The sequence below is a fragment of the Mesorhizobium sp. M0938 genome (assembly GCF_040319125.1).
GTDB lineage: Bacteria > Pseudomonadota > Alphaproteobacteria > Rhizobiales > Rhizobiaceae > Mesorhizobium > Mesorhizobium robiniae.
In genome coordinates this window covers 171,226-283,287 of record NZ_JAMYNS010000008.1, presented here as the reverse complement: position 1 = coordinate 283,287, position 112,062 = coordinate 171,226, and the positions used below count along the sequence as shown (strand labels likewise).

Here is a 112,062-nt window from a genome sequence, read left to right as displayed (position 1 = left end):
AAAGCCAGATGCTGCGCCAGCGCAATTTCAATTATCCGCTCGTCTCCGGCATCTGCCGCACGACGCAGACGCGCTCGTCGCAACTTGCCACGACGGCCGCCATGCCTGAGTTGACGACGGCAGCGCAGACCACCACCGACCCACTCCCGTCCGAATTGAGCCGTCGGCCAAGTGTTGCTGTCGGGTCGCAGGCAACAGCTACGGAAACAGAGGCTGCCAGGCCGGTCGCCTATGAAGCGGCGGTCGATGGCGGTCGCGCCGTGCTCTATCGCACGAAGAACGGTTATGTCGTGGTCTAGACCGATCTCGGCCGCGCCGCATCCACAACGATCGGCATGGCCAAGCGGTCGGCGAGCTGGCTGGCTGCGAAACTGCCGGACGGTCTGTAAGCGAATTTCAAGCAACGCAATCCCTCGCATTCTTCACTCACGTCGCGCCTGGAGGAAGACGCGGAGTATCTCCGCAACAATTACGGCTTCGACTGCTGACGGCTGAACCTCAACTCTAACCCGCCGCCTCGTCCCTTGCGCCGATCTTGCGCACCAGCGCCGCAGTCGCCAGCATCGCGCCCATGTCCGCAATCATCGGCGCAACATGCTTGGCGTAGTCGAGCGGCACCGAGATATCAGGCAGCTCGAAGAAGTTCTTGGTCTGCGGCAACAGCAGAAAACCGTCGCTGCCATTGAGCGCAACCCGCGCCGGATCATCAGGCCATGTCTCGCTGAGCCAGGTCAGCGCCTGCGCCAGCCGGCCGCTCACCAGCGGCTGCGCCGCCTCGACATTATCGGAACGGAAGTCGTAGGCGGCATCGAGCTCGGGCACGCCGCATGACAATTCCTGCATCTTGCTGGCGAACATGCCGCGGAAGAACCCGACGGCCATGTTGGCCCGCCGCGCTGCCACCAATATGCCGGGAAACGGAACGACGGTCTCGAAGGCGACGACGACTCCCTTGAATGTTATCGCGCTCGTGCCCGTGCCTTGCCGGAGATCCGCTTCGTAAAGCTCGAACGGAAATCCCTCGTAGCGGCCGGATATGACGTCGTCGAAGCGCTTGCTGTTGAACGTGCCGATCGTCTCGCGCGGCAGCCGATCGAACGAATTCGGCGTCACATCATGCTCGTAGCGCATATCCCTGATGAAACCGAAGACGATCGGCAGCAGTGTCTTGCGGAACGATTGCTGCAACGTGCTCGTCGGCTTGATCGCCTGGAAATAGAGCAGGATCGCCGCCACCAACCCGACGACGTAGAGGATCACATGCGGCGTCGAGAACCACCGCTCGTAGGGATCGGCGACCATATTGAAGAGCCACGCCACAAGCGCCACGAACACCAGCAGCAGGCCGACGAACAGCGGCACCCGCCAGCGGACCTGCCGGTAAGCCGAAGCCCGCCTCGCCTCATAGGCATCGAGGTTCCTTTTGATGCCGGCGATATCAGCTTCATCAGGCATGAAATCCGCTACGTCCATCGCCATCCCACCATCGAAAGACCGAACATCCAGCTCGGACAATAGCCGATTTTGCGGAAGGTCGCGCGACTACGGCGTTGGGATGGTGGTGAGCCCACACGGTTGTCCGAGCCACCAATCAAGGTGGGCATCAATTCGCGTTGCCCAACACCGCATCGAGACGAGCCATAACTTTTTGCCCTAATGCGCCCTCCAGCGCCTCGGCCGGAACCAATCGCTCATGGTCACCGGCGCGCAGCCGCATGAAGGGATGCAGCCGATAGGCGGCAACGGCGCCACGTGTGCCGACGTCTGCGCTGATATCGACGGTCAGGATACCCCCGATCCGGCCTGGCCACGGCTGTCGCGCAAAAGCGGTGCCAAGAAAATCGCCGAGCCCATAGGCAACGAGCGCCTTGCCGATCCGCTCCACCGGCTGCACGACATGAGCATGGTGGCCGGCGATCAGCCCGACGCCTTGCGCGGCCAAATGCCGTGCCAGTGCCCGCGTTGCGGCCTGTGGAAAGTGCCGGAATTCCCAATCCCAATGTGGCACGGCACAGATCAGATCGGCACCGTCAGCAGCATCACGCGGCCATTTTGTTGGGTCGCCTTGCATCGACACGCGGCCCGCGAATGCGGCAGCGCCGGCATTGTGCCACAGCGTAAAGGCGGCAAAGCCTATTGTCAGCGGTCCGACTGCAAGGCGTTCGACCGGACCGGCGGCGGCGGTACCGATGCTGCAGATACCAAGACGGTCCAGCGCTGCCACCGTCTCGTCGAAACCCTCGACGCCCTGGTCGAGCACATGGTTGTTGGCGAGCGACAAGACCAGCTTCTCATGCGAAATGCCGGCGGCCGCCAGCGCCTCGGCGAGAAACCGCTCGGTCATGGCGTGGCGGGTGCCAAGCTTTGTGCCCATCGCCGCGCTCGGTCGTTCCACCACCGGGCTTTCGCAATTGCCGACCACCAGATCGGCGGAGGCGAGCAGCGCAACGATCAGCGGATCGCAGTCCGGCGCGCTTCGATTGGCCACTGCCGAGATATCGCCAACGAAGGCCAGCCGCACCGTCCGCGCCGGCGGCGGCTGCATCGTCGCTGCGGCTGCCGGCGCAAAGCCTTGTTGATCGCCGCTGAGCGAAGGCTTCAAGAAGCGTGGCAGCCACGACAATTTGTAGGAAAGCGGATAGTTCGACACGCGCAGCCTGCACCGGAATGAACGGCCAACGTAGACGATGTGCCTGCCATAGCGAAGAGTTTCAATTTGACAGATGACGGCAGCTATGCTAGGAATTTATTCATGGTGCTGATTTGCGCCAACAACCCGCCGCCGAGGCGGGTTTCTCATTTCAGGCTTCGGGGCCATGCTCAATGGCAAGGCCCTAAATACCTCACGGGCGCCATGCGGAAATGCATGTATGGTCGGCATGGAACACTGGAGGAGGACCATAATGACGCGATTTTCGAGCCTGTTGGCATCCGCCCTTATTCTGCTGGTGTCGGTCGCTTCCGCTGATGCCGCAAGCCCCGAACCGGCCGCCCTGTTCGAGGCAAAAACCGTAGCGGACCGCGACAGCACGCTTACCGCGCTGGAAGCCGCCGCGCCCAGCGATCCCGCGTCGGCTTACGCTGCCGGCGCCGGTGAATTCTTCACTGCGCTGGAAATCTTGTCGGGCGGCCTGCACCGCCACGGTTTCGAGAGCCCGCAATCCTTCATGCTGCCGCTGATGCGGCTGCCGGTGCCGGACAATCCCGATCCCGAGCCGCTGACCTACGATGACTTCCGCGCCATCCTGGTCGCCTTCCGCGACCGGCTACAGAAATCCGCCGCCACACTTGGGTCCGTGCCTGCTAATGCCGACATCGGCATGGAGGTCGACCTCACCCGTCTCGGCATCGATCTCAACGAGGACGGCCAGATCGCGCCGGACGAAAGTGCCGCCGCGATCATGACGTCCCTGTCAGGCGGCGGCGGCACACCAGACGCGGCCGCACCCGCCCTCACCTTCCGCTTCGACCGCGCCGACGGCTATTGGCTGCAAGGCTATGCCGAATTCCTGATGGCGCAGGCCGATTTCTGGCTGGCGCACGACTTCAGGAACGCCTTCGACGGTTCGTTCCACATGCTGTTCCCGCGCGCCAAACTGCCGCTGCAGGATACGCTCGTTCCGCCGGACGGCGGCATGAGCGGCGGCATGTTGTCGTCCGAATGGCGCATCGCCGACTTCGTCTCGCTGGTGCATCTGGTCAACTGGCCGGTAGTCGAGCCGGAGCGCCGGCAGGCGGCGCGCCGTCATCTCATGGAAATGATCCGGCTTTCCCGTGAAGACTGGAAGGCGATCCGCGCCGAGACCGACAACGACCGTGAATGGCTGCCCGGACCGCAACAGAAAGGCGCCAGCCCGCTTACCGGCCTCGAAGTCGGCGAGGAACAGGTGCAGGCATGGCTTGCCGCGCTCGATATGGCCGAGGATCTGCTCGAAGGCCGCACCTTGCTGCCGCATTTTCGCATCGCCGACAAAGGCATCAACATGAAGCGCTTCTTCGACGAGCCAAAGCCCTTCGACCTGGTGCTGTCGATCACCGGCCCGGCCATCGCGCCCTATCTCGAGAGCGGAAAGATGCTCACCAGCGAGGAGTTCGACCAGATCCAGCGCCAGTTCGGCGGCGCCGGGTTTATGACGTTTGCGCTGTGGTTCAACTGAGCGGGAAGCCGCCGCGGCGCAAAGGCAGGCGAAACCGAAGTTAGAAAATCGCCCCCTGATAAAGCACCGTCTCCGCCTCCTCCGGGGCGAAGCGGCGCGCCAGCGTGCGGAATGCGCTGTGGACGCCGTCGCGGTCGATGTTGCAGCTTCGCAAATGCCGCACCGCCAATGTCGGGTCGAAGGCGCTGCGGCCATGCATGACGCGCTGATTATCGAAAACCAGCACCTCGCCCGGCTGAAGCTGATGCTGGAACTGGTTTTGCGGATCGCAGATCAGCCGCGTCAGCTCGGCCAGCGCCTCGATCAGGCCTTCAATCTGGCCTTCAGGCGCTGTTTGTGGGGCAAGGCAGCGGTCATTATATCGGATACCGGTAACCTCGCCGGCGCCATCGAGGCTGATGACATGCGCCTCGGCGGCGAAGAACACCTCGCCTGCATGCTCGCGATGAAAGGTCACGCCGTGCCGGGTCAGGAGCTCGAACAGTTCGGGCATCTCGGTTCGCATCAGCTCGGCAACATGAAAACCGTCGACCATCAGCGACGTGCCGCCGGTGCCGGCGCCAGTCTTGATCGCATGGAAGAAGATGAAGCCAGGCGGCGAATAGCGGAACGGCTCATCTGTATGCGGGATTTGCGCCCGCGCTGTTTCGCCGGCGACACGCGCGTCGGGCCGCGAAACCAGGTCGAACACCTTGCCGTAGCTGGTCTCGCGGATCGGCCCGTAGCGGCCGGCGACGCGCATCGTCGCTTCCGTTTCGGCGGGAACCCCGGTCAGCATGGCGATGCCATGGTTACGCAGAGCGCGCAGCGAGCCGAACAGCATTTCGTCGTCCTCGACCACCGCGTCGAAGGCAAACCGGCCGAGCCGCCCCCCGAGATCGCTGCTCCAAAGCTCGGGTTGGAACCGGGCTGCTCCCCGGTCGCTTCCGGCATGATTGGCCAGGAAGCCTGAGCCGTAGCGCGAAACATGGCCGTCTTCCCAGACGACGACAATCTCGTCGGAGGCCTCGATCGAGGCAATTCGGATTCCCGGAGCGACATCGGCCGGCGTCAGCCAGCGTTTGCCGGAAGCGGTGTCCCCGCAAATTGCGCATTCGCATGCCAGCCGCAGCCAGCGCGTGGAAAGCCGCGCGATCCTGCCGCCATCAAGCTCGATCGCGATACGGTCACCCTCGTCGCGAATGGCGCGAAATGGCCGCGCGTTCGGAAGGGAATGGTTTGATATGGTCGAATGCTTGAGGGTGTCGAGCATGATCGTTGCCTTGTTTGCTTTGAATTATCCTCGGTAATCGTATGGGCTAGAACTCGTGGTTCCAAACGAGTTCCCTTCGATATGTTTTGAGGTAAACTCAATTCATGACATTGAGGGATCTCCCACTATCCGCCCTCCGGGCGCTTGCGGCGGCAGCGCGAACCGGCAGCCTGACACGCGCTGCCGAGGAACTGGGCGTAACGCCTGGCGCCGTCGGTCATCAGATACGGCAGCTCGAGGATAGGCTGGGCATCAAGCTGGTCCGGCGCTCCGGCAATGGGATCGTCCTGACGCGCGCGGCCGAGCGCGCCTTGCCGGATATCGACCGCGGCTTCGACGCGCTGGCCTCGGGAATGCGGCGGCTGCGCTTCGAACGGCAGGCCGAGACCTTCACCATCTGCGCCGATCCCTCCTTCGCCTCCCTGTGGCTCGCTCCGCGTCTCGACAGGGTGCGCGCGGCGCTTGCCGGGCTCGATGTCCGCATCGTCGCCTCGGTCGCCCTCGATGCGATGCTGGAAGAAGGCGTCGACCTCGCCATCAGCTACCGCAGGGGGTCCGAACAGGATCTCGCATCGATCGATCTGTTCACCGAACGGGTGATCCCGGCCTGTGCGCCAAGCCTGCTTCAGGGGCATGCCAGGCCGGACGCAGCGGATGCGCTGGACAGGCTGCCGCTGCTGCACATCGATCCGACGATGGGCGATGACGTTTATCCGGCATGGCGGGATTGGTTCACGGCCGCCGGACGGCAGCCGAAGGGCATCGACCATGGTCCGCGCTTTGGCCTGACGATCGTGGCGGCACAGGCGGCGATCGCCGGAATGGGCGCGTTGCTGGCGAGCGAACTGGTTCTGAAGCGGCACCTCGACCCAGGTCATCTCATCGAGATCGCGCGGGATGTGCCGGCACTGACGATCAGGCGCCGCCTCGTCTGGCCCGTGCACGGTCCAAAGGCCCGCCGCGCGGCCGCCGCCGCCAGACAGCTTGCCGCTATCGCGGATTTGGCGATCGATGGTGCGCTGCCTCAGTGAACCCGATCGCTGCGAGTTCAACCGAAGCGACATCGCTCCTGACAGCCTACTGTCAGGAGCTTCGTTTCGCCCCGCCCTCGTCGCCACTCCGCTCTTTCCATTTTGGCCGATACCTCCCATATTCTGGGCATGGCCAAACTTCCTGACAAAAAGACGCCGCCGTCGGCGCGTGACGATCGCGCTTCGCCGCCCAAGCGGCGCAGCCCGCTGACCGATTTTCTCGATGCGTCGGAGCCGCTGCACAAGGGCGGTTTTGCCGAGGCGCCGCAGGCCGAATTCTCAGGCACGCCGCTGACCGGCTCGATCGCCGATTGGGCCGAGCAGATCGAGCAGGAAGCCGAGAAGGAAGGGCGCCCAATCTCCCCGCTTGAGGGGGAGATGTCGCCGAAGGCGACAGAGGGGGTCGGCAAAGGAAGCGCGGGACGCAAAGAAACGCCGAGCCCGGACGCACCGACCCCACCCGGCGGCTCCGCCGCCACCCTCCCCTCAAGGGGGAGGGAAGGCGCCAAGGCGAAAAAGATCCCCGAGCGCTCCTCCTCCCCCGGCCGCACCGCGCGCGGCACTTCGATGGGCGGCGCGGCGTCTGCCAGGGAGCGCACCGCGGCCGGCCTCAATCCGGTCGCCGGCCTCGATGTTTCGCTGGAGGAAGCCGAGACCATGGCCTCCGGCGGCGTCACCGCCACTGTGGCGGCGCTGTCGGCACTGATCGAATCCGGCAATCCGCTGCACAAGGACGGCGTGCTGTGGACGCCGCACCGTCCGGCCCGACCCGAAAAATCCGAAGGCGGCATCACCATCAAGATGGTGTCGGATTTCGAGCCGGCCGGCGACCAGCCGACGGCGATCAAGGATCTTGTCGAAGGCGTCAACGACAACGACCGCACCCAGGTTCTGCTCGGCGTCACCGGCTCGGGAAAGACCTTCACCATGGCCAAGGTGATCGAGGAGACGCAGCGCCCTGCTTTGATCCTCGCCCCCAACAAGACGCTGGCCGCGCAGCTCTATTCCGAGTTCAAGAAATTCTTCCCGGAAAACGCGGTCGAGTATTTCGTCTCCTACTACGACTACTACCAGCCGGAAGCCTATGTGCCCCGGACGGATACCTTCATCGAGAAGGAATCCTCGATCAACGAGCAGATCGACCGCATGCGCCATTCGGCGACGCGCTCGCTGCTGGAGCGCGACGACGTCATCATCGTCGCCTCGGTGTCCTGCATCTACGGTATTGGCTCGGTCGAGACCTATACGGCGATGACCTTCCAGATGCAGATCGGCGACCGGCTCGACCAGCGCGCGCTGCTCGCCGACCTCGTCGCCCAGCAATACAAACGCCAGGACATCAACTTCGTCCGCGGCTCGTTTCGCGTGCGCGGCGATACGATCGAGATCTTTCCGGCCCACCTTGAGGACCGCGCCTGGCGCATTTCGCTGTTCGGCGACGAGATCGAGGCGATCACCGAATTCGACCCACTCACTGGCCAGAAGACCGGCGAGCTGAAGAGCGTCAAGATCTACGCCAATTCGCACTATGTGACGCCGCGCCCGACGTTGAATCAGGCCATCAAGTCGATCAAGGAAGAGCTCAAGCACCGGCTGGTCGAACTTGAACGGGCCGGACGCCTGCTCGAGGCGCAGCGGCTGGAGCAGCGCTGCCGATTCGACCTGGAGATGCTGGAAGCGACCGGCTCCTGCGCCGGCATCGAGAACTATTCGCGCTATCTCACCGGCCGCCAGCCGGGCGATCCGCCGCCGACTCTGTTCGAGTACATCCCTGACAATGCACTGGTCTTCATTGACGAAAGCCACGTCACTGTGCCGCAGATCGGCGGCATGTATCGCGGTGACTTCCGCCGCAAGGCGACGCTGGCCGAATACGGTTTCCGTCTGCCGTCCTGCATGGACAACCGGCCGCTGCGTTTCGAGGAATGGGACGCGATGCGCCCGCTTTCGGTCGCAGTTTCGGCGACGCCTGGCGGCTGGGAGATGGAACAGTCCGGCGGCGTCTTTGCCGAGCAGGTCATCCGCCCGACCGGCCTGATCGATCCGCCGGTCGAGGTGCGCCCGGCCAAGACACAGGTCGACGATGTCGTCGGTGAGATCCGCGACACGACCAAGGCCGGCTACCGCACGCTGGTCACCGTACTGACCAAGCGCATGGCCGAGGACCTGACCGAATATCTGCACGAGCAAGGCATCCGCGTCCGCTACATGCATTCCGACATCGATACGCTTGAACGCATCGAGATCCTGCGCGACCTGCGCCTCGGCGCCTTCGACGTGCTGGTCGGCATCAACCTTCTGCGCGAAGGCCTCGACATTCCCGAATGCGGCTTCGTCGCCATTCTCGATGCCGACAAGGAGGGCTTCCTGCGCTCAGAAACCTCGCTGATCCAGACCATCGGCCGCGCCGCCAGAAACGTCGACGGCAAGGTCATCCTCTATGCCGACCAGGTCACCGGCTCGATGGAGCGGGCGATGGCCGAGACCAACCGCCGTCGCGAAAAGCAGATGGAATGGAACGCGGCCAACGGCATCACCCCGGAATCGGTCAAGTCGCGCATCTCCGACATCCTGGACTCGGTTTACGAGAAGGACCACGTCCGCGCCGACATCTCGCAGTTCACCGACAGCGCCGGCGCGATGATGGGCAACAATCTGAAAGCCCATCTCGACGCGATGGAAAAGCAGATGCGCGACGCCGCCGCCAATCTCGATTTCGAGAAGGCCGCCCGCATCCGCGACGAGATCAAGCGGCTGCGCGAGATGGAGCTGTCCATTTCCGACGATCCCTTGGCCAAATACGCCGACATGGAAAGCCCGGTCTCGGGCCGCGAGAAGGGCAAGCACAACAAGGGCGTGGCCAAACATCGTACATCAGAGGAACAGGAGCGTTTCCGCAAACTCGACGAGGCACGTGCCGCCGAAGAGGCGACCAAGGCTGCCCGGCCCAACCTCTTCCGCAAGCCGGCGCTCGACGAAATGGGCGCCGACGGCGCTGTGCCGGTGAAGAAGCCGTTATTCGCCAAGCCGTCGCTGGACGATATGGGGCCTGGCACCGACATGCCGACGCCGTCAGGCGCGGTGTCGCGTTCGCTGTTCAAGAAACAATCGGCACAAGAGGCGCACGGCTCGGATTTCGGTATACCGGGTGAACCGACCAAGCCGCTGTTCAAGAAGAACTCGCTGGACGAGATGACGGTGCGGCGGACCGAGAAGCCGGTTGAAGGAAAAGTGCCGGCCAAGCCACAGCCGATCTCCCCCCGTGTGGGGGAGATGCCAAGTGGTGGCAAAGAGGGCAGGACAGAGGGGGGCGAGAAGGAACGCGACCATTCCGCTAAGCCAATCGTCCGCCAGCGTGCCGGCATCGGTTCCTACGAAGACCCCGCCGACGCGCCTCGCGAAAAGCGACGGCCCGGCAAGACCGGTCGCCCGGGGCGGTAATTCTGCCGTGCGCTGCCTGAGCGCCGCATGTATCTTCTTGCCATCGCTTGGGTGGCTACAGATGATAACACGCCGTTTCTTTGGGCTTCTCGCCGCAGGGTTCCTGCCGTCCCGCGCGGCGTCTCAAACAACAAGCGCCCCGCGGCGCTTGCAAGACGACATTCCGATAGCCGCGCAGTGGATGTCCAACGCGCTGCAAAGTTCGGGCTATGGCGCGGATTTCTCACCACAGAGCATATCCGAGGTGGAACGGTTCTTTCGCGAGCAGACGAAGGATGGAGAGCCCATCTCCGGCGGTTTGATGTCGCAGGATATCGGGCCGCGTCTGTTTGCATTGGGATGCTACTGCGGCGAGGCGCTTCGCAAGGAACTTGGCGGGCATTGGCTAACGAATGACGACGATCCCGAGGGGGAAATTAACGCTGCTCTCGAAGTCGGAAGCGGCGTTACCTGCTGGCCCACGCAACGGGTCATGAAGCGGCTGCGCAGCAGCGAGGACGACCTGGTGGCTTGGGCCGAAGGGATCAGGCGGGGCTGAGAGGCGCCTTCATCGGCCCCTTGCCATCGGCCCCTCCTCTGGTGTAGCCAATTCTCCAACTCGAACGTCTTGAAAGGAGGGCTGCGTGCATATCGACCACCACCGTCAGCGCGGCCCTGTCTGTGCCCTGCGAGCTTGCTTGCAGGGCTGACCAGGGACGGTCCGGGTTTTCTCCCGCTTCTCGATTTTTTGGTCTGCCCTTCGTGGTGCCGCAACGCTTAGCCTGATGGCCAGCCTGCGCACCGTCAAAGTGCATCGAACCGGAGTTTTCTCCGGGCAGACCAGAGAAACCCCACATGGCCCTGATCAGCCTCAAATCCCTCGGCGTCACCATGAGTGCGCCGCTCTTTTCCAACCTTGATCTCACCATCGGAACCGGCGATCGTCTCGGCATCGTCGCCGCCAACGGCCGCGGCAAATCCACTTTGCTGAAGTGCCTGACCGGCGAAATGGAGCCGACATCAGGCGACATCACCCGCACGCGCGGCCTGCGCGTCGGCTATGTCGAGCAAGCCGTGCCGGCAGCACTGGCCGATCATGACTTTCAGCAGGTGGTGGCCGACGCCTTGCCGGCCGAGCAGGCCGAAAGCGAGCAATGGCGCGTCGACGTGGTGCTCGACTCCCTTGACGTATCCGAACCGATGCGCGAGCGGCCGATGCGGGCCTTGAGCGGCGGCTGGCAGAGGTTGGCACTGATCGCCCGCGTCTGGGTCACCGATCCGGACGTCCTGCTGCTCGACGAGCCGACCAACCATCTCGATCTCGCCAAGATCAGCCAGCTCGAGACCTGGCTGAACGCGCTGCCGCGCGAAGTACCGGTAGTGATTGCCAGCCACGACCGGGCGTTCCTCGACGCGACGACCAACCGGACGCTGTTCCTGCGCCCCGAACAGTCGCCGGTGCTCTCGCTGCCCTACTCCAGGGCCAGGGACGCATTGAGCGAAGTCGACGCGTCGGCCGATCGAAAATTCCAGCGCGACATGAAGGTGGCGCAGCAATTGCGCCGGCAGGCGGCCAAGCTCAACAACATCGGCATCAATTCGGGCAGCGACCTGCTGACGGTCAAGACCAAGCAGCTCAACCAGCGCGCCCAGCGCCTCGAAGAGGTCGCAGCACCGGCGCATCGCGAAAGATCGGCGGGCGCGATAAAGCTCGCCAATCGCGGCACCCATGCCAAGGTGCTGATCACGCTGGACGACGTGGCGGTCGAGACGCCTGACGGCACGCTGCTGTTCAGGACCGGCAAGCGCCATATCTGCCAGGGCGACCGCATCGTCCTGCTCGGCCGCAACGGTGTCGGCAAGTCGCGGCTGATCAACCTGATCAGGAACGCCATCGTCGAACCGGATATGGCGGCGCAAGGCGTGAAGGTGCCGCCGTCGACGGTGCTCGGCTACAGCGACCAGGCGCTGTCGGGCATCAGCGGCGACGACACGCCGCTGGCGATGCTCTCGCGCAGATTCGATGTCGGCGAGCAGCGGGCCCGCTCACTGCTGGCGGGTGCCGGCGTCAGCATCGACATGCAGGAGCGCAGGATCGGCGTGCTGTCGGGCGGACAGAAGGCGCGGCTGATGATGCTGGCGCTGAGGCTCGCCAATCCCAACTTCTACCTGCTCGACGAGCCGACCAACCACCTCGACATCGACGGCCAGGAGGCGCTGGAGACGGAACTGCTCGCTCATGAAGCAAGCTGCGTGCTGGCCTCGCACGACCGCTCCTTCATCAGGGCGATCGGCAACCGCTTCTGGCTGATCGAGAAGCGGCGGCTGACCGAGGTCGACAGCCCGGAGAATTTCTTCCGGGAAGTCGCCGAGACGGGCGGTTGAAGCCTTACGGCAAAAAAATCCGGCGGTCTGTCGGATCGTCGCCGCGCGCCACGTCCTTGGGATGCCGACACGGTGATGCCGGCGCCAATCGAGGAGAGAGCATCATGTCTATTCTGTCATCCGTAGGTCGCATAGCGACCCGTTACTCAGTGGCGCGCGCCCGCTACCGCAGCGAGCGTGCCATCCTTTCGTTGCCGATCGAACTGCGCAAGGACATCGGCTGGCCGGAAATCGTCGTCGACGCACAGAACAGCCCGCGGATTGGCCTGGCTCCTTGACAAGGGCTAGCCATTGCATGCGCGGCATCAAAAACGCATCGGCCATGTAGGATCGCCGCTGCCGCATTCGTCCTGTGGTTCGCAACGCCCAACCAAAGAGGAGCAAGACATGAACGATCAGCCCCAGACCCAGCCTGCCGCGAAAGTCCTCGGTGGATTGACGCCCTACCTTCAGCTGGACGGCGCCTTCAAGGCTTCAGAATTCTATCAGAAGGCCTTCGGCGCCGAGCAGGTCTTCTTCTACCCGCCGGACGAACAGGGCCGGACGATGCACATCCATCTTCACATCAACGGTTCGACCTTGATGATTTCCGACTTCTATCCCGAGCACGGCATGGCTGCGGTGAAGCCGCAGGGCTTCACCATGCAGCTGCATCGCGGCAGCGACGACATCGACGCCTGGTGGAAGCGCGCCGTCGACGCAGGCTGCACCGTCGGCACGCCGTTGCAGGTGATGTTCTGGGGCGACCGCTGGGGCCAGCTGACTGATCCCTTCGGCGTAGAGTGGGCGATGAACGCGCCGGTGAAGGCAGCGTAGCGCCTTCCTTTCCTTCTCCCCGTGCGGGAGAAAGGAAAATCCAACCCAAGGAGGAGAACCACAATGTCCTATGTCGATGGCTTCGTACTCGCCGTGCCCAAAGCAAATCTCGATGCATACAAGAAAATGGCGCAGCTCGGCGGCACCGTCTGGAAGGAGCATGGCGCACTCGCCTATGTCGAATGCATAGGCGACGACGTGCCCTATGGCGAGGTCACCTCGTTCCCTCGCGCCGTGCAGGCCAAGGACCACGAGGTCGTGGTCTTCTCATGGGTCGTCTATGAATCCAGACAGAGCCGCGATGCGGTGATGGCCAAGGTGATGGCCGATCCGCGCCTGAACGGAGAGCTATCGGCGATGCCCTTCGACAGCAAGCGCATGATCTTTGGCGGCTTTCAGCCTTTCATGGAGCTGTAGGCCCGCAACGCATTACGTTAGCCGGTCGAGCAGCGGCTTGAGCCGGTCGCCGTAGCGTTTCCACAGATCGACCGAGCCCTGGTACATCGGCTGGCGCACTTGCGCCGCCGACGCCGTGCGTACCGGCCGGTCGGTCTCGTGGAACGACAGCACTCTATCGTCCCACGGCAGGCCGAGATGAGCGATCAGCGCCCGCGTCTGCCCTTCCTGGTCGGCGACGAAATCCTCATAGCGCACATCGTGCACGACACCGGGCAGCACGCTGTGCCAATGCCCCATGATGTCGGTATAGAGATTGTGGAAGTCGGCGAGCTCGCCGAGATCGTAGCCATAACGGTGAGTGTCGCCGCGGAAATGCACCTTGTAGATCGACAGGCAGGTCGCCGCCGCGTCGCGCACGCAATGGATGATCCTGGCCTTCGGCAGCATCAGACGGATAAAGCCGATAAACAGAAAGTTGCCTGGCATTTTGTCGGTGACATGGCGGACATGCGGATAGCGGGCATGCAGCATATCCAGGTAGGCCTGTCCGGCATCGGCAAAATCCGTGTCGGGTACATCGGACACGCCCCAGGGAAAGCCACCTGGCATGGTTGACGGAAACTGCTTGCCGACCACCGTCTTCAAAATACTGAGCTCGCCGGCGCCATAGACCTGGGGATGGCTGGCGATGATCTGTTCGACCAGGGTCGTGCCCGAACGCGGCATGCCGACGATGAAGATCGGCGCATCGTCGGCGGTTGGGCTTGGCTTATGCTTTTCGAAGAAGCCGGCGTCGAACACCGATTTCATCGCCTCGAATTCGGCCTGCGTCCTCACCGGATCATAATCGATGCCCTTGCGGCGGATGGCATTGCCTTCGGCGAAATAATCGAAGGCGCGCGGGTAATCTTTCAGATCGTCATTGGCCTTGCCGAGGCCGAAGGCGAGCTGCATGCGCGCCAGGCTGTCCTGCGGCGCCTTGGCATGCTGCGCCTCCATGCCGGCAAGCTCGGCGTCGCGCTCCTTCTGGCGCTTGACCTGCGTCAGCATCAGCCAGGCCCGCGCCAGGCCGGGATTGACGGTCAGCGCCTGACGGAAGAAGTCAGTCGCTTCGTCGAGCTTGCCCTTTTCCATCAGCCCGACGCCCAGCCCGTGCAGCAGGTCGGCGTCCTTAGGCCGGATCGTCAGCGCTTCGCGGAAGATGGCAAGCGCCTCATCGAGCCGCCCGGCCTCCTGCAGCGTTTCGGCAAGCCCGATGCGGGCGCGAACATGGAACGGGTTGCGACCGATAGTGCCGCGATAGATCTCCTCTGCGTCCTCGAACTGTCCCATCTGCTTTAGCGACGAGCCGAGATTGTCGCGCGCCGCAAGCTGGTCCGGGCGCAGCGCCACCGCGCCACGGAAGAAATCGACGGCTGCACTGACACGGCCGAGGTCGCGCATCACCGTGCCAAGGTTGTTGAGGAAATCCGGATTCTTGGGTTGCAGGCGCACCGACTGTTCGAGGAGATCGAGGCCTTCGGCGCTGCGCCCGGTCTGGTGCAGCAGAAGCCCGAGAAAATGCGCGGCCGCCGCGTGATTGGCCTTATGCGCCAACACCTGCCGGTAGAGCGTCTCGGCTTCCTGCCGGCGCCCCGCCTGATGCAATTGCAGCGCCTGCTGCACGCGCTGGTCGAGCCCCAGCGGCGGTTGTCCGCCTGAGCCGAAATTGGCACCCGTGCCTGCCGGTCTTCTCGGATCTCTATTGATGGGAAACCTGCCGTGTTTTGTCCGCCTGCCGCGATCTAGGCCATTGGCGCGGCAGGTTCAAGGGTTCATAGGCCAGCTTACCGGAAATCGGCCTGGGTCAACACATACATGTTCCTGCGGCCGTGCGAATAGGCTTCGCGCGCAACATCCTGGATCGACGAGCGCTCCGCATCGAACGCGCTGAGATACTCGGCTTCCGCTCCGCTCGTGGCCGTTGCCGCCGAAAGCGCTGCAACCTCCACAAAGAACGGCACTTCGAACATACCGTCATGGCCGACGAAACGAATGCGCTTGGCCGCAGCGTCGTAGGAGCGGCTGCGGTTGGGAAAATTGAGCGTCACACTCAAGCTCCTTGGTTAGTGGCAAAGCCGGCGCACATTGGCAAAGCCGGCTATGTCAGATCAGGCGGTGGGTTTCGGCGAGCTGACGCGCCCGCCGCACCGTGCCGTCGGTGTCGGCAATCCTGCGTCTCGCTGCCTCATCACTTCTTATCGTCAGTCGCGCCGAGATGACCTTTATGGGCTTGGTGATCGGCTTGATTGTTGCGGTCGGGCCATCAGGCGTTTTCACGGAAACCATGGATTTTCCTTTCAGATATAAATAAAAATTAATGCCGGGATCAACTTTTCCGGCAAAATCTCAAACAATTCTTTTGAAGAGTTTGGACCGTATCATCATTCTACAAATATCACTAGAAAAGTAATTTCGTCGCAAGATCGGCACTGGGCAGGAATCTTCTTGAATAAACCGCAATTTTGGATTAATGAATTGAAATCGTTTTTTGGGCCAAGCTTGGCATCTCGCGGCGTCAGAGGTTCTCGACCCGCCAAACTCATTCCAGATCGCCGATACCCAAATTGCCGATACAGGGACGTACGGTACTTAAGTCCCGGTGCCGCAAAGCGGGCACTACTTTGTCGGAATCACGCCGGGAACGAGACTTCGAGGCACGAGAATGTCTGGCCGAACTACCCATTCCATCGCGCATTTCGAGGCGCCCTTCATGCTTGTCGGCCTGGAGGGAAAGCTGCCGGCCGGCGACTACGACATCGACCACGATGAGGAGCTTATCGATGGCATGTCGTGGCTTGCCTGGCGCCGTGTCGCAACCTTCATCCATCTGCCGGCAAGGGCAGTGAAAAGCCCGACCAGCCAATTGGTTGCCATCGACCTTGCCGAGCTCGAAACCGCGCTGAGGCGGGACCAGGAGAATGCTGCATGATCCGCTTCCAGCAGAGCGCGCGTCCACGCACCGACACGCCCGCGCATCGTTTCGCGATCGGCCAGACCGTTCGCATGAAGAGCCGCACCGGCCTTGTCCAGAAGACCGCGGAGCTGTTCCAGATCAAGAGCAAATTGCCGGTCAAGGACGGCTCGCCGCAATACCGCATCCGCAGCGACGAGGAGACCCATGAGCGGGTCACCACGGAAGACAATCTCGAAGTGGCCGACAATCCGAGCGCCTAGATCTTCGTCAATCGCCACCACCACATTCATCAATCACGAGGATCAAGAAATGGCCAAGGGTCAACAGCGTAGCAATCGCGAGACACGCAAGCCCAAGAAGGACAAGGCGGCGGCAAAGCCGGCTTCACCCTTCGGCTCGGCCGTCAAGCAGGCGGAACCCGGTTTGAAACCGAAGTCCAAGGGCTAGCGCTCCGAGGCGCCACGCGAGCCTCACCATGCTTGTGCACCTGAGCGGCTTTGGTGCACCCGCAGGACTGCGGCGCCGCAACACGGAGGCGTGCTTGAACTTCGTCGTCGAGTTCTACCGTTCGCGCAACGCCGACGAAGCGACGCTCGACAGGGTGTCGATCGAGGCGCCGAACCTGCGCGCCGCCCTGCAGGGCGCCACCGAACTGTTGCGCTCGCTGGCGATGCCGCAGATCCCGGACCGCCTGCGCATTTCCGACGAGGACGGCAGCGAGCTCTATGCCGGCCCGGCCGATGGAGCTTATCCAGCGAACGGATGAGCAGCACTGCATTCATTCAGCCACCACGCGGATCCAATTAAAGATCACGTAACGTCGAAGCCATATAAGGTTCCGCTGGAACCGGGGCCGATCGCGGTTGGCTGCCCGGCAGGCCGCGCGCGAAATCGTCGCTCGCGCCGAAGGCAGGGAGGCGCACATGGACAGGCCGCGCATCATCGTGACTGCGGTGGTGCTGGCCTTGCTCGGCGCTACAGTACCCATCGCGGCGATGTTTCACTTTTCGTGGGTCCTGGCGGTTCAGGAAGAACATCAACGGCTGGATCTGTTCGCCAACCGCGCGATCGCCAGGGCCAGCATATCGCTCAAGGACGCAACCGACGCGTTGCGTGAGATCGACCGGTTCACCGGCGACCGCTGTTCGGTGGGCCACATTGCCCGCATGCGGCAGCTCACCATCAATACCCGCTCGATCGAAGAGATGGGTTACTTCGAGAACGGCGTGCTCAAATGCACTTCCTGGGGGCAGACCGAAGGACGCATTGCCCAAGCCGCACCGGATTTCACCACCGCCGATAGCGTTGCCGTCACTGCCCGGATACAGCCGCTGGCCAACCAGGGCCATCCGCTGATGGCCCTGCAGTACAAGCACCATAATGTCCTTGTCGACCCCCTGCGCTTCGTCGACATCGTCGTCGATCCCGACATTCAACTGGCCCTGGCGACAAACACGGGCGTCTTGCTCAGCGCACTGAACGGGCCTGACCCAGCCCGCATCGGCAAGATCATCGCCGCCCCAGGCAAGGGGCTGGATAACGGTCATCTGTTTGCCACGGCGCGCGGGACGGACTGGATCGCGGTTGCCACCGAACCGGAAAGCCAGATCGTGGACAGCGTGCGCAGGCGGCAATTGCTGCTGCTTCCTCTCGGTGCTTTCATTGCCGCCTTCATCATCGGTATGGTCGCCTGGTTGTCGCGGCGGCGGCTGTCGCCGCTTGGAGAATTGCAGATTGCCGTGCGCAAGCACGAGTTCATCGTCCACTACCAGCCAATCGTCGAGCTCAAGACCGGCAATTGCGTGGGTGCGGAAGCACTGGTGCGCTGGAAACGACCGGACGGCTCGCTGGTCCGGCCCGATCTTTTCATCCCGCTGGCCGAAGAGAGCGGCCTGATCGCGGCTATCACCGATCAGGTCATAGCCCTTGTCGTTCTGGACCTGAAGAAGCTTCTTGTCGCCAATCGTTCTCTCCACATCGCGATCAAATCTGAGCCCGTCCGACGTCAGAACGGCAAGGGTCCTTCCGGTCATCGAAAAGGCCCTGCAGCATACCGGAATTCACGCTCGGCAGATCTGGCTGGAGGCGACGGAGCGCGGTTTCGTCGACATCGATTCAGCACGCTCGACCGTCATTCGCGCCCGCGAGCTTGGCCATGCGGTCGCGATCGACGACTTCGGCACAGGCTATTCGAGCCTATCCCACCTTGAGGGCCTGCCGCTCGATGCGCTGAAGATCGACAAATCGTTCATCGACACGATCGCTACGGATTCCGCCACCAGTTCCGTCACGCCGCATATCATCGACATGGCCAAGACGCTGAAGCTGAAGGTCATTGCCGAGGGCGTGGAGACGCGGGCACAGGCCGACTATCTGATGGAACATGACGTCGATTATGGCCAGGGTTGGCTGTTTGCCAAACCCATGCCCGCGGCGGAATTCATCGCCTATTGCCGCAAGATGAAGCCGCCGGCGCAAGGACAGAACGTGGAGCACTATCTCCCCCGGGATCGGGGGAGATAGAACCCTTAGCGCCTCAACAGGGACCGTCTTCGACGATCCGATAATCGGCGGCACGGGCCTCGCATGCATTGGGGAAGGTGCGCAGGTCGCCACGGCGGCGTCCACAGACAGGGGCATACTCGCGGGTGCAGAATGTCTGCTCCTCACCGCCACCGCCACCGCCACCACCGTCGCGGCACTGGCCGTCGCGGATGATGCGGTATCCGGCCCGTTCGGCAAGGCAGGCATTGGCGAAGGTCTGGCGGTCGCCGCCACGCCGGGCGCAGACCGGATCATATTGCTTTGTGCAGAATTGCGGCCCAGGCATTGGCGGACGGTAACCCGGTCCTTCGTCCACCACCACCGCGGTACAGGCCGCAAGAACTGCCGACAGCAACAGGATGGCAAAACCCTGCCGCGAGAAGATTGCCGCAAGAAATTTCATAACTTTACCTCCCTCGAGCCCCCGCTCCGATGCATGTCGCCCAAAAGCTGCCCACGGGCCTGACCCGAGGATGCGCAGCGGTTTTGGATAACGACATGCACAAAATGCAAAACGCGTTCCACTCCAAGCCGATCCTCGCCATTCCACCGCCAAATGCAACCCTTGTTTGCAAGCTCCCATCCCGCTGGGCCATACGAGGCCGGGCTCTGGCCGATGACCGAGCGAAGAGCCGGGTCTATCGATGCCATGCACCGGAACGCGCCCATCGGGCGGCAGCCGGGACGCTACCTTGCAACCATCACGTTTCCGTGCGATAAATTTTGTGTTCGGGCATTTGCGACCCGGAGAGCGGAACGTTTTGGACGACCTTTCCCCGATACTGTGAATCTCTGACGGCCCCGTTTTTCGGCGGGGGGTTTTGACCATGCGCCAATGCATGACTGCCGAAGCAACCACCGGGACTTGCCCACGGCTCCAGGCGGCGGGCAAACCACAAGACTGACACGGGTGAAGGAGTTTCCCCAATGGCCCAGACCGGCACCGTTAAGTTCTTCAACGCAACCAAAGGCTTCGGCTTCATCACGCCAGATGACGGCGCCAAGGACGTGTTCGTCCACATCTCCGCGATCGAGGCTTCGGGCCTGCGCACGCTCGTCGATGGCCAGAAGGTCACCTTCGACGTCGAGCCTGACCGGATGGGCAAGGGGCCGAAGGCCGTCAATCTCCGCGCCGACTGAACCGTCGCGCGCACGTCCGCTCGGACGCGCGCGGACTGTGCTGAGGCCTCCACAGGCCCTATGCCGGCTTTCAGCGCCGGATCCGAGTTTTCGAAGGCGCGGCGCTTTTCGTCGCGCCTTTTTTCGTGCCGGAGGGGGCAATCCGACGCTTGCAAAACTTTCTCTTGCCGATGACGCTAAAATAAACGACAAATTTCCACTCGGGCATTTGCCGGCCCGAGACTGGACTTGATGGGATCAAAGGAGCTTCCCATGCCGCAGACCGGCACCGTCAAATTCTTCAATCATGCCAAAGGCTTCGGCTTCATCACGCCGGATGATGGCGCGAAGGATGTCTTCGTCCATATTTCGGCCGTGCAGGCGTCGGGTCTTCCCGGTCTTGAGGATGGGCAGAAGGTAACATTCGACACCGAGCCGGACAAGCGCGGCAAGGGTCCGAAAGCCGTCAATCTGTCGATCGGCTGAGCCGGGATCGAAACAGCACCGGACGGATTTCGCAGGGCAGGTCCGCTCGTTGTTGAGCGTGCAAGAGTTGTGGCTCGCGCCATGCCTGATCGATGAGTGCCCGACCGGTCCCAACCTGCCAAGTTCGTTCAGCCCCCGTTCAGCCACGGTCGCCTATTAGCCTTCGATAAAGCCGGACCGCATCCCCAAATTACACGGGCCGGCACGAAGGAGACCGACATGAACCGAATTTTCAAGACCACCATTCTGTCCGCCGCGATTGTCGCGACCACGCTTGCGACCTTGCCAGCGGCGAGCGCCGGTGAGTGGCGCCACCGGCACCACCATCGCGGCAATGGCAATGGTGATGCGATCGCAGCAGGTGTCCTTGGCCTGGCGGCCGGCGCCCTGATCGTTGGTGCGCTCAACAATCCGCAGCCCAGCTATTACGACCCCGGCTATAACGATTATGATCGTTATCCGCGGCCCGCCCCGGTGCGCCGCTACTACGCGCAACCGCAGGTCGCCTACAATGAAGGTTACGCCGAGCCATGGACCCGTGGCTGGTATGAGTATTGTTCGGACCGTTATCGCTCGTTCAACGCCCGCACCGGCACGTTCACCGGCTATGACGGCGAACAGCATTTCTGCACCGCCAACTAATGCATGTCGCCCAAAAGCAGGTCCACGGGCCTGACCCGGGGGTGCATAGCGGTTTTGGGATAACGACCTGCACAGAGACAAAGCCTTAAAGCGCCAAGCGCTTTAAAGCTCCCCTGCCCCAAAAGCGTTGTCCACGTGGCCAGCGCTTTTTGTTGTCGGCATGTGCAAGACAAGAGCCTGATGCGCGCTTCACCAGGCACCGACGCAGCGCGCTTTAGATCAGGAACGGATTGCCCCGGCGCTCCTCGCCAAAACGACCGCCGGGACCATGGCCGCAGATGAAGCCGACGTCGTCGCCGAGCGGCAAAAGCTTGTCCTTGATCGACGCGATCAGCGCGACGTGGTCGCCGCCCGGCAGGTCGGTGCGGCCGACAGACCCACGGAACAGCACGTCGCCAACATGGGCGAACTTCGCAGCGCGATTGTAGTAGACGACATGGCCTGGCGCGTGGCCCGGGCAATGAAAGACCTCGAACGCGTGCTGGCCGAACGAGACGGTATCGCCTTCGTTGAGAAAGCGGTCAGGCACGCAATTTCGCACGGGATCGGTGATGCCGTAGAGTTTCGCCTGGTTCTCGAGATTGGCAAGCAGCGGACGGTCGGCCTCGTGCGGGCCGATGATCTCGATGCCGAGCGCCGCCTTCAGGTCCATAGCGCCGCCGGCATGATCGATATGACCATGCGTGATCCAGATCGCGCCGGCGTTGATCGCATTGTCCTTCAGCACCGCCAGCACCTTGTCGATGTCGCCGCCCGGATCGACGACGACGCCTTGTCTGTCGTCCATGTCGAAAAGGATGGTGCAGTTTTGCTGGAAGGCCGTAACCGGCACGATACCGGCATTGAGCTGACCCATGATCGTCCTTTCCCCATGTCGCCCCCTTAATACTGTGTCGCTCCTGATGTAGAGACACACGTAAACGGCGTCCACCGCTGGCACGGACACAAAAGAAATGGGCGGCCGAAGCCGCCCATGCGAAAGCCCGAAAACGCCAGGCTTATTTCTTCATCGCATTCATGACCGCGCCGATGATGCCGGTCAGAATCGCGCCACCGCCGGCACCGCCGATGATGTTTTGCAGATTGAGCGCACTGCCCAATCCGCCCGTTGCCGCTGCCGCCGCTGCCGGATCAACCGTGCCACCGCCGAGCAGGCTACCGAGGATGGCCGCGCCGCCGACGCCGCCAACGGCGCCGCCAAGGATCTTGGGAAGCTGACCCATTGCCGCCGTCTTGATCGCCGCGCCAACTGCCTGACCACCGATGATACCCGTAATCACCTGAATAATGATCGGAAGAAGCGTGTTCATGTCCATATTACCAGTCCCTCCATAGCTGCCAGCCTCCCGGGCCGACAGCATCATGAGACGCCGAATTGGACGAAAGTCAAATGCAGAAGTGCTTAAATAAAAGGGGCGGCCCGAAAACCGCCCTTACTAGTTAAAAAAGCTGTGACTTTCGTTATTCTGCAGCGATCGCATGCTTGGGTTGAACGGCCGCAGAATAGTCGTTCATCAGAGTCTTGGCGATTTCACCCACCTCGAATCGGTATGGACCGATCTCAGAAACGGGCGTCACCTCGGCAGCCGTCCCGGTGAGGAAGCACTGCTGGAAGCCTTCGAGCTCTTCGGGCATGATGGCGCGCTCGATCACCTCGAAGCCGCGGTCCTTGGCAAGACCGATCACCGTACGGCGGGTGATGCCGTCGAGGAAGCAATCCGGGGCGGGGGTGTGGATCTTGCCGTCCTTGACGAAGAAGATGTTGGCGCCGGTCGCCTCCGCAACCTGGCCGCGCCAGTCGAGCATCATGGCGTCGGCATAGCCCTTGGCTTCGGCGGCGTGCTTGGACATGGTGCAGATCATGTAGAGGCCAGCGGCCTTCGATTTCGACGGCGCGGTGCGCGGATCGGGACGGCGCCATTCGGCCAGATCGAGACGGATGCCCTTCAGCTTCTGCGCCGGATCGAAATAGCTCGGCCACTGCCAGATGGCGATGGCGCAGTTGATCCGGCTGTTTTGCGCCGAAACGCCCATCTGTTCGCTGCCGCGCCAGGCGATTGGCCGGACATAGGCATCCTGGAAGCCCTGCTTCTTCAACAGCGTGCGGCAGGCGTCGTCGATCTCGGCAACCGAATAGGGGATCTTGAAGCCGAGCAAGCGTGCCGATTCGTGCAGGCGCTCACTGTGGTCGGTCAGTTTGAAAATCTCGCCGCCATAGGCGCGCTCGCCCTCGAACACCGCGCTGGCGTAGTGCAGGCCATGGGTCAGCACGTGGACCTTCGCGTCAGCCCATTTGACGAACTCACCGTTGATCCAGATAAAGCCATCCATTTGGTCGAAGGGAACGGATGCCATGTTAACCTCCCGCGGGCGGCCGCCCGCACATCATTGTTTTTCGTTTCAGCCGCACCGGGCGGCCCGTTTCTTCAAAGCCTAGAGTGTCTCAAAGCGTAGGCGGATATATAAGATCTGGCAAACTCAGGAAGTTCCGGAAAAACGGCCTTCTCTTGCCTTTTCGTTCGCAATCCGCCGAAAAGCTTGTCAAAAATTACCATCGGGAGGAAAATACGTCAATAGTGCTGACGTAATTTCCCTTTCACCGCGGAGAGAAGATGACGGATCGCAGCCACCCAACCGCAAAACCGATCAGGACGGCGATCACCGACGAGGACGGCATCGACTTCGCCATCATCGAACTGTTTTTCTTCGCCTATCGCGATTTTACCTCCGACCCGGACCAGATCCTGGCCGATTATGGCTTCGGCCGCGCCCATCACCGGGTTCTGCATTTCGTCAACCGCAGGCCGGGCCTGACGGTCGCTGAGCTCCTCGACGTGCTGAAGATCACCAAGCAGAGCCTGGCGCGCGTGCTCAAGCAGTTGATCGACACCGGCCACGTCGTCCAGTTGCAGGGTCCGCGCGATCGCCGCCAGCGCGAACTCTATCCAACGGCCAAAGGCCGCGCGCTGGCGCTGGCGCTGGCGCGGCCACAGTCGCGCCGCATCCATGCTGCATTGGAAGATTCCGGAGCTACCGAACGCGCCTTGATCGAACGCTTCCTGGAAGCGATGGTCAATCCGGAACTAAGGGCGCAGATCGACATTGTGCCCGCAAAAATGTCAGGGAAAAGCCATGGAGACCACTGAAAGGGTTGATCAACCGGCAGCACCGGATGATGATGCACCGCATCTGCTGGTGATCGATGACGACACTCGTATCCGCAATCTTCTCAAACAATATCTGACGGAAAACGGCTTTCGCGTCACCGTTGCCGGAAATTCCGGCGAAGCGCGGCGCAAGCTCGCCGGTCTCGATTTCGATCTGCTCGTTCTCGATATCATGATGCCGGGCGAAACCGGCGTCGAGCTCGCCAAAGCGCTGCGGGCAAGCAAGAACGTACCGATCCTGATGCTAACCGCGCTTTCCGAGACCGACAGCCGGATCACCGGGCTCGAGGCCGGCGCCGACGACTATCTGCCGAAGCCTTTCGATCCCCGCGAATTGATCCTGCGCATCAACAACATTCTGCGCCGCGGCGGTCCGGCAACGACGCCCAAGGTCGAGCAGCTGGTCTTCGGCCCCTACACGTTCCAGATCGCCAGGCGGGAGCTCAAGCGCGGCGGCGAGGCGCTGAAGCTGACGGACCGCGAGCAGGAGATCCTGGCGATCTTCGCGGCGCGAGCCGGCGAGACGATACCGCGCCATGAGCTCGTCGGCGACGAGTCCGAAGTCGGCGAGCGCACCATCGACGTCCAGATCAACAGGCTTCGCCGCAAGATCGAACGCGATCCGTCCAATCCGGTCTGGCTGCAGACCGTGCGTGGTATTGGGTATCGGCTCAGCGTGGAATAGACTCCTGTCCGCAGCCCCTTGTTGAGTGGCTGCAGATGAGCAAAAAGGGCGAATGGCGACCACGCAACTGGAACGGCCGGAAGATAGCGGCTTGAGCGCTCGCGCCAAGCGGGCGCTGAAGGCGGTGCCGCTCGCCTGGAAACGGTTCTGGCGCCTCGTTTCGCTTTACATGCCGAAGCGGCTCTATGCCCGCTCGCTGATCATCGTCATCGCACCGATGATCCTGCTGCAATCGGTGCTCGCCTTTGTATTCATGGAACGTCATTGGCAGACCGTGACGCAGCGCCTGTCGCAGGCCACGGTCCGCGACATTGCCGCAATCGTCGACCTGGTGGAAACCTATCCGAACGACGCCGACTACGCCAATATCATCCGCATCGCACAGGATCGCATGCAGCTGAAGATCGACTTGCTTCCGCCCGATCCATTGCCGGCGCCCGGTCCAAAGCCGTTCTTCTCGATCCTTGATGAAATTCTCTCGTCCGAGATCACCCATCAGATCAACCGCCCGTTCTGGATCGACACGGTCGGCAATTCCAACATCATCGAGGTCCGCGTCCAGCTCGAGGGCAAGGTGCTGCGCGCCTTCGTGCGCCGCAGCCAGGCTTATGCATCGAACACCCACATTTTCCTGATCTGGATGGTCGGCACCTCGCTGGTGCTGCTGATGATCGCCATTCCCTTCCTGCGCAACCAGATCCGGCCGATCCTGACGTTGGCCGAGGCCGCCGAGAGTTTCGGCAAGGGCCGGCCGATGCCGCGCGATTTCCGTCCGCGCGGCGCCGAGGAGGTGCGTCGCGCCGGCTTTGCCTTTATCCAGATGCGCGAACGCATCGAACGCCAGCTCGAACAGCGCACCGCCATGCTGACCGGCGTCAGTCACGATTTGAGAACCATCCTCACCCGCTTCAAGCTGCAGCTGGCGCTGACCGGGACCAAGGCCGACACCGAGGCGCTCGGCCAGGACATCGACGACATGCAGTCGATGCTGGAGGGCTATCTTGCCTTTGCCCGCGGCGAAGCGACGGAAGACGCCGGCCGTTTCAATCTAGAAACCTATTTCGACAAGCTCGGCGAGGAGGCCACGCTGCGCAAGCGCAAACTGTCGACCGCGCTCACCGGCGATCCAAATGTGCATGTGCGGCCCCACGCCTTTGCCCGGCTGTTGTCCAATATCGTCGGCAACGCCTTCCGTTACGCCAAGACAGTTGAGATCAACGCCAACCATAGCCGCGGCTCGCTGCTCGTCACCATCGACGACGACGGTCCGGGCATTCCGCCCGAAAAGCGCGAGGACGTGTTCAAGCCTTTCGTGCGGCTTGACGAGGCCCGCAACCTCGACGCCAGCGGCACCGGCCTCGGCCTTGCCATCGCCCGCGACATCGCACGCAGCCATGGCGGTGACATCATGCTGGACAAGAGCCCGCTTGGTGGCCTGCGCGCCGTCATCAAGGTTCCGGCCTGATTAGAGCGATAAGCGTCCAATTGGACGCACAAAGTACGGCCGCCGGCTTGCGCCTTCATCGGCCCGTCATGAAACCATGTTGAAGAGCGCGCATGAAGCGCGCGAACTTGATTGATTCGGCCTTGCGGCCTCGCATCAAGGAAACCGACGACCTTTCAAGCAAAGGGCTGCCATGCGCATCCTGATGGTCACCGATGCCTGGCGCCCGCAAGTCAACGGCGTCGTCCACACACTGGAACGGCTTTCGGAAACCCTGAAATCCTTCGACGTCGAGACGGGGTTCCTGACCCCGAACATCTTTCGCACCTTGCCCCTGCCGACCTACCCGGACATCCGGCTGGCACTGACGACGCCGGGCCGGGTCGCGCGCCTGATCGAAGCGCGCAACGCCGATCATATCCATATCGTCACCGAAGGCCCGCTCGGCATCATGGCGCGGCGCTATTGCCGCAAGGCAGGCCGGCCGTTCACGACAAGCTATCACACGCGCTTTCCGGAATATCTAAGCGCGCGGCTGCCGATACCGGAAGCCTGGGCCTATCGCTGGCTTCGCGATTTCCACAATTCCGGACAGGGCACGCTGGTCGCCACCCAGTCGCTGGCGGACGATCTGTCGGCGCGCGGCTTCACCAAGCTGAGACCATGGACGCGCGGCGTCGACACCGACCATTTCCGGCCGGACAAGAGGAAAGATCTGGGGCTCAAGGGACCGATCTTCCTCTGCGTCGGCCGCGTCGCGATCGAAAAGAACCTGGCCGCTTTCCTCGATCTCGACCTGCCCGGCAGCAAGGTGATCGTCGGCGAGGGGCCGGAGTTGGCCAGGCTCAAGGCCAGATACCCCGATGCCCATTTCCTTGGCCACCGTCCGAACGACGAACTGGCCGAAATCTACGCCTCGGCCGATGTCTTCGTTTTCCCAAGCCGCACCGACACGTTCGGCAATGTCATCATCGAGGCGCTGGCCAGCGGCACGCCGGTCGCAGCCTATCCGGTGACCGGGCCAATCGACATTGTCGGCGACGGCGTTGGCGGAGCGGTGTCGAACGATTTGCGCGAGGCAGCGCTCGCCGCGCTCCACGTCAATCGCGCCGAGGCGCGCCAACGGGCAATGCGCTATAGCTGGAAAGCCTGCGCGGAAATGTTCCTGGAGACGGTCGAAGAGGCGCTGGGAACGACACGTAAGCTGATACCACCTTTCGTCATCGGGCGAAGCGGCAGCAAAGCCGGCGCGCAGACCCAAGGATGACGAAGCTAGAATAGTCGGCCGCCGTCGGGCACCTTGCGTTCGATTGCGCCGAGGACGACGGCACCCTCCTCGTCGGGGAAACCGAGCGTCAGCACTTCCGACATGAAAGGTCCGATCTGCCGTGGCGGAAAATTGACCACCGCGAATACCTGCCGGCCGATGAGCGTCTCCGGCGTATAATATTTGGTGATCTGCGCCGACGATTTCTTCACCCCGATGTCGGCGCCGAAATCGATCTTCAGCTTGAATGCCGGTTTGCGCGCCTCGGGGAATGGCTCGGCCTCGACGATCGTGCCGGCACGGATATCGACACGGTCGAAATCGGCGAAGCTGATCTCGGGCTTGCGCTGGCTGCTCGAACTCATTGAGGATCAGGACCTGGCTCAGGCGTTTCCATAGGTCTCGAACAGGACGCCGGCCAGCGCATCCTTGGCAGAGGTTCCCGACCAGACGACGAACTGGAACGCCTGGAAATAGCATTCGCAGGCTTCCAGCGCCGACGACAGCAGCACCTCGACCTGCTGGCTCGACGGCTCGACTCCACCGGCGAGCAGCAGCGACTGGCGGAACATGATCGCGCCTTCCTGTTCCCAGAGGTCGAAATGGCCGAACAGCATCTGCTCGTTGATCAACGAAAGCAGCCGCATCACCTCGAGCGCGCGCGCCTCCGGCACCTTGATGTCGAAAGCGCAAGCCAGATGCAGCGCCTCGAAATCCTCCATCCAGGAAAATGAGACGTGGTAGTCGGTCCAGCTTCCGGCAACCGAAATCGAAATCTCGTCGTCGCCGGCTCGCTCGAAAGACCAGTCGTTGTTGTGGGCCACCTGCTCGATGACATCCACCGGGTGGATTTCGCGCGAGAGTTCGAGTTCGAGAAGTTCCATGGAATGCTTCCTGTCGTTCAGGGGAGCGCCTCACGCTCCGCGGGGCACACACAGCGAACAATCTTGTCTAGAACTCGGACGGCCGGGACTTCGTCAACGCAAAGACCCCAGACCGGACCCCACCGCCCGGCGGCATGACCCTGCTCCGAATCATGCAACAAATTCAGTCTATTGATCGGGAGTCGCGTGACCAGCCCAATTTTTCGCACTGCGTCATTCGCATGTGGAAAGCCGCTGTCACAAAGATTCACGCAATGCCGTTAAGGGATTCACGACAAAGCGCTTTTTGCGATTGTGCTTTGTGGAAAAGTTTAACGATTATTTTTTTGATCTGGGCTTTGCCGCAGCTGCAGGCGCGGCCTGCCCGGTCAATTCGGCGAGCTTTGCCTCAAGTGCTTCCAGGCGCGCAGCGAGACGGGTGTTTTCTTCCCTGGCCTTAACAGCCATATCGCGGGCGGCCTCGAATTCTTCGCGCTGCACCAGGTCCATTGAATTGAGAAGGCGCTCGGCCTGCCCTTTGAAGGCGGTTTCCACTTCGCGACGCACCCCTTGCGCGGCACCCGCGGCGTCGGTCATCAGCTTGGCGAATTCATCGAGAATGCGGTTCGGTCCGGTCGACATGGCAAATCCTCGCTTGCTCGATTTGACGTAGTGGCGCGCGACGCGGAATGCAAGAACGTTGAGTCTGCTGCGTCATCAAGTCGGAATGCAATTTGATCTGACCTAGCAGGCCATAGCTGGTACCATCACAAGGAAGAGGACTTTGACGGGAGTCTGCAATGGCTATCAGTGCGGATTTGAACCAGCGTCTTGCCGCACTCGCCGCAGCGCTTGCCAGAGGCGTCAGCGACGCCGATGCAGGGCGGATCAAGCCAGCCGACAACGTGCTTGATCGCCTAGAGGCCAAATATAAGGCATTGGCCGAGACCAAGCGCTGAGGCGGTAGCACAGGCACGATTAGCCTGCTTTCCGAAGCCGTATTTGCCGCGCCAGAGCCAGCTTGACCCTGCCAAAGCCCTGCCGCATGGTCCGCGCCCGAACGTGATCGCAACCGGGAGATCTTGTTGAACGAGTATCTGATGCTGCCGCTGGCGGCCCTGCCCTTCCCCAACATCGACCCGGTCATCGTCCAGATTGGGCCGCTGGCGGTGCATTGGTATGGCGTCGGCTACATCGTCGGCATTCTCTTCGCCTGGTGGTATGCCAAGCGGCTCGTCACCAACAAAAGGCTCTGGCCCGACGGCACGGTGCCGATGAAGCCCGAGGATCTCGACGACTTCATCGTCTGGGCGGCCATCGGCGTGGTGCTTGGCGGGCGCACCGGCTACGTGCTGTTTTACGACCTGCAGCGCTATATCGCCCATCCGCTCGATATCCTCGCCGTCTGGCAGGGCGGCATGTCGTTCCATGGCGGCCTGCTCGGCGTCATCCTCGCCATGACGCTGTTTTCCTGGTCTCGCGGCATCCGCACATGGTCGCTGTTCGACGTGGTGGCGGCTGGCGTGCCGGTCGGCCTTGGCCTCGTCCGCATGGCGAATTTCATCAATTCCGAATTGTGGGGCAGGCCGACCGACGTGCCGTGGGCGGTCGAATTCCCCAATGGCGGGCCATTTGCGCGTCATCCGAGCCAGGTCTACGAAGCGCTGCTCGAAGGCCTGGTGCTGTTCCTGGTCCTGCGCTTCCTCACCCATTCCGGGCTCAAGCTGAAGACGCCACGCTTCGTCGGCGGCGCCTTCATCGCCGGCTACGGTCTCTCGCGCATATCAGTCGAATTCTTCCGCGAGCCCGATCAGCAGCTCGGCTACCTCCTCGGCACCGGCTGGCTGACCATGGGCATGGTGCTGTCGCTGCCGATGGTGCTTGCCGGCGTCTGGGCGATGGCGACTGCAAAGCCGGTAACTCAGCCACAGCCGGTATGACTCGGCTGAAAACCCGCATCGCCGAGCTGATCAGTGCGGCGGGGCCGATACCCGTCAGCCAGTACATGGCGCTTTGCCTGTTCGATCCTGAGGAAGGCTACTATACGACGCGCGAACCGTTCGGGGCCGCCGGCGACTTCGTCACCGCCCCGGAGATCAGCCAGATGTTCGGGGAGCTGGTCGCAGTCTGGCTCTACGAAGCCTGGCTGGCGACCGGCCGGCCGCTGCCGGTCACCGTTGCCGAGATCGGCCCCGGCCGCGGCACGCTGATGAAGGACATGCTGCGCACGCTTTCGCGGCTCGATCCGGCGCTGACTGCCGCCGCGTCCTTCGCCATGATCGAGACCAGCCCGCGGCTGATAGATGTCCAAAAGCAAACGCTTGCCGCCACGCCTGTCGCGATCGGCTGGCACGAAAGCATCGACACGCTGCCGCAAACTCCGCTTTTCATCGTCGGCAACGAATTGTTCGACGCCGTGCCCATCCGCCAGTTCGTCCGCGCCGGAACAGGCTGGCGCGAACGGATGATCGGCCTCGACGGCGCGGATGAATTGCACTTCTTCGCCGGCGCCGGCTCGGTCGATCCGACGCTGTTGCCGAACGAGGCCGAAAACGCGCCACAGGGCGCGATTGTCGAGGTCGCGCCGGCCCGAGCCGCACTGATGGCGACCATCACTGAGCGCATATCCAGTCGTGGCGGCGTCGGGCTATTCCTCGACTATGGCTATTTCCGGCCAGGGATCGGCGACACGTTGCAGGCATTGCGCAAGCACGATCACGAAGATGTGCTGGCCAATCCGGGCGAAGCCGATCTCACCGCCCATGTCGATTTCGCTGCCCTTGCTGCCGTTGTGCGAGCGCACGGCCTCGATGCCCATCTCTCCACGCAAGGCGAATTCCTGGTGGAAATGGGCCTTCTCGAACGCGCCGGCCAGCTCGGCGCCAAAGCCGATCAGGCGGCTCGCGAAAAGATCGCGAGCGAGGTCGAACGCCTCGCCGGCCCGCAAGCCATGGGCGACCTGTTCAAGGTACTTGCCGTCCTGCCTGCCGGCATCGCCGTTCCGCCGTTTGCAGCGGCGGATTGACTTTTCGCTGCTGCCTCTTCCACTCTCCCGGCTTCCGACCGTCGCCTACCTTGTGGACTGTAGCCCATCTTTGGACTGTAGCTTGACGAAATCGCCCACACGGACAACAACGCCGCCATGCTGAATCAGACGAAACCGGATCCCGTTCGGTCACCCTTGCTGGAAAGGGTGCGGGCACAAGGCATTCGCCACGGCTATTTCACCCGCGTCGGCGGCGTCTCCAGCGGTATCTATCAGGGGCTCAACATCGGCACCGGCTCGAGCGACGACCAGACGCAGGTAGCCGAGAATCGCCGCCGCGTCGCCGACTGGATGGGTGTGCCTTCAACCCATCTCTTGACCGCCCACCAGATCCATTCGCCCGATGTCGTCGTCGCCAGGGAGCCTTTTGCCGGCGAGCGGCCGAGGGCCGACGCCATCGTCACCGACCGGCCGGGCATCGCCGTCGGCGCCTCGACCGCCGATTGCGGACCGGTGCTGTTCGCCGATGCCGAGGCGCGTGTCATCGGCGCAGCCCATGCCGGCTGGAAGGGCGCCTTGTCAGGCGTGCTGGAAAACACCATTGCGGCGATGGTAGGCCTCGGCGCCCGGCGCGAGCGCATCGTCGCGGTTCTCGGTCCTTCCATCGGCCCCGAAAACTACGAGGTCGGGCCAGAATTCGTCGCCCGCTTCGTCGAGGCCGACGCCAACAATATCAGCTATTTCGCGCCCTCCGCGAAGTCGGGACATGCAATGTTCGACCTCAACCGCTATACGGTCGATCGGCTGACCCGGGCCGGCGTGACCGCCGACGGGCTCCGCCGCTGCACCTATGCCGAGGAGGATCTGTTCTATTCCTACCGGCGCACCACGCATCGCAACGAGCCGGATTACGGGCGGCAGATTTCGGCAATCGTTTTGGAGACTGAATAATGGCGCTGCATTTCGAACGGTCGGAATTTGACGCGCGGCGCGATCGGCTGATGATCGAGATCGCCGAAAAGAAGCTCGATGCCGTCCTGCTGTTTGCGCAGGAGAGCATGTACTGGCTGACCGGCTACGATACGTTCGGCTTCTGCTTCTTCCAGTGCCTGGTGGTGAAGGCAGACGGCTCGATGATCCTGCTCACCCGCTCGGCCGACCTGCGCCAGGCGCGGCACACCTCGATCATCGACAACATCGTGCTGTGGACCGATCGCGACGGCGCCAATCCGGCGATCGACCTGCGCAATCTGCTCAACGATCTCGACCTGCTCGGCGCCCGCATCGGCGTCGAATACGATACCCACGGCTTGACCGCCTACAATGGCCGGCGCCTGGATGAGCAATTGCAGACCTTTGGCCAAATCGCCGACGCTTCCGGCATCGTCAGCCGGCTGCGCCTGTTCAAGAGCCCGGCCGAGATCGCCAAGGCGGAGAAGGCCGCAAATCTCGCCGACGACGCGCTGGACGCGGCCTTGCCGCTGATCAAGCAGGGCGGCGATGAAGCCTTGATCCTGGCTGCCATGCAGGGTGCGATCTTTGCCGGCGGCGGCGACTATCCGGCCAACGAATTCATCATCGGCTCGGGCGCGGATGCGCTGCTTTGCCGTTATAAGGCCGGTCGCCGCAAGCTGACCAAGAACGACCAGTTGACGCTCGAATGGGCCGGCGTCTTTCACCACTATCATGCGGCGATGATGCGCACTGTGCTGACCGGCAAGGTGTCGAAACGTCACCAGGAACTGTTTGATGCTGCGCGCGCCGCACTTCTGGCCGTCGAAAAGGCGATGACCCCCGGAAACACTTTTGGCGACGTATTCGATGCGCATGCCCGCACGCTCGAATCGCACAATTTGACCAAGCACCGGCTCAATGCCTGCGGCTACTCGCTCGGCGCCCGCTTCACCCCGTCATGGATGGACATGCCGATGTTTTATCAGGGCAACCCCGAACCCATCGCGCCAAACATGACGCTGTTCGCCCACATGATCATCATGGACTCCGAAACCGAGACCGCGATGACGCTTGGCCGCACCTATCTGACGACCGAATCGCAGCCGAAGCCGCTGTCCCGCCATGATCTCGACTTGATCGTGCAGTGAATCCATAATGATAAGGATTCAAAGGGCGTTCATCGCCAGGGAGTTTTGAGGCAAATGAGGCGATCGCATATGACGACCGTGTCATTGCTCGCGGCGCTGGCGCTGGCCGCCTGCACCAATGCAAAGGACGTTCTCGAACCCTCGGCCATCGCCCCGCAGTCGACACAGGCTGTGCCCGCAGCCGGCACGGCTGCAGCACCGCAGCCTTCCGCGACGGCACAACCTTCCGCCCCGGCGCAATCGGCAACCACGACCGTGCCCGCAAAGAGCGCCGCCGTTATCGCACGAACCCGCCTGCAGGTGGCGCCGATCGTCGGCGCCTCGGTGGAAGCAGCCACACCGCTGACCGCGGAGCTTCAGGCGCGAGCCAAGCAGCGCGGCATCACCCTCGCTGGCAGTGCCGGCCAGACCCCCACGCACGTGCTTAAAGGCTATTTCTCGACGATGTCGGAAGGCAAGGACACGACCGTCATCTATGTCTGGGACGTCTACGATCCGGCGGGCAACCGGCTGCATCGCATCAATGGCCAGCAGAAGGCGCCGTCGGTCAGTGGTGGCGACGGTTGGGCTGCGGTCGCGCCGGAGACCATGCAGGCGATCGCCGACCAGACGATCGACCAGTTTGCCGCCTGGCTTGGCAGCCAAGCGGGCTGACGTGTTGCCAGCTTTCTCATCGCAAACGTTTATTGAGATTAGCCGGCGGATTCCCGATCACGACGCTTGCAATACCGGCACGGGCCGCTAAAAGCCCGACTAAGAGGCTCAAGAGAGTCTGTCGGAGTCTCTCAATCCTTCACCAGGAACGGTGCATGAAGCTTTTCGCGGGCAATTCCAACAGGGTGCTAGCCGAAGCGGTCGCCCGCTATCTCAATATCCCGCTGGGCAAAGCCAGCGTCAGGCGCTTCGCCGATCAGGAAATCTTCGTCGAGATTCAGGAGAATGTGCGCGGCGAGGATGTCTTCGTCCTGCAGTCCACCTCGTTCCCGACCAACGATCACCTGATGGAACTGCTCATCATGATCGACGCCTTCATGCGCTCGTCGGCCAAGCGCATCACGGCGGTCATTCCCTATTTCGGCTACGCCAGGCAAGACCGCCGCGCCTCGGGCCGCACGCCGATCTCGGCCAAGCTGGTCGCCAACATGATCACGCGGGCGGGCGTCGATCGCGTGCTGACGCTGGATCTCCATGCTGGCCAGATCCAGGGCTTTTTCGACATCCCGACCGACAATCTGTTTTCAGTGCCGGTCATGGCCCGCGACGTGAAGGCGAAATACAAGCAGCTTGCCAATGTCATGGTCGTGTCGCCGGATGTCGGTGGCGTGGTCCGCGCCCGTGCGCTCGCCAAGCGCATCGACGCCCAGCTTGCCATCGTCGACAAGCGTCGCGAACGTCCCGGTGAATCGGAAGTCATGAACGTCATCGGCGATGTGCGCGGTAAGGATTGCCTGCTGATCGACGACATCATCGATTCGGGTGGTACATTGTGCAATGCGGCCGATGCGCTGCTCGCCGCCGGCGCCACCAGCGTCACCGCCTACACCACACATGGCGTTTTGTCCGGCGGCGCTATCGCCCGCATCGGCGCCTCGAAGCTGCAGGAACTGGTCATCACCGATTCGATCCAGCCGACCCAGGCGGTGCTCGACGCCAGCAACATCCGCGTCATCTCCATCGCCGACCTTATGGGTGAGGCGATCTCGCGCACGGCGACCGAGGAATCGGTGTCGAGCCTGTTCGACTGAAATCCGCCACGCCACAGCCGCGCGCCCAGCGGATCCTTCCAACCGAAGGTTCGGGGTCATGCGTTACCCCTTCGACACCCTGATGTTGTCTTTTGACCCACGCATATAGCCGCGCGGCGAGGTTCCCAGCATGCGCCTGAACATGGTGGTGAAGGCCGGTACGCTGTCATAGCCGAGGTCGAGCGCCACCCTTGTGATCGGCTCGCCATCCGCCAGCCTCGGCAAGGCCGCGAACAGGCAGGCCTGCTGGCGCCATGTCGACAGCGACAATCCGGTCTGGCGATGAAAGGCACGCGTGAAGGAGCGGCGGCTCATGCCGACGATGTCGGCCCATTCGTCGATCGTCGCATGCGGCGATGGCGCCGCGACGAAGCGCCGACATAGCGCCGCGAGCCTGGGATCGGACGGGAACGGCAAACCGAGCGGCCGTTCCGGCAGGGTCGGGATTTCATACAGAAGCAGATTCATGATCAGCCCGCCGCGCCCCTCCAACTCGCCGCCTTGCGGCAGCTTTTCGGATTCCACGATCAGGCTATGCATGAGGTCGGTGACGCCGACCACCCGCAGCCCTTCTGGCAGTCCCGGGATCGCCTCCGGCATTACATAGACAGAACGCATGCTGACATCGCCGAGCATCTCGACAGAATGCTCGGTACCGGCGGGAATCCACATGGCATGATCGGGAGGCACCATCCAGCGCCCGTGCCGCGTCGTCACCAGCACGACGCCAACAAGCGCATGCAGCAATTGACTGCGGCTGTGACGGTGCTGCGGCACATGGTAACCGTCGGGATATTCGGTCGGCAGGGCAACCGCTGGCCCGGCAACCTGTTCCAGCCACTGCCAGCGGCGCTCATGCAACTGCCCTAGATCGGTAAACTGGCCGAGATCGGTGTTGCCCGCTTTGAAGATTTCCTTGCCGTGCGGCATTGGGTATGGCCCACTCGCGAAACTATTGGACCAAACCACGAAAGAAGTCGCCCGGCAAGTGTCCTATAGACAACCGGTTTGCGGAGCAGCTGCGGAAGCTTCCGCCAAAAAGACCACGGAGCATACCTTGACTGACACGACAGCCACCACCGTCGCCACGCCTGCGCCGGCCAGCCACGCTTCGGCGCAAGCGACGGCCTTTACCGTCATTCTTGCGGTAAGCTTCTGCCACTGTGTCAACGACATCATGCAGTCGCTGCTGTCGGCCATCTATCCGCTGCTGAAGGACAATTACGGCCTCGATTTCTGGCAGATCGGCCTTTTGACTTTCACCTTCCAGGTGACGGCGTCATTGCTGCAACCGCTGATCGGCATGGTCACCGACAAGCGGCCGATGCCCTATTCGCTGCCATACGGAATGGCGGCCTCGCTGATCGGCCTGATCGTGCTGGCCTATGCCGGACATTATTCGCTGCTGCTGATCGGCGCGTCGCTGATCGGCCTCGGTTCGGCGATCTTCCACCCGGAATCCTCGCGCATCGCCCGCTTCGCCTCGGGCGGCAGGTTCGGCCTGGCGCAGTCGCTCTTCCAGGTCGGCGGCAATCTCGGCCAGGCCATCGGGCCGCTGCTGGCTGCCTTCATCGTCGTGCCCTTCGGCCAGACCAGCATAGCGTGGTTTGCCGTCGGCTCGCTGATCGGCATCGTCGTGCTGTGGCGGGTCGGTGGCTGGTACAGCCGCCTTCGCGCCTCGCTCGCCAACCGCAAGACGGCAGGCTTCGTCTCCCCCTTTCCGCGCCACAAGGTGTTGGGCGCGCTGGCGGTGCTGACCTTGCTGGTGCTGACCAAGAACGCCTACGTCGCCAGCCTGGCCAGCTACTACACCTTCTACGCCATAGATAAATTCGGCGTTTCGGTGCAGATGTCGCAGGTCATGCTGTTCCTGTTCCTCGGCGCCTCGGCGCTGGGCATCCTGCTCGGCGGTCCGTTCGGCGACCGCTACGGCCAGAAGACTATGATCTGGTTCTCGATCGTCGGTGTGCTGCCCTTCACGCTGGCCCTGCCCTACGCCAATTTCGAATGGACGATGATCCTGACCGTGCTGATCGGCCTGATCCTGTCGTCGGCCTTTTCCAATATAGTCGTCTTCGCCCAGGAGCTGGTGCCCGGCCGGGTCGGCATGATTGCCGGCATCTTCTTCGGCTTCGCCTTCGGCATGGGCGGCATCGCCGCCGCCGTGCTCGGCGTCGTCGCCGACATGAAAGGCATCGACTTCGTCTTTCAGGTCTGCTCCTACCTGCCGCTGCTCGGTTTGCTGACAGTGTTCTTGCCAAACATGAAAGAGGCTAGAAAGATCGAGGACGGGATCACGATCGGGTGAGGCTTCCGTTGGATTTCGGCTTTTCCACCGTCAGGCGGCGCGAAATGGCAACTCGATGGGAACTCGCACTGCAGGCGCTCGTTGAGAACGAGGCCAGTATTGCAAGCGCCATCGCAGCGCTATGCAGAATTCTCTCGGATGGAGGTCATGCGGGCAGTCATCGTTGGCGCCGGGATCGCGGGACTTTCGGTTGCCAAGGGGCTTCGGCTCCTTGGCTGGGAGGTCGAGATTTTCGAGCAGGCGAGCGAATTGAAGCCCTTGGGCGCCGGCCTCAGCCTGAGCGCCAACGCGCTTCGGGCGCTGCGAACGCTTGGGCTTTACGATGCGGTTGTGGCTAATGCCCAGGCGATACACCGGCTCGACCTTCTTGACGACAAAGGCCAGGTTCTTCAATCGACGGATTTTCAGCGTTCTAGCCAGCGATACGGTCATCTCAGCATGGCTGTGCTGCACCGAGGCGACCTTCACAAGGCCCTCCTTTCGCAACTACCCCACTCGATAATTCACACCGATATGGAATGCGTCGATGCACGTGATTTGGGTGATCGCATCGTTCTACGCTTCGCAAATGAGGCGAGCGTGGAGAGCGATCTAGTGCTCGCCTGCGATGGCATTCACTCCGTGGTTCGCAAGGCGCTGTTTCCGCAATCGAGGGAGCGCTTCGCGCGTTATGTCTGCTGGCGCGCAATCGCGCCCGGCCTTCCGCAAGGAATGGACCCCACCCGCCTGACCGAGAGCTGGGGGGCCGGCAAACGGATCGGCCTGGCGGCGATTCCCGGCGAAAGAGTCTACTGGTTTGCCTGCAGCGGCGCCGACCGCGTCGGCGATCCCAAACTGGCGCAGGCCGATCTTGCCGAGGTGCGCGCAATGTTTTCCGGTTTTCACGATCCAGTTCCGGAGATCTTCGATCGGACCCCTGCCGGCTCGATGATCTGGACGGACATTCTCGATCTCGATCCAATGCCTGCCTTCACCCGCCACAAGGTAGTGCTGCTCGGCGATGCCGCCCATGCCGTCACCCCAGATCTGGGACAGGGAGCGGGACTCGCCATTGAAGATGCAGCGGTGCTTGCGGCTTTGTTCGGACGCCATCCAGTCGAGCAGGCAATCCGCGAATATAACAAGCGCCGCCTCGACAGGGCGCATAGCATCGCATCCGAATCGCGTCTTTACGCCAAGGTTGCGCAATGGCGGAACCCGCTTGTCGTTCCCCTCCGCAACTTGCTGGTGAAGAGCATCCCCGAACGCTTCATCGACCGGCAGCTGGATTCGGTTCTCGACATAGACTTCGAGCCGGTCAGGGCCGCCGCGTAGCTCCGGGCCTGCGCGCGGTCTTGGAGAACAACCTCTTCCCGCCCGCCCTACACATGAGAGCAGGTACAGATCGATTTCTGCCATCACCTGCTGCAAAGCTTTCTAAAGGCACTGATCGCGGCAGCCGCTCTTGAATGGATATCCTCGACTGAAGGAACGGGCCTAGTGTGAATGACCCGCCGGATCTGCAGATCACCAATCAGCAGGTCAAGAACCAATCGGCCGCTATGCGCGCAGATGGCGCGGCCAAAGGGCTGGTGATCGTGTTTGAGTCTCAGGTTGATGAAGGTTTGTTCTTGGTGCCGTTCGCTTCGGTCAGCGTTGCTCCGGTCACAGCTATGGCGGGTGCTGGTCGTCGGGTCACAAGGCCACGCCACTCAGCCCCTATCCCCGATGCGACTCCTATTCCAACCAGGACTGCCATGAGCCCTATGATCAGGTTCGCGCTCACCGGTTCGCCCAACAACACGGCGCCGAAAATTGACGCTGTCACTGGGTTTACGGCAACGGAGACGGCGACTAGTGTCGGCGCTGCGCGTCCGAGCGCGAAGGCCCAGAGGAAGAAGATGAAAGCCCCGCAAACTACGGCCAGATATCCGCTCGCAATCCATTGCAGTGCGCCGAGCGCCGCAAGCTGCGCCAAGCCTCCATTCAACGCCGCGGAGATCGATAGGCAGACTGCACCGATGCCCATGCCAAACGCCGTAAACGAGATTGGCCCGGAGCGGGATAGAAACGGTCGGGACCAGACATTGTAGAGCGCCATGCAGAACGCCGCCGCAACCATGAGGAGGTCTCCGCGCCATGCGCCTGGGGGAGCGGTCGTCAGGCTCATGCCGAGTGCAGCCACCACGCCTGCCATCGCGATCAGGACGCCGACGATCTTGCGCATCGTCGGCGGCTCGACCCGTAGAACTGCCCCTGCAACCATGGTGAGCAAAGGCAGTGTCGATAGCGCCAAGGCTCCGCGCGCCGCCGTCGTATAGATAAGGGCCCCATTGAAGAGCACGGGAAACAGGCCGAAGAACAGCAGACCCATAGCGGCGGCACCCAGCCAGTCGCCTTTCGCCGGCCACCTGTCTTGTCGCCAAAGCGCCACGGCGACCAAGACAAGAAAGCCACCACCGAATCGAACGGCCCCGATGGTGAGAGGATCGAGCGTGTCTGTGAGATACCGTGTCGCACCGACCGCAGTGCCGCCAAGGGCGCTGGAGAGAACCGCTGCTAGCACTCCGAGAATTTCCATCGTTGCATGACCTCGCGGGCTTGAAACCAGCGATAATGGGCAGGCGCGCTTAAAGGAATCGAATAAGCTCAATAAGCTTGATAAGGTTTCGCTATGAGCACCCCGAGTCTCGATCCAGAACTCCTGCGGGCTTTTGTTGCCGTTGCCGAGCACCTCTCGTTCACGCGGGCAGCCGAGCAGCTCAACCGAACGCAGGCCGCCGTAAGCCTGCAAGTGAGACGTCTTGAGGAGCGCCTTGCGGTCGCATTGTTCCGCCGCTCGACTGCTCGCGTCGAACTCACCGCCGCCGGGGATGGCTTTCTGATCGATGCACACCGCATTCTTGCCCTCAATGAGCAAGCGATTGCACGTGTTTCCAATCAGAGAGTGGCTGGGCGCATTCGCATCGGGGTCATGGAAGACTATGGCACCAAGATTCTGCCGCGCCTCCTCGCCGACATTGCTCGGCGATTTCCGCTGGTACAGGTCGAAATGGAGATAGGCCTCACCGCCCGGCTCCTGAAAAGGCTCGGCTCATCGTTCGATGCGGTCATAGCCATGCATGCAGAAGGTGCAACCAAGGGTGATCTGATATGCCGCGAACGGGCTGTTTGGGCAGCGGCGGCCGACCATGCTGTCGAAGAGCTCGATCCTCTGCCCATTGCCTTGTCGAATCCCGATTGCCTATTTCGCTCCTGGGCTGTCGAGGCGCTCAACAAGGCAGGTCTGCCGTGGCGATTGGCCTATGTCAGCCCGAGCCTGTCAGCTGTAGAGGCCATCGTTGAGCAAGGCCTGGCGATAACCGTCGTCAAAGGCAGCATGCTTGCGCCTGGCCTACGCAGCATCCATCCAGGCCGACATCTGCCGCCGCTGCCTGGAGCCGAGATCCGTCTTCATCGGTCCGAAACGTCTCCTGCCAGCGCCACACTGGTCATCAATCACCTTGCGCATCGCCTCCGCTCAATGGCCTTGGGTTCATAGCCTGCGCTCACCCGCGGCAAGGGTGGTGCTGCTTAGCGACACCGCCCATGCCGTCATGTGCTGCAGAGCTTTCTAAATGCACTGATCGCAGCGACCACTCTCGAATGGATGTCGTTGTCCGAAGGAACGGGAACAGTGTGAATGACCCGCCGGACCTGCAGATCACCGATCAGCAGGTTCAAGAACCAATCGGCCGCTATGCGCGCCGATGGCGCGGCCAGCGCACCGCTCTCTAAGCCGCGCTGAATCAATTTCTCGATCAGAGGAAATACCGAATCGCGACCACCTGCGGCAATCGTCGCGCCCAATTCGCCGCTTTCGTCAGAAGCGGCCGCGCGGTTCAGCGAAATTGCCCGCTCACCGAGCAGCATCGAAAGGAGGATCGGAGCAACATCTTCAAGGGTAACCATAGGATCGGCATCGTCCCCGATTGCCGCATCCAGTGCCGCTTTCGTCGTCCTTGCATTGTTTTCGACCATCGTCTTGAACAGGCCCTTCTTGTCGCCATACCAGCGATAAAGGGTTTCGTTTGATGCCTTTGCCTCTTTGGCTATGCCAAGCATGGAAGTCCCGCCGTAGCCTCTCTCCTTGAGAAGCTTGTAGGCCGCCCTCTCGATCTGTGCTCGACGCGCGGCCTTGGTATCTTCACGCATTCCAATCTCCGAAAATGCCGAACTTAGAAAATGCCAATCTCAAAAAATGCTTGACCGACCGTACACTTATGTACGTATATGAGAAAGCGTACACGACGATACGGTTTTATGGAAGCTCGGAAATGCCTGGGATAGTGGTGGGATTGTCGGTGACATCGATCGTCTTTTCGGGAGCGATATTCGGATTTTTCTACGCCTGGGTCTGCTCCACAATGTGGGGGCTCGACCAGGCTGATCCCCGAGTGGCAATCCAGGCCATGCAGGCGATGAACGCATCGGTTCGCAACGCCGTGTTCTTTCCCGCCTTCTTTCTGACGCCGGTCGTCCTGGGGCTCACGGCTGCCGCGATGCGTTTCTATGGCCGCAAGTCGCCAGCGTTCTGGTTCGCTGCGGCGGCGTTCGTCTATCTGACGTCAGGCCTCTTCCTCACCTTGACGGTGAATGTGCCGATGAACGAGGCGTTGGCCGCAACCGTCATTCCCAACGATGTCGAGACTGCGCGAGAGATCTGGCAGGATTATTCACAACGGTGGCAGTTCTGGAACCAGGCACGAACCATCGCGTCAGGGATAGCCTTGGCTTTTGCCGGTTTCGGTCTGGCGAGGGTGTGACCGGGATCGCCTGGGGTGGTTTCTGCCCTATAGGCGCTAGATTGAGCTTACGCCGCGTGTACCTCATATGTGCCTGAGGGAACAATGCGGATTAGCCGAAGACATGCCACTCACTCTACGGGGATCGACAATCCGGCTTTAGCCCTCGACATCACGACGCTTGTCTCGAAGCTTCTTACATCCGGATTGTCGAAGAAATATGCTTTCGTGAATTCATCATACTCTTCCATATTGGTCATCGAGATAACCAGAAGGAAATCCGCACGGCCCGTGACGTAGTAGCATTGGGATATCTCCGGGCGAGATCCGGCCAACGTGCGAAAGCGGCTCACCAGGTCTGACTGTCCCTTCTCGAGTATCACCTCCACTATCAGCGTAAGCGGTCGCCCCACCGCTTTGGGCGAGAGGATCGCCACCTCCGCCTCGATCACGCCTGCTTCCCGCAGTTTGGCGAGTCGACGCTGGCACGAGGTCGCGGACAATCCGACGCGTTCGCCAAGCTCCGATGTGGTCTGACGGGTGTTCTGCTGGAATATCCCGAGCAGTTTCCGATCTATCTTATCCATTCCAACTCCGCTTTCTTTCGACATCCTGGGCGGGCAAATTGCAGAAATAATGCACCGAGTGGCCCAGATATGCAGCCTATGAACTAATTAGCGCAGCTAAACTGCATCCGATCAGAAACCGGAACGACATCGGACGCAAGCTGCATGCAAGAAAACTTCCCAGGCCGAACTTCCGAGATCGTCATCGATGGTCTGAACGTCGCGGCTCTATCACGTGAGCAAATGGAGAGGACGCGCCAAGGCGGCGTCAATGCGATCAATTTGACGATAGTGCCGACTTCAGGCTCGTTCGAAGAGTGCATGGCCACCGTCGGGCGCGGTCTGGCCAAGCTATCAACGCTGAAGGACGTCGCACTGGTCGCGACGACGGCAGCGGACATATGCGCGGCCCGCAGCGCGGGTCGCGTGGCGGTAGTGATGGGTTCGCAAAACGCGGCCTTCGTCGAAAACGACCTCGCGCTCCTGGAGATCGCGAAACGGGTCGGCGTACGGATCATCCAGGCCACGCACAACGCGAAGAACCGCCTCGGATCGGGTGCGCCCTCTAAAGGTGATGATGACACTGGCATGACCGAGCAGGGCCGACTCTGGCTATCCGAGATGGAACGGCTCGGCCTGCTCGTCGACCTGTCTCACTGCGGTTTGAGAACAACCGCCGGGTTTCTCTCGGCTGCCAAAAAGCCGCTCGTATTTTCGCACGCAAACGCACATGCGCTCTGGCCGAGTCTGCGCAACAAACCCGACGACATGCTGCGTCGCGTAGCCGATCTAGGCGGTGTTACCGGCGCAGTGATGTGGACGCCGACAGTCCGGGGAGACCGCTGGCCAACGCTCGACGATTATGTGGATCACATTGAACACATGGTGAGAGCGGCGGGGATCGAGCATGTCGGTTTTGCAACCGACATATCCGACGGCATTGAGGAAGACCCCGCCGAGTGGGGTCAGGCCTGGGGACTTGGGAGCCTGCCGACCCTCATGGAGGGCGTCGGGCCTTGGTACGGATACATGACCGAACGGCTCGACGGCTACCGGTCGCTCTCCGACACTCCAAAGCTCCGTGATCGCTTGGTCGCGCGCGGGATGGCCCAAGCCGATGCCGACAAGGTCATGGGCGCGAATTTCCTGCGGGTCTATCGCGACGTGTGGGGCGGCTGAACGATGGAAGAGACAAGGAACGGACGCATGACCCCTCCCGTACTTGAAGGCATGTGGACCATGCTGGCGACCCCGATGGATCCAACCGGGGAAATCGACTTTGCCGCCCTCGGCGCGTTGATCGACCACCAGATCGCCTCTGGCATTTCGGGGCTGCTGGCGCTCGGCTCGACCGGCGAGTTCTATGCTCTTTCGACAAGGGAGCGCGAAGAAATCCTGGCATTCGTGTCGGCCCACGTCGCAGGTCGTGTACCGCTATTGGCGGGCGCGAATGGGGGTAGCACCGCCGAGATCGTTGGCCATGCGAAGGCGGCCAGGGCCGCTGGCATCGACACGGTGCTTCTCGCCCCACCTTACTATTCGCTGCCCGCACAAGACGCGCTTAGGCGGCATTTCGAAGAGGTGGTTTCACGAGCCGACGTGCAGGTTCTGCTTTACGACAATCCTGCGCAGGCGGGCGTGGACATTGAGATCGATCTTGTCGGTCAACTGAACGGCGACCCCCGGATCGTTGGCATCAAGGAAGCCAGTGGCAGCATCGCGCGTGTGCTCGCCATGCAGGTAGCGTTTCGGAAGCAAGCTGCAGATTGTCAGCGGTGTCGACGATCTGGCGCTCGACCTGATCTTTTGGGGCATTCGCTGCTGGATGAGCGGACCGTCGAATTTTCTGCCCAGGCAGATGGCGGCGACGGCAAAATCTGCGCTTGACGGCGACTTCGACAACGCACGCCGGATGATGCGCCAACTGTGGCCGCTCATCGCGGAGATCGAGACGGGCAAGTATCTCGCGCGCATCAAGCATTGCTGCACGCTGTCAGGCCTCCAGGTCGGCGATCCCCGCCCACCCGTATTCCCGATCACCAGCGAGGAAGCAGCCCGGCTGGCGCCACTTCACAAGCGTGCGTCCGAGGTCGTCTGATGGAGCTTTCGAAGGGTGGGAATGGCAGAGTTGTTGTCGTCGGGGCAGGCATTGTCGGCGTTACATGTGCGCTCGCGCTGCAGCGCCAAGGCCACGAGGTGGTGCTGATCGACCGTCACCAGCCAGGAGACGCATGCTCGTTCGGCAATGCCGGCATATTGACCGCAACGGAGTGCGTCCCCTACGCGCTTCCGGGTTTCCTGCGCTGCCTGCCCGGTTGGCTGCTCAACCCTTTGGGGCCACTCGCGGTTCGGCCCCGCCATCTGCCCAGAATGGTCAAATGGGGCACGCGTTTCGCGCGCGAGAGCGCTCCTCATCGCGTGGAGAAGATCTCGCGCGACATGCGTGCCTTCTATAGGTCGAGCGTCGAGCTTTACCGTGAGTTGCTTGCCTCAGTGGGCAAGTCGGAGCTCCTTCAAACAACGGGCTATCTCGCGGTCTACCGCGACGAGGCCGCCTCGAAAGAGGATGCCTTCGCCTGGGATCTGACCGGACGGGGCGGTGTTTTGCTGGAGACGATCCGTGGCAATCAGCTCAGAGACATGGTTCCGGCTTTGTCACCTGACCTTACCTACGGCGTGTTCGTTCCCGAGGAGGGCTATGTCCGTAACCCGCATCGCGTGGTCAGGGCGCTTGCTGAACGTTTCAGCGCCGACGGCGGAATTATCCTGCAACGGGAAGCGCGTGGCTTCCAAAATGCCGATGGGCGTTTGACGGCGGTGGAAACCGACCAGGAGTCGCTCCATGCCGGCCAAGTTGTGCTTTCGGCAGGCGCGTGGTCGACAAGGCTGGCGTCCGATCTCGGCGCGCGCGTGCTGATCGAATCCATGCGCGGCTACCATTTCATGTTGCCCGACCCCGAGATTGAGCTTCCCATGCCGATCCTGTCGGGCGAGTTCAAGTTCTTCGCCACACCGATGGAGCATGGCCTCAGGCTGGCGGGAACTGCCGAATTTGCCGGGCTCGATTGGCCGGCGAACTACGCCCGTGCGGACAAATTGGCGAAGGCCGCGCAAACAATCTTCCCCGGATTGCGAACCGCGGGCGGCAGCCGGTGGATGGGCCATCGCCCCATGACACCCGATTCCATGCCGATCATCGGACCGTCCCCCAGGTTTCCGAACGCTGTGCTCGCCTTCGGCCATGGGCACAATGGACTGTCTGGTGCGCCGATCACAGGACGCATCGTGGCCGATCTTATCGCCGGACGGTCCCCGGCAATCGACCTCGCTCCACTCAGCCCGACCCGGTTTCACTGACCTGCAACCATCACAAAAAAGGGGAGTAACGATGCTCACAGGGATCAACCGCCGACACGTTCTCAAGACGGGCGCTGCGACTGCCGCTCTCATCGGATTCGGCTTCAATGCAGCCAGCGGGCAGACACCTAAGCGAGGGGGGCATCTTCGTCTAGGTGTTGGTCACGGTTCCGCGACAGACACGCTCGACCCGGCGACTTTTCCGGACGCTTACATGCAGCTTGTTGGGTATGCACTGCGCAGCACATTGACTGAGGTGTTGCCGTCGGGGGACATCGGCGGCGATCTGGCTGATAGCTGGGACATGTCGAAGGATGCGAAAACATGGACATTCCAATTGCACAAAGGCGTGGAATTCCATGACGGAAAGCCGCTTGAGGCGAGCGACGTCGTTGCATCGATCAATCATCACCGCGGAGAAAAATCTTCATCCGCAGGCATAGCTCTTGTCGAACCCATCGACGACATAAAGGCCGACGGCAAGTCGGTCGTAATATTCACGCTAAAGGAAAGCATGTCGGACTTCGACGCCTTCCTGAGCGTCTACTTTTTATCAGTGATGCCTTCGAAGGACGGCATCGTCGATTGGAAATCGGGCATCGGCACGGGTGGCTACAAGCTCGTCAGATTCGAGCCGGGCCTGCGTACGGCGCTGGAGCGGAATCCAAACTACTTCAGACCAGATCGTGCATATTTCGACTCGGCAGACGTGCTTTGCATCAAGGATGCCACTGCGCGCGTCAGCGCACTTCTGGGGGGAAACGTCGACGTTATCGACAATATCGATCCCAAGACAGTCAATCTGCTGTCACGCAGTTCGGCGATCAAAGTGGAGGAGGCTTCCGGCTCCCTGCACTATGCGTTCCCAATGCGTTGCGACACCGCACCCTTCAATGATTTGAACGTACGGCTCGCTATAAAATACGGTGTCGATCGCGAGGCACTGGTGAAGACAATCCTGCAGGGCCAGGGTTATGTCGGCAACGACCATCCCATCGGTCGGAAGCAAAAATACTTTTCGGAGGATCTACCGCAGCGCGTTTACGATCCTGAGAAAGCCAGGTTCCATCTTAAAAAGGCCGGCATGGATTCACTTAAGGTTGAGCTCACAGTTTCGGATGCTGCGTTTCCAGGGGCGATCGATACCGGCGCTCTCCTACGAGAACAAGAGGGCAAGGCCGGCATCGAGCTTGCTGTGTCGCGTGTTCCAAGTGACGGCTACTGGAGCGACATCTGGATGAAGAAACCCTGGTGTGCGAGTTACTGGTCCGGCGGCGTAACTCCCAATTATATCTTCTCGCATGCCTACTCTGCCAACGCGAACTGGAACGAAGCGTTCTGGCAAAATGAGGAGTTCAACAAGATCCTCATTGCTGCCCGCAGCGAATTGGACGAGGCCAAGCGGGGAGAAATGTATGGGGAGTTGCAGCGTCTTGTCAGCGATTATGGCGGATCCGTAATTCCAATGTTCGCTAACTTCGTGACCGCCCGCTCCAACAAGATCTCACATGGCGATGTTGCCAGCAACTATGAGTTGGACGGCACCCGTGCGATCGAGAGATGGTGGTTCACCTAGACATAGATCACATTGGCGCCGCCTCGGCCCGCCACGGCTTGCACCTCGCCCCACCTTCCGCTATAGAGCCGCCACCCGCGTAGACACCCTTGGAGGCAACGCGGCGGAAGGCTGTCCGGGCCTGCGTGATCCCAAAAAGATTTTGGACCAGATCATGTAAGGCCATGACGGCTTTCGACGTTTACGGCCCAGGCATCTCGCCGGCCGCGAACGCTCCAGAACAACGCGAAAGGAAATGCCATGAGCCAAGCTTCTTACGAGCTCAAGGCCGAAGCGCGCGAACAGGTCGGTAAGGGGTCCGCCCGTGCAGTTCGCCGCAACGGTAAAGTGCCTGCAGTAATTTACGGCGACAAGCAGCCTCCCCTGGCGATTGCGCTGACCTACAAGGACATTTACTACAAGATCCATGGCGGCGGGTTCCTGACCACGATCGCCACGATCGATGTCGACGGCAAGAAGATCCAGGTCCTGCCAAAGGACTACCAGCTCGACCCGGTCAAGGATTTCCCGGTCCATGTCGACTTCCTGCGCATCGGCAAGGACACCGAAGTCAATGTCGACGTGCCGGTCCACTTCATCAATGAGGACAAGTCGCCCGGCATCAAGCGCGGCGGCGTGCTCAACATCGTGCGTCACGAAGTCGAGTTCCACTGCCCGGCCAACGCGATCCCGGAATTCATCACCGTCGATCTCACCGGCACCGATATCGGCGATTCGATCCACATCTCGGCGGTCAAGCTGCCGGCCGGCGTCAAGCCGGTGATCTCCGACCGCGACTTCACCGTCGCCACCATTGCCGGCTCCGCGGCGATGAAGCCGGAGGCGGAAGAGACGGTCGAAGCGGCTGAAACCGAAGCGGCCCCTGCCGCCGAAGAGAAGTAATCCTTTCCGCCCGGAGGTGACGATGCTGCTGTTTGCAGGCCTCGGCAATCCGGGCGCGAAATACGCCAACCACCGGCACAATGTCGGCTTCATGGCGGCGGATGCAATCGCCCGCCGCCATGCCTTTTCGCCCTGGTCGAAGAAATTCCAGGGCCTGATCGCCGAAGGCACGCTTGGCGGCGAAAAAATCATCCTGATCAAGCCGCAGACCTTCATGAACAATTCCGGCCAGTCGATCGGCGAAGCGCTGCGCTTCTACAAGCTCGCCCCTTCGGCGCTCACCGTCTTCTATGACGAGATCGACCTCGCCGAAGGCAAGGTCCGCGTGAAGACCGGCGGCGGCGCCGGCGGTCACAACGGCATCCGCTCGATCGACGGCCATGTCGGGAACGCTTACCGCCGCGTGCGCATCGGCGTCGGCCATCCCGGCGTCAAGGAATTCGTCCAGCATCATGTGCTTGGCGATTTCGCCAAGGCCGATCGCGAATGGCTGGAGCCGCTGCTCGACGCCATCGGTGATCATGCCGAAATGATCGTCAGGGGTGATGAATCCGGCTTCATGAACAAGGTCAGCGTTGCCGTCAGGGGCAAGGCCGCGCCCGAGCCGGAAAAGCCCGGGCAAAAGCAACAGGGTGCAAAACAGCAGAGTCACGTCCGTCAGGCGCGGCCGCAGCAGCCGGCGGTCAAGCTGCCCGAAACCGGGTCGATGGCCGCCATGCTGAAGAAGCTGTTTGGCGGCAAGGATTGAGCTTCGGCGTGAACTGACCCGAAGGGCTTGACGTTCGTCACCGCTTTCGCCCATAGCCCTCATCAAATTTCGATTTCCCGATAGGACCGGACAAAAATGGGTTTCAAATGCGGCATCGTTGGCTTGCCCAACGTCGGCAAGTCGACGCTTTTCAACGCGCTGACCAGGACGGCGGCGGCGCAGGCCGCTAACTATCCGTTCTGCACCATCGAACCGAACACCGGCGAGGTGGCGGTGCCCGACCCGCGCCTGCAGAAGATCGCGGCGATCGGCAAGTCGAAGGAGATCATCCCGACCCGCATCTCCTTCGTCGACATCGCCGGCCTGGTGCGCGGCGCCTCGAAGGGCGAAGGGCTGGGCAACCAGTTCCTGGCCAATATCCGCGAGGTCGACGCCATCGTCCATGTGCTGCGCTGCTTCGAGGATGACGACATCACTCATGTCGAGGGCCGCATCGACCCCGTCGCCGACGCCGAGACCGTCGAGACCGAGCTGATGCTCGCCGACCTCGATAGCCTCGAACGCCGCATCGCGCAGTTCCGCAAGCGCGCTTCCGGCAAGGACAAGGAGGCGCTGGCCGTGCTTCCGATGATGGAAGCCGCCCTCGAACTCCTGCAGGCCGGCAAGCCCGCCCGCATCCTGCTCAACGGCATCGCGCCCGAGGATCTGCGCATTCTGCAGGGGCTGAACCTGCTGACGTCGCACCCCGTGCTCTATGTCTGCAATGTCGCCGAGGCCGACGCCGCCACCGGCAATGCGCATACCGAAGCGGTCGACCGGATGGCTGCCGCGCAAGGCGCCCGCACCGTGGTGATTTCCGCGGCGATCGAAGCCGAGGTAGCGCAGCTCAGCGATGAAGAGGAAATGGAGTTCCTCGCCACGCTGGGCCTTGAGGAACCGGGCCTGAACAAGGTGATCCGCGCCGGCTACGAGCTTTTGCAGCTCATCACCTATTTCACCGTCGGGCCGAAGGAGACGCGCGCCTGGACCGTGCACAAGGGCGCCAAGGCGCCGCAGGCGGCTGGCGTCATCCACACCGATTTCGAGCGTGGCTTCATCCGCGCCCAGACCATCGCCTACAACGACTTCGTCACGCTGGGCGGCGAAGTCGCGGCCAAGGAAGCCGGCAAGGCGCGCGACGAAGGCAAGGAATATGTCGTCCAGGACGGCGACATCATGCTGTTCAAGTTCAACACCTGATGTGACCGACGACGCGCCGGCTGCCATCATGGCCGCCGACGCGATCACAGCCTCGTGCACGGCCGCACAAGCCCTTCCGGGCGGGTTGACTGCCTGCAATGCCCGGTCTAAGGGGCGTCTGCACCGGCACGTGCTTTCATCGAAAGCCTCTGTCCCCGTGCAATCCGAAACGACGCAGCGCTATCGAACGCACCGCTCTTTGGCCACAGCAAGGGAGACCCGGCGATGATCAAGGCATTCGTCGTGGACAATGATCGACTGCGCCTCGCTGACGATCTCTTGGCAAACAGCGACAGGATCGTCTGGGCCGATCTTCTGAATCCGACAAAGGAGGAGGAAGCGACGATCGAGACCTGGCTCGGCGTTGCCATTCCGACGCGCGAGGAGATGGAGGAGATCGAGATTTCGAGCCGTCTCTATATCGAGGACGGCGCCTATTTCATGACCGCCACGCTGCCGGCCCAGACCGAGGCCGACGATCCTCTGATGTCGCCGGTCACCTTCGTGCTGGCCGGCAACAGGCTGATCACCGTGCGTTACCACGAGCCCAAGGCCTTCACGACCTTTCCGCTGCGCGCCGAAAAGGTGGCGACCGGCTGCACCAGCAGCGACACCATCCTGATCGGCTTGCTGGAGGCAATCGTCGACCGCCTTGCCGACATTCTGGAGCGCGCCGGCCGCGACATCGAGGCGATCTCGCGCGACATCTTCGAAGCGCGCTCGACCAAGGCTTCCAAGCGCAACCGCGACTTCCAGGAATTGCTGAAAGCCATCGGCCGCAAGGAGGACATCGCCTCCTCGATCCGCGACAGCCTGATCTCGCTACAGCGGCTGGCCGGCTTTCTCACCCACGCCTCGGCCCAGACCAAGATGAGCAAGGACGTCCGCGCGCGCATCAAGACCCTGTCGCGCGATGTGCTGTCGCTTGCCGACCACGCCACCTTCCTGTCGCAGAAGATCAACTTCCTGCTCGACGCGACGCTCGGCATGATCTCGATCGAGCAGAACGCCATCATCAAGATCTTCTCCGTCGCCGCGGTCATCTTCCTGCCGCCAACGCTGGTGGCGTCGATCTACGGCATGAATTTCAATGTCATGCCCGAGCTGACCTGGCACTTCGGTTACCCGTTCGCCATCGGCTTGATGATCCTGTCGGCGATCCTTCCGTTCTGGTATTTCCGCCGCCGCGGCTGGTTGTAGAGCCATCGGACCTCCTGTTCCGCTGGCTGTTCCGGCGGGCGGGACGGCCTGGCGCACCAGAAATCACTTGACCAAATCTCGCCCCGCCTGCATCCGGGAACGCCGATCCCTTGGGATCGTACAATCTTGAACCGGATTCCAGACCATGACCGGAAAGACCTGGGCCTATGAGGATTTCGTCGAGGGAGCCTCGCTCGACCTTGGCACGAAGCTGGTGAGCGCGGCCGAGATCATCGAATTCGCGCAGGAATTCGATGCGCAGCCGATGCATCTCGACGAGGCAGCGGGCAGGGCCAGCATCCTTGGCGGGCTGGCGGCCTCCGGCTGGCACACATGCGCGATGTTCATGCGCATGCTGTGCGACGCCTTCCTGCTGGACTCGACCTCGCAAGGCGCCCCCGGTGTCGACCACGTCAAATGGAAAAGGCCGGTGCTGGCCGGCGACGTTTTGAACGGCAACACCACCGTCCTCGCCAAGCGCCTGTCCAGATCCAAGCCCCAGATCGGCCTCGTCACCATGCGCAGCGAGCTTTTCAACCAGCGTGGCGAAGGCGTCTTCGAACTTGAGAACACCGTCATGTTCCTGACCCGAGGGGCCAGCGCGTGAGTCTCGACGAGTTCTTTCGCATCGGCGCCACCGTCACGCTCGGGTCGCATACATTCGAACCTGAGGCGATCAAGGCGTTCGCCAGGAAATACGATCCGCAGATATTCCATCTCGACGAAGAGGCGGCGAAGAAGAGCGTGTTCGGTGGCCTGTGCGCCTCGGGTTGGCACACAGCGGCAACCTGGATGAAATTGAACCTCGAAACCGGCGTGGAGGCCGAGGGCGCTCGCTGGGCCGGCGCTGGGCCGGCGCCCGAATTCGGCCCCTCGCCCGGTTTCAAGAATCTCAAATGGCTGAAGCCCGTCTATGCAGGAGAAACCGTAACCTTCACCCGCACCGCGCTTAGCCACCGCCCCATCGCATCGCGGCCGGGCTGGCGATTATTGACGCTGCGCTCGGAGGCTTTCGATTCGACCGGCGACAAGGTTATCGAGTTCGAAAGTGCGGTGCTGGTGAAGGTGGGGTGAGGAACCTTTTTCCTTCTCCCCCTGGGGGAGAAGGAAGAATCGTCCTCTCAATGCCCCTCAAACCCGATCAGCGTCCTGACCGGCACGCCGAGTGCTTCGAGCTTCTCGCGGCCGCCAAGGTCCGGCAGGTCGATGACGAAACAGGCGGCGAGTATGTCGGCGCCGATCTGCCTGAGAAGCTTGACCGCCGCTTCCGCCGTGCCGCCGGTGGCGATCAGATCGTCGACGAGAATCACCTTCTCGCCGGGGGATACGCCATCCCTGTGCATCTCCATCTCGTCCAGCCCGTATTCGAGGCTATAGGCGACGCGCACCGTCTCGAAAGGCAGCTTGCCCTTCTTGCGGATCGGCACGAAGCCGGCCGAGAGCTGATGGGCGATAGCCCCGCCGAGGATGAAGCCGCGCGCCTCGATGCCGGCGATCTTGTCGATCTTCTCGCCGGCATAGGGGTGCACCAGTTCGTCGATGGCGCGGCGAAAGGCGCGCGCATTACCGAGCAGCGTAGTGATATCGCGAAACAGGATGCCCGGCTTGGGGTAGTCGGGAATGGTGCGGATCGCGGCAAGCAGCGTGTCTTCGAGAGAAGATTTCATGAGGCGGAGATTCCGTTGCCGTACAGTTTTGCCGGTAAGCGGCCGAAAAGAAAAGGGCGCCTTTCGGCGCCCCGGCATTTTCGTTCTTTCGATACCGGTCAGTGCGCCACGCCGGCCCACACCTTGCGCTTGGTCAGATAGACCAGCGCGCCGAACAGCAGCAGGAAGACCAGCACGCGAAAGCCGGTCTTCTTGCGGGCTTCCAGATGCGGCTCGGCTGCCCACATCAGGAAGGCCGACACGTCGCGGGAATACTGGTCGACGGTCTGCGGCGCGCCGTCGTCATAGGTCACCTGATCGTCGGAAAGCGGGTTGGGCATCTTTAGCGACACGCCGGCTATGAAGTACGGATTGTAGTGCGTGCCTTCAGGTATCTCCATGCCGGCCGGCGGCTGCTCGTCATAGCCGGTCAGCAGCGAGTGGATATAGTCGGGACCGCCCTGGGCATATTGCGTGAAGATGTCGAAGACGAAACGCGGAAAGCCGCGCTCGACGCCGCGCGCCTTGGCCAGCAGCGACATGTCGGGCGGGGCAGCCCCGCCATTGGCGGCCGCTGCTGCCTGATCGTTGGGGAACGGCGCCGGAAAATGGTCGGACGGTATGCCGGGACGATCGAACATGTCGCCGGCATCGTTGGGACCATCATTGATCGTGTACTCGGCCGCCAGCGCCTTGACCTGCGCTTCCGAATAGCCAAGATCTTCCAGCGTGCGAAACGCCACCAACTTCATCGAATGGCAGGCCGCGCAGACTTCCTTGTAGACCTTCAGCCCGCGCTGCAACTGAGCCTTGTCGTAGGTGCCGAACGGCCCGGCGAAGCTCCAGTCCATCTCCTTCGGCTCGTGTATCGGGAAATGCGTCGGCGCGGCTTCGCTGTGCGCCTCCTCCTGAGCGATAGCCCCGGTGATCGCCGCCCCAGTGCCTACCAGCACAAGGCCGAGCAAAGCCAGCGAGGTGAGAATCGTCTTCATGCCAAATCCCCTTGAGATTCTCTGCCGCGCCGTCGTCGTCCCGAGCATGATCTCGTCCGAAAACCGGTCTCCACTGTTCAGGATCATGCTCAGCCCTTGGTTTCCGGTGCGGCCGTCGCGCCAGCCGGATGTCCGCCGCCGCCCTTGTTTTTCTCGAGCACCGCCTCGGTGATCGAATTCGGCAGCCGCCGCGGCGTCTCGACCAGGCCTAGCACCGGCAGCACCACCAGGAAGAAGGCGAAGTAGAACAATGTCGCCATCTGCGCCATGAAGACATAGCTGCCTTCGGCAGGCTGCGAACCCAGCCAGCCAAGCAGGACGGCATCGATCACGAACAGCCAGAAGAACAGCTTGTACCAGGGCCGGTAGACCGCCGAGCGCACCTTCGAGGTGTCGAGCCACGGCACCAGGAACAGCATGGCAATCGAGCCGAACATCGCGAGCACGCCACCGAGCTTGGAGTTGATCGGCCCGATATTGAAGGTGATGGCGCGCAGGATCGCGTAGAACGGCAGGAAGTACCATTCCGGCACGATATGGGCAGGCGTCTTCAGCGGGTCGGCGACTATGTAATTGTCCGGGTGGCCGAGAAAGTTCGGCAGATAGAAAACGAAATAGGCGAAGATAAACAGGAACACCAGCATCCCGAAGGCGTCCTTGATAGTCGCATAAGGGGTGAAGGCGACGGTATCGGTCTTCGACTTGACTTCGATGCCGGTCGGGTTCGACTGGCCGACCACATGCAGTGCCCATATATGCAGCACGACGACGCCGGCGATCATGAACGGCAAGAGATAATGCAGTGAGAAGAAGCGGTTCAGCGTCGGGTTGTCGACGGCGAAGCCGCCGAGCAGAAGCTCCTGGATCCAGTTGCCGACCAGCGGGATGGCGCTGAAGAAGCCGGTGATGACGGTCGCGCCCCAGAAACTCATCTGCCCCCAGGGCAGCACATAGCCCATGAAACCCGTCGCCATCATCAGGAGGTAGATGATGCAGCCAAGGATCCACAGAAGCTCGCGCGGTGCCTTGTAGGAACCGTAGTAGAGGCCGCGGAAGATGTGGATGTACACGGCGACGAAGAAGAACGACGCGCCGTTCGAATGCAGATAACGCAGCAGCCAGCCCGAATTCACGTCGCGCATGATCTTTTCGACCGAATCGAAGGCGAGCGTGCTGTCCGCCGCATAGTGCATGGCCAGCACGATGCCGGTCAGCATCTGCGCCGCCAGCATGAGCGCCAGGATGCCGCCGAAGGTCCATGCATAGTTGAGATTGCGCGGCACCGGATAGGCGACGAAGCTGTCATAGACCAGCCGCGGCAGCGGCATACGGGCGTCGAACCAGCGTCCGATACCGGTCTTGGGCGTATAGGTCGAGTGTCCCTCGCTCATCGAAATGTCCCTCAGCCGATACGGATCTTGGTGTCGGAAATGAACTGGAACACCGGCACCGCCATGTTCTCCGGCGCCGGTCCCCCGCGGACGCGGCCGGCGGTGTCGTACACCGAACCGTGGCACGGGCAGAACCAGCCGCCGAACTCGCCTTCCTGGCCGAGCGGAATGCAACCGAGATGGGTGCAGACCTGCACCATCACCATCCATGCCTCCTTGCCCGGCATGGTGCGGTTGGCGTCGGTCGCCGGTGCGTCAGAGGGCAAATTGGCGTTGCGGGCGAGCGGATCCTTGAGCTGGGCCAGATTGACCGCCTCGCCGTCCTTCATCTCTTGTTCTGTGCGGTTGCGTACGACCACCGGCTTGCCGCGCCATTTCACGACAAGCGATGTTCCCGGCGTCAGCGAGGAGACGTCGATCTCGACCGAGGCCAGCGCCAGCGTCGAGGCATCCGGGCGCATCTGGTCGATGAACGGCCAGGCGACGGCACCCGCGCCGACCACTGCGGCCATGCCGGTGGCGACGTAGAGAAAATCACGACGGTTGGGATCCTGGATGTCGGTTGCGCTCACGGGTGCCTGATCCTTTCGCCTCTTCCGTGCCGGTGGTCGAGCCTTATTCCCCGCTCATTCACGCCAACCCGACAGCGCATGGCGAACAGGCTAGCGAATTCCTCCGGCATTTGGACTTCGGTTTATGCGTGAAGCCTGTTTTTGTCCAGACGGGTGAAGGCACAAGGGCAGATTGTCGCGGGGAGGCAAACCGGCGTCGGGCGGCATGGCGACGGAGACGGTCAAACCACAGGAAAACAACGGCAAAACCGGCGCCTGCGGTTGCCTCGACAGAAGACCGGCCCCGGTCTATCCTCGGCCATGGCGCATGTCATCGACCGCGACAAATGGGCCGGGGCGTCCGACCGCCGGTCCGACCACTGGCAAGGCGAACTGCAGTGCGGCGCCTACGGCTCCAAAAGCTGCCTGATCTTCAACTATCTGCCGGAGATCGGCGGCGGCCCGCGGCTGCACACGCATCCCTATTGCGAGATCTTCATCATCCGCGCCGGCACCGGGCTGTTCACCGTCGGCGACCGGCAGATCGAGGCGTCGGCCGGCCAGATCCTGATCGTGCCGCCGAACACGCCCCACAAATTCACCAATCTCGGCCCAGGCCCGCTGGAGACCACCGACATCCACGAAAACGGCAGCTTCATCACCGAATGGCTGGAATGACCGTTATTTCGCGCCGAGCCTGGCCAGCACGGCTTTTGGGATATTGTATTCCCGGATCACCGCGTCGTGCTTGCGCAAGCCGCACAGTTCGCGCTGGATGAAATAGCCGTGGACGGCCTCCGCCGCGTCCTTGAGCAGGTGGCCACGCTGTTCGCCATCGTCGCCATGTTCACGCAACCTCGCCAGCGTTTCATCCACGCGCCGGCCGGCGCGGCCGAGCGCCGCCGCCTTTTCGCCGAGGATTTCATGGCCGAGCAGGTCGAGAGCCGACTCCTGCGCGCTGGACCGTCCGAAATTCGATGGCATTCGCACCGACATGATTCACTCCGCTTTTTGCAGAAATCGCGGCCCTACTCCGCCGGCCGCGTTTCCTCCAGCATGCTCTCCTCGTTGTATAGGAAGCCGCCGGACTGCCGCTTCCATAGCCGCGCATAGAGCCCGTCGAGCGCCACCAGTTCGTCATGCGTGCCTTGTTCGACGATGCGGCCGCCGTCGAGCACCACCAGGCGATCGAGTGCCGCGATGGTCGACAGCCGGTGCGCGATGGCGATGACCGTCTTGTTCTCCATCAGCCTCGCCAGATTTTCCTGTATGGCCGCCTCGATGTCGGAATCGAGCGCCGACGTCGCTTCATCGAGTATCAGGATCGGCGCGTCCTTGAGGAAGACGCGGGCGATCGCCACGCGTTGGCGCTGGCCGCCCGACAATTTCACGCCGCGCTCGCCGACAAAGGCCTCGTAGCCCTCTCGATCACGATTGTCGCGCAAGTCGAGGATGAAATCGTGCGCCTCGGCCTTCTTGGCAGCCGCGATCACCTCGGCGTCGGTTGCGTCCGGCATGCCGAGCTTGATGTTGTCGCGCAAGGAACGGTGGAAAAGCGCGGTATCCTGGCTGACGACGCCGATATTGGCGCGCAGAGAATTCTGCGTGACTTTGGCAACATTCTGGCCGTCGATCGTTATTTTTCCGCCCTCGAGGTCGTAGAGGCGCAGGATCAGATTGGCCAGCGTCGTCTTGCCGGCGCCGGACGGCCCGACCAGTCCGACCTTCTCGCCTGGCCGCACGACAAGGTCGATGCCGTTGAGCACGCCGAACCCCTTGCCGTAGTGGAACTCGACATTCTTCACGTCGATCCGGCCGCCGCCTACCACAAGCTCCCTGGCGTCGGGCGCATCGGTCAGGCCGAGCGGCTGCGAGATCAGCGCCTTGGAGTTTTCCAGAACGCCAAGGTTCCGCAGGATGCTGTTGAGCTGCATCATCAGCCGGCCGAGCAGCATGTTGAGCCGCAGCACCAGCGACAGCGTGAAGGCGACGGCGCCGACTGTGATCGAGCCTTCGAGCCAGAGATAGACGGCAAAACAGGCGATCGCAGTGATCATGATCCCCGACAGCGTCGTCAGCGCCATGCGCACGCCGGTCAGCCTGCGGGTGAACGGACGCAGCGCGTCGAGATAGATATCGAAACCGCTCCTGATGTAGCGGTCGTCGCCGTCGGCAGAAAACAGCTTCAGCGTCTGCACGTTCGAATAAGAATCGACGATGCGGCCGTTGATCATAGAACCGGCCTCGGCGGTTGCCTCGGCATGCTTGCGGATCGCCGGCAGGTAGCGCTTGGCCAGCCAGCCGAAGGCGGTGATCCAGATCACCACCAGCACCGCCAGTCTGAGATCGAGGCTGGCGACCAGAACCAGCGTCGTCACCGTATAGACGACCATGAACCAGACGACCTCGATGAAGCTTTCCATCAAATCGCCGGTCGCCTGCCCCGCCTGCCAGACCTTGGTCGCGATACGGCCGGCGAAATCGTTCTGGAAAAAGGCGTAGGACTGGCGCGAGACATGGCGGTGAGCCTGCCAGCGCACCAGATTGTAAAAGCCGGGCGTGATTGTCTGCTCGTCGACCAGCGCCGCCAGGCCGACGACAACTGTGCGGATGACCAACACCACGGCGGCCATGAAGACAAGTTCGGGACCGGCGGCAGTCCACAGCGCGTCCCAGCTGCGCCCGCCGGGGAGCTGGTCGAGAATGTCGACCAGCCGCCCGACGAAGTAGAACAGTCCGGCCTCGACCAGCGGCGCGATGCCGCCGATGACCAGCATGGCGAAGAAAGCGAATTTCGCCTGGCCGACATAGTGCCAGAGGAAACCCCTGACGCTGACCGGTGGCCGAAGGTCCGCGGGCTCCCTGAACGGATTGACCCAATTCTCGAACCAGCGATAGACGGCAATCATCATGCGGCGGCCATCATTGTGCTGCCTGCCTTCACTCTGCTGCGATCATTCTGCTGCTTGCCCCTTGACGATGGCGTCGTTGGCGGCGGCACTGTCGTCGAGCAGGAAGCCGCCCGACTGGCGCTGCCAAAGCTGCGCATAGAGCCCGCCGCTGGCGACGAGTTGCTCATGCGAACCTTCCTCGATGACTCGGCCCTTGTCCATGACGACGAGCCGGTCCATCGCCGCGATGGTCGAGAGCCGGTGCGCGATGGCGATGACGGTCTTGCCTTGCATGAGCTTGTAGAGGTTCTCCTGGATGGCTGCCTCGGCCTCGGAATCGAGCGCAGACGTCGCTTCGTCGAGAATGAGGATCGGCGCGTCCTTCAGCATAACGCGGGCAATGGCAATGCGTTGCCGCTGGCCGCCGGACAATTTGACGCCGCGATCGCCGACATGCGCGTCGAAACCCGTGCGGCCACTGGCGTCCGAAAGCCTCGATATGAAATCAAGCGCCTCGGCCCGGCGTGCCGCCTCGACCAGCATCTCGTCGCTGGCGTCCGGCCGGCCATACAGGATGTTCTCGCGCACCGAACGATGCAGCAGCGAGGTGTCCTGGGTGACCATGCCGATCTGAGCACGCAGCGAATCCTGCGCCACCGCCGCGATCTCCTGGCCGTCGATCAGGATCCGGCCAGCTTCGAGGTCGTAGAAGCGCAACAGAAGATTGACCAGTGTCGACTTGCCGGCGCCCGAGCGGCCGACGATGCCGACCTTTTCGCCCGGCTTCACCGTCAGTGACAGGCTTTCGATGATGCCCTTCTGCTTGCCGTAGTGGAAGCGGATGTCCTCGAAACGGATCTCGCCCTTGGTCACCGCAATATCCTTGGCCCCCGGCCTGTCTTCGACGAGGCGCGGCAGCGAGATCGAGCTGATGCCGTCCTGCACCGTGCCGATGTTCTCGAACAGGGCCGACATCTCCCACATGATCCATTGCGACATGCCCCAGAGCCGAAGTACGAGGCCGATGACCAGGGCGACGGCGCCGATGGTCACCGCCTGGCCGAGCCACAGCCACAGCGAGATCGCGGTGACCGAAAACAACAGCAGCGCATTCAGGATGTAGAGCAGGCCATAGAGCTGCGTCACCAACCGCATCGACCGGTAGACGGTATCGAGAAAGCCGGCCATGCCTTCCCTGGCGAAGGACGCCTCGCGCCGCGCATGCGAGAACAGCTTGACCGTCTGGATGTTGGAGTAGCTGTCGACGACGCGGCCGGTCATGGTCGAGCGCGCATTAGCCTGCTCCTCGCCGACCTTGCCCAATCGCGGAATGAAATAGCGCAAGAGCAAGACATAGCCGGCAAGCCAGACGACAAGCGGTGCCGCCAGCCGCAAGTCGGCCGAGCCGACGATGAACAGCATGCCGAGGAAATAAACGACGATATAATTGAGCACGTCGATGAGCTTGATGACGCACTCACGCACCGCGAGCGCGGTCTGCATCAGCTTGGTCGCGATGCGTCCGGCGAACTCGTCCTGATAGAAGCTCATCGACTGCTTGAGCAGGTAGCGATGCACCTGCCAGCGGATACGCATCGGATAATTGCCCATCAGCGTCTGCTGGTTGAGGAGCGAATGGAACCAGACCGTCGCCGGCAGCACGAACACCACGATAAACGCCATGCCGGCGAGCTTCCAGCCCTCGGTCTGCAGGAACGTCTCGCGATTCTGCACCGAGAGCCAGTCGACGATCCGGCCCATGAAGCCGAACATCCAAACCTCGGCGACGGCGATAGCCGTCACCAGCACAGCATCGAGAGCGATGTAGGGCCAGGCGCCGCGCGTATAGTGCACGCAGAAGGCGATCAGCGTCTTCGGCGGCTCGACCGGCTCCTCGGCGGGGAACGGATCGAGCCTTCTTTCAAACCAGCGGAACATTGTCTTGCTACTCACATGCTTGGTTTCGCTCACGCGGCGCGGGAACGCGTAGCGTCCCGGGAGCGCCTGGTGCTTTGGGAGCGCGTAGCGTCATGGGATCGCGTGGCGACAAAGACCGGCGTCCCGGAATCACCCGGGCCGCCGATCCTGCTTCGCGCAATATAGGACGTCGCAGTCTTTTCGCCGACAGGCTCGTTTGGCGATCCTGGCAGCGCGGTGTCGACGACCCGGAGTTTTGCGCCTGTCTTTGCGCCAGGCCGGATCAGTCTGATGATCCGGCGCACCAGCGACGGCCGGCTGCGGTCGGGAACCGCACGCGAGAAATCGACGTCCGGCAGCATGCCGCGATGTGGTCGCCGACGGGTCTCGGCGTGAACCGCCGACGAATAGGTTTCGCCGATCAAAAGCGCCCAGGTCGCCATCCTGCGCTCGTGCAGGCTTCTTGAACCGGGAATTCTGCAGGGATCGAACATCGGTCCGTCCTCCATGTGAAAGTGTAGGAAAAAGGCTGAGTCCGACCTGTTCGCGGGCGAACGGCCAGCGAAAGGCGAGGATTGAACAAAGGCGTGTTCAGGTGGGGCGTTCAGCCCCTTCGACAGCTTGAAAAACATCGCAGGATTCCTTCGAAGACCGAAAAAAGGTTTCGGCTAAGAATCGGTGCGATCGAAGTCTAAAAGGTCAGGAGAATCGTCGTACCGAAACCGCCGGCAGGCTGGTAAGCCCACAAGAGGGGCGCTGGATGTACATGATAATCATGAATTACCCCTCCATCGGTTCGGGTTGACAATGCCCGGCGTATAACCGATTTCGCAGAAAATGACCACCCGCCAGTCCAGCAATTTCCAAAACCGCGCGACCCCTGTGGCCGATCTGCCACGGATCAAAATGGCGTCGAAATGAACGACCGTCTCCGCATCGCGCTCTACCAGCCGGATATCGCCGGCAATACCGGGACAATCCTGCGCTTCGCCGCTTGCCTCGGTCTCGGCGTCGACATCATCGAACCGGCCGGCTTCCCGCTCTCCGACCGGGCGCTGAAACGGGCCGGCATGGATTATCTCGAAATGGCGCGGCTTTCCCGGCATGTCGACTGGCACGCTTTCGAGGACTGGCGCAGAGGCGAAGCGCGGCGGCTGGTGCTGCTGTCGACCAAAGCTGCGACCGCCTATACGGATTTCATCTTCGCCGACGATGACGTCCTTCTGTTCGGCCGTGAATCCGCAGGCGTGCCGGATTCTGTCCACGAGGCGGCGGACGCGCGACTGATCGTCCCGATGCAAGGCGCCGCGCGCAGCATCAACGTCGCGCTTTCCGTCGCCATGGTGACTGGCGAGGCGATCCGGCAACTCGGATAGGATTTGCATATCCTCAGTGGGCGCAACGTTTATCGCCGCTTTCTGGCCTACGACCACACCCTCTCTTGTCATTCTCACCCAGGCGCACATCGCCTTCTCCTGCGGTTTGCATATCAAGGGTTTCTTCGTTACAAGCTCAACTTAACTTGAGGTCAAGCGGAAAATTCGAATGACTGCGGTGACGGAATTGACGGTCGGCCAGGTGGCGACGCGAAGCGGGGTGGCGGTATCGGCGCTGCATTTCTACGAGGCGCGCGGACTGATCCGCAGCCACCGCACATCAGGCAACCAGCGGCGCTACGGCCGCGACGTGCTGAGGCGTGTGGCGATCATCAGGATCGCGCAAGAGGTCGGCATCTCGCTGGCCGAGATCGGTGCTGCACTTCAATCATTGCCTGAAGGCCGCACTCCGACGCGCGAGGACTGGAACCTGCTTTCAACGGCCTGGCGCGACCAGCTCGATCGCAAGATTGCCCAGCTGAAAAAGCTGCGCGACGGATTGACCGACTGCATCGGCTGCGGCTGCATGTCGATCGACAAGTGCCCGTTGCGGAACAAGGAAGACCGATTGAGCGCCCAAGGGCCGGGAGCGAGGCGGTTGTTGGTCGCGCTTTAGGATGTGTTGAGATTCAGGTCAGGCCGCGCCGAGAATGGTGGGTTCCGAGAACCGGAACGGAGCGGACATTGGGTCCGTGAGTACCGGAAGCGCAGGAAACCGTCGTTCGCAGGCCGGCATCACCTGAATATCGACACACCCTAATCCGCTGCCGGCAGCCGCCTGATGGTGAATTCGATGACGTCGCCCGGCCGCTCGAACCAGCTTTCGATCTCGGTCCAGTAGGCCTGCTTGGGAAAGCGCTCGAACCACTCCTTCGCCTTGAGCCGCGCATCGGAGCGCGGCAGGACGAAAGTCTCGCGCAGGAACCCGTCGCGCGGCATGCGCTCGCGCTCGGTGCGCGAACGCTCGAGCCTCTTCTTCAAGCCGTCCAGCGGCGGTCTTGCCGGGGTGCGCACGAAAGAACTCCATTCACACTTGACCCTTGCACCCAAGAGATTAGGGATCGCGGCCGGAAAAGACGAGTCATTTGTCGGGGTGCGCCCCGCAACCGGAGACAGCATTTGCAACGACCCGAAATAGCGGCGGGGCTGCCGGCCGACATCGAACAGAAGAAGATGAAGGCGCGGCTGTGGTTCGAGACGTTGCGCGAGCGCATCTGCGCCACTTTCGAGCAGATCGAGCGGGACCTGCAGGGGCCGCAGGCCTCATGGTCGCCCGGCCGCTTCGAAAAGACGCAGTGGGAGCGCGACGCCGGCAAAGGCGGCGGCATCATGTCGATGATGCGTGGCCGCGTCTTCGAGAAGGTCGGCGTCCACACCTCCACCGTCTATGGCGAGTTCTCGCCGGAGTTCAGGAAGCAGATGCCGGGCGCCGAAGAAGACCCGCGCTTCTGGGCAAGCGGCATTTCGCTGATCGCCCATCCCTGGAACCCCAACGTGCCGGCCGTGCATATGAACACCCGCATGGTCGTCACCTCGCGCCACTGGTTCGGCGGCGGCGCCGACCTGACGCCGGTGCTCGACCGCCGCCGCACCCAGGACGACCCGGACACGGTTGCCTTCCACCGCGCCATGCAATTCGCCTGCGACAAGCATCCGGCGGTGGCCGACCACGCGAAATTCAGGGCCTGGTGCGACGAGTACTTCTATCTGCCGCACCGCAACGAACCGCGCGGCACCGGCGGCATTTTCTTCGACTGGCTGCATTCGGACGAGGACAGAGGCGGCTGGAACGCCGATTTCAACTTCGTCCAGGATGTCGGGCGCGCTTTTCTCGTCGTCTACGGGCATCTGGTGCGGGCCAATTTCAACGATAACTGGACCGACGGCGATCGCGAAGAACAGCTGATCCGCCGTGGCCGCTATGTCGAATTCAACTTGCTTCACGATCGCGGCACCATCTTCGGGCTGAAGACCGGCGGCAACGTCGCCTCGATCCTGTCCAGCCTGCCGCCAGAGGTGAAATGGCCGTAAACTCTCGGTGAGTTGGACGTGAGCCGCAATCAGGTCCAAATCGCTGGATTCTGGCAGCGAATGTGGCACAGAGAATATCTTTTTCGTCTAATATCCCTTTGAAAAAACAGGGCTATTTTTCGCTTCGGGCCGGGAAGCGCCGGCGGTTCTCGCCTCCTCCAGAACCGCGACTCGACGCGACCGGACGGCCTAATGATTGAGTGAGGCACCTTTTTAAGTGCCCTCATTTTCCAGGAGAGCATGCCATGCGCAAGCTTATTATGTCGGCTGCGGCTGTTGCCGTTCTTGCCTCTGGTGGCGCTGCCTTCGCAGCGGTCAAGCACACCACGGGCACAGTCAAGGTCTATGATGGAACGGCTATGAGCCTTGTTCTGGATGACGGATCCACCTTTACGCTGCCCAAGGCCTTCAAGGATCCTGGCCTAAAGGTCGGCGAAAAGGTTCGCGTTTCGTGGGACATGAGCGGCAAGGGCAAAATTGCCGAGGCAGTCAGGATCGTGAAGTGACGGCCTGCCCACTGAGGCAAGACGAGGTCTTGCCTCCAGAGCAAGACACCGTCTTGTCTCCGGGGTAGTGTAAGAAGGCGGAGCAGCGCTGCTCCGCCTTTTCGGTCGTGCGGCAACCAAAACCACTCGATCGTGTTATGCTTGCTCGGCCAGCGTATGACCCGAATACCGATACCGGTTTTCGACAGGGATCATGCGTCGATCAAAGGTGCTGGAGCTTCCGCATTCAGCGAGTGCGCGGCGCTCCGAGGAGGAAAAGGAGAAATCCGATGAAGGAATTCCACTGCGGCTCGCTCGTTCCGGGATGTGACTGGCATACGCGCGCCGAAGAGGAAGCTGAAGTCATGCGTCGTGCGGTCGAGCACATGCGCGAGACGCATGGCGAGACGATCATCCGCGAGACGATGATCGAAGCCATCCGTTCGCGCATCGAAAAGGCCCGCGACGCGGCTTGATTTGTTTAACTTTCGAGTGCTTCTGCGGCGCGCCCGAGGAGCGCGCCGCGATCCAGCGCAAAGCCGGACTCGATCCACTCGTTTTCCAGATTTTTCAAGGTTGCGCCGAGTTTCGGCCCGGGCGACGCGCCAAGCGTCGTCAGATCGACGCCCTTGAGCGGAAAATCGGGCTTTTTCCATTTTCCGGCAAAGGCCAGCAGGCGCGAGAAGCCGCCGGCTTCGAGCAGCGCGTCATTGTCCTCGATCGCGCGGGCTCGAGCGGAAGCGAGCGACAGCCGCAAACGATCGACAAAGCCCTGATGATCGCCACGATAAAGCCGTTTTGCGAGTTCCGCCTCGGTCGTCTTCGGCTCGACAGGTGCTGTCAGCGCCCACTGCCTGAGACGGCCGGCTTGGCTGACCGAGAATCTCAGCCGCTCGGTGAGCGTCTTCATTCGCGCGGCGTCCGGCGGCACGATCGCTTCCAGCCTGAGCAGTGGGTCCGGCGTCCAGCCCAGATCCTTTTCGGCCCTGGTCAGCGCATGGATCGCATCGATGCCCCATTTCTCGCTTTCCGGCAGAACGCTGGTGAGCACGCTGGCCTGGCGCATCCACAGCAAGGCGCGCGATGGATCGGGCGCCGACAGCAGCTTCTTCAGCTCGGACCAGACGCGCTCGACCGAAAGTTGGCTGAGCCCCTCCTTGAGCCGGGCGCAGGCCTTCAGCCCTTCGGCATCCGGCCGGCCGTCGCCATACCAGGCGAAGAAGCGGAAAAAGCGCAGGATGCGCAGATAATCCTCGCGGATACGCGCCTCCGGATCGCCGATGAAGCGAAGCCGGCGCGCCTCGATGTCGGCAATGCCGCCGACCAGGTCGACAACCGTGCCATCGGCCTCAGCATAGAGTGCGTTGATAGTGAAATCGCGCCGTTCCGCGTCGGCCTTCCAGTCGCGCCCGAACGACACTTTTGCCCGCCGCCCGTCGGTCTCGATATCGGCACGCAGCGTGGTCACCTCGAATGGCTTCCCGCCGGCGACAATCGTGACGGTGCCGTGCTCGATGCCGGTCGGCACGGCCTTGAAGCCCGCCGCCTCGGCGCGGCGGATAGTCTCATCAGGCAGGCAAGTGGTGGCGATATCGACGTCGGCGACCGGCTGGCCGATGAGCGCATTGCGCACCGCGCCACCGGCGACACGCGCCTCCTCGCCGCCATCGGCCAGCGCCGCCAGCAGGCGCTGCAGGTGCTTTTCGCCGAGCCAGTCGGCTTTGCCCGCGAGCGACACCGCGCCGCTCACGTATAGAGCCTTTCATAGAGCGTGCGGATGATGCCGGCGGTGACGCCCCAGATGCGCTGGCCGTCATAGGGCATCTCGTAGAAGAACCATTCCAGGTCGTTCCACATGCGGCTGTCGCGGCCATGGTTGGCGGGATCCATCAGGAAGCGCAGCGGCACTTCGAAGGCGGCATCGACCTCTTCGGAATTCAGCGTCAGTGAAAAACCCGGCCGCACGATCCCCAGCACCGGGGCGATGCGATAGCCGCTGCCGGAGACATAATCGGGCATGCGGCCGATGATCTCGATCTGGTCCTGGCCGAGCCCGATCTCCTCGAATGTCTCGCGCAATGCCGCCGCCTCCGGGCTCGGATCGGTGGGGTCGATCGTGCCGCCGGGAAAAGCCACCTGCCCCGAATGGTTGCGCAGCTTTTCCGCCCGTTTGGTCAGCAGAACCGTGGCATCGCGTCCATGGTCGACCACCGGGATCAGCACGGCGGCATCGCGCAATGCCTTCGCCAGCTTCAACCGCGGATGGCCGGGATTGAAGCGATGGTCGCCATAATCGTCGGCGGCATGCGCCAGCGGCTGTGCCGCGACACGTGCGCGAAAATCCCAGGCGGAAAACGGCGCCCGCGTCACTTGGTCCATAGCGTCACCTGGTCCATCGTACGCTGCCCATCATGCGCTCAGCCGCTGCAGTTTTTCCGCCGTCATGATCGGATAGACCACGCCCTTCGAGCGGACGGCAAACATCCTTCTGCCGCCGACGTCGATCTCTTCGCCATGCCCGACCAGTTCGTACATGACCGGCCGCGCCACCAGCGCCTCCAGCCGTCCGCGCACCAGCACATAGGGTTTCAGACCACCCGTCGCGTCCTCGTCGACGAAGCGCAGCGGATGGTCCGGACCGGCCTCGACCACGTCGCCGACATTGGTGCGGAAGGTGATGACTTGGCCATCGGCGGTGCCGCAAACATCCATCTCGACGGCGATGAAAGGCGCGTCGACGACGCGGATGCCGACCCTTTCGACCGGCGTCACCAGATAGGTCTTGCCGTCTTCGTCCTTGCGCAGCACGGAGGAAAACAGCTGCACCAGCGGCATACGGCCGATCGGCGTGCCCTGGTAGAACCAGGTGCCGTCCTGCCTGATCTCCATGTCGAGATCGCCGCAAAAGGCTGGATTCCAGCGCTCCACCGGGGCCGGCCCCTTGCCCGCGCGGGCGGCACGCGAGATCAGCGCCTCCAGTCCGCGCGCCTCGGTGGCGGCCGTCAAACTCTCTTCACGATCCTCGGCGCGTTCCGTCATGGTCACGAAATAGTCACTGTTGTTCCGCTTGTCAGCCTAAGTCTGTGATTTAAATTCAAAGACAGGCGCCATGCGAGGCCGAATCGCGGCATTCTGCGGCGTCGAGGGTGCAAGCCGGTATTTCCAACGAGAAGGATCGATGCTGCATGAGCGTGATGATCAAGGAAAGCCCGATCAGCGAAAAGGACATGATCGCCCAGGCCGAGACGGCGCTGGCCGACATTTCCAGGGTTCGCGACGGTGTCGGCCGCGTCATCTTCGGCCAGGAAAGCGTAGTCGAACGCACGCTGGTGGCGCTGCTGGCCGGCGGCCATGCTCTGCTCGTCGGCGTGCCCGGCCTCGCCAAGACCAAGCTGGTCGAGACACTGGGCATCGTGCTCGGCCTCGATTCCCGCCGCATCCAGTTCACGCCCGACCTGATGCCGTCCGACATTCTTGGCTCCGAGGTGATGGAGCAGGATGAATTCGGCAAGCGTTCCTTCCGCTTCATCTCCGGGCCGATCTTCGCGCAGCTGCTGATGGCCGACGAGATCAACCGCGCCTCGCCGCGCACTCAGTCGGCGCTGCTGCAGTCGATGCAGGAATACCACGTCACCATCGCCGGTGCTCGCCACGACCTGCCGGCGCCCTTCCATGTGCTGGCGACGCAGAATCCCCTGGAGCAGGAAGGTACCTATCCGCTGCCCGAGGCGCAGCTCGACCGCTTCCTGATGCAGGTCGACATCCTTTATCCCGAAATCGAGGCGGAGCGCCGCATTCTTCTGGAAACCACCGGCATTGAGGACGCCAAGGCGCAGAACGTGCTGCAGCCGGCGCGGCTGAAGGAGATCCAGACCTTGATCCGCCGCATGCCGGTGCCGGAAAGCGTCGTCGAGGCGATCCTCCAGCTGGTGCGCTCGGCGCGCCCCGGCCAAGGCAACGCCGAGACCGACAAGCACGTCGCCTGGGGCCCGGGCCCGCGCGCCAGCCAGGCGCTGACGCTGTGCGCCCGTGCCCGCGCCCTCTACGACGGACGGCTGGCGCCGTCGGTCGACGACATCAGAGCGCTGGCCGAGCCGGTGCTGCAGCACCGCATGGCGCTGACCTTTGCCGCCCGTGCCGAGGGCACGACCGTGCGCGACGTGGTGGCGAAACTGGCAAAAGGCATCTGATGGCGCGTATTGGCGAGGCCCAGGCACCGGCAGCGACGCGTGACGCGCTCGCCCGCGGCCGGTTGCGGGCGTCGCTGGTGCCTGACCTGCTGGTCGAGGCGCGCCGCATCGTCAACACGGTGATCGCCGGCTGGCACGGCCGCCGCAAACGCGGCATCGGCGAGAATTTCTGGCAGTTCCGGCCCTATGTCGAAGGCGATTCCTCGCGTATCGACTGGCGCCGCTCGGCCCGCGACGATCACATTTATGTGCGCGACCGTGAATGGGAGGCCGCCCATACAGTGTGGCTGTGGGCCGATCCATCGTCCTCGATGCTCTACAAATCGACCGGAGCCACTGTCTCGAAGGAATCCCGCGCGCTGGTGCTGGCGCTGGCCATGGCCGAACTGCTGTCGCGCAGCGGCGAGCGCATCGCCTGGCCCGGACTGACAGATCCGTTCACCGCCCGCAACGGCGCCGAACGTATCGCGGCGCAACTCACCCATGCCGGCGAATTGCCGGCTAAGCCCGACCTGTCCGCCATCCGCCGCTTCTGCGACATCGTCATCGTCAGCGATTTCCTCGATCCGGTCGAGGACACGATTGCCTGGCTCGACGTGCTCGCCCGCCACGGCGTGCGTGCCCATCTGATCGAGGTCGCCGACCCGGCCGAGGAGAGGTTTCCCTATGCCGGCCGCACCGAATTCACCGATCCCGAGACCGGCGACAAGCTGACCGCTGGCCGGGCCGAAACGCTGGGCGATGAATACCGCCTGCTTTACACCGCCCGTCGCCAGGAGCTGACCGACTGGTGCAAGCGGCTCGGCTGGAGCTTCACGGTCAACCATACCGACCGTCTCGCCTCCGAAGCGCTGGTGCGCGTCCATATGGCGATGACCGTCGATGGCAGCTCCGCCGGGAGGATCCGCGCATGAGCTGGCTGCCGCTCTCTTTCGGGGCGCCGATGGTGCTGTGGGGCCTTCTGGCGCTGCCGGTGATCTGGTGGCTTTTGCGGTTCACGCCGCCCAAGCCGCAGACCGAGATATTCCCGCCCCTGAAGATCCTGGCCCGCGTGCTGAAGCGCGAGGAGACGCCGCAACAGAGCCCATGGTGGCTGACGCTGCTCAGGCTGCTGATGGCGGCCCTTATCGTTGCAGCACTGGCCGAACCTGTCTTCAACCCGCGTGAAAAACTGCCGGCCGAAGGCGCCGCCCTTGCGCTGGTGATCGATAATGACTGGGCAAGTGCCGCCGACTGGAGCCAGCGCGTCGCCACGGCCGAACGGCTGATCGCCGATGCCAGCTCCAACGAGGTGCCTGTCATCATCGCCTTCACCGCCGAAAAGCCGAATGCCGAGATCGGCCCCTTCGATGCCGCCACCGCGCTCGACCGGCTGCGCGCGGCAAAGCCGCGGCCGATCCCGACCGACCGCCCTGCCGTCTACGCCCGCGTCGCGGCAACCCTGGAGAGTTTGCCGGGCGCCAGCGTCGCCGTGCTCGCCGATGGTCTGGCTGCGGAAGGCGACGAGGCCGCCTTCAACACGCTTTTGTCGAAGAACGCCGCCCGCGTCGTCTGGGCTGTCTCCGACCGGCCTGACTTGATCGGCCTGACCGGCGCCGACAATCAGGTGGACGGCTTCGAGCTGACAGCCATCCGCGCACCGGGCGATCCGGCGCCGGCTCAAGTGACGGCCGGCGCTTTCGACGACAAGGGCCGCCGCATCGCCGACGCCACGCTGACCTTCTCGCCTGGCGAATCCGCCGCCACCGGCACGATGGCGGTGCCGTTCGAACTGCGCAACGATTTCGCCTCGATTACGCTCGACGGCCAGCGGCAGGCCGGCGCCGTCCGCGTGCTCGACGAGAATTCCAAGCGCCGCCGCGTCGGGTTGCTGTCGCAGGCCGAGGCCGACCAGGCGCAGCCGCTTCTGTCGCCGCTCTATTATATCAGACGCGCGCTGCAGCCCTTCGCCGATCTGGCTGAGCCGTCGAGCGCCGACCTCGCCGACGCCATCCCGCAACTGCTCGATCAGAAGCCGGCGATGATCGTGATGGCCGATATCGGCACCATTCCTGAGCAGGTGCGGCAAAGGCTGGTCGACTGGGTCGACAATGGCGGCACACTGGTGCGGTTCGCCGGCTCGCGGCTGGTCGCCGCCGGCAATGATGACGACCTGCTGCCGGTCAGGCTGCGCACCGGCGAGCGCTCGCTCGGTGGCGCGCTGTCGTGGACGACGCCGCAGCCGGTCACTGATTTCCCGAAGACCGGCCCCTTCGCCGACCTCGCTCCGCCCGCCGAGGTCACCGTCACCAGGCAGGTGCTGGCCGAACCGACGCCAGATATCGTCGAGCGCACCTGGGCGACGCTTGCCGACGGCACGCCGCTGGTGACCGGGATGAAGAAGGGCAAGGGCACGCTCGTCCTGTTCCATGTCACGCCGGAGGCAACCTGGTCGAACCTGCCGATCTCCGGCAGCTTCGTCGAGATGCTGCGCCGCATCGTGCAATTGTCCCGCAACCAGGGCGCTGCGGTCGCCAATGCCGAGGCCGCGGCCGCCTCGCTGGCGCCCTACCGCATGATATCAGCCGACGGCGCGCTGGTGCCGCCGACGCCGGATGCGCGGCCGCTGGTGCCGGGTGCCGGCCCGCTGCCGGTGACGTTCGAAAACCCGCCCGGCCTGTACGGCTCCGAAACCGGCGTCTTCGCCCACAATCTGCTCAATGCCGAAAGCAGCTTCGCACCGCTGGTCCGTCCTCAGATCACCGTGCCGGTCACCACCATCCAGTACGCTTTCGACGAATCGCAGAATTTGAAGGGCCCGCTGGTGGCGGCAGCCCTTTTGCTGATGGTGCTCGACACGCTGGCCGTATTTTGGATGGGCGGCCTGTTCTCGCGCCGGCCGCGCCGCGCCCGCACTGCTGCCGCAACCACCGCCGCCCTGATGATTGCGCTCGGCGCCCTGGTCGGCCACGCCGACATCGCCCGCGCCGACGATGCCAAACCTGGCGACGAGCGGGCGATCGAGGACATCTCCAAGACCCGGATCGCTTATGTGCAGACCGGCGAGCGGAGCGTCGATTCGATCAGCCAAGCCGGGCTGGAGGGCCTGACCCGCTTCCTGATCGAGAAAACCGCGCTCGAGCCGGGGGCGCCGGCCAGCGTCGATATCTCGAAGGACCAGCTATCCTTCTATCCGCTGATCTACTGGCCGATCGACCCTGCCGCACCGATGCCGAGCCAGGCCGCGATCGCCCGTGTCGACGCCTATATGCAGCAGGGCGGCACGGTGCTGTTCGACACGCGCGACGAGTTCGCCACCGGCATCGGCGCGGATTCGGCCAGCCCGGCGACAGAGCGGCTGCGCGACATCCTCGGCAATCTCAACGTACCGCCGCTGGAACCGGTGCCGTCGGATCATGTGCTGACCAAATCCTTCTACATCCTGCCTGAGTTTCCCGGACGCTTTGCCGGCAGCCCGCTCTGGGTCGCGGCGTCGCTCGAAGCCAGCAACACCGAGAACCGTCCGGTGCGCACCGGCGACGGCGTCTCGCCGATCATGATCACCGCCAATGATTTCGCCGGCGCCTGGGCGGTCGACGAGAATGGCGATCCGCTTTTGCCGACCGTGCCGTCGGATCCGATGCAGCGCATTTATGCGCTGCGCGCCGGCGTCAACATCATGATGTACATGCTGACCGGCAACTACAAATCCGATCAGGTGCATGTGCCGGTGCTGCTCGAACGGCTGGGGCAGTAAGCCATGAATTGGTCGCTCGCCTTCGAACCGCTCATCTCCTGGCCGTTGCTTGGCCTGGTGCTGGCGCCGCTGTTGCTGTTGGCACTGGTCGGCCTGTGGCTTCGCCAGCGCGGCGCGGTCTTCCGTTTCGCCGCGCTGCTGGCGCTGGGTGCGGCCCTGCTCAACCCTGTTGTTCTCGACGAGGAGCGCGAGGCGCTGAAAAGCGTTGTCGCCGTCGTCGTCGACCGCAGCCAGAGCCAGGACATCGGCGAGCGCACCAAGCAGACGGACGAGGCGCTGGCCGGGCTTCAGCAGCGCCTCGCCCGCTTCAAGCAGTTCGACGTCCGCGTCGTCGAGGCCGGCAAGTCGGAAGCCGCCGAGGAGCGCACCGAAACGCGGCTTTTCAGCGCGCTCGAAGGCGCCTTCCGCGACGTGCCGCCGTCGCGCATCGGCGGCGCCGTCATGATCACCGATGGCGAGGTGCATGACGCCCCCGCCGGCGCACCCGACTTCAACGCCCCGCTGCACGCGCTGATCACCGGCAACGACCAGGAAAAGGATCGCCGCATCCGCTTCGAGAATGCGCCGCGCTTCGGTCTGGTCGGCAAGCCGCTCGAAATGACCTATCGCGTCATCGGCACCAACAATGAGGCCGGCTCGGTCGATGTGCGCGTGTCGGTCAATGGCGAGCAGGTCTCGGTCGAGCAGGCCACCATCGGCCAGGCCATGCCGCTGCAAGTGACGATCCCCGGTGCCGGCCGCAACATCGTCGAACTCGCCATCGATCCAGAGCCCGACGAACTCACCGACACCAACAATCGCGCCATCGCGCTGATCGACGGTATCCGCGAGAATTTGCGCGTGCTGCTGGTCTCCGGCGAGCCGCATGCCGGCGAACGCACCTGGCGCAATTTGCTGAAATCCGACGCCTCGGTCGATCTGGTCCATTTCACCATTCTGCGGCCGCCGGAGAAGCAGGACGGTACGCCGATCAACGAATTGTCACTGATCGCCTTCCCGACGCGCGAACTGTTCGTCGAAAAGATCAAGGATTTCGACCTGATCATCTTCGACCGCTACCAGCATCGCGACGTGCTGCCGATCCTCTATTACGACTACATCGCCGAATATGTCGAAAAGGGCGGCGCGCTGCTGATCGCGGCGGGGCCCGAATATGCCGGCGAAAGCTCCATCGCCCGCACGCCTTTGATGTCGGCGCTGCCGGCGATGCCGACCGGCGAAGTCGTCGACAAGGCCTTCTATCCGCGCCTCACCGAGCTCGGCCAGCGCCATCCGGTGACGCGCGGGCTCGACGGCTCCGCCACCGAGCCGCCGCACTGGAGCCGCTGGTTCCGCACCATCGGCGTCGAGAACCCCGAGGGCGAGGCGGTGATGAAAGGGGCGGACGATCGCCCGCTGCTCCTGCTCGACCGCAAAGGGGAAGGCCGCGTCGGCATGTTCCTGTCCGACCAGGGCTGGTTATGGGCGCGCGGCTTCGAAGGCGGCGGCCCGCATGTCCAGCTCTATCGCCGCATCGCCCACTGGCTGATGAAGGAGCCCGAACTCGAGGAAGAGCGGCTGACCGCCGACGGCCGCGGCATGATGCTGGAATTCCGCCGCCAGACGATGAGCGACGACCCCGGCCCGGCCCAAATCATCACCCCGTCCGGCAAGGCGCTGACCGTCAAGCTGGAAAGAGCCGAGCCCGGCGTCTTCCTGGGCAGTATCGAGACCAACGAGATCGGCCTTTACCAGGTCGGCAATGGCGATCTGAAGGCGCTTGCCCATGTCGGCCCGGTCAATGCACCGGAATTCACCGACGTCATTTCCACCGAGAACCGGCTGAAAGCGCCGGCCGAGGCCACCGGCGGCAGCGTGCGCCGGCTGGCGCCATCCTCAGCCCTCGGCAACCTCACAGGCGGCGTGACGCTGCCCTCGGTCGTCCCGGTCCGCGCCTCGGGCGCGGCGACCGGCAACGACTGGATTGGCCTGCGCACCACCGACGACAGCGTGCTGAAGGCCGTCTCGCGCGTGCCGCTGTTCGGCGGCTTCCTCGGCCTCGGCCTGCTGCTTCTGGCATTGGGCTCGATGTGGTACCGCGAGGGGCGGTAGCGCGGAGGTTTATCCTTCTCCCACAAGGGGAGAAGGATAAAACGCCGCGCTACTCCTCCGGCTCGGCCGTGAACATCAGCGGATAGCCTTTGGCCTTGGCGGCATCGGTCGCCCGTGTCGCCTTGGTCTCGGCGACGTCCCTGGTGAAGACGGCGACGACGCAGACGCCGCGCTGGTGCGCGGTGATCATCACCCGCCGCGCCTGGTCTTCGCTCAGCTTGAATTCGCCCTTGAGCACCGTCACCACGAACTCGCGCGGCGTGAAGTCGTCATTCAGCAGGATGACCTTGTAGAGCTTCGGCCGTTCGATCTTCGGCTGTATTTTGGTGCGGGGTTTGGTGACGATCTCAGGCATCGGAACCGGCAATTGCGAGCGATAATTTCGCCTTATTCTGACATGGAGGAAAGCGGTCGTCTATTTTGAGCCGTGCACAAACCGCCTTCCGGCAGGCGCGGCCGTTCACAAGTCCGTGCCTATGTGGGAACTGCCGGCTGCCGTTCAACGGCTTGGCGCAGCGAAGCCCGGCAGGGATCGATGACTCGGCCGCAGACGTCGCCCATCTGCAACGAAAAGGAAGACCGCTCCAGGCGCATCGCAACTGGAGCGGTCTTCTTAGTGGACAAGAGATGTCGCTCGATCAGGCCTTCGGAGCTGCCTTGACAGCGTGCTTTTTGTGCTTCTTGACGGTCTTCTTGGCCGCGACCTTCTTGACGATCTTGGCCGGCGCAGCGGTCGTCGCAGTCGTCGCCGCCGCGGTCGTGCCTGCGGCATTGGCGCTGCCGACGCCGAGAACCGGCATCGAGAAGGCAAGCGCGATGGCGAGACCGAGAGCGGAGAGCAGGGACTTTTTCATGGCTTCGTTTCCTTTTGCTTGCAGATCGGGTTGAGGGTCACTGAACCGGGTCGTTCGGTGTCACTCCAAGCAGCTTCAAAGCGTTGGCGAGCATCCGGATGCCCTGTGCCTGTTTCTTATTGGCGCAGAACCGGTTGCCCTTTCTTTGAAGTGCCTTCGCCGCGGTGACCTGCGTTGCCGCGGCATGGGTTTCGAGGGCTTCGTCAAACTGACGGCTCAGGCTGCTGCAACGCTCGCTCCGGGTGATCGCCGCCTTTGTATCGGCGACCTTTGCATCGGTCACCTTTGCATAGGATTGTTCGACCGCGGCGGTGATAAGCGAGATGCCTAGCAACACACCCATCAAGCTGATCGAGAACCTTTGCATCGGTTTGTCCGTAATCCCTTAACGCGTGCTGCAGTCGATGACCTGACCGCCACGGCACCCCTTATGCCCTTGATTTTTTTCGGGAGTTTTTCCGAACTGTAGAATTTTGTTTCTGGATTGTTTCTGAGCGGCCCGTTCGGGCTCGCTTACCGTCACCGGCCAACATATGGCCTGAATTCTGTCGTGTGGGTGATGACCGAACGACGGTTTCGGCCACCAATGACGGCAGGGCTTCCAGTGAAATCCGACGCGCACATACTGATCGTCGACGACGACAAGGGCATTCGCGACCTGCTTCAGGAATTCTTCCGGAAACGGGGGCTGCACACGTCGGTCGCCGCCGACGGTACCGAGATGGAAGCCGTGCTGCGCCGTGCGCAGGTGGACCTTATGGTTCTGGACGTCATGCTGCCGGGAAAGAGCGGGCTGGAGCTTTGCCGCGATCTTCGTGCCAACTATGCGACGCCGATCATCATGCTGACCGCCGTCACCGAGACGACCGACCGGGTGGTCGGGCTGGAGATGGGCGCCGACGACTATGTGCCGAAACCCTTCGATCCGCGCGAACTGCTGGCGCGGATCCGCGCCGTGCTGAGGCGCAACGGCGCCGCCGAGCCGCGGCGGCCCACCTCGCGGCAGATCTACCATTTTGCCGGCTGGACGATGGACTGTTCGCGCCGCCGGCTGATGGCGCCGGGCGACGTCAGGGTCGAGCTGACCATGGCGGAGTTCAACCTGCTGCAGACCTTCGTCAAGAGCGCGCAGCGCGTGCTGAGCCGCGACCAGCTCATCGAACTGTCCGGCGGCGACAGCGGCTACAGCTTCGATCGCAGCGTCGACATTCTGGTCAGCCGGCTGCGGCGCAAGATGGAGGACGACCCGAAAACGCCGAAACTGATCCTGACCGTGCGCAGCGGCGGCTATCAGTTCCTGCCCGAGACGACCTCCGAATGAGACGCATCCTGCCGCAGACCCTGCCAGTCTGGGTTCTGCTCATTGTCATCGCTGGCCTGCTGATCAGCCAGATCACCACGCTTTACATCGTCTCGCGGGACCGTGCCGCCGCCAACGACGTGGTCGATCTCTACAGGCTCAATGACCGCGCCTTCTCGCTGGTGCAGTTGATGCATGCCGCCCCGCCCGAAGCGCGCAAGGCCACCGCGTCCGGCCTGTCCAACGCGACCTACGCGCTTACCGTTTCAGACACGCCCGCCGTCGCCTCGTCGATAGCGGGCGACGACGAACTGGCCGAACTGGAGGACATACTGGTCGGGCGGCTGGCGAAATTCGGCGTCACCGATGCACGGGTCCGGCGCGACCCGGCGACACGGGAAGCCGACGATAAGGGCGCGGTCCAGGGTCGCGATGTCGGCGAGGTCGAGCGTGACCTCCTGGTCCTGGCGGCCGACTTCGCCCAGAGCGACAAGCTGACAGCGTCGCTCCGCTTCGCCGACGGCCAATGGCTGAACTTCACCGAGCCGAACACACCGGTAGGACCCATATTGAGCTTCGACAGCCTGCCGCTCTATGCCTTGATCGCCGGACTGGTGGTGGCCACTTCGATATGGTCGCTGCGCCGGCTTACCGCGCCCTACCGGATGATGGAAACCGCGGTGAAACGGATCGGCAACGACCTGAAGAGCCCCCCGGTCGCCGAGACCGGCAGCCGCGAGATCCGCACAGCCGCAAAGGCGGTCAATGCCATGCAGGCCAGGCTGCGCGACTATGTCGAGGATCGCGAACATCTTGCGGCAGCACTCGCCCACGACCTGCGCACGCCGCTGACAAGAATGCGGCTGCGGCTCGAACTGCTCAGGAAATCGGCGGTTCGCGAGGCGCTGGCGCACGATCTCGCCGACATCGAAGACATTGCCAGCTCGGTTATCGACTTCGCCACCTTCGAGGTGACCGAGGAGAAGAGCGAACGGATCGATTTCTGGTCGCTCGTGGAATCGGTCGCCGACGGCTACGAAGAGGTTTCGATCGACAATGACGACACGCGGTCGCGCGGCCTCGTCTGCCTTGCGCGGCCGGTCGCGCTCAGGCGTTGCGTCACCAACCTCGTCCAGAACGCCGTGACCTATGGCAAGAAGGCGCATCTCAGCGTCCACCGGTCGGAAAGGACCATCACGCTGGCCATACGCGACGAGGGACCGGGCATACCGCAGGCCGAGCTTGACGCGGTGTTCGGCTCGTTCGTGCGCCTTGAACAGTCACGCAACCGCCAGACCGGCGGTCTCGGCCTCGGCCTGACCATCGCCCGCAACATCGCCCGTAGCGCCGGCGGCGAGGTCAGCCTGTCCAACCACCCCAGTGGCGGCCTGCTGACGGAGCTGAAATTGCCGCTGGCAACGTAGATGCGGCAGAGGAGAGCGAAGGAATGCGGCAGTTGGTTCTTTCTCTCCCCGAGAGAACAGCTACCGCCGCAACACTGCGCTCAGCACATCCCTGACACCGATGGCGCCGACGAAGCGCGACTGGTCGTCGAACAGTGCCACCGGTGCTGTCTGCGAGCGGTGCATGGCCAGCATCACGGTCTTCAGCGGGGTACCGGGATTGGCCCAGAACACCTGCGCCGTCTCCTCCGGCTGCGCCTCGACATCGGCGCAGGAAACCCAGAACGCCGGCTTGCCGTCGCGCTCGGCCGCCGCCACCAGCCCGTGCTCGTCGATCTTGAAACGCGTCGTCCTGCGGCGGTCGAGCCACACCCAGCCATCCTTGCCCTGTTCGAGATCGCGGCGGTCGCGCATCACGTTCCAGGCGGTCAGCACCGAAAGCGGATTCACATTGGCGATGAAGTCGCGGACATAGTCGTTGGCGGGGCGCAGCACGATGTCTTCCGGCGCGCCCGTCTGCACGATGCGCCCACCTTCCATGATGGTGATGTGGCTGCCGATCTTCAGCGCCTCCTCCAGGTCGTGGCTGACGAAGATGATGGTCTTCTTCAGCTCGGCCTGAAGCTGCAGCAACTCGTCCTGCAGCTTGGTCCGGATCAGCGGGTCGAGCGCCGAGAACGGCTCGTCCATCAACAGGATCGGCGCTTCGGTGGCGAACGCGCGTGCGAGGCCAACCCGCTGCTGCATGCCGCCGGAAAGCTCGTGCGCGTATTTCTTCGCCCACTGGTCGAGATTGACCAGTTTGAGCTGGCGATGCACGCGCTCCTTGCGCTCGGCTTCCGGAACGCCGGCGAGTTCGAGGCCGAGGCCGACATTCTCCTCCACCGTGCGCCACGGCAGCAGGCCGAACTGCTGGAACACCATCGCGACCTGCTTCTGCCGCAGCCGCCGAAGGGTCGCCTCGTCGCAGGTGACGACATCGACCGTCTTGTCGCCATCCTTGACCAGGACCTGGCCGCGCGAAACGACGTTCAGCCGGTTGACGGCGCGCAGCAGCGTCGACTTGCCGGAGCCGGACAGGCCCATGAGCACGGAAATTTCGCCTTCGTGCACGGTGAGGCTTGCCCCGGCGCAGCCCAGCACGTTGCCGGTCTTTTCGAGGATCTCGGCACGGGTGGCGCCGCTGTCGATCAGCGCGAGCGAGCCGGTCTGGTCGCTGCCGAAGACGATATCGACGTTCCTGAAATCGACGGCGACGGTCATTTCTTGCCTCCAACGCCAATGCGGGTCATCCGGTCGAGCACGATAGCCAGCACGACGATGGCAAGGCCTGCCTCGAGCCCGAGGTCGATCCTGCGCGAGCCGAGCGCCCGGTTGATCTCTGTGCCGAGGCCGCCGGCGCCGATAAGGGCCGCGAACACCACCATCGACAGCGACAGCATGATCGACTGGGTCAAGCCGGCCATGATGGTGGGCAGCGCGGAAGGCAACTCAACCTTCCAGAGCAGCTGGCGCCTGGTGGCGCCGAAGGCCTCACCGGCCTCGATGATCGACTTCGGCACCGAGGTGACGCCGAGATGGGTAAGACGGACCGAGGTCGGGATGACGAAGATGATGGTGACGATGAGGCCGGGCGCATTGCCGAGCCCGAACAAGGTCAGCACCGGGATCAGGTAGACGAAGGTCGGCAGCGTCTGCATCAGGTCGAGCACCGGCAGCATGATGCGGTAGACCTTCGGCTTGTGCGCCGCCCAGATGCCGAGCGGCACGCCGATCGCCATCGAGGCGGTGGCGGCGGCAACCACCAGCACCAGCGTCTCCACCGTCTGCTTCCACAGGTTCTGGTTGAGGATGAACAGCAATCCGAGGAAGACGGCGAGCGCCAGGCCCTTCGAACGCTGCAGGACATAGGCGAGCAAGGCGATCAGCGCGATGAGCAGGACGGGCGGCAACAGAAGAAGTCCGTCGACCATCCCGTCGAGCAGGAAATTGAGGCCGTTGGAAAACGCCCTGAGGACGGTGTTGAAATTGTCGGTGAGGAAGGTGAAGAAGGCCTTTCCCCAAGCACCTATGGGGATCTTGTAGCTGACCAGGAATTTGGAGATCGGATCCATCTAGCCCCTCTTCTATCGGCGCCGTCCTTGCCGGATGGTTATCTTGTCACAGGATATGAAAAAGGGCAGCCTTTTCCGAAAGGGCTGCCCTTGTTCTCATTATGCCGAATTCAAAGTTATCGGCTCAGCTTCCGAGCGCGGTCTTGACCGCCGCCGCCGCGTCGCCGCCGTCGAAAGTGGTCACGCCGGCGATCCAGGGGGTGACCGCATCCGGGTGCTTCTTCAGCCAGTCGGTCGCGGCCGTATTGGCGTCGCCGCCTTTCAGGATCGCGTCCATCATCTCGCCTTCCATATCGAGGTTGAACTTCAGATTGGCGATGAACTTGCCGGCATTCGGGCATTCGGCCGTGTAGCCCTTGCGCACATTGGTATGCACGGTGGCGGCGCCGAAGCCGCTGTCCCCCATACCGTCGAGATAGGTGATCTTCATGGCGCCCATCACCGGATGCGGCGTCCAGCCGAGGAAGGCGATCCACTCATTGTTCTTCATCGACTGCTCGGCCTGGGTGAGCATGCCGGCCTCGGAGGATTCGACCAGTTCGAAGCCTTCGAGATTGGCCGCCGGGTCCTTGATCATGTCGAGAATGATGCGGTTGCCGTCATTGCCGGCCTCGATGCCATAGATCTTGCCATCGAACTTGTCCTTGAACTTGCCAATATCGGTCAGCGTCTTGACGCCGGCGTCGGCGACATAGGTCGGCACGACGATACCGTAGCCGGCGCCGCTGAGGTTCTCGCTGACGGTCTCGACCGAGCCGTCGGCTGTGTACTCCTTGATGTCGTTGGTCATCGACGGCATCCAGTTGCCGAGAAAGACGTCGAGGTCCTTGTTCTTCAGCGACGCATAGGTCACCGGCACCGAAAGCTGGATCACCTCCGGCTCATAGCCGAGCGCGGTGAGCAGCACCGAGGCGACGCCGGTGGTGGCCTGGATGTCGGTCCAGCCGACATCGGAGAGACGCACCGTCTTGCAGCTTTCCGGATCGGCGGCGAGAGCTGCGCTGGTGGACAGGAAAGCCGCCAGGCCAAGGCCGGCGACGAAGGAATTGATACGCAACATGAAAATTCTCCCATTTTGATTCTTTGGCTAAGCGAAGTTACGGTTTTATCTCCGCTTTGTTTCGTCAGCCAAACACCATTCTGGTGCGGTTTCAAGCGATAAGGCAATCGCGACGAACGGCGCGGACTGGCCGATCAGCGACACGCTGCCTGCTGCTCCAGTGCTTTTGCGGTGTCCAGCCGCTTTCCGATGAAATGCGCCTTTCTGGTGGAATACGAGGACGCCCCCTCCCCGCGCCGCGCGAACTCGGCTTTAAAGGGCGACATGGCCAAGCTGTACTTCCACTATGCGACGATGAATGCCGGCAAGACGACGATGTTGCTGCAGGCCTCGTACAATTACCGCGAGCGCGGCATGACGACGATGCTGTTCGTCGCCGCCCTCTACCGCAAGGGCGACACCGGGCTGATCTCGTCGCGCATCGGGCTGGAGACGGAAGCTGAGATGTTCCGCGACGGCGACGATCTGTTCGCCCGGGTCGCCGAGCATCACGACCATACGACGGTGCATTGCGTCTTCGTCGACGAGGCGCAATTCCTCGAGGAGGAGCAGGTGTGGCAGCTCGCCCGCATCGCCGACCGGCTGGACATCCCTGTCATGTGCTACGGCCTGCGCACGGATTTCCAGGGCAAGCTGTTTTCCGGCTCGCGCGCGCTTCTGGCGATATCAGACGATCTGCGCGAGGTGCGCACCATCTGCCGCTGCGGCCGCAAGGCGACGATGGTCGTGCGGCTTGGCGCGGACGGCAAGGTGGCGAGGCAGGGCGAACAGGTGGCGATCGGCAAGGATGTCTATGTCTCGCTCTGCCGCCGCCATTGGGAAGAAGAAATGGGCCGCGCCGCGCCCGACGATTTCATCGGTTTCACCTAAGAGGCTTGTGCTGGGGGAAAGAAACCCGATCGGCGAGTTGGCGATCAATTGCTTTGTGACGGCAATTATGCTACTAATTTGAGTATGGTGCTGATCTGCGCCGACGACCCCGCCGCCGAGGCGGTTTTTGTGTCGGGTTCGGCGCCATCCTTTACAAAGCCCCCAATCTTCCGCCTTCCCTTCCCCCCATGCCACACATATATTCGCGGCGGTTCGCGACACGAACAGATGCCGAGCGGGAGGCCCCTATGGCGACATTGCAGAATTTCGACGCCGAAATTGCCAAGACCAAGCAGGTCGTGCAGGACATGCGCACGAAAATCGAGCAGTCCGGCACGGTGCTCGACACGCTCGCCAAGACCGACAAGAAGATCGGCGACGCCAATTTCGACCTCGAGAACGCCCGCATCGAGGATGTGCTGAAACAGCAGAAGGTGATGGAAGGCAACATCGCCGACCTGATCATCGGGCTGGAGGACGCCACCAACGTCTTCGGCGCCGAATTCGAGAGCATGAAGAACTACACCGGCTGGGAAAGCTTCATCGGCATGTTTTCCAGCCAGCGCAAGCAGCGCATGCGCACCGATCGTGTCCGCAACATGTCGCTGGCCGGCAATCTGCAGGAGCTGCTGGCGAAGTCCGACACCATCGTCGGCATCCTCAAGGCGCAGAAGCAGGTTCTCGACCAGCGCTACAAGACCTCCGAGGCCAGCCTGTCGCAGGTGATCGAGCGCCGCAAGACGACCATGTCCAATCTCGAAACCGTGCAGAAGCGCATCGAGGAGCTCAACCCGATGCTGCTCGACATCGAGAACAAGATCGCCGCTTCGACCAGCCAGAAGGAGCGCACGCAGCTTGAAGGCGAGCGTTCGAAGCTGGCCACGGAGTATAACGAGAAGCAGGCCAAAGAGCAGGAGCTGCTGGCCGAAAGCCAGACGCTGGAGCGCTACACCTCGATGTTCCAGACCTTCGTCGATTCGCTCAACAACCAGATCGCGGCGCAGTCGACGCTGATCAACAAGCTGACCATCGATACCGAGCAGCGCATCGTGCTCTACAAGGCGCTGGAAGACTCGCTGAAGACCGCCGCCCAGCAGGACGTCGCCCACAAGATCAACACGCTGGGCAGCCAGGTCGACAATACCGCTGAGGAGACCATGGCCGGCATCGGCGCCGCCTCGCAGAAGCACATTGGCGATCTCCTCGAAATGCACGAGAAGAACATGGTGGCAACCGCCGACATCCAGCGCCGCAAGAAGCTGGCCGACGATGCCTTTGCCCGCCGCTTCGACGACGTGCTGAAGAAGCACAATGCGGCAAACTACGTGCAGTCGTAATTGCTGCACGCGCATCGCTCTCAAGGGCTGGCTGCATGACACCCGAAAACGAAGCGGCAACGCGTTATTTCTCGGCAATCAGGGCGGCACTCAGCGGCCTCGAAGTGTTCATGCGCGACGATCGCTCGCCGCTCTACCGGCACGGCATCGTCGCCAAGATCGTCGCCGAATACATTGCGCGGCTCGACAACTCCTTTTCCTGTTGGCGTAACCGGCTGGGTTTCACGGAGACGTTTCGCATTTCGCGCGCCGAAAGCGGCTTTCCCGTCTTCCAGAATGTACTCGAGCTGGAAAACGACCGCCGTCAGGCCGATACGCGGCTTGCCAACATACCGCTGGCCGACGAGTTGCGCGAGGAAATGGCCGACTTCATCCTGCGCCACAAGGAGTTCCCCGAGGCGCTGCAGAAATCGATGGCAGAGCGGCTCTATCTGGAGGGCGTCAGGAGCGAGACGACCTTCGCGCCGTTCACATTGGCGCAGACGGCAAAAGTCTCGGTCAATCCGAAGACCGGGCGGCCTTATTACCTCGTCCATTGGGCCACCTTCGACGGCAGCGCCAACCTGCCGCTGGTCTACATGGTGACGGTCGAGGATTCCTCAGAAGCGATGATCGACCAGCTTGTCGACCGCGACGGCAAGCTCAACGACAAGGTCGACATTCCGCTTCCCGTTGAAGGGCTGCTCAATCCCGAGCTTGCCCACCGCTTCGACGACTTCACCGAGAAGAATTCCGCCTACACGCTGTCGCCGGCGACGATCGCTGTCAATCTCGACAAGGATTTCGAGCCGCTCCACCCCAAGCAGTTGCGCCGCGTCGTGCTCGGCCCCTTCTATTCGGCAGGGATTACCGAGAACAATTCGACGGTAACCGACGTTTTGGGCAAGGTGCGCAAGCCGGAAAACGCCTGGCTGCTGACCTGGACCATCCAGGAGGTCTATTCCAAGGCCGAAAAACCCGGCCGCAAAGGTCTGTTTTCGAGCGAGAAGACGACGCAGGAATTCTTCATCGACACCGATGACCTGGAGGCGGCACGCCAAGGCGTGTCGAGCTACGAGAACCACGCGCTGATCCCGCATGAGGCCTATCAGGCGCTCTATGCCGCCGGCGAGGCGCAAAAGATCTTTTCGGGCTACAAGGTCCACATCCTGTCCAAAGGACAGGTGATCTCGGACGTCTGACCGTCAAACCGCGGAGCATCCTGCATGGACACCGGCCTGACCACGATTTCGGAAGCGGCGATCGAAAAGCATCGCGGCACGGCGCAGAGCTTCATCACCCGCATCGTCGTGCTGGAAGACCCGTCGCGTGAATCCGGCACCCCACTTGCCGGCACCAACCGCCGCTTCGTCTCGACCGTATCGGTCGGCTCGGTCAGGCGCACACGCGAGGTCGAGCTTTCAAAGACCGTCGCTGCCGTCCATCCCGACGACCAGCTGCTCAGCATTGCACAGCACATGCTTTTGTTTCGCACCCGGCGCGGCCTGGCGATCGCCCTGGCCATATCGGACGTCTTCGCCGAAGGTTCAGACCTCGAAAGCCTGCAGGCGAAAAACGCCCGCGCCCCGCTGGAAGGCGACGAGGCGGCCACCTTCAAGAAGCTGCTGTCGGCCTCGGCCTATATCTCAGCCTTCAGCCTCACTTCCTACCTGTTCCAGCTGATCGACAGCGATGGCGAGGCGCCGAACGACACGCCAGAGCCGGACTTTCTGTTCGACACGCCGCAGGACGCGGTGAAGTCGATCGTATCAGGGCTCGACAGGGCGATATCAGGCGCGAAGGACGACGCCGACCTGATGACCAAGGCGCGCGCCTTCGCCCGTGTCGCCATCGATGGGCTGCTGGCACGAAAAGGCCGCTTCGACGGCATCGGTCCGTTCGAGAACGCGCATATCCGCATCGACGTCGATGACTTCACCCTTGACGGCTTCGACGTCGCGCCGGGCAAGCGCTCGAAGCCGCTGGTGATGACCTTCAAGAAGCCGGAAGAGGTCGTCGGCAATCACATCGCCAAATACCAGTCGGTCAAGCTGGCCAAGATGCTGATGGCTTACGATTTCGAACGTGAGCTGAACCCGTTCGTCGAGCTCGGCGGCTTCCTGTTCACCTTCATCGGCGACGGCGCGCCCGGCACCGGCAAGACGACGCTGATCCAGATGATCGCTGGCCTCGTCAACGGTTATTGCCAGGTCGCCGGCTATCCCTTCGCTTACGAGAATTTCGGCGTCGACCAGATCTCCTCCTACCAGGGCAAGTCGGGCCAGAACTGCCGCCAGTTCATCAACAATGTGCTGAACCCGCGCGTCATCGGCTTCGGCACCATCGACGATATCGACCAGGTGGCAGCACGCCGCTCCGACGACCGCGCCTCGGCCGGCCAGCAGGAAATCACCGGCGTCTTGATGGACGCATTTGCCGGTGCCGGCACAGTGGTGCGCGGCAACTGCTCCTTCGGCATGTTCTCAAACTATCCCGAAAACGTCGACGACGCGCTGCGCCAGCGCGCCGGCGCGCGCTGGATGGTCGACGGTCCGCAGAGCCGCGACGACTACATCGACATTTTCGTGCTGCTCGCCGGCAAGAACCACAAGATCCCGCTCGGCGACCACAAGCTCTACGCCGCCCAGGAAATCCAGCGCGCGGTAATGGAAGCCTATGAAGAGCATGAAAAGCCCAGGGAAGATGGGCTGATGAAGGTCTATGAACGCTACATGAAGGAGAATGGGGCGCCGAAGTCGATGGCCGACATCGGCACCTATCTGCACATGATCAAGGAGGCCGAGCCGCGCTTCACCGGCCGCGCCATCAAGAACGTCACCGACGCGATCAAGATGCGCGCCATGGACATCGAGTTGCCGGACGAGTGGTTCGAGAAGCCGGACGTCTTCATGCACAAGGGCTACGACGACAAGAAGGCGATGATCGAGGAATTGCGCGGGCCGTTCTCGATGGACATGGTCATGCAGGAGGTCAACCGCTACGCCGACTCGGAGTTCCGTTATTCCGACAAGTCCGACGACGCGGCGGTGACCAAGATGATCCGCGACACCCGCCTGCGCGACCGCGCGGTGCGCGAAATCGAGGAGCTGAAGAAGAAGGGCCTGTGGAATGCTTGAGCCTGGCGCTTCTCCCTTCTCCCCGTTTACGGGGAGAAGGTGCCCGAAAGGCGGATGAGGGGCAGCGCTGTGCGAGGTGGAAACGAGCCGAAGGTGGCGAAGGCCAGGCAGCTTCGAAAAGTCGAGAACGATGCCGAGGAATGGCTATGGCACGAATTGCGCGGGCGACGATTGAACGGCCACAAATTTGTTCGCCAACTACCGATTGGCCCCTATTTCGCCGACTTCGCCTGCCGTGAAGCCAATCTGGTTGTGGAAGTTGATGGAAGCCAGCACGCAAATCGATCTCAGGATCGATACAGGGATGAGACCATGAACAGGAACGGTTGGTCGGTGTTGAGGGTTTGGCACGCTGATGTCCTCACTGGCCGTAAGAGCGTACTGGATACGATCGTTGCGGCCTTGGATGGTCGGCTCAATCGGAAGATGATTGCTGTCGACGCGAAGTTTTTGCCCGCTTCAACGTCAGAGGGAAGATGATGAGCGCTTGCGCCGCCCCTCATCCGCCCTTCGGGCACCTTCTCCCCGTGAACGGGGAGAAGGAATAATGGCCAAGTCATCCGACCTTTTGCGCGACAATGAGCTGATCTACGGCCGGCTGTTGACGATCGACGAGCCGCATCTCATCCAGCGTTACAACAAGGCTTTGGTCGCCTTCGGCCTGAAGCCGACGAAGCTGAAGAGCTTCGACATCGACCGCACCGGCTTCTCGCCGCAGGTTGCCGAGGAATGCGACGACTACAATTACCTCGATCCCAATGAGATCAACCGCCGCTTCATCATCCTGACGCCGTCGCAGATCGACCTGCCGGTGGTCCACACCGCCTTTTCCAACACCTCGCAACTGATGTTCGAGTTCATGTCGAAGAATCAGCGCGCCATCGACGCGCTGACCATAAAGGACGTCATCTACGGCGAGATCGAGGATTCGGTCCCGGAGGTCAGCGACATCGAGGATCTGCTGTCGATCAATCAGGTCGAGTTCAAGGTGCTGTCGGCGGAGGACGTGCTTGGCAAAGCCGCCGAGCTCGGCAAGCTCGTCGACCGGCTGAAGCAGGAGCCGGACGCCTGGCGCGACAACGCCATGCTCACCCGCATGGTGGAGCTGGCCAAGATCTGCGGCGACATCCGCGAGAATGCGCTGGTGCCGGATCAGGTGATCTTTCGCCACAGCGCCTATTGGACCAGCCATTTCGGCGGGCTCTATGTGTTCATCGACCCTGACATGACGACGGTGATCAGCGACCCGGCAGCACCCGGCTTCCGCCGCTCCCGACCGTGGCAAGTAAGCTACCTCTCGATCAATGACGCCGACAAGGTGTTCAAGTTCCTCGCCGCCACCGGCCGCATCGAACTGCCGCGCGCCTCGTGGATCGAAACATCAGGCTATCTCGAACATCGCGCCGAGATGGTGGTGCGCGCACTGATCCGCGACGCCGAGCCCGATCGCAATCTGACCGACGTCGACAAGGTCTGGCTGCAGACCTGGATCCACGGCCATACAGACCTGATCACCAGAGACGGCAATTTTCCCTTTCTCAACGCCGCCAAGCGCGAGATCGCCCACCTCGGTCGTCTCGAGATCGAAGACGTGTTCCCGCAGCAGCGCTTCCTGGTAATTCGAGCCAGGCCCGACCATCCCGACGCCTGGCTGACCAACCAGCTGATCTCGGATTTCGTGCCGCAGGACTTCGTCTCGCGCTACGTCTTCAACAAACCGGGCTTCTACAGCGACTATGGCGGCTTCAGCGACGCCTGGCGATCACATGTTGTGGACGTTCTGAAAACCACATATCTGAAAGACAAGGTGGCGTTTCGCGCACGCCTCTACGGTTTGACTGATTGAGCGCCTGACTTTTCGAATTCTTGGCTGATTGACGAGGGGGTGACATTGCCATGCTTGATCCGATCGTGAATTTCTTCACCTGGGTTTTCCAGTGGATCGGCCGCGGCATCGGTGTCGTCATCGGCGTGATCTTGTGGCCGTTCATGTGGGCCGGGCGCTGGTACGCGCAGCGCGGCTGGATCCTGAAGGCGGTGCTCGGGCTGGCACTGCTCGTTCTGATCGGCCTCTACGCCAACTTCTTTTACGCCACCCAATGGTGGAACAATTTCAACCCGAACTACGTCGACAATTACACCTTCGAGAAACGCAATATTTCCGCCGGCGAGCAGACCGCAGCGGGCGCCGGCACCGACACCGCCAGGACCTGTGGAAACTCGGGGATAGCCCAGGTGGCGGCCGACCTGACCGACTTCAACGTCAACCAGAATGCCTGGGTCTCGTCGATGATCCTCTATAAGCTTGGCCTGTTCGGCATCAACTGGGACCATACGCCGTTCATGGACAACAAGGCCTCGTTCCAGCGCGGCATCAACCAGGCGGTGCGGCGCACGGCGACCGAGCTTGCCGACAATCTCGGCCGCGTCCGCACTACCTCGCAGATCGATGCCGATCTGCAGGATGCGCGCGGCAATCTGCAGTTCGACGAATACACATGGTACTTCGGCATCAGCCCGTTCGGTCCGAAGACGCCGACGCCGAGCTATTATCGCGACGCGGTGCGCAAGCTGCGTTCGTTCAATGCCCGGCTGGCCCTTTGCCAAACGACGTTCGACGCCCGCGCCGACAATCTGAAGCAATATATCGACCGTATCGCCAGCGACATTGGCTCGACTTCGGCGATCCTCAAGGAGCGCGCTGAAAACCACAACAATGGCTGGTTCGACACGCGCGCCGACGACCGCTTCTGGTTCGCCTATGGCCAGCTCTATGCCTATTACGGGCTGATGAAGGGCGCCGAGGCCGATTTCGAGGACGTGATCAAGGAAAAGCACCTGCAGAACCTGTGGGACACGATGGACTCGCAGTTCGTCTCGGCGCTGCGCATCCAGCCCTTTATCATCGCCAATGGCCGTGAGGATGGCTGGCTGTTGCCGACGCATCTGACGACGATGGGTTTTTACATCCTGCGGGTGCGCTCGAACATGGTGGAGATCAGCAACGTGCTGTCGCAGTAGTCCGGCTGCGCATCGCGGAGAGCGGAACCTGATCGTCTCGTCGTCGTTCAACCGCTGGGCGGCAGCCGGCGAGGACACGACATGGATATCCGGGAAGTTGCTCGAAATTTCTACGCCACAATCGACGCGCAGGACTGGGATAGGCTGGCTGGGCTGGCCTCTCCAGATCTCGCCGTTCATCTCGGCAGCGCCAGCCCGATCCGCTTCGACGACTGGCGAAAATCCCTGGGCGAGTTCTTTGTTGGATTCCCGGACGGACGTCACATCATAGACGATTATGTCAGCGATGCCGACAAGGTGGTTACGCGCTGCCGCTTTCAGGGTACGCACACCGGCATCTTCCATGGCGTCGAGGCGAGCGGAAACCGAGTCTCGGTTGGCGTGATCCATATCGATCGTCTTGAGAACGGCATCGTGGTCGAACATTTCGGCCAGCTTGACGGCTTGGGGCTGATGCACCAGATCGGCGCATTCTAGCGCGACTGCTCGAAGCGCCGAGCAGCGCTCGAACCCTGTCGCATTCCGTGCATTCCGCGGCTGTTTTGAGACGGCAAAACGGCGCGTGCTCTGGCTTCTATACCGCGCGACAACCGGGCACCAAGATCCGGGACAGGTCGTCCGGGAAACACAGCCGTCTTTCTCTAGAGGAAACATAGTTGCATGCAAGTTGACGCCACGGCAGCGACAGGGTTAGAACGTACCCTCGCCTGCAGTGCCGGGCTGTTTCGAACAGGCTTGCGACCACACTGATCAAACCCGTCCCCTCCACCGTCCAATCCAGAGGAAAGCCGCCATGGCCGAAGTGAAGTCCGACATCGAGATTGCGCGCGCCGCCGACAAGAAGCAGATCCAGGCGATCGGCCAGAAGATTGGCATCCCGAGCGAGCACCTTTTGCCTTACGGCCACGACAAGGCGAAGATATCGGCCGAATTCATCAAGTCGGTGAAGGCAAACAAGGACGGCAAGCTGATCCTCGTCACCGCCATCAACCCGACGCCGGCCGGCGAAGGCAAGACGACGACGACGGTGGGCCTCGGCGACGGTCTCAACCGCATCGGCAAGAAGGCCATCGTCTGCATCCGCGAGGCCTCGCTCGGGCCGAATTTCGGCGTCAAGGGCGGTGCTGCCGGCGGCGGCTATGCGCAGGTCGTGCCGATGGAGGACATGAACCTCCACTTCACCGGCGATTTCCATGCCATCACCACGGCGCACAATCTGCTTTCGGCGCTGATCGACAACCACATTTACTGGGGCAACGAGCTCGGCATCGACATCCGCCGCGTCGTCTGGCGGCGCGTCATGGACATGAACGACCGGGCACTGCGCGAGATCATCTGTTCGCTTGGCGGCGTCCCCAACGGCTTTCCGCGCGAAGCAGGCTTCGACATCACCGTCGCCTCGGAAGTCATGGCGATCCTCTGCCTCGCCACCGACCTCAAGGACCTCGAAAAGCGCCTCGGCGACATCATCGTCGCCTATCGCCGCGACAAGTCGGCCGTCTATGCCCGCGATCTCAAGGCCGACGGCGCCATGGCCGTGCTGTTGAAGGACGCCATGCAGCCCAACCTGGTGCAGACGCTGGAAAACAACCCGGCCTTCGTCCATGGTGGCCCCTTCGCCAACATCGCGCATGGCTGCAACTCGGTCGTCGCCACCACGACGGCGCTGAAGCTTGCCGACTACGTCGTTACCGAAGCCGGTTTCGGCGCCGATCTCGGCGCCGAAAAATTCTTCGACATCAAGTGCCGCAAGGCCGGCCTGAAGCCGGCGGCAGCCGTCATCGTCGCTACCGTGCGCGCCATGAAGATGAACGGCGGCGTCAAGAAGGAAGATCTCGGCAAGGAGAATGTCGAGGCGGTCAAGAAGGGCTGCGCCAATCTCGGCCGTCACGTCGAGAATATCAGGCAGTTCGGCGTGCCGGCGGTGGTCGCCATCAACCATTTCTATTCCGACACCGACGCTGAAATCCAGGCGATGAAGGACTACGTAGCCTCGATGGGCGAAGAGGCGATCCTGTGCAAGCACTGGGCCCACGGCTCGGCCGGCATCGAGGAGCTCGCCGGCAGGGTGGTGGCGCTTGCCGAATCCGGCGCGTCGCAGTTTGCGCCGCTCTATCCCGACGCCATGCCGCTGTTCGAGAAGATCAACACCATCGTCCAGCGCATCTATCGCGGCTCCGAAGCGATCGCCGACAAGTCGGTGCGCGACCAGCTCCACGCCTGGGAGAAGGCCGGTTACGGCGATCTGCCGGTCTGTATGGCCAAGACCCAATACTCCTTCTCGACCGACCCGAACCTGCGCGGCGCGCCGACCGGCCACACCGTGCCGGTGCGCGAGGTCAGGCTGTCTGCCGGCGCCGGCTTCATCGTCGTCATCTGCGGCGAGGTCATGACCATGCCCGGCCTGCCAAAGGCGCCGTCCTCGGAAAAGATCTTCCTGAACGAAATGGGCCAGATCGAAGGTCTGTTCTGAGAGTTTTGAACGTCGGAGGATAAGAGGGGCGCCGCATCGCTGCGGCGCCCGTCTTTTTGCTTCTTCGCGACAAATTTCTAAGCGGCGCTCCGTGCCAGCGCGCGCTGGTTGGAAGCGTAGATCGTGTCGCGCTCGGGCAGCGTGCCGGTCTTCAGGCAGTCGATCCATTCGGCAGTCTTGAGAACGGCGGCGAAGCGCGACTGCAGGATAACAGTCACCACCCGATGGATGTCCTCGGCCGAGGCGTAGCCGGCGCTGTTGGCATAGGGCACCGACCCGGTGGCGTCGGACAGGAACTCCACCGCAAAGCCCATGTGGACGGCGTGGATGATGGTCGAGAGATCGCAATTATGCGTCATGTAACCGACGACGGTGATCGTATCGATGGTGTTGGCGCGCAACCAGTGCTCGAGGTCCGTACCGGTGAAGGCGCTCGGCAAGGTCTTTTCGACGTAATGATCACGGCTTCGCCTTGATATCTCAGGATGCAATTCGGCGCCGTGGCTGCCTTTGGCGAAAACCGGTGACGTTTCGGGCGCCAGCTGCTTGATGACCACCACCTTGACGGCTGCCTCGGCGGCCGCGTCCATTGCTCGTGCTGCGTTGACGACGCTGTCGCGAAACGGCGGGTGCTGGATGGCGAGGTTGCCACCGTCATAGTCGTTCTGGATGTCGACGACGATGAGGGCACGGCGCGGCGCTGGGGTGGCTGCTTCAGACATGGAGTTTTCCTTTCCCGTTCGGCTTTGATTGGTTGAGGATAAGCCTGCCGTCGGATTGCAAAAAGTGTCCCTATTTACATTATTCGAAAGAATTGGGACAATCCAGCCCTAACCCTCATTGGTGCTCCTCATGGCCGATCCGATCGTTGCTGCTATCGCCTTCGATGGCATCAGTCCGTTCCACCTTTCCGTGCCGTGCCTTGTATTCGCAGAGGATCGCGCCGCGCTCGGCTTGCCGCGCTTCGACTTCCGCATCTGTGCAATCGAAAGCGGGCCTATCCATACCGAAGCAGGGTTGACCGTAACTGCGCCGCATGGGCTGGACGGCCTCGACGGCGCGGACATTGTGATCGTCCCAAGCTGGCGAGATCTCGAAGACCCGCCACCGGCGTTTCTGGTAGAGGCGCTGCGGCGAGCGCACCGGAACGGCGCATTGATTGTCGGACTGTGTCTTGGCACCTTCGCTGTAGCGGCGACCGGACTGCTTTCGGGACGGCGCGCCGCGACGCACTGGGCCTATACAGAGCAGCTGCAGGCGCTTTATCCCGACATGCTCGTCGACCCGGACGTGCTCTACATCGACAATGGCGATGTCATGACATCTGCCGGCGTCGCCGCCGGGCTTGACTGCTGTCTCCACATCATACGGGCCCGCTATGGCGCGGAGGCTGCACTGCGGCTCGCCCGGCAAATCGTGCTTTCCCCTCATCGGCAAGGTGGGCAGGCGCAGTTCATAGAACGTCCGATTGCCAAGACCGGCAATGCGGACCGCTTCACACAGGCCCTCGACGCGGTGCGCAGAACGCTGGGCGAGACGCACAGCCTGGACAGCATCGCCGGGCTCGCCGGCCTCACCCGCCGGACATTCACGCGCCGCTTTCAAAAATCGATCGGCACCAGCTTCGGCGACTGGCTGGTCGATCAGCGCGTCGCGCTGGCACAGCGGCTGCTGGAAGCAACGGAAAAATCGATGGACGCCGTGGCCTTCGAGGCCGGCTTCGGCAGCGCCACCTCGCTGCGCCAGCATTTCGCGGCGCGGCTCAGGACCACGCCCGCGCAGTACCGGCGCGAATTCTCGAAGAACGTTCAGGAGGAGCACGCTGCCTTGCGTTGACTCGGATCAGCCGCGTGTCACCAGCCGCGCCGGGTTGCCGACCACCGTCGTGTTTGCCGCCACGTCGCGCGTCACCACAGCACCCGCGCCGACAATGGCTCCCTCGCCAATGCTGACGCCGCCGAGGATGATGGCGCTGCCGCCGATCCAGGCATTGTCGCCGATCTCGACCGGCTTGGCGATCTCCAGACCAGCTCGTCGGCCCGCCGCCTCCTGGTGATGCTCGGCGCAATAGATCTGCACATTGGGACCGAGCAGCGTCCGCTTGCCGATGCGGACTCGCGCCGTATCGAGGATGGTGCAGCCGGCATTGAGGAAGACACCCTCGCCGAGGACGATGTTGAAGCCACAAGCGCAGTGGAACGGCGCCTCGATCCTGACACCCTCGCCCACTGCGCCGAGCAGCGACTTCAGGGCCGGTCCGATGTCGCCGCGTTGCGTGGGCGGCAGCGAATTATGCTCGAACACCGCGTCGCGCGCCATGACCCGCAGTGCATCCAGCTCCGGGTCGAGGCAAGTATACCACCCGCCCGCCGCCATTTTTGAGCGCTCACTTGCGGCCATGCCGATGCCTCCTGTTTGAAATTGCTGCCAACGCACAGAAATCAGCTGGGAAAAAACGCTAGCGTTGCGCCCCTCTGGTCAAATGCTCGACCTATGGTAGCCTGCCTCCACAGGGCTGTCCCAGGCCCGGTCATCGAGGGGGATCAATCATGCTATATATTCTGGCACTTCTGATTGGCGTCGTTGCCGGGCTTCGTACCATGACAGCGCCCGCTGCCGTCGCCTGGGGCGCCTGGCTCGGCTGGCTGCCGGTCGCCGGCACCTGGGCTGGTTTCATGGGTCACTGGATCGCCGTCGGCATATTCACCATCCTGGCCATCGCCGAGTTGGTCGCCGATCAGTTGCCGTCGACGCCGAGCCGTAAGGTGCCGCAGCAGTTCGGCGCGCGCATCGTCTCGGGCGCCTTCACCGGTGCGGTGATCGGCGCGACCGGCGGCGCCACCATCGGCGGCCTGATCGCCGGCGCCATTGGCGCGGTGATCGGCACGCTGGGCGGCGCCGAGGCCCGCAAACGCCTGGCCATCGCTTTCGGCAAAGACCAGCCCGCTGCCTTCATCGAGGACGCGGTGGCGATCGTCGGTGGCCTGCTGATCGTGGCGGCGGTGGCATGACGGCAAAGGCATTCGACGCCATCATCATCGGCGCCGGACAGGCCGGCCCGTCGCTCGCCGGCCGGCTGACGGCGGCCGGTATGAGCGTGGCGCTGATCGAGCGAAAGCTGGTTGGCGGCACCTGCGTCAACACCGGCTGCATGCCGACCAAGGCCATGGTGGCCAGCGCCTATGCAGCACACCTTGCCCGCCGCGCCGCCGACTATGGCGTGACGCTCTCCGGTCCGGTCGGCGTCGACTACAAGGCGATCAAGGCGCGCAAGGACAAGGTGTCGAACGACGCTCGCGGCAACCTCGAAAGCTGGATCGCCGGGATGGACAAATGCACGCTCTATCGCGGCCATGCGCGTTTCGTTACCGCCAATACCGTGCGCGTCGGCGATGATCTTCTGACCGCCGAAAAAATATTCCTCAACACCGGCGGCCGCGCCTCGGTGCCCGACCTGCCAGGCGTCAACGACATTTCATACCTGACCAACTCATCGATGATGGATCTCGACGAGCTGCCGCGCCATCTCGTCGTCGTCGGCGGCAGCTACATCTCGCTCGAGTTCGCGCAGATGTTCCGCCGTTTCGGTTCAGAGGTCACGGTGATCGAAAAGAGCCCGCGGCTGATCGGCCGCGAGGACGAGGACGTCTCGGACGCTATCCTGTCCATCCTCGAAAACGAAGACATTACCGTGCATCTCGGCGCCGACGACATCAGCTTCGCCAGACAGGGCAACGAAATTGCTGTGACGTTCACGACCGGCAAGGCACCGGCGGTCGGCTCGCATGTGCTGCTGGCAGTGGGCCGGACGCCCAACACCGACGATCTCGCTCTCGACAAGGCTGGCGTCCAAGTCGACAAACGCGGCTTCATTGTCGTCGACGACCAGTTGCGCACCAGCGTGCCCGGCATCTGGGCGATGGGCGACTGCAACGGCAAGGGCGCCTTCACCCACACCTCCTACAACGACTACGAGATCGTCGCCGCCAATCTGCTCGACAACGATCCCCGCAAGGTGAGCGACCGCATCGAGGCCTACGCGCTCTATATCGATCCGCCACTCGGCCGCTGCGGCATGACCGAGACGGCGGTGAGGAAGTCCGGCCGGCGCGCGCTGGTCGGCCAGCGGCCGATGACCCGGGTTGGCCGCGCCATCGAGAAAGGCGAGACGCAAGGTTTCATGAAAATCCTGGTCGACGCCGACACCAAGGAAATCCTTGGCTGTTCGGTGCTCGGCCCCGGTGGCGACGAGGCGATACACTGCGTGCTCGACCTGATGTACGCCAAGGCGCCGGCCAGCACGCTCGCGCGGGCAATGCACATCCATCCGAATGTCTCGGAACTTCTGCCCACCATCGCCCAGGAGTTGAAGCCGCTGGCGTGAAATCTATTCCCCGGCTTCCGCCGGTGACCTACGTCTCTCCCGAAAGCGGCCGCCAGTTCGTCGTCGTCTCGGCAGGTGGGGCACGCCAGTCACCGGATCGCGGCGACTACATCATTGCTTACGCCTTGCCGAAACAAGACTGAGAACGCAGCACAAAACTGGGGCGCTTCGGCGTGCCCTGGTTTTTTCTGCTCCCCGCTTTCTGCAATGCTGCAATGCAGCAATCGCGCTTGTGCGACCGCCTCATCTCCGGACAGTCTAACTTTTGAACCGATTCATTCTGGACGCCCCATGCCTTTGCCAATCCTAGCGCTTGCCATCGCGTCCTTCTGCATCGGCACCACCGAATTCGTCATCATGGGCCTGCTGCCCGAGGTCGCCGCCGATCTCGGTGTTTCCATTCCCTCGGCTGGCCTTCTGGTCACCGGCTATGCGCTCGGCGTCGTCTTCGGCGCGCCGGTGATCGCGGTGGCCACCGCGCATCTGCCGCGCAAGCCGGTGCTGGTCGGGCTGGCAATGCTGTTCGTCGTCGGCAACCTCTTCTGCGCCATCGCGCCCAACTATTGGACGCTGATGGCCGCCCGCGTCTTCACCGCCTTCGGCCACGGCGCTTTCTTCGGCATCGGCTCGGTCGTTGCCGCCAGCCTGGTGCCGCGCAACAAGCGAGCCAGCCATCGCGCTGATGTTTGCCGGGCTGACGCTCTCCAACATCCTCGGCGTTCCCGGCGGCACCGCGCTCGGCGAGGCCTATGGCTGGCGCGCCACTTTCGTGGCCGTGGTCGGGATCGGCCTCATCTCGGTCGCGGCCATCGCCTGGCTGGTGCCATCAAATATTGCCGAATCGAGCGGCGGCGGCCTGCTCGGCGAAGTACGCGTGCTCGGCAAGCTGCAGGTGTGGCTCTCCATGCTGATCTCGGCGCTGGCTTCCGCCAGCCTGTTTGCCGTCTTCACCTACATTAAGCCCTATCTCACCGACGTATCCGGCCTGTCGACCGCCACCGTCACCTGGGTGCTGCTGCTGTTCGGCGGCGGCATGACGATCGGCAACATCATCGGCGGCAGGCTGGCCGACTGGAAATTGATGCCGACGGTGATCGGCACGCTCTTGATGCTGGCGCTGCTGCTTGTCGGCTTTGCCGAATTCGGCGCCATCGCAGCCGTGGCCATCTTCATCGTTTTCCTATGGGGCCTGCTCGTCTTCGTCATCGTGCCGCCATTGCAGATCCGTGTCGTCGAAGCGGCCTCCGAAGCGCCGAACCTCGCCGCCACTCTGAACCAGGGCGCGTTCAACATCGGCAATGCCGCCGGCGCCTGGGTGGGCGGCGTGGCGCTTTCGCTGGGCGTGTCCTATGCCAATCTGCCGCTGGTTGGCGCAGCGCTCGCCCTGATGGCGGTCGCCGTCGCGGTGATGTCGCAGACGCTTGACCGCCAGCTGTTGGTGACGCACCCCGCGCAATAGTTGCGCCCATAGCGCAGCAGACTGGACCAATCGACAGCGTACCGGCGAAGGGGCATGTGTTCGGCCTCTTTCCTGGAGGAGTATCATGCAGAAATCGATCGAGCGCATCGCCGGCGACAGCGAGGGCGCTTTCTACGAATTCCCAGTGTTTCGCTTCGAAGCGTTCCGCCTTGAGGGCAGCGATAAGTCGGCATCTTCGGCCTATCTGCAGGCAGCGCTTCATGCCGGCGAATTGCCGGGCGTGGTCGCCATCGATGCACTGATGCCGCTACTTGAAGAGGCCGAAGCGGAAGGCCGCATCAAGGGCAATATCACCGTGGTGCCCCAAGCCAATCCGATCGGCCGCGCCCAGTACCATTTCGGCGAGCATCAAGGCCGTTTTCACCTGGGCACCCGCACCAACTTCAACCGCGGCTTTCCGCTGCTGGCCGCGCCGGATACGACGCTGTTGCCGGACACCACCCTCGCTACGGCCGATCAGCGGCTGAAGACGCGGCTGCTGCAGCTGTCGATCGGCCACGACATCGTTCTCGACCTGCACTGCGACGACGAGGGCCTCGCCTATCTCTACGTCCACGCCAGCCTGTGGCCTGACATGGCCGACTGTGCGGCGGCCATGGGCGTCGATGCGGTGATCCTGTGGGATGAGGACACCGACGGCACCTTCGAGGGCGCCTCGATCATGCCGTATCTGAACGTTCCCGCCGATGTGGCGCGCTTTGACCGGCGCGTCGCCACCACGGTCGAGTATCGCGGCATACTCGACGTCGACGGCGCTCTGGCCGGCGCCGATGCCGAAGGGCTCTATCGGCTGCTGGTGGCGCGCGGCGTGATTCTGGATCAGGCCCTGCCCGCGCCCGGTGACTTCACCGGGATCGTTGCACCGCTCGAAAACATCGACATGATGCCGGCACCCCGCGCGGGCGCGGTTCTCTATGACGTGAAGCCAGGCGACCGTGTGGCGAAAGGCGCACGGCTTGCCACAATCGTCCATGCACCGGGCGAAGCCAGTGGCCGCACGGAGGTGTTCGCACCGCAAGCGGGGGTCATCCTGACACGGCGTTCCCGGCGCATCATCCGTGCCGGCGAAGATCTGCTGAAGCTGGTCGGCGACAGGAAAAGCGCCGATGCAAGATCGGGAACGCTAGAGGATTGAGGAGGCCTGCCGGGCTAACCGGAGATAGCCTGGCGCGCCTTGGCCTCGAGCCATTCGGTCATCTGCCGGTAGGGGACGGGGCCGTGGCTGATGCGAGCAACGCCGAGCTCCGCAAGCCGCTGACGCGGCGGCACATGCGCCAGCGCGATGATATTGACCGGCAACGCAATTGCCTTGCAGAGCGCCTCGATAAGGCCCTCATCGCCAAGACCCGGTGCAAAAAAGCCGTGCGCTCCGGCCCTTTCATAGGCATGCGCCCGCTCGATCGCCTGGTCGAGCAGCGCCTTGTCATGCGTTTCGGGCTTGGCCTTGAGGAAGATGTCGGTTCGAGCATTGAGGAATGCCGGAATGCCCGAGGCTTTCACGGCTGCGGCAGCGGCTTCGATCCTTGTCACCTGGGCGGCGATGTCGTGCAGGCCGCTGCCGCCGACAATCTGATCTTCGAAATTGAAGCCGATGGCGCCGGCCTGCAAGGCAAGCGTCGCCGTACGGGCGACGATTTCCGGAGCGATGCCATAGCCGCCCTCGATATCCGTGGTCACCGGCAGGTCAACGGCCGCGACGATGCGTTTGATATTTTCGAGCGCAAGATCCAGCGGTATTTTTTCGCCATCAGCGAATCCGAACGCCGCCGCGACCGGCCAGCTTCCTGTCGCAATGGCCTTGGCCCCTGCTTTCTCGATGGTCTTGGCCGAGCCAGGATCCCAGACATTGTAGAGAACGATCGGGTTTCCCTTGACGTGGAGGGAGTGGAACGCCCGCGCGCGGTTGATCTGCTCGGTCATTTTTCGCGCCTTCCTGCTGTTGGGGGGCCAAGATAGACGCGGCTGGCAGCTTTGGCGATGTGCCATGAACCGTACAAGCGGCAGCCACCGAACAGACTTTTCAAACCCTGTTGCGCATCCTGTCTTTCGCGGCTATGGATTTCGCCATGAACATGCGCTCGATCAAGACCGTTTGGTGGTGGGCTCGCTGACAGCGGCCTGTTCGAACGCGTGCGCGTGACAATAGAAGGTGGCCGCAACGGAATGTCCGGGCGGCCATTTGTTTTTTCAAGCCATATCCGGGTCCGTTGCCCCAAGACGCTCAACACCCAAGACGCTGATGGAGACGGCAATGACGACGAAAATTCTGGAGAACGGGGCGGAGCGCTTCGTCACGGCGGGTGGCGTGACAATTACCCGCGAGCGCCATGACCGGCCTTACGAAGGCGCGATCGACGCCTATATCGACGGGCTGAATGCGCGCCGCGGCGCTGTGTTTTCTTCGAATTACGAATATCCCGGCCGCTACACGCGCTGGGACACCGCCATCATCGACCCGCCGCTGGTGATCTCGGCGCGCGGTCGCGCCATGCGCATCGAGGCGCTGAACGGCCGTGGCGAGGTGCTTCTGCCGGTGATCGGCAAGGCGCTCGGCGGCCTTGACGACGTGACGATCGCCGAGACGTCGAAAAGACTGATCCGCCTCGACGTGGCCAAGCCCGGCCGAGTCTTCACCGAAGAAGAACGCAGCCGCGTTCCATCCGTCTTCACCGTACTGCGCGCCATCACCGCCTTGTTCAAGACGGAGGAAGACGCCAATCTCGGCCTCTACGGCGCCTTCGGCTACGATCTCGCCTTCCAGTTCGATCCGGTCGACTACAAGCTCGAGCGCCAGCAGAGCCAGCGCGACCTCGTGCTGTTCCTGCCCGACGAGATCCTGGTCGTTGATCACTATTCGACCAAGGCCTGGACCGACCGCTACGACTATTCGGGCCACGGGTTTTCGACCGAGGGATTGCCCCGCGACGAAATCGTCGAGCCGTTCAAGACCGCCGACCGCATCCCGCCGCGCGGCGACCATGAGCCCGGCGAATATGCCAATCTGGTGCGCAAGGCGATGGAGAGTTTCAAGCGCGGCGACCTGTTCGAGGTCGTGCCCGGCCAGATGTTCTACGAGCGCTGCGAGACGCCGCCCTCCGACATTTCCCGCAAGCTGAAGACCATCAACCCATCGCCCTATTCCTTCTTCATCAATCTCGGCGAGGGCGAATATTTGATCGGCGCCTCGCCCGAAATGTTCGTGCGGGTCAACGGCCGCCGTGTCGAGACCTGCCCGATCTCCGGCACGATCAAGCGCGGCGACGACGCCATTTCCGATAGCGAGCAGATTCTGAAACTGCTCAATTCGAAGAAGGACGAATCCGAGCTGACCATGTGCTCGGACGTCGACCGCAACGACAAGTCGAGGGTTTGCGACCCGGGCTCGGTGCGCGTCATCGGCCGGCGCCAAATCGAGATGTATTCGCGCCTGATCCACACCGTCGACCACATCGAAGGGCGGCTGCGCGAAGGCATGGACGCCTTCGACGCGTTTTTGTCGCATGCCTGGGCGGTCACCGTCACCGGCGCGCCGAAATTATGGGCTATGCGCTTCATCGAGCAGAACGAGAAGAGCCCGCGCGCCTGGTATGGCGGGGCGATCGGCATGGTCAATTTCAACGGTGACATGAACACCGGCCTGACGCTTCGCACCATTCGTATCAAGGATGGCATCGCCGAGGTGCGCGCCGGCGCCACGCTGCTCTTCGACAGCATTCCCGAGGAAGAAGAAGCCGAAACCGAACTGAAGGCATCCGCCATGATCTCCGCCATCCGCGACGCCAAAACAGGCAATGCCGCCGATACCGAACGCGCCACTGCGCGCGTCGGCGACGGCGTCAACATCCTGCTGGTCGACCACGAGGACTCCTTTGTCCACACGCTGGCCAATTATTTCCGCCAGACCGGCGCCAATGTCTCGACCGTGCGCACGCCTGTGCCGGACGAGGTCTTCGACCGGCTGAAACCCAATCTCGTCGTGCTGTCACCCGGCCCTGGCACGCCGAAGGACTTCGACTGCGCCGCCACTATCAAACGGGCCCGCGCGCGCGACCTGCCGATCTTCGGCGTCTGCCTCGGCCTGCAGGCGCTGGCCGAGGCCTATGGCGGAGAATTGCGGCAGTTGCACGTGCCAATGCATGGCAAGCCGTCGCGCATTCGCGTGTCGAAGCCGGGTATCATCTTCTCCGGCCTGCCCAAGGACGTGACCGTCGGCCGCTATCATTCGATCTTCGCCGATCCGGTCCGCCTGCCCGACGGCTTCGTCGTCACGGCGGAGACCGAGGACGGCATCATCATGGCCTTCGAGCACACCAAGGAGCCGATCGCCGCGGTGCAATTCCATCCGGAATCGATCATGACGCTCGGCCACAATGCCGGCATGCGCATCATCGAGAACATCGTTGCGCATCTGCCGCGCAAGGCCAGGGAGAAGGCGGCTTAGCTCCGGCTTCCGCGGCTGGAAGCAATCAATGATCCCAATTGATCCGAAAAACGCCGCCAAGCGCAAGGTCGCCGCCCTCGCCTTCTGGTCGATCATCGTCGCGCTCGTCGTGCTCGGCCTGAAGCTGGCGGCCTGGTATGTCACCGGTTCCGTGGCGCTGTATTCGGACGCTCTGGAATCGATCGTCAACGTCATTGCCTCGGCCGCCGCTTATTGGGCGATCCAGGTCAGCTACAAGCCGGCTGACCAGGACCATCCGTTCGGCCATCACAAGGCCGAATATTTCTCGGCTGTTCTGGAAGGCGTGCTGATCGTGCTGGCAGCCCTTCTGATCCTCAACGAAGTGTGGTGGTCCTGGCGCCATCCCGCCCCGCTCGAACAGCCCTGGACCGGCCTTGCCATCAACGGCGTCGCGACGGTGATCAACGCCTTCTGGGCCTGGACGCTGATCCGTGCCGGACGCGCCGAGAAATCGCCGGCTCTGGTCGCCGACGGCAGGCACATCATGACCGACGTGGCGACCTCGGTCGGCGTGTTCATTGGCCTGGTCGGTGCCGTGCTCACCGGCTGGCAAGTCCTCGATCCCGCGCTTGCCGTCATCGTCGCGCTGAACATCCTGTGGCAGGGCTGGCACGTCATTGGCTCGTCGATGAACGGGCTGATGGACCGCGCGGTCGACACGCAGGAACACATGCACATCCGCGACATCATTTCGGCCAATTGCAAAGGGGCGCTCGAGGTCCATGATCTCAAGACGCGCATTGCCGGCCGCGCCACATTTATCGAGTTCCACCTGGTCGTCAACGCCGACATGTCGGTGGGCGCCAGCCACGTCATTTGCGACCGCATCGAGGATGCGCTGAAAGCAGAAATCCCTTCGGTGCGCGTCACCATCCATGTCGAGCCCGACGACGAGGCAAAATTGCCCAAGGGCACGACGGCCGTGCCGTTCGCGTGAGGCTGTTCACCAAGTCTCGATTGTGAGGTTTTTGATCCGCTCGAATTCCCGTACATTGCGGGTTATCAGTGTGAGGTTCCAGGCACGTGCCTGCCAGCCAATCAGCGCATCATAGGGAGCAATCGCCGCAAGCGTAGCCCGAATCTCGCCGGCATGCCTTGCATCTTCCCGATCGAATTCGCCAAGGCTACGCCTTTTGCGATCCTGAGCCCTTGCGGACTTGAACGAGGGCTGCGAGGCCCTACGAAGAAGTAGTCAGAGCCCGGGAGGAATAGACATGCCAGCCACCACAACCAGCCTTGTCACCCCCACCCTGGTCATCCCCGACCTTGCCGGCAAGGCGGTGCTGATCACCGGCGCTTCGACCGGCATCGGGGCCGCACTTGCACTGGCCTACGCCGCGCAGAAATGCCGCGTCGCGTTGCATTACAATTCAAGTCGGACGGCTGCCGAAAACCTGGCCGGGACCATCCGCAACGGCGGCGGCGAGGTTTTCCTGATCCAGGGCGATTTCTCGATCCCTGCCGATGTCGAACGCGTCGTCGAGCACAGCGCGCAACACTTCGGCCGGCTCGATGGCCTCGTCAACAATGCCGGCGGCATGCTTGGGCGCGTGCCCTATGCCGAACTGACCGAGGCGCATTACGACGCAGTGATGGACCTCAACGCCCGCTCCGTGCTGACCGCATCGCGCAAGGCGATGCCATGGCTGAAGCGTCAGGGCGGCTTCATCCTCAACACCTCGTCGATCGCCGCGCGCAATGGCGCCGGCGGCGGCGCCGGCCTTTATGGCTCGGCCAAGGCCTTCGTCTCCAATGTGACCCGCGGCATGGCCAAGGAACTGATCGGCTTCAACATCCGCGTCAACGCGGTGGCGCCGGGCACCATCGCGACACCTTTCCATGAGCGCTATTCCACCGACGAGCAGATGAAGGGCATGGTGGCCACCATTCCGCAGGGCCGCGCCGGCACGCCCGAGGACTGCGTTGGCGCCTACCTGTTCCTCTCATCCGCTCTGTTGAGCGGATACATCACCGGCCAGGTGATCGAGGTGAATGGTGGCCAGTTGATGCCGTGAGCGGCGACCTGCATACTTGTCACGCGAGCCAACGGAGAAAACGGCAATGTACGGTCTGATCGGCAAGATGCGGGCGACGCGCGGCCAGCGCGACGCAATGATGGACCTCCTGCTTGCCAGTACCGGCGCAATGCCGGGCTGCCTGAGCTACATTATCGCCACCGATCCGGCCGATGCTGACGCGATCTGGGTGACCGAGGTGTGGACCGACCAGGCAAGTCACAAGGCGTCGCTGCAGCTGCCGGAAGTCCAGGCGGCGATCGCCAAGGCGCGGCCGATCATCGCCGGCTTCGAATTTCAAGTCGAGACGCGGCCCGTAGGCGGCTTCGGGCTGCCCGCCGTCAAAACCGGTTGACACCTGGGATCGTACAAGAATTCAGCATTTTTGCGAGAAGTGCCTCACCTGCCGGCAGCCCAGTTGGAGTGTCGGCGCGGTTCTAAAGCCGATTACGGAAGAATTCTGCTACTTTCACCTTGATGTCGGCCTGAACAGCAGCACGATCGACACCTTGCGCGTCCTCGCAGACTTCTGGTGCTTGCTGCTTCAAAGCTGCTGGGCAGATGTCCGTGAGCACGAAATGTCCGCCGGACACGTATTGAACCTGCGGAGGCTGGGGAAGTCCTGCCGCCAGAACCCGCGTGTTTTCCTCACCCATTCTACTGTGTTTCGGACGAAACAGCAGGACCGGCATCTGTACCGCCACCAGACCATCCTCGTCGAATAACACGCCAAATGGATCGAGCAAGGCAAGCGCCTTCAAGGGAAGGCGAGGAGGTGGGAGGTCGGCCAACCGGACGCGTTTCGGCGGTGCCGCATTCCTGTCGCCGCCGGGGCCTGCATTGCATGATTGGACGTCCTCCGGATGCGTTGCGCAATAGGCAGCGAGATGCCTGAAGTCGGGCACTCCGCCCGCAAGTTCCAATGCGACCGCCCCACCGAGTGAAAAACCGAGCATACCCAACCTGGCTGCGTTGGCATGGGTCTTGTCCCTGCTGGGCGAGATAAGCGGCGAGACCTCGCAGGACGAGGGGACTACCACCGGTCCGGCCGCCACCATGTGAGAGCAAAACGACCGGAAACTCGCCGTCCGCAATCGCCGCATTGCGGCTGGCGAAAACGGCGAAAGGGCCGGCCTGCCACTGCACCTCTTCCGCGCGCGTCGGATACCAGACGAAGGTATCGAACGGCTCCTTGGCTGGAACAGAAATACGTGTAATCCCGGCGTGGAACGGGACCGGCTGCGCCCACGCCGTCGAGACAGAAAAGGCTATCAGGAAACAAAGCATGCGCATGGCCGTCTCCGAAGACAGGTCGGCAGAATGGATATCCTCAGGATGCGACGGATGCAGGCGATCAACGCTACGGCACTTGCACTATGCTGCCGCTGCCTCTTACCTGCGAACGCCGCATGGTTGGGTGCCCGTGCAGTTCGACATCACCGCTGCCGTAAATCGAGACGTCCGCATCCGCCTGTGCGGTAATTTGTGCATCGCCGCTGCCGCGAATCTCGATCCGTGCGGATTGGGCGATCAGGCCCTTGAGCCTCCCGCTGCCCGAACCGGAGATATCCAGGCCGACGGTCTGTGCGACCCCGGTGGCGGCGACGCTGCCGCTTCCCCGGATGGTCAGCCGCAGCTCAGGCTGATTGATCTGCGACAAGGTGAGGTCGCCGCTGCCGAGCACTTTCCAGTCGGCTATTGCCGGTCCGGACAGGCTGATGTCGAGCCGGGACCCAAACCAACCCGGCTCACAATCCAGGCTGAGCCTGCCGCCTTCAAACCGCACATGGTCGAGCAGAGCGCCGCTCACAACCGCCTCCGCCTTATCCCCCGGCTGGTAGTGGACCGAGGCCGGCAGATCGATGGTCAAACTATCGCCGGTGGTGAAAGGCAAAATAGCCTCTTGTCTGGTGGACGTGGCCGGCCCGCAGGTGGACTGCCCCGAAATCCACCAACCTCCGGCATTGGCCCAATCTGGCCCGGAAAGCCCGATACCCAACACCAGAAAGACGACTGCGCCGATCAGCCCTGCCGTCGCAACGAATGCCAATTTTCCGGTCATTGTCTGGTTCCTTCAAAATGGTGACAAACAACGCTCAAACGCGGTCATCGCCCGGTTGAGCCAGGCGGGAATGCAGCCGCGCGTAATGCCCGAGTATGCGTATGCCCGCGCCCAGCCCCAGCAGCAGCAAAGCGGCGCCGCCCACAAGACAGCTAACCAGCCCGGCACCGATGAAGAGGCGTCCCAAGGTCGCCGTGAACATGCCGCCACCGTCGAATAGCAGCGTTGTGAGGATGATCTTGAGGCCGAGCGCACCGACGGCGACAAGCGCAATGGCAAGGCCGAGCGCAATGACGATCGTGGCGATAAGCAGCGGCAGCAGGAAAAGGATGTCGACGATGACAAGGCCAGCCAAAGCCACCGTGGCCGCCAACAGGTTAGACACGCTCCAGTGGGCCTCGAAGCGGCGCAGCCCAGCCTCGGCCCGCAACTCGCGGGCGAGCCTGGCCGGGTCGCCCAATGCAGAGGCGACCTCCGCTTCGTTTCGGCCCGACACGTCGGATTCGGCGAAATGGGCGGCGTAGTCGCCAACAATGTCCTCGATCTCTTGAGGCGGCAGACCGGCGAGTCCCAATCTTAGCGTGCGCAGGAAGGCATCCCTGGTCATGGCAGATCCTCAAGAAGTTTATCGACTGCGCCCGAGAAAGCGCGCCAGTCGCGGCGATGAGCTTCGAAAGCCGTCCGGCCCAAAGGCGTGAGCCGGTAATATTTGCGGGGCGGCCCGCTGCTCGACTCGACGATGCGGGTGGCGACCAGGCCGTCGTTCTGCATCCGACGCATCAAAGGATAGATCGTGCCTTCGCCCATGCTCACCGCAGCGACCAACGTGCTGGCGATTTCATAGCCGTAGCTTTCGCCCCGCGACAGCACGGCCAGGACGCACAGATCAAGGGCGCCTTTTCGCAACTGCACTTGGATCGAGTCGGTCATGTCAGGTCTCGGTTTCAAGGCGTGTATATAGCATGCTACCTGTTTATGCAAGGTAGCTGATCACGCTGAGGCCCTCACGCAATCCTGATGCGATAGGTACTTGTCGCAAAATCCAAAACCGCGACGAACGAGCCGTAGGATTTTCTCCGGCAGCGGGCTTCGCATTCTTCCTGCATGAGTCTAAGACGCGAATATGGACACTTTGCCAGACCAGCCGACCGTCGAACGCATGGCGCGGATGCCCAAAGTCTGGCAGTGGCTGGCCCTGCTGATCTTCTCGATCCTTTTCGCCGGCGCACTGGAATTCGCCGCCTTGCCGGCAGCGCTGCTGATCGGACCGATGCTGGCGGCGATCCTGGCCGGCACCAACGGCGCCACTGTGCGCGTGCCGGGCCCTTTGTTCGGCGCCGCCCAGGCGATCATAGGCTGCCTTGTCGCCGCTTCGATCTCCGCTGATATCTTTCCGATCTTCTACAAGGAATGGCCGCTGTTCCTCGGCACTGTGGTAGCGACCGTTGCGGCATCCAGCCTGCTCGGCTGGCTGATCAGCCGTTGGCGCATTCTGCCCGGCACCACCGCGGTCTGGGGCTCATCGCCGGGCGCGGCCACCGCCATGGTGCTGATGGCCGGCGCCTTCGGAGCCGACCAGCGCCTCGTCGCCTTCATGCAATATCTGCGCGTCATCTTCGTCTCGATGACGGCGGCGCTTGTCGCAAAGATGTGGGTCGATACATCAGGTATCGAGATTCCGGCCATCGTCTGGTTCCCGCCGATCGATCCAACAGCCTTTACCGCAACACTGGGCGTGGCGCTCGTCGGCAGCCTCATTGGAAAGCTGTTCAGGCTGCCGTCGCCCTTCTTCCTCGGCACCTTCATTTTCGGCACTGCGGTGCATCTCGGACTAGGCGTGACGATGCAGTTGCCGCCCTGGCTGCTCGCCCTCGGCTATACGATGATCGGTTGGACCATCGGCCTGAATTTCACCAGGGCAATTCTGCGGCACGCCACCCGGGCGCTGCCGCAGATCGTCGGCTCGATCATCATCCTCATCGCTTTCTGCGGCGGCCTCGGTTTCATGATCAGCCATGTGCTCGGCATCGATCCGCTTACCGCCTATCTGGCGACCAGCCCCGGCGGCATGGACAGCGTCGCGATCATCGCCGCCGCCGCACAGCACGTCGACATTTCCTTCATCATGGCGCTGCAATCGGCCCGGTTCCTCGTCGTGCTGCTGATCGGGCCGAGCGTTGCGCGGCTGGTGGCGCGAAGTCTGAGGGAATAAAAGGGTAATCAACGCCTGCTGACACGCCGGGGGCGTCCAGTGCTCAAGAAGGTGTCGGCTAAAGGAACGCCACTCGTTCGGCCCAGGTCGTTCGGCCCACTTGCCTCTCCTTGGCCGCTCCTGTATGAAAACCGCCATGACCAACCGCGCCATATCAGTCGCTTCCCGTCAGACCGGCTTTGCCGGTGAGACCGTGCGCGCGCTTGCTTCCACCCTGCTGCTTCTCGGCCTTATCGGCGATCGCCGGGTTCGCTAAAGGAGCGCCCGGCGGTCGAACCGCCGCTCACGCGCATGCTCCTTGGCAAGTCAATTAAGCGAATGAACATCTGGTAAAGGCGCCGCTCGGCACCAAATCCGCCTGAAGGCGGATCCGGCGAGCCGCCGGGAGAGACGACAATGAACGCACGAGAAGAAATCCGCGCAGACAGCGGGGAGATGGGCAGGACCGCAAAGGTCATGCCAGAGGCAGCCCGGGGCATGCCAGAGGCAGCCCGGGGCATGCGGGAGGCAGCCCGGAAATACCAACCTTACCCGACCGTTGGTCTCACTGATCGCGTTTGGCCGTCGAAGGTCATCGACAAGGCGCCGATCTGGTGCTCGGTCGACCTGCGCGATGGCAACCAGGCGCTGATCGACCCGATGGGTCACGAGCGCAAGGCGCGCATGTTCGCCCTGCTGCTCGACATGGGCTTCAAGGAAATCGAGATCGGCTTCCCGTCGGCCTCACAGACCGATTTCGACTTCGCCCGCTGGTGCATCGAAGAAGGCAATGTGCCGGCCGATGTCTCGCTGCAGGTGCTGGTGCAGTGCCGGCCGGAACTGATCACCCGCACCTTCGAGGCACTGCAGGGCGCCACCAACCCGATCGTGCATTTCTACAATTCGACCAGCGAATTGCAGCGCCGCGTCGTCTTCGAGAAGGACGTCGCCGGCATCAAGCGGATCGCCACCGATGCGGCCAAGATGATCACCGACATGGCGGCGAAGGCCGGCGGCGGCTACCGCTTCGAATATTCGCCGGAAAGCTTTACCGGCACCGAGCTCGAAGTGGCGCTGGAAATCTGCAATGCCGTCACCGAGATCGTGAAGCCCACGGCGGAAAACAAGCTGATCATCAACCTGCCGTCCACGGTCGAAATGTCGACACCCAACATCTATGCCGACCGCATCGAATGGATGTGCCGCAACCTCGATATCAGAGAAAACCTGCTTGTTTCGCTGCATCCGCACAACGATCGCGGCACCGGCATCGCCACCACCGAACTCGGCCTGATGGCTGGTGCGGACCGCGTCGAAGGCACATTGTTCGGCAATGGCGAGCGCACCGGCAATGTCGACATCGTCACGCTGGCGCTCAACATGTACACGCAAGGCGTCGATCCCGAGCTCGATTGCTCCGACATCAACCGGATGAAAGACGTCTACGAATATTCGAACCAGCTGAAGATCCCCGAGCGCCATCCCTATGTCGGCGAGCTCGTCTACACGGCCTTTTCCGGCTCGCACCAGGACGCCATCAACAAGGGCATGAAGGCGTTGCGCAAGGCCAACACGCCGCATTGGGAAGTTCCCTATCTGCCGATCGACCCGGCCGATGTCGGGCGCAACTATGAGGCGATCATCCGCATCAACTCGCAATCCGGCAAGGGCGGCATCGCCTATGTGCTGCAGGCGGATTACGGCCTCCATTTGCCGCGCAACCTGCAGATCGAATTCAGCCAGGTGATCCAGGCGATCACCGATGCCGAAGGCAAGGAGGTGCCGGCCAAGCGCATCCACGAGCGTTTTCTCGACACCTATGTCGACCAGCCCAGCGGGCGGCTGAAGTTCCTCGACCACCACACCTATCCCGACACCGAGGTCAAGGGGCGGCGCGTGGTGGAAGCGGTCATCCTCGACAGCGGCAAGGAGGTGACGATTTCAGGTTCCGGAACCGGTCCGATCGACGGCTTCGTCGACGCGCTGTCGCGCCATGTCGGCGTGCCGATGTCGGTGCTCGACTATTCTGAGCACTCCATGCAGCGCGGCTCGAATGCCTCGGCCATCTCCTATGTCGAGATGGAGCATCCCGGCGGCAAGCTGTTCGGCGCCGGCATCAACACCAACATCGTGGCCGCGTCGCTGGAAGCCGTGGTTTCCGCCGCCAACCGCATTGTCGGCCGAGAGGTCGACTAGGCAAACTGTCGAAAGCTAACAGCTGGAGCAAGATGAACCCTGATGGTATCATCTTGCTCTGGTCTTTCGCACCATTAACCACCGGAGAATTATCCAGTGGGGTACGCGATCGCATAATGGATGCATGCTTGTATGGCAGTGCAGGCGTTATATGATTGCGTCTCAACCTGTGCCGACTTCGAAAGGATCGACACTTGCAGCATGCCACGCCTGCCGCCCCCGCAGTGCGCGAGACGTTGGAGCGATTGCTAGCCAGCGAGACGTTCGGACGGTCCGAGCGAGCGCGTAAACTGCTTCGCTATCTGGTCGAGCGCGAGCAGGCAGGCGAAGCCGACAAGCTTAAGGGCTTTTCCATCGCAAT

At 62.6% G+C, this 112,062-nt stretch carries 116 protein-coding genes and 4 pseudogenes (2 of these 120 cut by a window edge); 77 read left to right on the top strand and 43 right to left on the bottom strand.

What is annotated here, in order from left to right:
- A pseudogene (locus NKH73_RS17000) lies at positions 1-389 on the top strand (hypothetical protein); it begins 121 nt to the left of the window's first position.
- Positions 390-504: 115 nt separating this feature from the next.
- Here the strand turns inward: NKH73_RS17000 and NKH73_RS16995 are convergent.
- Together NKH73_RS16995 and NKH73_RS16990 are read right to left on the bottom strand one after the other, a co-directional pair.
- Positions 505-1,473, bottom strand: a complete 969-nt coding sequence (locus tag NKH73_RS16995) for a hypothetical protein (RefSeq protein ID WP_352933823.1) — start codon at positions 1,471-1,473, stop codon at positions 505-507.
- 130 nt (positions 1,474-1,603) lie between these two features.
- Positions 1,604-2,650, bottom strand: a complete 1,047-nt coding sequence (locus NKH73_RS16990) for a CapA family protein (protein WP_352933611.1) — start codon at positions 2,648-2,650, stop codon at positions 1,604-1,606.
- Between the two features lie 253 nt (positions 2,651-2,903).
- On the opposite strand from NKH73_RS16990, the gene NKH73_RS16985 reads away from it, so the two are divergent.
- Entirely contained in the window at positions 2,904-4,157 is a 1,254-nt protein-coding gene (locus tag NKH73_RS16985; protein ID WP_352933608.1) for a hypothetical protein, read from the top strand.
- Positions 4,158-4,197: 40 nt separating this feature from the next.
- On the opposite strand, the gene NKH73_RS16980 is transcribed toward NKH73_RS16985, so the two are convergent.
- Positions 4,198-5,409: a clavaminate synthase family protein gene (locus NKH73_RS16980; RefSeq protein ID WP_352933605.1), complete on the bottom strand. Its 1,212-nt coding sequence runs from the start codon at positions 5,407-5,409 to the stop codon at positions 4,198-4,200.
- Between the two features lie 104 nt (positions 5,410-5,513).
- Here NKH73_RS16980 and NKH73_RS16975 point away from each other — a divergent pair, with 104 nt between their 5' ends.
- From NKH73_RS16975 to NKH73_RS16945, 7 genes are all read left to right on the top strand, one after another.
- Positions 5,514-6,440 (top strand): LysR substrate-binding domain-containing protein, encoded by a 927-nt coding sequence (locus NKH73_RS16975; RefSeq protein ID WP_352933602.1) that lies wholly within the window; start codon positions 5,514-5,516, stop codon positions 6,438-6,440.
- Positions 6,441-6,569: 129 nt separating this feature from the next.
- Positions 6,570-9,881, top strand: a complete 3,312-nt coding sequence (gene uvrB, locus NKH73_RS16970) for an excinuclease ABC subunit UvrB (protein ID WP_352933599.1) — start codon at positions 6,570-6,572, stop codon at positions 9,879-9,881.
- A gap of 61 nt (positions 9,882-9,942) precedes the next feature.
- Entirely contained in the window at positions 9,943-10,419 is a 477-nt protein-coding gene (locus NKH73_RS16965) for a hypothetical protein (protein ID WP_352933596.1), read from the top strand.
- 296 nt (positions 10,420-10,715) lie between these two features.
- Complete coding sequence (locus tag NKH73_RS16960; protein WP_352933593.1) at positions 10,716-12,245, top strand: ABC-F family ATP-binding cassette domain-containing protein; 1,530 nt, start codon at positions 10,716-10,718, stop codon at positions 12,243-12,245.
- A gap of 104 nt (positions 12,246-12,349) precedes the next feature.
- Positions 12,350-12,523 carry a hypothetical protein gene (locus NKH73_RS16955; RefSeq protein WP_352933589.1) on the top strand — a complete coding sequence of 58 codons (174 nt, stop codon included), beginning with the start codon at positions 12,350-12,352 and terminating at the stop codon, positions 12,521-12,523.
- A 109-nt stretch (positions 12,524-12,632) separates the two neighbouring features.
- A complete protein-coding gene (locus tag NKH73_RS16950) occupies positions 12,633-13,061 on the top strand; it encodes a VOC family protein (RefSeq protein ID WP_352933586.1) in 429 nt (142 codons plus the stop codon).
- A 63-nt stretch (positions 13,062-13,124) separates the two neighbouring features.
- Positions 13,125-13,478 carry a DUF1428 domain-containing protein gene (locus NKH73_RS16945; RefSeq protein ID WP_352933583.1) on the top strand — a complete coding sequence of 118 codons (354 nt, stop codon included), beginning with the start codon at positions 13,125-13,127 and terminating at the stop codon, positions 13,476-13,478.
- Positions 13,479-13,490: 12 nt separating this feature from the next.
- Here the strand turns inward: NKH73_RS16945 and NKH73_RS16940 are convergent, their stop codons facing one another.
- The 3 genes from NKH73_RS16940 to NKH73_RS16930 form a co-directional block, all read right to left on the bottom strand.
- Positions 13,491-15,125, bottom strand: coding sequence for a tetratricopeptide repeat-containing sulfotransferase family protein (locus NKH73_RS16940; RefSeq protein ID WP_352933580.1), 1,635 nt, complete (start codon positions 15,123-15,125; stop codon positions 13,491-13,493).
- Between the two features lie 161 nt (positions 15,126-15,286).
- A complete protein-coding gene (locus tag NKH73_RS16935) occupies positions 15,287-15,550 on the bottom strand; it encodes a DUF1488 family protein (protein WP_352933577.1) in 264 nt (87 codons plus the stop codon).
- A 55-nt stretch (positions 15,551-15,605) separates the two neighbouring features.
- Entirely contained in the window at positions 15,606-15,788 is a 183-nt protein-coding gene (locus NKH73_RS16930; RefSeq protein WP_352933574.1) for a hypothetical protein, read from the bottom strand.
- 376 nt (positions 15,789-16,164) lie between these two features.
- Here NKH73_RS16930 and NKH73_RS16925 point away from each other — a divergent pair, with 376 nt between their 5' ends.
- The 5 genes and pseudogenes from NKH73_RS16925 to NKH73_RS16905 all read left to right on the top strand — a co-directional run bounded on the left by NKH73_RS16925 (position 16,165) and on the right by NKH73_RS16905 (position 18,939).
- The gene (locus NKH73_RS16925; RefSeq protein ID WP_352933571.1) at positions 16,165-16,431 is read left to right on the top strand and encodes a hypothetical protein; all 267 of its coding nucleotides are present in this window, start codon (positions 16,165-16,167) and stop codon (positions 16,429-16,431) included.
- A complete protein-coding gene (locus NKH73_RS16920) occupies positions 16,428-16,676 on the top strand; it encodes a hypothetical protein (RefSeq protein ID WP_352933568.1) in 249 nt (82 codons plus the stop codon). Before NKH73_RS16925 ends, NKH73_RS16920 begins: the two co-directional genes overlap by 4 nt.
- A 49-nt stretch (positions 16,677-16,725) precedes the next feature.
- Positions 16,726-16,863: a hypothetical protein gene (locus NKH73_RS16915; RefSeq protein ID WP_352933565.1), complete on the top strand. Its 138-nt coding sequence runs from the start codon at positions 16,726-16,728 to the stop codon at positions 16,861-16,863.
- 94 nt (positions 16,864-16,957) lie between these two features.
- Complete coding sequence (locus NKH73_RS16910) at positions 16,958-17,182, top strand: hypothetical protein (RefSeq protein WP_352933562.1); 225 nt, start codon at positions 16,958-16,960, stop codon at positions 17,180-17,182.
- Positions 17,183-17,339: 157 nt separating this feature from the next.
- Positions 17,340-18,939: pseudogene (locus tag NKH73_RS16905) on the top strand (EAL domain-containing protein).
- Positions 18,940-18,952: 13 nt separating this feature from the next.
- On the opposite strand, the gene NKH73_RS16900 reads toward NKH73_RS16905, so the two are convergent.
- Complete coding sequence (locus tag NKH73_RS16900; protein ID WP_352933559.1) at positions 18,953-19,363, bottom strand: Kazal-type serine protease inhibitor family protein; 411 nt, start codon at positions 19,361-19,363, stop codon at positions 18,953-18,955.
- A gap of 524 nt (positions 19,364-19,887) precedes the next feature.
- Here NKH73_RS16900 and NKH73_RS16895 point away from each other — a divergent pair.
- The 3 genes from NKH73_RS16895 (at position 19,888) to NKH73_RS16885 (ending at position 21,207) form a co-directional block, all read left to right on the top strand.
- Positions 19,888-20,100, top strand: coding sequence for a cold-shock protein (locus tag NKH73_RS16895; protein ID WP_023799871.1), 213 nt, complete (start codon positions 19,888-19,890; stop codon positions 20,098-20,100).
- Positions 20,101-20,352: 252 nt separating this feature from the next.
- Positions 20,353-20,565: a cold-shock protein gene (locus tag NKH73_RS16890; protein WP_006202521.1), complete on the top strand. Its 213-nt coding sequence runs from the start codon at positions 20,353-20,355 to the stop codon at positions 20,563-20,565.
- A gap of 219 nt (positions 20,566-20,784) precedes the next feature.
- Entirely contained in the window at positions 20,785-21,207 is a 423-nt protein-coding gene (locus tag NKH73_RS16885; RefSeq protein WP_352933554.1) for a BA14K family protein, read from the top strand.
- 214 nt (positions 21,208-21,421) lie between these two features.
- Here NKH73_RS16885 and NKH73_RS16880 read toward each other — a convergent pair whose 3' ends face one another.
- From NKH73_RS16880 to NKH73_RS16870, 3 genes are all read right to left on the bottom strand, one after another.
- Positions 21,422-22,063: an MBL fold metallo-hydrolase gene (locus NKH73_RS16880; protein WP_352933552.1), complete on the bottom strand. Its 642-nt coding sequence runs from the start codon at positions 22,061-22,063 to the stop codon at positions 21,422-21,424.
- A gap of 142 nt (positions 22,064-22,205) precedes the next feature.
- A complete protein-coding gene (locus NKH73_RS16875) occupies positions 22,206-22,523 on the bottom strand; it encodes a hypothetical protein (RefSeq protein ID WP_352933549.1) in 318 nt (105 codons plus the stop codon).
- A gap of 145 nt (positions 22,524-22,668) precedes the next feature.
- On the bottom strand, positions 22,669-23,562 hold the full coding sequence (locus NKH73_RS16870) for a branched-chain amino acid aminotransferase (protein WP_352933546.1): 894 nt from the start codon (positions 23,560-23,562) through the stop codon (positions 22,669-22,671).
- Positions 23,563-23,819: 257 nt separating this feature from the next.
- Between NKH73_RS16870 and NKH73_RS16865 the strand changes: the two genes are divergently transcribed.
- From NKH73_RS16865 to NKH73_RS16850, 4 genes are all read left to right on the top strand, one after another.
- On the top strand, positions 23,820-24,353 hold the full coding sequence (locus NKH73_RS16865) for a MarR family winged helix-turn-helix transcriptional regulator (RefSeq protein WP_352933543.1): 534 nt from the start codon (positions 23,820-23,822) through the stop codon (positions 24,351-24,353).
- Complete coding sequence (locus NKH73_RS16860) at positions 24,340-25,059, top strand: response regulator (protein ID WP_352933541.1); 720 nt, start codon at positions 24,340-24,342, stop codon at positions 25,057-25,059. Before NKH73_RS16865 ends, NKH73_RS16860 begins: the two co-directional genes overlap by 14 nt.
- A 52-nt stretch (positions 25,060-25,111) precedes the next feature.
- Positions 25,112-26,524: an ATP-binding protein gene (locus NKH73_RS16855; protein WP_352933538.1), complete on the top strand. Its 1,413-nt coding sequence runs from the start codon at positions 25,112-25,114 to the stop codon at positions 26,522-26,524.
- Positions 26,525-26,696: 172 nt separating this feature from the next.
- Entirely contained in the window at positions 26,697-27,770 is a 1,074-nt protein-coding gene (locus NKH73_RS16850) for a glycosyltransferase family 4 protein (RefSeq protein ID WP_352933536.1), read from the top strand.
- Positions 27,771-27,775: 5 nt separating this feature from the next.
- Here NKH73_RS16850 and NKH73_RS16845 read toward each other — a convergent pair whose 3' ends face one another.
- From NKH73_RS16845 to NKH73_RS16835, 3 genes are all read right to left on the bottom strand, one after another.
- The gene (locus NKH73_RS16845) at positions 27,776-28,135 is read right to left on the bottom strand and encodes a tRNA-binding protein (protein ID WP_352933533.1); all 360 of its coding nucleotides are present in this window, start codon (positions 28,133-28,135) and stop codon (positions 27,776-27,778) included.
- 18 nt (positions 28,136-28,153) lie between these two features.
- Positions 28,154-28,654: a type III secretion system chaperone family protein gene (locus NKH73_RS16840; RefSeq protein ID WP_352933531.1), complete on the bottom strand. Its 501-nt coding sequence runs from the start codon at positions 28,652-28,654 to the stop codon at positions 28,154-28,156.
- Positions 28,655-28,972: 318 nt separating this feature from the next.
- On the bottom strand, positions 28,973-29,275 hold the full coding sequence (locus NKH73_RS16835; RefSeq protein WP_352933529.1) for an accessory factor UbiK family protein: 303 nt from the start codon (positions 29,273-29,275) through the stop codon (positions 28,973-28,975).
- Positions 29,276-29,433: 158 nt separating this feature from the next.
- Between NKH73_RS16835 and NKH73_RS16830 the strand changes: the two genes are divergently transcribed.
- The 7 genes from NKH73_RS16830 (at position 29,434) to NKH73_RS16800 (ending at position 35,466) form a co-directional block, all read left to right on the top strand.
- Positions 29,434-29,592, top strand: a complete 159-nt coding sequence (locus tag NKH73_RS16830) for a hypothetical protein (RefSeq protein WP_502893942.1) — start codon at positions 29,434-29,436, stop codon at positions 29,590-29,592.
- Between the two features lie 126 nt (positions 29,593-29,718).
- Positions 29,719-30,573: a prolipoprotein diacylglyceryl transferase gene (lgt, locus tag NKH73_RS16825; protein ID WP_352933527.1), complete on the top strand. Its 855-nt coding sequence runs from the start codon at positions 29,719-29,721 to the stop codon at positions 30,571-30,573.
- A complete protein-coding gene (locus tag NKH73_RS16820; RefSeq protein WP_352933525.1) occupies positions 30,570-31,658 on the top strand; it encodes a class I SAM-dependent methyltransferase in 1,089 nt (362 codons plus the stop codon). The genes lgt and NKH73_RS16820 overlap by 4 nt, the downstream gene beginning before the upstream one ends.
- Positions 31,659-31,775: 117 nt before the next feature.
- Entirely contained in the window at positions 31,776-32,570 is a 795-nt protein-coding gene (gene pgeF / locus NKH73_RS16815; protein ID WP_352933522.1) for a peptidoglycan editing factor PgeF, read from the top strand.
- Complete coding sequence (locus tag NKH73_RS16810; RefSeq protein WP_352933521.1) at positions 32,570-33,721, top strand: M24 family metallopeptidase; 1,152 nt, start codon at positions 32,570-32,572, stop codon at positions 33,719-33,721. The genes pgeF and NKH73_RS16810 overlap by 1 nt, the downstream gene beginning before the upstream one ends.
- 54 nt (positions 33,722-33,775) lie before the next feature.
- On the top strand, positions 33,776-34,375 hold the full coding sequence (locus NKH73_RS16805) for a hypothetical protein (RefSeq protein WP_352933519.1): 600 nt from the start codon (positions 33,776-33,778) through the stop codon (positions 34,373-34,375).
- A gap of 155 nt (positions 34,376-34,530) precedes the next feature.
- A complete protein-coding gene (locus NKH73_RS16800; RefSeq protein ID WP_337126612.1) occupies positions 34,531-35,466 on the top strand; it encodes a ribose-phosphate pyrophosphokinase in 936 nt (311 codons plus the stop codon).
- A 63-nt stretch (positions 35,467-35,529) separates the two neighbouring features.
- On the opposite strand, the gene NKH73_RS16795 is transcribed toward NKH73_RS16800, so the two are convergent.
- Complete coding sequence (locus tag NKH73_RS16795) at positions 35,530-36,396, bottom strand: AraC family transcriptional regulator (RefSeq protein WP_352933516.1); 867 nt, start codon at positions 36,394-36,396, stop codon at positions 35,530-35,532.
- Positions 36,397-36,523: 127 nt separating this feature from the next.
- On the opposite strand from NKH73_RS16795, the gene NKH73_RS16790 reads away from it, so the two are divergent.
- Both NKH73_RS16790 and NKH73_RS16785 read left to right on the top strand, forming a co-directional pair.
- Positions 36,524-37,774 (top strand): MFS transporter, encoded by a 1,251-nt coding sequence (locus NKH73_RS16790; protein WP_352933514.1) that lies wholly within the window; start codon positions 36,524-36,526, stop codon positions 37,772-37,774.
- 147 nt (positions 37,775-37,921) lie between these two features.
- On the top strand, positions 37,922-39,088 hold the full coding sequence (locus tag NKH73_RS16785) for an FAD-dependent monooxygenase (RefSeq protein WP_352933512.1): 1,167 nt from the start codon (positions 37,922-37,924) through the stop codon (positions 39,086-39,088).
- A 274-nt stretch (positions 39,089-39,362) separates the two neighbouring features.
- Here NKH73_RS16785 and NKH73_RS16780 read toward each other — a convergent pair whose 3' ends face one another.
- Complete coding sequence (locus NKH73_RS16780; protein ID WP_352933510.1) at positions 39,363-40,547, bottom strand: DMT family transporter; 1,185 nt, start codon at positions 40,545-40,547, stop codon at positions 39,363-39,365.
- Here NKH73_RS16780 and NKH73_RS16775 point away from each other — a divergent pair.
- A complete protein-coding gene (locus NKH73_RS16775) occupies positions 40,428-41,294 on the top strand; it encodes a LysR substrate-binding domain-containing protein (RefSeq protein ID WP_352933508.1) in 867 nt (288 codons plus the stop codon). The two genes, NKH73_RS16780 and NKH73_RS16775, sit on opposite strands and share 120 nt — an antisense overlap.
- 53 nt (positions 41,295-41,347) lie before the next feature.
- Here the strand turns inward: NKH73_RS16775 and NKH73_RS16770 are convergent, their stop codons facing one another.
- Positions 41,348-41,947 (bottom strand): TetR/AcrR family transcriptional regulator, encoded by a 600-nt coding sequence (locus NKH73_RS16770; protein WP_352933505.1) that lies wholly within the window; start codon positions 41,945-41,947, stop codon positions 41,348-41,350.
- A 122-nt stretch (positions 41,948-42,069) separates the two neighbouring features.
- On the opposite strand from NKH73_RS16770, the gene NKH73_RS16765 reads away from it, so the two are divergent.
- Positions 42,070-42,558: an anthrone oxygenase family protein gene (locus tag NKH73_RS16765; RefSeq protein WP_352933502.1), complete on the top strand. Its 489-nt coding sequence runs from the start codon at positions 42,070-42,072 to the stop codon at positions 42,556-42,558.
- 110 nt (positions 42,559-42,668) lie between these two features.
- Here NKH73_RS16765 and NKH73_RS16760 read toward each other — a convergent pair whose 3' ends face one another.
- The gene (locus NKH73_RS16760) at positions 42,669-43,124 is read right to left on the bottom strand and encodes an Lrp/AsnC family transcriptional regulator (RefSeq protein WP_352933499.1); all 456 of its coding nucleotides are present in this window, start codon (positions 43,122-43,124) and stop codon (positions 42,669-42,671) included.
- Between the two features lie 144 nt (positions 43,125-43,268).
- Between NKH73_RS16760 and NKH73_RS16755 the strand changes: the two genes are divergently transcribed.
- The 11 genes from NKH73_RS16755 (at position 43,269) to NKH73_RS16705 (ending at position 53,140) form a co-directional block, all read left to right on the top strand.
- On the top strand, positions 43,269-44,282 hold the full coding sequence (locus tag NKH73_RS16755) for a dipeptidase (RefSeq protein ID WP_352933497.1): 1,014 nt from the start codon (positions 43,269-43,271) through the stop codon (positions 44,280-44,282).
- A 27-nt stretch (positions 44,283-44,309) separates the two neighbouring features.
- A complete protein-coding gene (locus NKH73_RS16750) occupies positions 44,310-44,990 on the top strand; it encodes a dihydrodipicolinate synthase family protein (protein WP_352933493.1) in 681 nt (226 codons plus the stop codon).
- Positions 44,890-45,201 (top strand): dihydrodipicolinate synthase family protein, encoded by a 312-nt coding sequence (locus NKH73_RS16745; protein ID WP_352933820.1) that lies wholly within the window; start codon positions 44,890-44,892, stop codon positions 45,199-45,201. Before NKH73_RS16750 ends, NKH73_RS16745 begins: the two co-directional genes overlap by 101 nt.
- Complete coding sequence (locus NKH73_RS16740; RefSeq protein WP_352933490.1) at positions 45,201-46,460, top strand: NAD(P)/FAD-dependent oxidoreductase; 1,260 nt, start codon at positions 45,201-45,203, stop codon at positions 46,458-46,460. The genes NKH73_RS16745 and NKH73_RS16740 overlap by 1 nt, the downstream gene beginning before the upstream one ends.
- Positions 46,461-46,491: 31 nt before the next feature.
- Positions 46,492-48,036 carry an ABC transporter substrate-binding protein gene (locus NKH73_RS16735; RefSeq protein WP_352933487.1) on the top strand — a complete coding sequence of 515 codons (1,545 nt, stop codon included), beginning with the start codon at positions 46,492-46,494 and terminating at the stop codon, positions 48,034-48,036.
- A 240-nt stretch (positions 48,037-48,276) separates the two neighbouring features.
- Positions 48,277-48,918 carry a 50S ribosomal protein L25/general stress protein Ctc gene (locus NKH73_RS16730; protein WP_352933484.1) on the top strand — a complete coding sequence of 214 codons (642 nt, stop codon included), beginning with the start codon at positions 48,277-48,279 and terminating at the stop codon, positions 48,916-48,918.
- 22 nt (positions 48,919-48,940) lie between these two features.
- Entirely contained in the window at positions 48,941-49,666 is a 726-nt protein-coding gene (pth, locus tag NKH73_RS16725) for an aminoacyl-tRNA hydrolase (RefSeq protein ID WP_352933481.1), read from the top strand.
- 96 nt (positions 49,667-49,762) lie between these two features.
- Entirely contained in the window at positions 49,763-50,866 is a 1,104-nt protein-coding gene (ychF, locus tag NKH73_RS16720) for a redox-regulated ATPase YchF (protein WP_352933478.1), read from the top strand.
- Between the two features lie 225 nt (positions 50,867-51,091).
- A complete protein-coding gene (gene corA / locus NKH73_RS16715; protein ID WP_352933475.1) occupies positions 51,092-52,066 on the top strand; it encodes a magnesium/cobalt transporter CorA in 975 nt (324 codons plus the stop codon).
- Between the two features lie 145 nt (positions 52,067-52,211).
- The gene (locus NKH73_RS16710) at positions 52,212-52,673 is read left to right on the top strand and encodes a MaoC family dehydratase (RefSeq protein ID WP_352933472.1); all 462 of its coding nucleotides are present in this window, start codon (positions 52,212-52,214) and stop codon (positions 52,671-52,673) included.
- Positions 52,670-53,140: a MaoC family dehydratase gene (locus tag NKH73_RS16705; RefSeq protein WP_352933469.1), complete on the top strand. Its 471-nt coding sequence runs from the start codon at positions 52,670-52,672 to the stop codon at positions 53,138-53,140. Before NKH73_RS16710 ends, NKH73_RS16705 begins: the two co-directional genes overlap by 4 nt.
- A 47-nt stretch (positions 53,141-53,187) precedes the next feature.
- Here the strand turns inward: NKH73_RS16705 and NKH73_RS16700 are convergent, their stop codons facing one another.
- The 4 genes from NKH73_RS16700 to petA form a co-directional block, all read right to left on the bottom strand.
- Positions 53,188-53,733 carry an adenine phosphoribosyltransferase gene (locus NKH73_RS16700; protein ID WP_352933467.1) on the bottom strand — a complete coding sequence of 182 codons (546 nt, stop codon included), beginning with the start codon at positions 53,731-53,733 and terminating at the stop codon, positions 53,188-53,190.
- A gap of 98 nt (positions 53,734-53,831) precedes the next feature.
- A complete protein-coding gene (locus tag NKH73_RS16695) occupies positions 53,832-54,704 on the bottom strand; it encodes a cytochrome c1 (protein WP_352933464.1) in 873 nt (290 codons plus the stop codon).
- Between the two features lie 89 nt (positions 54,705-54,793).
- Complete coding sequence (locus NKH73_RS16690; protein WP_352933462.1) at positions 54,794-56,095, bottom strand: cytochrome b; 1,302 nt, start codon at positions 56,093-56,095, stop codon at positions 54,794-54,796.
- Between the two features lie 11 nt (positions 56,096-56,106).
- Positions 56,107-56,667, bottom strand: coding sequence for a ubiquinol-cytochrome c reductase iron-sulfur subunit (gene petA, locus NKH73_RS16685; protein ID WP_352933459.1), 561 nt, complete (start codon positions 56,665-56,667; stop codon positions 56,107-56,109).
- Between the two features lie 300 nt (positions 56,668-56,967).
- Here petA and NKH73_RS16680 point away from each other — a divergent pair, with 300 nt between their 5' ends.
- A complete protein-coding gene (locus tag NKH73_RS16680) occupies positions 56,968-57,324 on the top strand; it encodes a cupin domain-containing protein (RefSeq protein WP_352933817.1) in 357 nt (118 codons plus the stop codon).
- 3 nt (positions 57,325-57,327) lie between these two features.
- On the opposite strand, the gene NKH73_RS16675 is transcribed toward NKH73_RS16680, so the two are convergent.
- Genes NKH73_RS16675 through NKH73_RS16660 form a run of 4 tightly spaced genes read right to left on the bottom strand, consistent with a single transcriptional unit; the run spans position 57,328 to position 61,948 of the window.
- Positions 57,328-57,642 (bottom strand): DUF6665 family protein, encoded by a 315-nt coding sequence (locus tag NKH73_RS16675; RefSeq protein WP_352933456.1) that lies wholly within the window; start codon positions 57,640-57,642, stop codon positions 57,328-57,330.
- A gap of 32 nt (positions 57,643-57,674) precedes the next feature.
- Positions 57,675-59,558: an ABC transporter ATP-binding protein gene (locus NKH73_RS16670; protein WP_352933453.1), complete on the bottom strand. Its 1,884-nt coding sequence runs from the start codon at positions 59,556-59,558 to the stop codon at positions 57,675-57,677.
- A gap of 42 nt (positions 59,559-59,600) precedes the next feature.
- The gene (locus tag NKH73_RS16665) at positions 59,601-61,475 is read right to left on the bottom strand and encodes an ABC transporter ATP-binding protein (RefSeq protein ID WP_352933814.1); all 1,875 of its coding nucleotides are present in this window, start codon (positions 61,473-61,475) and stop codon (positions 59,601-59,603) included.
- A gap of 29 nt (positions 61,476-61,504) precedes the next feature.
- The gene (locus NKH73_RS16660) at positions 61,505-61,948 is read right to left on the bottom strand and encodes a hypothetical protein (protein WP_352933451.1); all 444 of its coding nucleotides are present in this window, start codon (positions 61,946-61,948) and stop codon (positions 61,505-61,507) included.
- A gap of 423 nt (positions 61,949-62,371) precedes the next feature.
- Here NKH73_RS16660 and NKH73_RS16655 point away from each other — a divergent pair, with 423 nt between their 5' ends.
- Positions 62,372-62,830: a tRNA (cytidine(34)-2'-O)-methyltransferase gene (locus tag NKH73_RS16655; protein WP_352933448.1), complete on the top strand. Its 459-nt coding sequence runs from the start codon at positions 62,372-62,374 to the stop codon at positions 62,828-62,830.
- Positions 62,831-62,999: 169 nt separating this feature from the next.
- A complete protein-coding gene (gene soxR, locus NKH73_RS16650; protein ID WP_352933445.1) occupies positions 63,000-63,446 on the top strand; it encodes a redox-sensitive transcriptional activator SoxR in 447 nt (148 codons plus the stop codon).
- A 140-nt stretch (positions 63,447-63,586) separates the two neighbouring features.
- Here soxR and NKH73_RS16645 read toward each other — a convergent pair whose 3' ends face one another.
- The gene (locus NKH73_RS16645) at positions 63,587-63,844 is read right to left on the bottom strand and encodes a hypothetical protein (RefSeq protein WP_352933442.1); all 258 of its coding nucleotides are present in this window, start codon (positions 63,842-63,844) and stop codon (positions 63,587-63,589) included.
- Between the two features lie 105 nt (positions 63,845-63,949).
- Here NKH73_RS16645 and hemF point away from each other — a divergent pair, with 105 nt between their 5' ends.
- From hemF to NKH73_RS16630, 3 genes are all read left to right on the top strand, one after another.
- Complete coding sequence (gene hemF, locus NKH73_RS16640) at positions 63,950-64,861, top strand: oxygen-dependent coproporphyrinogen oxidase (protein WP_352933439.1); 912 nt, start codon at positions 63,950-63,952, stop codon at positions 64,859-64,861.
- Positions 64,862-65,106: 245 nt separating this feature from the next.
- Positions 65,107-65,367 carry a DUF1344 domain-containing protein gene (locus tag NKH73_RS16635; protein WP_352933436.1) on the top strand — a complete coding sequence of 87 codons (261 nt, stop codon included), beginning with the start codon at positions 65,107-65,109 and terminating at the stop codon, positions 65,365-65,367.
- A 269-nt stretch (positions 65,368-65,636) separates the two neighbouring features.
- Positions 65,637-65,822: a DUF1059 domain-containing protein gene (locus NKH73_RS16630; protein ID WP_027024449.1), complete on the top strand. Its 186-nt coding sequence runs from the start codon at positions 65,637-65,639 to the stop codon at positions 65,820-65,822.
- A gap of 5 nt (positions 65,823-65,827) precedes the next feature.
- Here the strand turns inward: NKH73_RS16630 and NKH73_RS16625 are convergent, their stop codons facing one another.
- Genes NKH73_RS16625 through NKH73_RS16615 form a run of 3 tightly spaced genes read right to left on the bottom strand, consistent with a single transcriptional unit; the run spans position 65,828 to position 68,385 of the window.
- Positions 65,828-67,096 carry a CCA tRNA nucleotidyltransferase gene (locus NKH73_RS16625; protein WP_352933433.1) on the bottom strand — a complete coding sequence of 423 codons (1,269 nt, stop codon included), beginning with the start codon at positions 67,094-67,096 and terminating at the stop codon, positions 65,828-65,830.
- Complete coding sequence (locus NKH73_RS16620) at positions 67,093-67,725, bottom strand: CoA pyrophosphatase (RefSeq protein ID WP_352933430.1); 633 nt, start codon at positions 67,723-67,725, stop codon at positions 67,093-67,095. The genes NKH73_RS16625 and NKH73_RS16620 overlap by 4 nt, the downstream gene beginning before the upstream one ends.
- Before the next feature lie 30 nt (positions 67,726-67,755).
- Positions 67,756-68,385, bottom strand: coding sequence for a DUF1285 domain-containing protein (locus tag NKH73_RS16615; RefSeq protein WP_352933812.1), 630 nt, complete (start codon positions 68,383-68,385; stop codon positions 67,756-67,758).
- 146 nt (positions 68,386-68,531) lie between these two features.
- Between NKH73_RS16615 and NKH73_RS16610 the strand changes: the two genes are divergently transcribed.
- The 4 genes from NKH73_RS16610 to NKH73_RS16595 are packed head-to-tail and all read left to right on the top strand — an operon-like array spanning position 68,532 to position 75,363.
- Entirely contained in the window at positions 68,532-69,536 is a 1,005-nt protein-coding gene (locus tag NKH73_RS16610) for an AAA family ATPase (protein WP_352933427.1), read from the top strand.
- On the top strand, positions 69,536-70,450 hold the full coding sequence (locus NKH73_RS16605) for a DUF58 domain-containing protein (protein ID WP_352933424.1): 915 nt from the start codon (positions 69,536-69,538) through the stop codon (positions 70,448-70,450). Before NKH73_RS16610 ends, NKH73_RS16605 begins: the two co-directional genes overlap by 1 nt.
- The gene (locus NKH73_RS16600) at positions 70,447-73,272 is read left to right on the top strand and encodes a DUF4159 domain-containing protein (protein ID WP_352933421.1); all 2,826 of its coding nucleotides are present in this window, start codon (positions 70,447-70,449) and stop codon (positions 73,270-73,272) included. Before NKH73_RS16605 ends, NKH73_RS16600 begins: the two co-directional genes overlap by 4 nt.
- A 3-nt stretch (positions 73,273-73,275) precedes the next feature.
- Positions 73,276-75,363 carry a hypothetical protein gene (locus tag NKH73_RS16595; protein WP_352933418.1) on the top strand — a complete coding sequence of 696 codons (2,088 nt, stop codon included), beginning with the start codon at positions 73,276-73,278 and terminating at the stop codon, positions 75,361-75,363.
- A gap of 49 nt (positions 75,364-75,412) precedes the next feature.
- Here the strand turns inward: NKH73_RS16595 and clpS are convergent, their stop codons facing one another.
- The 3 genes from clpS to NKH73_RS16580 all read right to left on the bottom strand — a co-directional run bounded on the left by clpS (position 75,413) and on the right by NKH73_RS16580 (position 76,584).
- Positions 75,413-75,718, bottom strand: coding sequence for an ATP-dependent Clp protease adapter ClpS (clpS, locus tag NKH73_RS16590; protein WP_352933415.1), 306 nt, complete (start codon positions 75,716-75,718; stop codon positions 75,413-75,415).
- Positions 75,719-76,001: 283 nt separating this feature from the next.
- On the bottom strand, positions 76,002-76,217 hold the full coding sequence (locus NKH73_RS16585; protein WP_352933411.1) for a hypothetical protein: 216 nt from the start codon (positions 76,215-76,217) through the stop codon (positions 76,002-76,004).
- 37 nt (positions 76,218-76,254) lie between these two features.
- Complete coding sequence (locus NKH73_RS16580; RefSeq protein WP_352933408.1) at positions 76,255-76,584, bottom strand: hypothetical protein; 330 nt, start codon at positions 76,582-76,584, stop codon at positions 76,255-76,257.
- A 237-nt stretch (positions 76,585-76,821) separates the two neighbouring features.
- On the opposite strand from NKH73_RS16580, the gene NKH73_RS16575 reads away from it, so the two are divergent.
- Together NKH73_RS16575 and NKH73_RS16570 are read left to right on the top strand one after the other, a co-directional pair.
- On the top strand, positions 76,822-77,538 hold the full coding sequence (locus NKH73_RS16575) for a response regulator (RefSeq protein ID WP_352933404.1): 717 nt from the start codon (positions 76,822-76,824) through the stop codon (positions 77,536-77,538).
- On the top strand, positions 77,535-78,941 hold the full coding sequence (locus tag NKH73_RS16570) for an ATP-binding protein (protein WP_352933401.1): 1,407 nt from the start codon (positions 77,535-77,537) through the stop codon (positions 78,939-78,941). The genes NKH73_RS16575 and NKH73_RS16570 overlap by 4 nt, the downstream gene beginning before the upstream one ends.
- Before the next feature lie 60 nt (positions 78,942-79,001).
- On the opposite strand, the gene choV is transcribed toward NKH73_RS16570, so the two are convergent.
- The 3 genes from choV to NKH73_RS16555 form a co-directional block, all read right to left on the bottom strand.
- Positions 79,002-80,183, bottom strand: coding sequence for a choline ABC transporter ATP-binding protein (gene choV / locus NKH73_RS16565; RefSeq protein WP_352933398.1), 1,182 nt, complete (start codon positions 80,181-80,183; stop codon positions 79,002-79,004).
- Complete coding sequence (gene choW, locus NKH73_RS16560; protein WP_352933394.1) at positions 80,180-81,034, bottom strand: choline ABC transporter permease subunit; 855 nt, start codon at positions 81,032-81,034, stop codon at positions 80,180-80,182. The genes choV and choW overlap by 4 nt, the downstream gene beginning before the upstream one ends.
- A gap of 124 nt (positions 81,035-81,158) precedes the next feature.
- Entirely contained in the window at positions 81,159-82,094 is a 936-nt protein-coding gene (locus NKH73_RS16555; protein WP_352933391.1) for a choline ABC transporter substrate-binding protein, read from the bottom strand.
- A gap of 264 nt (positions 82,095-82,358) precedes the next feature.
- Here NKH73_RS16555 and NKH73_RS16550 point away from each other — a divergent pair, with 264 nt between their 5' ends.
- From NKH73_RS16550 to NKH73_RS16510, 9 genes are all read left to right on the top strand, one after another.
- Positions 82,359-82,964, top strand: a complete 606-nt coding sequence (locus NKH73_RS16550; protein WP_352933389.1) for a thymidine kinase — start codon at positions 82,359-82,361, stop codon at positions 82,962-82,964.
- A gap of 248 nt (positions 82,965-83,212) precedes the next feature.
- A complete protein-coding gene (locus tag NKH73_RS16545; protein ID WP_352933388.1) occupies positions 83,213-84,301 on the top strand; it encodes a hypothetical protein in 1,089 nt (362 codons plus the stop codon).
- Positions 84,302-84,336: 35 nt separating this feature from the next.
- Positions 84,337-85,482 (top strand): hypothetical protein, encoded by a 1,146-nt coding sequence (locus NKH73_RS16540; protein WP_352933384.1) that lies wholly within the window; start codon positions 84,337-84,339, stop codon positions 85,480-85,482.
- 24 nt (positions 85,483-85,506) lie between these two features.
- Entirely contained in the window at positions 85,507-87,417 is a 1,911-nt protein-coding gene (locus tag NKH73_RS16535) for an AAA family ATPase (RefSeq protein WP_352933383.1), read from the top strand.
- Between the two features lie 69 nt (positions 87,418-87,486).
- Positions 87,487-87,897 (top strand): endonuclease domain-containing protein, encoded by a 411-nt coding sequence (locus NKH73_RS16530; protein ID WP_352933808.1) that lies wholly within the window; start codon positions 87,487-87,489, stop codon positions 87,895-87,897.
- A 67-nt stretch (positions 87,898-87,964) separates the two neighbouring features.
- Positions 87,965-89,263: a DUF6638 family protein gene (locus tag NKH73_RS16525; RefSeq protein WP_352933380.1), complete on the top strand. Its 1,299-nt coding sequence runs from the start codon at positions 87,965-87,967 to the stop codon at positions 89,261-89,263.
- Between the two features lie 50 nt (positions 89,264-89,313).
- Positions 89,314-90,438: a DUF2333 family protein gene (locus NKH73_RS16520; RefSeq protein ID WP_352933376.1), complete on the top strand. Its 1,125-nt coding sequence runs from the start codon at positions 89,314-89,316 to the stop codon at positions 90,436-90,438.
- Positions 90,439-90,519: 81 nt separating this feature from the next.
- Positions 90,520-90,915, top strand: coding sequence for an ester cyclase (locus NKH73_RS16515; RefSeq protein WP_352933375.1), 396 nt, complete (start codon positions 90,520-90,522; stop codon positions 90,913-90,915).
- A 316-nt stretch (positions 90,916-91,231) separates the two neighbouring features.
- A complete protein-coding gene (locus NKH73_RS16510; protein WP_352933373.1) occupies positions 91,232-92,911 on the top strand; it encodes a formate--tetrahydrofolate ligase in 1,680 nt (559 codons plus the stop codon).
- 77 nt (positions 92,912-92,988) lie between these two features.
- On the opposite strand, the gene NKH73_RS16505 is transcribed toward NKH73_RS16510, so the two are convergent.
- On the bottom strand, positions 92,989-93,633 hold the full coding sequence (locus NKH73_RS16505; protein WP_352933371.1) for a cysteine hydrolase family protein: 645 nt from the start codon (positions 93,631-93,633) through the stop codon (positions 92,989-92,991).
- Between the two features lie 130 nt (positions 93,634-93,763).
- On the opposite strand from NKH73_RS16505, the gene NKH73_RS16500 reads away from it, so the two are divergent.
- Entirely contained in the window at positions 93,764-94,747 is a 984-nt protein-coding gene (locus NKH73_RS16500; RefSeq protein ID WP_352933369.1) for a helix-turn-helix domain-containing protein, read from the top strand.
- 6 nt (positions 94,748-94,753) lie between these two features.
- Here the strand turns inward: NKH73_RS16500 and NKH73_RS16495 are convergent, their stop codons facing one another.
- Positions 94,754-95,311, bottom strand: coding sequence for a sugar O-acetyltransferase (locus tag NKH73_RS16495; protein ID WP_352933366.1), 558 nt, complete (start codon positions 95,309-95,311; stop codon positions 94,754-94,756).
- Between the two features lie 149 nt (positions 95,312-95,460).
- Here NKH73_RS16495 and NKH73_RS16490 point away from each other — a divergent pair, with 149 nt between their 5' ends.
- The 5 genes and pseudogenes from NKH73_RS16490 to NKH73_RS16470 all read left to right on the top strand — a co-directional run bounded on the left by NKH73_RS16490 (position 95,461) and on the right by NKH73_RS16470 (position 99,910).
- Positions 95,461-95,922, top strand: coding sequence for a DUF4126 domain-containing protein (locus tag NKH73_RS16490; RefSeq protein ID WP_352933364.1), 462 nt, complete (start codon positions 95,461-95,463; stop codon positions 95,920-95,922).
- Positions 95,919-97,295, top strand: a complete 1,377-nt coding sequence (locus NKH73_RS16485) for an FAD-containing oxidoreductase (protein ID WP_352933361.1) — start codon at positions 95,919-95,921, stop codon at positions 97,293-97,295. Before NKH73_RS16490 ends, NKH73_RS16485 begins: the two co-directional genes overlap by 4 nt.
- The gene (locus NKH73_RS16480) at positions 97,292-97,438 is read left to right on the top strand and encodes a hypothetical protein (RefSeq protein WP_352933360.1); all 147 of its coding nucleotides are present in this window, start codon (positions 97,292-97,294) and stop codon (positions 97,436-97,438) included. Before NKH73_RS16485 ends, NKH73_RS16480 begins: the two co-directional genes overlap by 4 nt.
- 148 nt (positions 97,439-97,586) lie before the next feature.
- Positions 97,587-98,754, top strand: a pseudogene (locus NKH73_RS16475) (MFS transporter).
- An 85-nt stretch (positions 98,755-98,839) separates the two neighbouring features.
- Entirely contained in the window at positions 98,840-99,910 is a 1,071-nt protein-coding gene (locus NKH73_RS16470; protein WP_352933358.1) for a succinylglutamate desuccinylase/aspartoacylase family protein, read from the top strand.
- A gap of 14 nt (positions 99,911-99,924) precedes the next feature.
- Here NKH73_RS16470 and NKH73_RS16465 read toward each other — a convergent pair whose 3' ends face one another.
- The gene (locus NKH73_RS16465; protein ID WP_352933356.1) at positions 99,925-100,695 is read right to left on the bottom strand and encodes an isocitrate lyase/PEP mutase family protein; all 771 of its coding nucleotides are present in this window, start codon (positions 100,693-100,695) and stop codon (positions 99,925-99,927) included.
- A gap of 331 nt (positions 100,696-101,026) precedes the next feature.
- Between NKH73_RS16465 and NKH73_RS16460 the strand changes: the two genes are divergently transcribed.
- Both NKH73_RS16460 and NKH73_RS16455 read left to right on the top strand, forming a co-directional pair.
- On the top strand, positions 101,027-103,216 hold the full coding sequence (locus tag NKH73_RS16460; RefSeq protein ID WP_352933354.1) for an anthranilate synthase: 2,190 nt from the start codon (positions 101,027-101,029) through the stop codon (positions 103,214-103,216).
- A gap of 28 nt (positions 103,217-103,244) precedes the next feature.
- Positions 103,245-104,174: a cation diffusion facilitator family transporter gene (locus tag NKH73_RS16455; protein ID WP_352933352.1), complete on the top strand. Its 930-nt coding sequence runs from the start codon at positions 103,245-103,247 to the stop codon at positions 104,172-104,174.
- A gap of 6 nt (positions 104,175-104,180) precedes the next feature.
- Here NKH73_RS16455 and NKH73_RS16450 read toward each other — a convergent pair.
- A pseudogene (locus NKH73_RS16450) lies at positions 104,181-104,363 on the bottom strand (PIN domain-containing protein); the annotation flags it as partial.
- Between the two features lie 88 nt (positions 104,364-104,451).
- On the opposite strand from NKH73_RS16450, the gene NKH73_RS16445 reads away from it, so the two are divergent.
- Together NKH73_RS16445 and NKH73_RS16440 are read left to right on the top strand one after the other, a co-directional pair.
- On the top strand, positions 104,452-105,252 hold the full coding sequence (locus NKH73_RS16445; protein ID WP_352933350.1) for an SDR family NAD(P)-dependent oxidoreductase: 801 nt from the start codon (positions 104,452-104,454) through the stop codon (positions 105,250-105,252).
- Positions 105,253-105,298: 46 nt separating this feature from the next.
- The gene (locus NKH73_RS16440) at positions 105,299-105,607 is read left to right on the top strand and encodes a putative quinol monooxygenase (protein ID WP_352933347.1); all 309 of its coding nucleotides are present in this window, start codon (positions 105,299-105,301) and stop codon (positions 105,605-105,607) included.
- An 82-nt stretch (positions 105,608-105,689) separates the two neighbouring features.
- Here NKH73_RS16440 and NKH73_RS16435 read toward each other — a convergent pair whose 3' ends face one another.
- The 4 genes from NKH73_RS16435 to NKH73_RS16420 form a co-directional block, all read right to left on the bottom strand.
- Positions 105,690-105,998, bottom strand: coding sequence for an alpha/beta hydrolase (locus NKH73_RS16435; protein ID WP_352933345.1), 309 nt, complete (start codon positions 105,996-105,998; stop codon positions 105,690-105,692).
- Between the two features lie 614 nt (positions 105,999-106,612).
- Positions 106,613-107,314: a GIN domain-containing protein gene (locus NKH73_RS16430; RefSeq protein ID WP_352933342.1), complete on the bottom strand. Its 702-nt coding sequence runs from the start codon at positions 107,312-107,314 to the stop codon at positions 106,613-106,615.
- A gap of 34 nt (positions 107,315-107,348) precedes the next feature.
- Entirely contained in the window at positions 107,349-107,921 is a 573-nt protein-coding gene (locus NKH73_RS16425) for a DUF1700 domain-containing protein (protein WP_352933340.1), read from the bottom strand.
- Positions 107,918-108,244, bottom strand: coding sequence for a PadR family transcriptional regulator (locus NKH73_RS16420; protein WP_352933337.1), 327 nt, complete (start codon positions 108,242-108,244; stop codon positions 107,918-107,920). Before NKH73_RS16420 ends, NKH73_RS16425 begins: the two co-directional genes overlap by 4 nt.
- Before the next feature lie 193 nt (positions 108,245-108,437).
- Here NKH73_RS16420 and NKH73_RS16415 point away from each other — a divergent pair, with 193 nt between their 5' ends.
- From NKH73_RS16415 to NKH73_RS16405, 3 genes are all read left to right on the top strand, one after another.
- Positions 108,438-109,526 carry an AbrB family transcriptional regulator gene (locus NKH73_RS16415; RefSeq protein ID WP_352933334.1) on the top strand — a complete coding sequence of 363 codons (1,089 nt, stop codon included), beginning with the start codon at positions 108,438-108,440 and terminating at the stop codon, positions 109,524-109,526.
- 456 nt (positions 109,527-109,982) lie between these two features.
- The gene (leuA, locus tag NKH73_RS16410) at positions 109,983-111,701 is read left to right on the top strand and encodes a 2-isopropylmalate synthase (RefSeq protein ID WP_502893943.1); all 1,719 of its coding nucleotides are present in this window, start codon (positions 109,983-109,985) and stop codon (positions 111,699-111,701) included.
- A gap of 194 nt (positions 111,702-111,895) precedes the next feature.
- Positions 111,896-112,062, top strand: the start of a protein-coding gene (locus NKH73_RS16405; protein WP_352933332.1) for a tetratricopeptide repeat protein. 1,612 nt of this gene lie beyond the right edge of the window; 167 of the gene's 1,779 nt are visible here — the first part of the coding sequence; its start codon is at positions 111,896-111,898; its stop codon lies off the right edge, out of view.

Coding starts and splice junctions, on each gene's coding strand:
- pgeF (WP_352933522.1), top strand. CDS start 31,776: ATGCTGAATCAGACGAAACCGGATCCCGTTCGGTCACCCTTGCTGGAA.
- ychF (WP_352933478.1), top strand. CDS start 49,763: ATGGGTTTCAAATGCGGCATCGTTGGCTTGCCCAACGTCGGCAAGTCG.
- NKH73_RS16985 (WP_352933608.1), top strand. CDS start 2,904: ATGACGCGATTTTCGAGCCTGTTGGCATCCGCCCTTATTCTGCTGGTG.
- NKH73_RS16900 (WP_352933559.1), bottom strand. CDS start 19,363: ATGAAATTTCTTGCGGCAATCTTCTCGCGGCAGGGTTTTGCCATCCTG.
- NKH73_RS16615 (WP_352933812.1), bottom strand. CDS start 68,385: ATGACGGAACGCGCCGAGGATCGTGAAGAGAGTTTGACGGCCGCCACC.
- NKH73_RS16595 (WP_352933418.1), top strand. CDS start 73,276: ATGAATTGGTCGCTCGCCTTCGAACCGCTCATCTCCTGGCCGTTGCTT.
- NKH73_RS16555 (WP_352933391.1), bottom strand. CDS start 82,094: ATGTTGCGTATCAATTCCTTCGTCGCCGGCCTTGGCCTGGCGGCTTTC.
- NKH73_RS16440 (WP_352933347.1), top strand. CDS start 105,299: ATGTACGGTCTGATCGGCAAGATGCGGGCGACGCGCGGCCAGCGCGAC.
- NKH73_RS16930 (WP_352933574.1), bottom strand. CDS start 15,788: ATGGTTTCCGTGAAAACGCCTGATGGCCCGACCGCAACAATCAAGCCG.
- NKH73_RS16810 (WP_352933521.1), top strand. CDS start 32,570: ATGGCGCTGCATTTCGAACGGTCGGAATTTGACGCGCGGCGCGATCGG.
- NKH73_RS16455 (WP_352933352.1), top strand. CDS start 103,245: ATGATCCCAATTGATCCGAAAAACGCCGCCAAGCGCAAGGTCGCCGCC.
- NKH73_RS16580 (WP_352933408.1), bottom strand. CDS start 76,584: ATGCAAAGGTTCTCGATCAGCTTGATGGGTGTGTTGCTAGGCATCTCG.
- NKH73_RS16995 (WP_352933823.1), bottom strand. CDS start 1,473: ATGGACGTAGCGGATTTCATGCCTGATGAAGCTGATATCGCCGGCATC.
- NKH73_RS16675 (WP_352933456.1), bottom strand. CDS start 57,642: ATGTCGGTGCGAATGCCATCGAATTTCGGACGGTCCAGCGCGCAGGAG.
- NKH73_RS16605 (WP_352933424.1), top strand. CDS start 69,536: ATGGCGCGTATTGGCGAGGCCCAGGCACCGGCAGCGACGCGTGACGCG.
- NKH73_RS16980 (WP_352933605.1), bottom strand. CDS start 5,409: ATGCTCGACACCCTCAAGCATTCGACCATATCAAACCATTCCCTTCCG.
- NKH73_RS16700 (WP_352933467.1), bottom strand. CDS start 53,733: ATGAAATCTTCTCTCGAAGACACGCTGCTTGCCGCGATCCGCACCATT.
- NKH73_RS16895 (WP_023799871.1), top strand. CDS start 19,888: ATGGCCCAGACCGGCACCGTTAAGTTCTTCAACGCAACCAAAGGCTTC.
- NKH73_RS16600 (WP_352933421.1), top strand. CDS start 70,447: ATGAGCTGGCTGCCGCTCTCTTTCGGGGCGCCGATGGTGCTGTGGGGC.
- NKH73_RS16770 (WP_352933505.1), bottom strand. CDS start 41,947: ATGCGTGAAGATACCAAGGCCGCGCGTCGAGCACAGATCGAGAGGGCG.
- NKH73_RS16670 (WP_352933453.1), bottom strand. CDS start 59,558: ATGATGATTGCCGTCTATCGCTGGTTCGAGAATTGGGTCAATCCGTTC.
- NKH73_RS16585 (WP_352933411.1), bottom strand. CDS start 76,217: ATGAAAAAGTCCCTGCTCTCCGCTCTCGGTCTCGCCATCGCGCTTGCC.
- NKH73_RS16795 (WP_352933516.1), bottom strand. CDS start 36,396: ATGCCGCACGGCAAGGAAATCTTCAAAGCGGGCAACACCGATCTCGGC.
- NKH73_RS16890 (WP_006202521.1), top strand. CDS start 20,353: ATGCCGCAGACCGGCACCGTCAAATTCTTCAATCATGCCAAAGGCTTC.
- NKH73_RS16850 (WP_352933536.1), top strand. CDS start 26,697: ATGCGCATCCTGATGGTCACCGATGCCTGGCGCCCGCAAGTCAACGGC.
- NKH73_RS16960 (WP_352933593.1), top strand. CDS start 10,716: ATGGCCCTGATCAGCCTCAAATCCCTCGGCGTCACCATGAGTGCGCCG.
- NKH73_RS16425 (WP_352933340.1), bottom strand. CDS start 107,921: ATGACCAGGGATGCCTTCCTGCGCACGCTAAGATTGGGACTCGCCGGT.
- NKH73_RS16570 (WP_352933401.1), top strand. CDS start 77,535: ATGAGACGCATCCTGCCGCAGACCCTGCCAGTCTGGGTTCTGCTCATT.
- NKH73_RS16735 (WP_352933487.1), top strand. CDS start 46,492: ATGCTCACAGGGATCAACCGCCGACACGTTCTCAAGACGGGCGCTGCG.
- NKH73_RS16775 (WP_352933508.1), top strand. CDS start 40,428: ATGAGCACCCCGAGTCTCGATCCAGAACTCCTGCGGGCTTTTGTTGCC.
- NKH73_RS16680 (WP_352933817.1), top strand. CDS start 56,968: ATGGCGCATGTCATCGACCGCGACAAATGGGCCGGGGCGTCCGACCGC.
- NKH73_RS16805 (WP_352933519.1), top strand. CDS start 33,776: ATGAGGCGATCGCATATGACGACCGTGTCATTGCTCGCGGCGCTGGCG.
- choV (WP_352933398.1), bottom strand. CDS start 80,183: ATGACCGTCGCCGTCGATTTCAGGAACGTCGATATCGTCTTCGGCAGC.
- NKH73_RS16630 (WP_027024449.1), top strand. CDS start 65,637: ATGAAGGAATTCCACTGCGGCTCGCTCGTTCCGGGATGTGACTGGCAT.
- NKH73_RS16730 (WP_352933484.1), top strand. CDS start 48,277: ATGAGCCAAGCTTCTTACGAGCTCAAGGCCGAAGCGCGCGAACAGGTC.
- NKH73_RS16430 (WP_352933342.1), bottom strand. CDS start 107,314: ATGACCGGAAAATTGGCATTCGTTGCGACGGCAGGGCTGATCGGCGCA.
- NKH73_RS16510 (WP_352933373.1), top strand. CDS start 91,232: ATGGCCGAAGTGAAGTCCGACATCGAGATTGCGCGCGCCGCCGACAAG.
- NKH73_RS16755 (WP_352933497.1), top strand. CDS start 43,269: ATGCAAGAAAACTTCCCAGGCCGAACTTCCGAGATCGTCATCGATGGT.
- pth (WP_352933481.1), top strand. CDS start 48,941: ATGCTGCTGTTTGCAGGCCTCGGCAATCCGGGCGCGAAATACGCCAAC.
- NKH73_RS16920 (WP_352933568.1), top strand. CDS start 16,428: ATGATCCGCTTCCAGCAGAGCGCGCGTCCACGCACCGACACGCCCGCG.
- NKH73_RS16865 (WP_352933543.1), top strand. CDS start 23,820: ATGACGGATCGCAGCCACCCAACCGCAAAACCGATCAGGACGGCGATC.
- NKH73_RS16550 (WP_352933389.1), top strand. CDS start 82,359: ATGGCCAAGCTGTACTTCCACTATGCGACGATGAATGCCGGCAAGACG.
- NKH73_RS16880 (WP_352933552.1), bottom strand. CDS start 22,063: ATGGGTCAGCTCAATGCCGGTATCGTGCCGGTTACGGCCTTCCAGCAA.
- clpS (WP_352933415.1), bottom strand. CDS start 75,718: ATGCCTGAGATCGTCACCAAACCCCGCACCAAAATACAGCCGAAGATC.
- NKH73_RS16835 (WP_352933529.1), bottom strand. CDS start 29,275: ATGTCGACCGGACCGAACCGCATTCTCGATGAATTCGCCAAGCTGATG.
- NKH73_RS16420 (WP_352933337.1), bottom strand. CDS start 108,244: ATGACCGACTCGATCCAAGTGCAGTTGCGAAAAGGCGCCCTTGATCTG.
- NKH73_RS16855 (WP_352933538.1), top strand. CDS start 25,112: ATGGCGACCACGCAACTGGAACGGCCGGAAGATAGCGGCTTGAGCGCT.
- NKH73_RS16635 (WP_352933436.1), top strand. CDS start 65,107: ATGCGCAAGCTTATTATGTCGGCTGCGGCTGTTGCCGTTCTTGCCTCT.
- NKH73_RS16800 (WP_337126612.1), top strand. CDS start 34,531: ATGAAGCTTTTCGCGGGCAATTCCAACAGGGTGCTAGCCGAAGCGGTC.
- NKH73_RS16945 (WP_352933583.1), top strand. CDS start 13,125: ATGTCCTATGTCGATGGCTTCGTACTCGCCGTGCCCAAAGCAAATCTC.
- NKH73_RS16495 (WP_352933366.1), bottom strand. CDS start 95,311: ATGGCCGCAAGTGAGCGCTCAAAAATGGCGGCGGGCGGGTGGTATACT.
- NKH73_RS16955 (WP_352933589.1), top strand. CDS start 12,350: ATGTCTATTCTGTCATCCGTAGGTCGCATAGCGACCCGTTACTCAGTG.
- NKH73_RS16505 (WP_352933371.1), bottom strand. CDS start 93,633: ATGTCTGAAGCAGCCACCCCAGCGCCGCGCCGTGCCCTCATCGTCGTC.
- NKH73_RS16465 (WP_352933356.1), bottom strand. CDS start 100,695: ATGACCGAGCAGATCAACCGCGCGCGGGCGTTCCACTCCCTCCACGTC.
- NKH73_RS16445 (WP_352933350.1), top strand. CDS start 104,452: ATGCCAGCCACCACAACCAGCCTTGTCACCCCCACCCTGGTCATCCCC.
- NKH73_RS16515 (WP_352933375.1), top strand. CDS start 90,520: ATGGATATCCGGGAAGTTGCTCGAAATTTCTACGCCACAATCGACGCG.
- NKH73_RS16925 (WP_352933571.1), top strand. CDS start 16,165: ATGTCTGGCCGAACTACCCATTCCATCGCGCATTTCGAGGCGCCCTTC.
- NKH73_RS16870 (WP_352933546.1), bottom strand. CDS start 23,562: ATGGCATCCGTTCCCTTCGACCAAATGGATGGCTTTATCTGGATCAAC.
- NKH73_RS16610 (WP_352933427.1), top strand. CDS start 68,532: ATGAGCGTGATGATCAAGGAAAGCCCGATCAGCGAAAAGGACATGATC.
- NKH73_RS16520 (WP_352933376.1), top strand. CDS start 89,314: ATGCTTGATCCGATCGTGAATTTCTTCACCTGGGTTTTCCAGTGGATC.
- NKH73_RS16525 (WP_352933380.1), top strand. CDS start 87,965: ATGGCCAAGTCATCCGACCTTTTGCGCGACAATGAGCTGATCTACGGC.
- choW (WP_352933394.1), bottom strand. CDS start 81,034: ATGGATCCGATCTCCAAATTCCTGGTCAGCTACAAGATCCCCATAGGT.
- NKH73_RS16695 (WP_352933464.1), bottom strand. CDS start 54,704: ATGAAGACGATTCTCACCTCGCTGGCTTTGCTCGGCCTTGTGCTGGTA.
- NKH73_RS16765 (WP_352933502.1), top strand. CDS start 42,070: ATGCCTGGGATAGTGGTGGGATTGTCGGTGACATCGATCGTCTTTTCG.
- NKH73_RS16460 (WP_352933354.1), top strand. CDS start 101,027: ATGACGACGAAAATTCTGGAGAACGGGGCGGAGCGCTTCGTCACGGCG.
- NKH73_RS16710 (WP_352933472.1), top strand. CDS start 52,212: ATGACCGGAAAGACCTGGGCCTATGAGGATTTCGTCGAGGGAGCCTCG.
- NKH73_RS16490 (WP_352933364.1), top strand. CDS start 95,461: ATGCTATATATTCTGGCACTTCTGATTGGCGTCGTTGCCGGGCTTCGT.
- NKH73_RS16545 (WP_352933388.1), top strand. CDS start 83,213: ATGGCGACATTGCAGAATTTCGACGCCGAAATTGCCAAGACCAAGCAG.
- NKH73_RS16740 (WP_352933490.1), top strand. CDS start 45,201: ATGGAGCTTTCGAAGGGTGGGAATGGCAGAGTTGTTGTCGTCGGGGCA.
- NKH73_RS16840 (WP_352933531.1), bottom strand. CDS start 28,654: ATGGAACTTCTCGAACTCGAACTCTCGCGCGAAATCCACCCGGTGGAT.
- NKH73_RS16760 (WP_352933499.1), bottom strand. CDS start 43,124: ATGGATAAGATAGATCGGAAACTGCTCGGGATATTCCAGCAGAACACC.
- NKH73_RS16660 (WP_352933451.1), bottom strand. CDS start 61,948: ATGTTCGATCCCTGCAGAATTCCCGGTTCAAGAAGCCTGCACGAGCGC.
- NKH73_RS16500 (WP_352933369.1), top strand. CDS start 93,764: ATGGCCGATCCGATCGTTGCTGCTATCGCCTTCGATGGCATCAGTCCG.
- NKH73_RS16885 (WP_352933554.1), top strand. CDS start 20,785: ATGAACCGAATTTTCAAGACCACCATTCTGTCCGCCGCGATTGTCGCG.
- NKH73_RS16950 (WP_352933586.1), top strand. CDS start 12,633: ATGAACGATCAGCCCCAGACCCAGCCTGCCGCGAAAGTCCTCGGTGGA.
- NKH73_RS16540 (WP_352933384.1), top strand. CDS start 84,337: ATGACACCCGAAAACGAAGCGGCAACGCGTTATTTCTCGGCAATCAGG.
- NKH73_RS16485 (WP_352933361.1), top strand. CDS start 95,919: ATGACGGCAAAGGCATTCGACGCCATCATCATCGGCGCCGGACAGGCC.
- NKH73_RS16470 (WP_352933358.1), top strand. CDS start 98,840: ATGCAGAAATCGATCGAGCGCATCGCCGGCGACAGCGAGGGCGCTTTC.
- leuA (WP_502893943.1), top strand. CDS start 109,983: ATGCCAGAGGCAGCCCGGGGCATGCCAGAGGCAGCCCGGGGCATGCGG.
- NKH73_RS16785 (WP_352933512.1), top strand. CDS start 37,922: ATGCGGGCAGTCATCGTTGGCGCCGGGATCGCGGGACTTTCGGTTGCC.
- NKH73_RS16975 (WP_352933602.1), top strand. CDS start 5,514: ATGACATTGAGGGATCTCCCACTATCCGCCCTCCGGGCGCTTGCGGCG.
- uvrB (WP_352933599.1), top strand. CDS start 6,570: ATGGCCAAACTTCCTGACAAAAAGACGCCGCCGTCGGCGCGTGACGAT.
- NKH73_RS16965 (WP_352933596.1), top strand. CDS start 9,943: ATGATAACACGCCGTTTCTTTGGGCTTCTCGCCGCAGGGTTCCTGCCG.
- NKH73_RS16415 (WP_352933334.1), top strand. CDS start 108,438: ATGGACACTTTGCCAGACCAGCCGACCGTCGAACGCATGGCGCGGATG.
- NKH73_RS16535 (WP_352933383.1), top strand. CDS start 85,507: ATGGACACCGGCCTGACCACGATTTCGGAAGCGGCGATCGAAAAGCAT.
- corA (WP_352933475.1), top strand. CDS start 51,092: ATGATCAAGGCATTCGTCGTGGACAATGATCGACTGCGCCTCGCTGAC.
- soxR (WP_352933445.1), top strand. CDS start 63,000: ATGACTGCGGTGACGGAATTGACGGTCGGCCAGGTGGCGACGCGAAGC.
- NKH73_RS16690 (WP_352933462.1), bottom strand. CDS start 56,095: ATGAGCGAGGGACACTCGACCTATACGCCCAAGACCGGTATCGGACGC.
- NKH73_RS16820 (WP_352933525.1), top strand. CDS start 30,570: ATGACTCGGCTGAAAACCCGCATCGCCGAGCTGATCAGTGCGGCGGGG.
- NKH73_RS16845 (WP_352933533.1), bottom strand. CDS start 28,135: ATGAGTTCGAGCAGCCAGCGCAAGCCCGAGATCAGCTTCGCCGATTTC.
- NKH73_RS16915 (WP_352933565.1), top strand. CDS start 16,726: ATGGCCAAGGGTCAACAGCGTAGCAATCGCGAGACACGCAAGCCCAAG.
- NKH73_RS16875 (WP_352933549.1), bottom strand. CDS start 22,523: ATGGACATGAACACGCTTCTTCCGATCATTATTCAGGTGATTACGGGT.
- NKH73_RS16830 (WP_502893942.1), top strand. CDS start 29,434: ATGGCTATCAGTGCGGATTTGAACCAGCGTCTTGCCGCACTCGCCGCA.
- NKH73_RS16860 (WP_352933541.1), top strand. CDS start 24,340: ATGGAGACCACTGAAAGGGTTGATCAACCGGCAGCACCGGATGATGAT.
- NKH73_RS16655 (WP_352933448.1), top strand. CDS start 62,372: ATGAACGACCGTCTCCGCATCGCGCTCTACCAGCCGGATATCGCCGGC.
- NKH73_RS16665 (WP_352933814.1), bottom strand. CDS start 61,475: ATGTTCCGCTGGTTTGAAAGAAGGCTCGATCCGTTCCCCGCCGAGGAG.
- NKH73_RS16620 (WP_352933430.1), bottom strand. CDS start 67,725: ATGGACCAAGTGACGCGGGCGCCGTTTTCCGCCTGGGATTTTCGCGCA.
- NKH73_RS16750 (WP_352933493.1), top strand. CDS start 44,310: ATGACCCCTCCCGTACTTGAAGGCATGTGGACCATGCTGGCGACCCCG.